The organism is Streptomyces sp. NPDC050759, assembly GCF_044456945.1.
Taxonomy (GTDB): domain Bacteria; phylum Actinomycetota; class Actinomycetes; order Streptomycetales; family Streptomycetaceae; genus Streptomyces.
This window is the reverse complement of sequence record NZ_JBITGI010000009.1, coordinates 167383-282001: the sequence shown is the minus strand read 5'-3', so window position 1 is coordinate 282001 and position 114619 is coordinate 167383. Positions and strand designations below refer to the sequence as shown.

Genomic DNA, 114619 nt, shown 5'->3' with positions numbered 1-114619 from the left:
CGGAAGCGTTGTCGGAGTTGCCTCCGGCAGTGTCGCGCAGCCGAACGACGCCGAGGCGACGGCAGACGGCACGACGCTCCTGGCGGACCTCCCCGCGGGTGAGCAGGCTCAGGTGCAGACCGCGTCCCTCACGCAGCAGGCCGACACCCAGGCCATCGCCGCGGACGCGAGCGCCAAGAAGGTCGCGGAGGAGTCGGCGCGCAAGGCCGCCGCCAAGTCCGCGATCGAGAAGAAGGAGGCCGCCGAGCAGGCGGCCAAGGAAGCCAAGGAACGCGCCGAGGCCAAGGAAAAGGCCAGCAGGAGTTCCTCCAGCTTCCCGGTGCAGAGCTCGTACACCGTCGCGCAGATCCAGTCGATGGCTGCCTCGATGGTGCCGAGCGGGCAGTTCCAGTGCTTCAGCAACATCGTGGACCACGAGTCCAGCTGGAACTACCGGGCCGTCAACGCCTCCTCCGGTGCCTACGGTCTCTTCCAGGCCCTGCCGGGCTCCAAGATGTCGTCGGTCGGCTCCGACTGGCAGACCAACCCGGCCACCCAGATCAAGTGGGGCCTCAACTACATGGACAGCCGATACGGCAGCCCCTGTGAGGCCTGGTCGTTCTGGCAGGCCAACCACTGGTACTGAGCGCGCCCGGCTCTCAACCTCGCGAAGCCCCTCCCCGTCCTAGGGGGAGGGGCTTCAGCCATGTACGGTCGGACCGGACGACTCCAGGGGGGAGTGGTGAGGAGAGACGGGGGAAGAGGACGGATCATGTCGCGAGTGCCAGGGTGGCTCGGTCGGGTCGGTAACCGACTGACCGATATGGGTGAGCGGTTGGACGAGCGCCGCGCGGAGGTGGCCCGCGAGGAGGCCGAGGCCGACGCGGCCGAGGCGCCTGAGCGGGGGCCGAAGAAGCCGTCGAGCGCCGCCTCCCGCGCGCCCGTCGTGCTGGTTCCCCGCCCCGATCCCGCGCAGGCCGTGCCGTGGGGCGTACGGGTCGCCGCCGAGGCCGGCTGGCGGCTCCTGGTGCTCGCGGGCACCGTCTGGGTGCTGATGCGGGTCATCAGCTCCGTACAGCTCGTCGTCTTCGCCTTCGTCGTCGCCCTGCTCATCACCGCGCTGCTCCAGCCGACGGTGGCCCGCCTCATGCGGCACGGCGTCCCGCGCGGCCCCGCCACGGCTCTCACCGCGATCCTGGGCTTCGTCGTGATCGGCCTTATGGGCTGGTTCGTGACCTGGCAGGTCATGGAGAACATCGACGACCTCTCCGACCAGATCCAGAGCGGCATCGACGACCTGCGCAACTGGCTCCTGAAGAGTCCCTTCCATGTCACCGACAAGCAGATCAACCAGATAGCGAAGAACCTGCGGGAGGCGGTCGGCGCCAACACCGACCAGATCACGTCGGCGGGCCTGGAGGGCGTCCAGGTCGTCGTGGAGGCGCTCACCGGCATCCTGCTGACCTTCTTCTCCACGCTCTTCCTGCTCTACGACGGCCGGCGCATCTGGGCGTGGACGCTGAAGCTGGTCCCCGCGGCCGCCCGGCCCGCCGTGGCCGGGGCGGGACCGCGCGCCTGGCGCACCCTGACCGCCTACGTCCGCGGCACGGTCCTCGTGGCCCTCATCGACGCCGTCTTCATCGGCATCGGCATCTACTTCCTCGACGTCCCCATGGCCGTCCCGCTGGCCGTCTTCATCTTCCTGTTCTCGTTCATCCCGCTCGTCGGCGCGGTCGCCTCCGGGGCGCTGGCGGTGCTGGTCGCGCTGGTCACGCAGGGCGTGTTCACGGCGGTGATGACCCTCGTGGTGGTCCTCGCCGTCCAGCAGATCGAGGGCCACATCCTCCAGCCGTTCATCCTCGGCCGCGCGGTGCGCGTCCATCCGCTCGCGGTCGTCCTCACGGTCGCGACGGGCGGCATGGTGGCCGGCATCGGCGGCGCGGTGGTGGCCGTACCGCTGGTGGCGGTGACGAACACGGTGGTGAGCTACCTCAAGGCGTACGCCGAGGAACAGTCGGCGTCACCCGAGATCGAGGACGAGGTCGTAGCGGATGAACAGGGCCCGGCGGAACCTCCCCCGGACACTGAAAAACCTGCCTCGGATTCGGTCAAATGAGCGCCGAACACAGTGTTTTGAGCAGCCCACGGACTCAACTTCCGTCAACTAGCGGCAGGTAGGAAACCAGCCCCCGGAATATGCGCCCGGACTGATACACATTCCCTCCTCAGCGCTACGCGTCAGGCGTATGTGCGAGGCGGCGGGGGGTGTGATGTCGGGCCACGAACACCTGGCACAGGCCCTGGCCGCGTGCGGCCGTGACGGCTACACCGGAGAGCTGCGGATCACCGGGACACCTGGTGGCACCTTCCACTTCGGGCACGGCCGGGTGGTCGCCGTGGAGTCGCCCGGCGCCCCGGGACCCGAGGCGCTGCTGCTGCGCTCCGGGCGGGTCAGCGGCGAGCAGTGGGCCGAGCTGGTGCGGGAGTCCGGCGGATCGCGCTGGCCGGCCACCGCGCTCATCGCCCACGGCTACGCGGGGGCCGCGCAGCTGCGGGTGGTGTGCGCGCTGGCCCTGCACGATGCCGCGTTCGCGATGGCCGCGGGCCGGGTGGAGGACTGCGAGCGCCGCGCCACCGCGGAGCCGTTCGCGCAGGTCCCCCTGGGTGAGCCGCCCCTGCGGCTGCTGCAGGACGCGCTCCGCAGACTCACCGCCCTCGCCGCGCTGCCGCACCCGGTGCACCCCGACCGGGAACGGCCCGTGCGCTCGGGCACGGACAACGGATCCGGGTCCCTGCGGCGCGAGTTGCTCACGCACGCCGACGGCCGCAGTACGGCCCGCGATCTCGCCTTCCGGGTCGGGCGCGGTGTCTACACCGTGTCGGTCGAGGTCGCGCGCATGCTCGAGGAGGGGCTCCTGGTGTGCGCCGGACCGGCCACGCCCATCGCGGTCCGCTCTCTTCCCGACGGCGACGAACTGCGGCCTCGCACGCCCACGACCGTGGAGCAGTCCCCGTCCCCGACCCGAACCGATCTGCCCCGCCGAAAACCCGGCAGCTTCTTCCGACTCCGGAACGGAACGCCCACATGAAAAAGCCGACCAGATGTGAACAGAATGAGGGGAGTTGAGTACATGGATCACAAAGCCCTGGCGCTCGAAATGCGTGGTCTGCGCGAACAGGTCACCGGAATCACCGACACCGCGGTCGCCGCCGCGGACGGACTGCTCATCGCCGCGGACACCGCCGACTCGATCGACCCGGAGGGCCTCGCCGCGCTCGCCGCGGCCGGTCTCGGCCTGGCCCGGCGCACCGCCGGGGCGACCGCCCGCGGCGCGCTGCGCCGGACGGTGACATACGGCAGCCACGGCTGCGCCGCCTTCTACGCCGTCGGTGACACCGCCCTGATGGTGGTGCTCGGCGACGAGGGCATGGACCTGGACCACCTGCACCGGGCGACCCAGCCGACGCTGAACCGGATCGGCTCGATCCTCACCGACAAGGCGACCGAGAAAGCGCCAGAAGGAGTCTGAAGGGATGGCGACGAAGCGTATGACCTCAGGTTTCTCCGACCAGGTGATGGGCCTGGTCAAGTCCCTTCGCACCGATGCCCCCGACTGTGTGGCGTCCGGTGTGGTCGACATGTCCACCGGCATGCTGCTGTCGTACGAGACCGTCGAGAACCACCCGCCGGAGGTCCTGGACCTCCTGGCGGGTGCGACCCTCGACCTGTTCCAGGGCCGTACGGTCGTGATGATCGAGGACGTCTTCAAGGAGCGCCGCGGGGTCGCCAGTGACAACCACTTCTTCCAGGAGATCCTGGTCAACAGCGAGAACCTCACGCACCTGTTCGTGCGGCTGAGCGAACAGCAGGACGTCGTGGCCGTGGTGGTCTGCCGCAAGTCGGTCAACGTCGGCATGCTGTTCGCCCAGGTCCGGCGGGTGGTGAAGGAGTACAGCCTCTGAGTGGAGGCCGGCTGCGGGCGGTTACTCCGTCCGCAGCCCGTCCGGCCGCATCAGCCTGAGCAGCGGCGGCAGGCTCAGCAGCGTCACCACCAGGACGACACCGGCGCCCACGCCGGTCATCGACAGCACGCTCGACCAGTCCACGCGCACCGAGGTGTCGGTCATCTTCAGCAGGACCACGCCCAGCGTCAGCCCCACCGCCGAGGCCAGCAGCAGACCGAGCCCGACCGGGATCGCCGTCTGCCACAGCACCGACAGGCTGAGGGTGCGCCGTCTGGTGCCGAAGGCGACCAGCGCCGACAGCAGCTTCCTGCGCTCGCGCAGCTGTTCCAGCTGGGAGACCAGCAGGCTCGCCCCGATCAGCGCGAGGACACAGACGGCGCCCACGAACAGGCCGGTGCGGATGGAGGAGTAGCGGTCGTTGCTCTCGGTGGACACCCAGGTCATGGGCTCCTCGTACGGGTTGATCCGGGCGGCCGTGTTGCGGACGTGGTCGCGCGCGTCCGGCAGCGAGTCGTCCACCCGCACATAGATCTCTCCGCGCACCCCCGCCGCGGCCTGTGCCGGGAAGGCGCCCGGGGTGAGCAGGATTCCGCCGCGCCGGTAGCCCGTCGGGTCGGCGATGGACTCCGCCTGCTTGACGGCCTTCGGGACCGTCCAGACGACCGAGGTCTGCTTCTCCGCGGCCTCGGAGGTGTCGAAGTAGAGCTTCTCGCCGGGCCGGGCCGTCACGTTCGACGCGTCGTCGGCGTTCTGCCTGTCGGTGTCGCCCTCGCCCGCCGCCGGCGCGACATGCGAGACGAAGATGTCGCCGTCGCGGCAGGAGGGCAGCTTGGCCACCTCACGCAGGGACGTGCAGTCGGCGACGGTCACCCGGGCCCAGTTCGCGTCTTCGCCCGTGCCGTCGTTGACGAAGCCCTCGTCGAACGCGTACACCTGCCGGACGCCCTTGGTCGCGGCCAGTTCCTTCGCGGTCGCCGCGAGCGCCTTCCCCTTCGGGACGGTCACCTGCATCTGCGCCCGCGAGATGTCGTAGCCGGTGTCCTTCGTGTAGGCGCTCGAGGTGCCCGCGAACAGCATCTGCAGCGCGATCGCCCCGGCCACCGCCACCGCGATGCCGTTGACCATCCGGGCCGCCGTGCCGCTGCTCAACTGGAGCCTGCGCACGGCCAGTTGCCAGGACACCGCGCCCGCGCCCAGCCGGGCCACGACCGCCTCGACGATCCACGGCAGCAGCGCGGTCACACCGACAAGCAGCAGGATGACACCGCCGCTGACGAGGTACTGGTTGAAGTCGCCGCCGTCCCGGCCCTGTCCGACCATCGGGTACAGCATCCCGAGCCCGGCCAGCGGCAGCAGCAGCCGCCACCACAGCCTGCGTCGCGCGGGCTTCGCCGTACGCACCACGCCGAGCGGCTCGATCACCACGCCCCGCAGGGCGAGCAGCGTCACCAGCACGGCCGCCGCGGGCACCGCGACCGCGACCAGCAGGGCCAGCAGCGGCGAGGGGTTGAGATAGCTCGGGAACACGCTCTGCCCGAACACCTCGACGGAGCCCGCCACTTCGCGGCCGATCAGGAAGAACCCGGTGCCGAGCACGAGACCGAGCACCGAACCCGCCAACGCCTCGCCGGCGGCGATCCGCCGGGTCGAGCGGCCGTCGGCACCCACCAGACGCAGGGCCGCGAGCCGTCGGTCGCGCCGCTCGCCGCCGAAGCGCGCGGCCGCCGTGATGAACACGGCGACCGGCATCAGCAGCACCACGAAGACGACCAGGACCAGCAGCACCAGCACCGGGTCGGAGTCCGACTCGGTCGGGTTCGGGTTCCCGTACTTGTCGATCCGGCTGATCCCGGCGCCGTTGATGTCCTGGGCGGCGAGCCCCTCGGCCCCGCGGTAGAAGGCGAGTTCGTGGGAGCCGATCAGCCCGCTCTCGGCGATCGTCCCGGCGATCCGGTTCGGCAGCCGCTCCCGCAGCAGCTTGCCGTCCTCGGATTCCAGCAGTTTCTTCAGCGCGGGGGAGACGACCATCTCGCCGACCGCGGGGAACTTCGCGACCCCGGGCGGCAGGGGCGCCTTCGGCCCCTCGGGCTCCAGGTCCCGGCCGCGGATCTCGGTGTCCCGGAAGGTGGTCGACGCGTTCCCCGACAGCAGGGTGTTGTCGGCCTTCTTCATGTCTTGCCCGTAGTTGATGTCCGCACGGGCGTCGCCCCGCTCGTGCCGGACCGCCAGCGCGTTCGGCAGCGCGGTGGTCAGCAGCAGCAGCGCCACCCCCAGGCCCACGCCGACCGCGGTCAGCAGCGCCCGGACCCATCCCTCGCGTCCGCCCGCGAAGGCGAACCTGCCCCCCATGGCGAGGTCTCTCCACCACTGCCTGAGACTCATACGACCCGCTCCATGTCCCGGGACTTCCCGTCCCGTACGACGATCTCGCGGTCGGAGTAGGCGGCCACCCGTGCCTCGTGCGTGACGAGGACGACGGCCGCGTTGGTGGACCGGGCGGCCTCGGTGAGCAGGTCCATGACACGCTCGCCGTTGAGGGAGTCGAGCGCGCCGGTCGGCTCGTCGGCAAACAGCACGCGCGGGTTGGTCACCAGGGAGCGGGCCACGGCCACGCGCTGCCCCTGACCGCCGGACACCTCGCCGGGCCGCTTCTTCCTCAGGTCGTCGACCTCGAGGCGTTCCATCCAGCCCAGCGCCGCCTTCTCGGCCTCCTTGCGGGACGTGCCGTTGAGCCGCAGCGGCAGCGCCACGTTCTCCACGCAGGTCAGCTCGGGGACGAGCTGACCGAACTGGAAGACGAACCCGAACTCGGAGCGCCGGAGCGCACTGCGCTCGGCGTCGTTCATCGTGGCCATCTCCCGGCCGTTGTAGGTGATCGAGCCCGAGTCGGGCGTGACGATCCCGGCGAGACAGTGCAGCAGGGTCGACTTGCCGGACCCGGAAGGGCCCATCACGGCGACGACCTCGCCGGGGTGGATGGAGAACTCGGCGCCGTCGAGGGCGACGGTCGGACCGTAGGTCTTGCGCAGCTCGTCGGCCACGAGCAGGGAACCGGCCGGGGTCACTTGACCACCACCTCCGCGAGCTTGTCGAGACGCGCGGCGGTGAGCTCCAGCCAGCGCAGGTCGGCTTCCAGATGGAACAGGGCGTGGTCGCAGATCAGCTGGTCGGCGAGGTCGCCCTTGCGCTTGCGGTCGGTGAGGATGCGCATCATCCGCAGGTGCTCGGCGCGCTGGTTGTCGAGGATGTCACCCGCGTCCCGGTGCGTGAGCAGCGCGAGGACGACCTTGGTGTACAGCGTGGACTGGAGATACGGCTCGGGCTTCTCCGGCGTAGCGAGCCACCGCTGGACGTCGGTGATCCCGGCGTCGGTGATGGCGTACCGCTTGCGCTCGGGGCCGCCGCCGGGCTCGATCCCGTCGACTTCGACGAGCCCGTTCTTCAGCAGCCGCGACATCGTCGAGTAGACCTGGCCGTAGTGCAGCGGCCGGTCATGACCGAACTTCTCGTCGAAGGCCCGCTTGAGGTCGTAACCGTGGCGGGGCCCGGACTCCAGGAGCCCTAGGAGGGTGTGACCGATGGACATGGAGAGGACTGTACATGCGGTGTATACCCCTCGTGTATACGCGGGGTGTGCAGTCGAGTCCGGGGCGTATGGAGGCGCAGGTGAGGACCGATTGTCACGGTTCTGCTACGGGTCCTGGGCATCCTTGGGCGGCCGTCCCCGGCGCGGCAGCGGCCCCGTGTCACCGGGAAGCCGGCCGGCCTCCTTCAGGGCCCGGCGCAGCAGGAACTCGATCTGCGCGTTCGCCGACCGCAGCTCGTCCCCGGCCCAGCGCGCCAGCGCCTCGTACACCAGCGGGTCCAGCCTCAGCAGCACCTGCTTGCGCTGCTGAGGCCGCCGCTCCGGGGAACCCCCCTCGGAAGGTGTCGTCACTGGTAAAGCGTCCCGGTGTTGAGAACGGGCTGCGGGGCGCGGTCGCCGCACAGGACCACCATCAGGTTGGACACCATCGCCGCCTTGCGCTCCTCGTCCAGCTCGACGATGTCCCGCTCGGTGATCCGGGCGAGCGCCTCCTCGACCATGCCGACCGCGCCCTCCACGATCTGCCGCCGGGCCGCGACGACCGCGCCGGCCTGTTGCCGCTGGAGCATCGCCGAGGCGATCTCCGGCGCGTAGGCGAGGTGGGTGAAGCGGGACTCGATGATCTGGACACCGGCCGACTCCACGCGCGCGTGCAGCTCGGTGGCGAGCTTCTGGGTGATCTCGTCGGCGTTGCCCCGCAGGGAGAGCCCGCCCTCCTCGTGGGCGTCGTAGGGGTACTCGATGGCGATGTGCCGTACCGCCGTCTCCGTCTGGGTGGCGACGAACTTCACGAAGTTGTCCACCTCGAAGGTGGCCTGTGCGGTGTCCTCGACCTTCCACACCACGACCGCGGCCAGCTCGATCGGGTTGCCGTAGGCGTCGTTGACCTTGAGGACGGCGGTCTCGTGGTTGCGGACCCGGGTGGAGACCTTCGTACGGGAGGTGAAGGGGTTCACCCAGCGCAGGCCGTCCTGGCGGATCGTGCCCTTGTACCGCCCGAAGAGCTGGACCACCCGGGCCTCGCCCGGCGCGACCGTGTTCAGGCCGCGCAGCGAGATGAGCGCCACGATCAGGACGAAGGCCCCGCCGACGGCGTAGCCGGGACTTTCCCCGCTCGCGGCGAACAGGAAGACGGCCAGCAGCAGTCCGGCCAGGCCCAGCAGCAGCGCGAGCGCGCCGCCGATGCTGTGCGCGGCGAACTCCCGCACGCGCGGGGCGGGCATGTCGGGTGTGTCGGCGATGGATGCGGAGTCTTGCGCGGACATGGAGGTCCCCCGTTTCGAGACTAGCTCAGTGCTAACTAATTGATATCACATTACCCCGTCCCGGCAACCTTGACACCCTCTCGGAGGTCTGGTTCCGAGGAGGCGGGTGCTGATTCTCACGCCCCCCGAAGACCCGATCGAAGGTCCTGCGCCATATGGACCGGTGTTAGCTTTCTGAGCTGACCTGTGCCACGAACCTGTGTGGCCGCCGATGAGGAAGCGGAGCGAGTCGACCCATGGGACGAGCGGAAGAGAGAAGAGCACGTCAGCGCGGTGGCCGCCGCGCGGCGCCGCCCACGCGCTCGTCCCGGACGCCGAGTGAGGGCCTCGCGCCGGGCGGGGGCGTCGCGCCGGGCGGCAGGGCCGCTGCGCGCAAGGCGGCCGCCCGCGGTAAGAAGGGCGCCAAGAAAGGTAAGAGCGGTATACGCCGGCTCTTCACCTGGAAGAAGATCCTCGGCACGTTCTTCGCCTTCTCCCTGCTCGGCATCGGCGCCTTCGTCGTGATGTACATGATGATCGACGTGCCGAAGGGCAACGCGAAAGCTCAGGAACAGAGCAACATCTACAAGTACAGCAACGGCTCGGTCATGGCCCGTGAGGGAGACACCAACCGCGAGATCGTCGACCTCTCCGAAGTGCCCAAGCCGGTCCAGCGCACCTTCGTGGCCGCGGAGAACAAGACCTTCTACTCGGATGCGGGAGTCGACTTCAAGGGCATCGCCCGCGGGCTGTTCAACACCTTGTCCGGCAAGGGCAAACAGGGTGGCTCCACGATCACCCAGCAGTACGTCAAAAACTATTACCTCGACCAGGACCAGACCGTCACGCGCAAGCTGAAGGAACTGGTCATCTCGCTGAAGGTGGACCGCGAGACGCCCAAGGACGACATCCTCGCCGGCTACATCAACACCAGCTACTACGGCCGCGGCGCCTACGGCATCCAGGCCGCCGCCCAGGACTACTACCGCGTCGACGCCAAGAAGCTCAGCGTCGAGCAGGGCGCCTATCTCGCCGCGCTGCTCCAGGCCCCGAGCCAGTACGACTGGGCGGTCGCCAGCGACACCGGCAAGAAGCTGGTGACGGCCCGCTGGAACTACGTCCTGGACAACATGGTCGAGCAGGGCTGGCTGGACAAGACCGAGCGCGCGAAGATGACGTTCCCGGTCCCCAAGGAGCCCAAGGCCGCCCCCGGGATGGAGGGGCAGAAGGGCTACTTCGTCAAGCTCGCCAAACAGCAGCTGGAGAAGCAGCTGGTGGCCAAGGAAGGCATCACCCAGGACGAGGCGGAGGCCCGGGTCGAGAACTCGGGGTGGACCATCACCCTGAACATCGACAAGAAGAAGCAGGCCCAGCTGGAGAAGGCGGTCAAGACCCAGCTGACCAGCCAGCTGGACCCGAAGAAGCGGCCGGTCGACAAGAACGTCCAGGCCGGTGCCGCCTCCGTCGACCCCAAGACGGGGAAGATCGTCGCCCTGTACGGCGGCACCGACTACACCAAGCACTTCTACAACAACGCCAACCGCACCGACTACCAGCCCGCGTCGACCTTCAAGCCGGTCATCCTCGCCGCCGCGCTGGAGAACGGCTCCGAGACGCAGGGCGGCAAGGCGATCGGCGCGAACACGATCTACGACGGCACCAGCAAGCGCCAGGTCGTCGACAGCAACGGCGACAAGGTCGGATTCGCTCCCGAGAACGAGGACGACGGGAACTACGGCAAGGTCACCGTGCAGACGGCGATGGACAAGTCCATCAACTCCGTCTTCGCGCAGATGGGCGTGGACGTCGGCATGGACAAGGTGCTGGCGACGGCCACCAAGCTCGGCATGGACACCGGCAAGCTGAGGCCGCTGCCCGCCTACACCCTGGGCACGATGGGCGCGAGCCCGATCCAGATGGCCGGTGTGTACGCCACCCTCGACAACCACGGCAAGCAGGTCACGCCGAGCATCATCGAGTCGGCGGAGCAGGGGGGCACCGAGTTCCAGATGCCCGATCCGATCGGCGAGCAGGTCATCAGCCGGGAGGCCGCCGACACGGTGACCTCGGTGCTGACCGGTGTGGTCGACGACGGTACGGCCAAGAAGGCCGTCCAGCAGAACCCCGCACGTGACGGCCGCAAGGTCGCAGGCAAGACGGGTACCTCCGACGACAACAAGTCGGCCTGGTTCACCGGCTACACCCCGGACCTGGTCACCTCGGTCGGTCTGTTCGGTGAGGACTACAAGACCCACGGGCAGAGCAAGCTGTACAACACGGCCGGCCTCGACCGCGTCAACGGCGGTGGCTTCCCGGCGCAGATCTGGGCGGCGTACACCTTCGGCGTCGCGGCCGAGAACACCAAGTTCGACCTCGACACCGACCAGGGCGCAGCGGTTCAGCCCAGCTGGACCCCGAGCCCCACCCTCTCCCAGTCCGAGACGCCGTCGTCGACCCCGACCAAGGAGAAGCCGTCGGAGACGCCCTCGGAGTCGCCGACGGAGTCGCCCTCGGAGTCGCCGACGGAGTCGCCGTCGCAGTCTCCGCCGACCAGCGAGCAGAGCACTCCGGCCGAGATAACGACCTCACCGGAGAATCCGTTCGACCCGAACGGCGACCAATAGCGACAGAGCAAAAGGGGGCGCCCGGCTTCTGCCGGGCGCCCCCTGTCTGTCTCCGAGCTAGCTCCTGTTGAGCTCGAACCACACCACCTTGCCGGTGCTGAGCCGGGTCGCTCCCCACCGCCGGGCCAGCCGGTTGACGAGGTACAGCCCCCGCCCACCCTCGTCGGTGGCCCGGGCCTGGCGCAGCCGCGGCAGTTGCGGCACGTCGTCCCCGACCTCGCACCGCAGCACATCGGTCCGCAGCAACCGAAGCGTCACCGGCCGGGTCGCGTACCGCACCGCGTTGGTGACGACCTCGCTGACCAGCAGCTCGACGGAGTCGGTGAGGTCCTCCATGCCCCAGCGGGACAGTGCCCGCCGCGCGAGCCGCCGGGCACGCCCCGGTGCCGCGTCCTCCGGCTCCAGGAACCAGTACGCCACATCGCTGGGCGCGATCCCGTCGAAGCGAGCAGCGAGCAACGCGATGTCGTCGTCCCGGTCGCCAGGACCGAGCATGTCGAGCACCTCGTCGCACAACGCCTCCAGCGGCGGCGGATGATCCGGACCGGTGAGCTGAGCGGTCGCGGCGAGCTTCTCCCGCAACTGCTCTATCCCGGTCCACACGTCCCGCAGCCGGGACTCGACGAGCCCGTCGGTGTACAGCAGCAGCGTCGCCCCGGCCGGCGCGTCCAGTTCCACGGCCTCGAAGTCCACGCCCCCGACGCCGATCGGCGCGCCCGGCGGCACCCGGAGCACCTCGGCACGGCCGCCCAGGTGCAGCAGCACCGGTGGCGGATGACCGGCGTTGGCGATGGTGATGCGGTGCGACACCGGGTCGTACACGGCGTAGAGGCAGGTCGCCATACGGTCCGTACCGAGCCGCTGCGCCTGCTCGTCGAGGTGGTGCAGCACCTCCTGCGGGGGCAGATCGAGCCCGGCCAACGTCTGTGCCGTGGTCCGCAACTGACCCATGATCGCCGCGGACGTCATGGAGTGGCCCATCACGTCACCCACGACCAGGGCGACCCGGCTGCCCGGCAGCGGGATCGCGTCGTACCAGTCCCCGCCCACCCGGGCCGTCTCGGCGGCGGGCAGATAGCGCGACGCCAGCCGGACCCCCGTCGGCCGCGGGAGCGTCTCGGGCAGCATGGTGCGCTGCAGCTCGTCGGCGATGTACGCCTCACGGCCGTACAGGACGGCCTTGTCGATGCCGAGCGCGCTGTGCGTGGCGAGCTGGGCGGCGACGAGCAGGTCGTCCGGGTCGAAGGGGATGCGGTCGGGGCGGCGCAGGAACAGCGCGGCACCGATGACCCGGCGCCGGCCGCGCAGCGGGGCGAGGATCGTCCGCCGACCGGTCGGTACGGCGTACTCGCCGCCCTCGCCGAGCAGCTCCGGCAGCGCGGCGCGGGCCGCGGGCGTGTCCGTGAAGACCGGCCGCACCCCGCGCAGCACCTCGGCGAGCGCACTGCCGGGCTGCACCTCGCACAGTTCGGTGCCGAGGGCGTCCAGCTCGGTCGGGTTCTCCGGCACCGGCACCGGCAGGATGCCGTCCTCCAGGTCCCGCTCCTGCTGCGGAATCCGGTCACTGCGCCGCAGCCGGAGCACGAGAGGGCCGGTGGGCCGCTCGTCGCCGACCGGCAGCGGGTCGCGCAGATAGACGAGGATCGCGTCCGAGAAGGTCGGCACGGTCGCCCGGCACAGACCCATCACGATCTCGTCCAGGTCGATGCCGCGCGCGATCCGGCGGGTCGCCGCGCCCACGAAGCGCAGCCGGTCGCCGTCCCGCCGCATGGGGATGGGCCGGCCGGGGACCGTGCCCTGTCCGGTACGGCGTTCCTCGCCGCCCACGCCGCTCTGGGGCCGGTCCTGCTCGGCGCCCGGCTGGGCCGGGACGCCTTCGGGTACCGGCCGCGGGCGATGCGTGTCCTGCTCGGCGGCGGCCGGCTGGGAGTGCTCGGGGCCGGTACCGGCCGGGTTCATGCCCATGTCCTTGTGGTTACCGGTCCTGCCGGTCGTGCCGCTGCTGCCCTGGACGACGGGTGCCGCGTCCGGCGTGGGGTCACCGGAGCGGGCCTGGACGGGCAGAGCCGTCGGCGCCTCGACGCCCTGGGCGGACGGTGGCGCCGGGGAACGCAGGAGCGCCCCGCGGGGGTCCGTGGGGTCGACGCCCGGCTGGGGGCGTTCGAAGGAGGTCGGGTGCTCCGTCACGCGTGTCGAATCCGTCCGTCCGGGGCTGCGCGCCGTACGCGCAGTGGGTCCCGCCGAAATGCCGATACCCGGAATGCGTGTCCCAGGAACGGAATTCCCGCGTGGTCAGGGGCTGTTCCTGCGTTTTTGGTCAACCTTCCGCGGCCCGTACCGGTGTTGCCCTCATACCCCACGCTCACGTCCTGCCGCCCCTCGGTGACGATCGGTCAAGCCCAGTGCCCGCTCCGGTAGTTGCCGCTGCGCACTCTTGCGGAGGACGATCCTACGTTTGCAGCCCGGGGGCGCATCAAGGGTCTCATGAGGACAAGTGCGCGGGCGTACGGTCCCAGTCTTCCGGAAGAAGCGGCACAGTCCAGGACGGATCGGGCCGCCAGTCGGGCCAGCCGTCCGAGAACGGCGGGCCCCAGGCGCGGATCACCTCCACCGCGGACCGCCCCGCCTGTCTGACCTGTTCGGCCAGGTCCGGGCCCATCAGTCCGTCCTGCTGGGCCTGCGCGAACTCGTCCTCGTCCCGCCACTGCCACCTGCGGTCCGGATCCACGGTGATGTCCAGGAAGTGATCCTCGGAGTCCACACCCCCGGCCCACCGGGCCAGTGGCTCCTCGAGGTTCACATACCAGTTCTTGAACCGCCAGCCCGGCTCCCAGAACAGCCACACCGACCACGGCAGTCCCGGCCGCGCCAGTTTCAGCACCCCGGTGCCGAACCAGCGGTCCCGCTGTACGGAACGCGGCTTGGTGTAACGCGACTCCAACGGCTCGGCATGCACCGACGTGCCGTCGGCCAGCACCGGCCTCACACACTCGGTGCCCGGTGCCAGCCACACGGCGAGCAGGTCCTCGTCGTCGCGTACGACGGTGACCGGGCGGGCGATGTGGACGTGCGCGCCGGCGTTCTCCCGGTAGCGCCACAGGATCTGACTCCCGGGCTCCCAGAAGTGCGCCGACGTACCCGCTTCCACCGCTCTCACCGCTCCACCGTCTGCCATGACCAGATATTAGGTGCCATAGGCATACGACGCTGCGGTGCGCGTCACGGTTCACCCCGGGGCGGGGAAAGGTTACGGCCGTGTCATCCGCAGGACATCCAGCGCCTCGTCGAGTTGCTCCACCGTGAGATCGCCGCGTTCGACATAGCCGCTCTCCAGTACCACCTGGCGGATCGTCTTCAGCTCCGCGAGGGCCTTCTTGGCGACCTTCGCGGCCTCCTCGTACCCGATGTACTTGTTGAGCGGGGTGACCACGGAGGGCGAGGACTCGGCGTACTCCCGGGCGCGTTCGCGGTGCGCGACGATCCCGTCGACGGTCCGGTCGGCCAGCAGCCGGGACACGTTGGCGAGCAGCCGGACCGACTCCAGGACGTTCTTGGCGATGACCGGCAGCATGACGTTGAGCTCGAAGTTGCCGGCCGCACCGGCGGTGGCGACGGTCGCGTCGTTCCCGACGACCTGGGCGGCGACCATGAGGACGGCCTCCGGGATCACGGGGTTGACCTTGCCGGGCATGATCGACGAGCCGGGCTGGAGGTCGGGCAGGGAGATCTCCGCGAGCCCGGTCCTGGGCCCGGAGGACATCCAGCGCAGATCGTTCGCGATCTTCGTCAGACCGACCGCGATGGTCCTGAGCTGCCCGCTGGTCTCGACGATCCCGTCCCGGGCGCCCTGCGCCTCGAAGTGGTCCCGCGCCTCGGTGAGCGGCAGCCCGGTGGTGCGGGCGACCTCCTCGATGACGGCGGCGGGGAAACCGGGCGGGGTGTTGATGCCGGTGCCGACCGCGGTGCCGCCGAGCGGCAGTTCGGCGAGCCGGGGAAGAGAGGCCTGCAGCCGCTCGATGCCGTACCGCACCTGTGCCGCGTACCCCCCGAACTCCTGCCCCAGGGTCACCGGGGTGGCGTCCATCAGATGGGTCCGCCCGGACTTGACGACATCGGCGAACTCCTCGGACTTGCGGGCGAGGGCCGTGGCGAGATGGTCGAGGGCGGGGATCAGGTCCCGGGTGACGGCGGCGGTGGCGGCGATGTGGATGGAGGAGGGGAAGACGTCGTTGGACGACTGGGAGGCGTTGACGTGGTCGTTGGGGTGCACGTCACGGCCGAGCCGTTCGGTCGCCAGCGTCGCGATGACCTCGTTGGTGTTCATGTTGGACGAGGTGCCGGACCCGGTCTGGAAGACGTCGACGGGGAAGTGCGCGTCCCAGTCCCCGCGGGCCACCTCGTCGGCCGCCTCCTGGATCGCCTCCGCGACGTCCTTGTCGAGCACCCCCAGCCGCGCGTTCACCTTCGCGGCCGCCCCCTTGATCCGGGCGAGCGCCTCGATGTGCGCCCGTTCGATCCGCTGTCCGGAGATGGGGAAGTTCTCCACGGCCCGCTGGGTCTGGGCCCGCCACCTGGCGTCCACCGGGACACGGACCTCGCCCATGGAGTCGTGCTCGATGCGAAACGCCTGTTCCTGCTGCTCGTCGGCCACTGCCGATCACCTCCGTCGTGGTCAGCGTCCGTGACCGCCGAGGCTATTCCTGCCGCAGGACCTGGCCCGGCAGGCTCGGCCGCTCGGCGGGCGGGAACAGACCGGCCAGGTAGCGGTGCAGTTCATCGGCGCGGGACTGGACCTGGCGGGCGTGCTCGGCCAACTCCCGTGCGCGCAGGTCGGCCTGCTGCGACTCCGCACGCAGCCGCTCGGCCTCCTGCTCGAACCGCACGATGTGCCGGCGGATCTCCGTCAGCCACTCCGGCTGGTCCGCCTCGCGGCCGGAGAGGTGCCCGAAGTGCAGGGTGGCCTCGGGGTCGGAGGGCCGGCCGCGCTGCAACCCGGCGAGTTCGGTGGTGAGGGACTGCAGTGTCTGTTCGAGGCGGTCGGTGCGGTACGTGTGCTGGTCGAGTCGCTCGACGATCTCGTTGAGCAGCGAGGCGACATGGTCCTCGGCGGCGTGGACCTCGGCCTCGGCCGCACGGTATCGGCGCCGCCAGTAGTCGAGGGTTTCCTGCTCCTTGTCCTCCGGATACTGGCAGATCTCACAGATCGCCCTGACGACGTCCTCGATGAGTTTCCAGGAGGCCAGCTCTGTTTTGCACCACGCCCGGTACACCCCCGTCTTGCTGCGAAAACTGACTTCCGCGATGCGGGCCATGCTCACATTCGACTCCAGGCAGAATGCGTTGAGCTCCTGGCCGAACTGTTCGATCGGGGATCTGCGGTGCTTTGACAACGTCGATCGCCCCCGGACCCGTACGCTCACGATCTTGAGGGTGTCGGGGGCGGGGGAGGCCCTCCCTTCCTTTCTGCCCGATAAGTGTGGCAGTTCGCCGAAGATCCAATTGCCGTTGCCGTTCTCGGTTTTTAGCGGAGAACTCGAGAGGCCGGTGAGCGGCAAGAGGCGGAACGCGGTCGGTGATACATATGAGCAGACGGTTGGAGAGGGGACCAAACGGCCGCCGCGGCAAGCGAGTTGTACGACCGAGAGGCAGTATCCATGCACGGACCGGGGCGGGACCCCCACGACGACCGCGATTCCCAGCTGCGTTTCCAGATGATCGAACTGGCCGCCAATCTCCTGGCGTTGCTGTCCATCCTGGCGACCATGCTGGTCATCGTGCTCGCAGCGGACACGGGCCCGACGCTGATCGCCGCCCTCGCCACGGCGGCGTCGGTGTCGTTCCGCGGCTGGCTGGCCTACCGCCACCGCCGACCGGGCAACCCGACGCCATTCCCGGCCCCCGATCGTCCCCGACTGCCCGGCCCCCGCCGGTCGTTGGATCAGTCGGCGGACTCGACGGTGGAGAACGGCAACGGGCCCCTCTGAACCTGCGAAGGCGGCGGTGGGGACGGCACCGAGCTAACGATCACTCCGCTGATCTGGTGTTTTTGCGCTGGTTGGCGTTGAAGCGCGCCTTCTTCTGACGGTTCCCGCACGTGTTCATGTCGCACCATTTACGGGTGCGGCTCTGGCTGGTGTCGAAGAAGGCGGCCCGGCAGGTCGGTGACGCGCACAACGCCAGTTTTCCGTCTCGCTCGCCCGCGATGATGCTGATCGCGTCGGCGGCGATCACGCCGAGGGCGTCTTCCACCCGGGAAGTCGAGCTGAGCTGCCATCGCCGCTTGCCCTCGGGCGTCAGGACCGCCGCGGCCCGACCCTGAACGCTGCGGTCATTGATGACCTGGACAGCGGACGCAGGGAGCGCGTCCTGGATCGCGGCCGCCGTCGCGGCGGCGTGGATCGATTCCCTCAGTTCCCGGGCGAGGTCGAGCTGGGCAGGGGTGCAGGAGTCCACGGCGAGGCCGTACACGGCCAGCCAGTCGACAAGCCGTTGCGGCGTGGGAATGCGCTCCACGGCGTCGCCGTGACGCTCCGACAGAGTCCCCGTGAAGCTGGTCGCCAGCACGGTACCGAGGCGGAAGTCAGGGAAGCCGGCACGCATGGAACCACCTTAGCCGGTTGCTCGTCGGCATGAAGGCATGCCACGCTGGAACCGCCTTAGACGGTTCAGCGACGGCCAGGAGGTCCCATGCCCCGTCCGACCAGCGACGTAGAAGCATTCGAAGCCCACGCAACCGACGCCGACCTCGGCGATCTGCGCGCGCGACTGGCCGCGGCGCGACTACCGGAGGCTGAGACGGTCCATCGCGCCGCGCCCGACCCCCGTCGATGGGAACAGGGCGTTCCGCTCGCCGACCTCGTCGATGTCGTGAACTACTGGCGGACCGGGTACGACTGGCGGTCGTTCGAAGAGCGCCTTGACCGTATCGGCCAGTTCCGCACGACTATTGACGGACTGGGAATCCACTTCCTGCACCGCCGATCCGCGCGCGCAGATGCCGTTCCTCTGATCCTGACGCACGGTTGGCCGGGCAGCATTGCCGAGTTCGTCGATGTGGTGGACGAGCTGGCCGATCCGAAAGACGCGGACGCGCCGGCGTTCCACGTCGTGGTCCCGTCGCTGCCGGGCTTCGGTTACAGCGACAAGCCGGCCACCACCGGGTGGGGAACAGAAAAGATCGCGGCCGCCTGGGTGGAACTGATGGGAAGGCTCGGTTACGGCAAGTTCGCAGCCCACGGCGGCGATTGGGGAGGCAATATCACCACGGTTCTCGGCGGCAGGTTCCCCACGCACGTTCTCGGCATCCACACCTTGTTCGCGGAGGCACCGCCCGGGTTGACCACGGACGGGCTGACGGCGGTCGAGCGCAGGTGGACCGAGGAAACCCGCGACTTCTGGCGCCACCGCGCGGCGTACGCGAAGCAGCAGGCGACCCGACCGCAGACCATCGGCTACTCGCTCGTCGACTCACCGGTCGGGCTTCTCGCCTGGATCCTCGACAAGTTCGCCGAGTGGTCGGACACCGAGGACAGCCCGTTCGAGACGCTTTCCATGGACAGGGTTCTCGACGACGTCACCCTGTATTGGCTGACGCGGACCGGCGCGTCGGCGGCCCGCATCTACTACGAAAGCCACAACTCGCTGGACCCGGAACTCCGGGTCGACGTCCCGTCGGCAATCACCATGTATCCCCGCGACATCGAGAAGTCCCCGCGCCCCTGGGCACAGGAGCGGTACCGACAGATCGTCCGATGGAGGTCACCCGACACCGGCGGACATTTCCCGTCACTGGAGGTTCCCGGGTATTTCGTCAAGGACCTGCAGGAGGGCCTCGCGGCAGTACTGACCGCCAACCGGTGAAGGCAGCAACAGACCCCCCGGCGTCCGCCGAGGGGTCTGGAGGCTTCTATTGTGGCCGCCGATCGTCGGGCGGCGGATCCAGCGTCGTCCAGATCCTGACTGCCGCGGCAGGCGCTGCCATGGTGCCGGGCGCGGGCTCCTGATAGGCGATCACCATGCTCCGTGGCAGTTGCTGATCCATGTTGTAGTAGCCCAGAACAGCCCCAGATCGCGGCAGAGAGCGTGCGCTTCTCCCGTGTTCATCCCGACCACGTCAGGGACTTCGATGCGTGCCGACCCGTCATCCATCCCCGCACCATACGGTCGACCGCGCCGCAGCGGTGAGGCTTCCTGACGCCGCCCCGGACGGCGACTCAGCCCAGTCCAGGCCCCCGGACCGGGATGCTGGTGAACGTCGGCTGCTCGGGTTCCCGGGAAGTGAAGAAGTCGTTGCCCTTGTCGTCGACGACGATGAACGCCGGGAAGTCCTCGACCTCGATCTTCCAGACCGCCTCCATGCCGAGCTCCTCGTACTCGACGACCTCGACCTTCTTGATGCAGTCCTGGGCGAGCCGGGCGGCCGGGCCGCCGATGGAGCCGAGGTAGAAGCCGCCGTGCGCGTCGCACGCGTCGGTGACCTGCTTGCTGCGGTTGCCCTTGGCCAGCATCACCTTGGAGCCGCCCGCCGCCTGGAACTGCTCGACGTAGGAGTCCATACGGCCGGCCGTCGTGGGGCCGAAGGAACCGGACGCATAGCCCTCGGGCGTCTTGGCCGGGCCCGCGTAGTACACCGGGTGGTCCTTCAGGTACTGCGGCATCTCCTCGCCCGCGTCAAGCCGCTCCTTGATCTTGGCGTGTGCGATGTCACGCGCGACCACGAGCGGACCGGTCAGCGAAAGCCGCGTCTTCACCGGGTACTTGGTGAGCTCCGCGAGGATGTCGTCCATCGGCTGGTTGAGGTCGATCTTGACGACGTCACCGTCGGACTCGAGGTGCTCGTCCGTCGTCTCGGGCAGGAACCGCGCCGGGTCCGTCTCCAGCTGCTCAAGGAAGACCCCCTCCGCGGTGATCTTCGCGACGGCCTGGCGGTCGGCCGAGCAGGACACGGCGATGGCGACCGGGCAGGACGCGCCGTGCCGAGGCAGCCGTACGACACGCACGTCGTGGCAGAAGTACTTCCCGCCGAACTGCGCCCCGATCCCGATCTTCTGCGTCAGCTCGAAGACCTTCTCCTCCAGCTCCTTGTCCCGGAAACCGTGCCCGAGCTCCGAGCCCTCGGCCGGAATCTCGTCCAGGTAGTGCGCGGAGGCGTACTTCGCGGTCTTCAGCGCGTACTCGGCCGACGTACCGCCCACGACGATCGCCAGGTGGTACGGCGGACAGGCGGCCGTACCGAGCGAACGGATCTTCTCCTCCAGGAACTTCATCATGGAGGCCTCGTTCAGGACGGCCTTCGTCTCCTGGTAGAGGAACGACTTGTTGGCCGAACCGCCGCCCTTCGCCATGAACAGGAACTTGTAGGCGCCGCCGTCGGTGGCGTACAGCTCGATCTGCGCGGGGAGGTTGGAACCGGTGTTCTTCTCCTCCCACATGGTCAGCGGGGCCATCTGCGAGTAGCGCAGGTTGAGGTTCAGGTACGCGTCGTAGATACCGCGGGACAGGGCCTTCTCGTCCTCACCTTCGGTGAGGACGTTCTGTCCGCGCTTGCCCATGACGATCGCCGTGCCGGTGTCCTGGCACATCGGCAGCACGCCCGCGGCCGCGATGTTCGCGTTCTTGAGCAGGTCCAGCGCCACGAACTTGTCGTTGCTCGATGCCTCGGGGTCGTCGATGATCCGCCGCAGCTGAGCGAGGTGCGCGGGCCGCAGATAGTGCTGGATGTCGTGGATGGCCTCCGTGGCGAGCTTGCGCAGCGCCTCCGGCTCCACCTTGAGGAAGGTCCGCCCGTCGGCCTCGAAGGTGGAGACACCCTCGGAGGTCACCAGCCGGTAGGGGGTGGTGTCCTCTCCCATGGGGAGCAGATCGGTATACGCGAACTCAGGCATCTCAGCCCATTCCTCACTCGAAAGACGGCCACCCACCTCCGTCGGCGGGCCGCACCAGCGTAGAACCTGTCCAAGGGCTAGAGCTTGTGAGGTAAGGCTCAGTTGGTTCGCCAAGAGTTGTCCACAGGCCTAGTCGCGATCTATCGCGTTTCGGTACGCTGCTGCCGTGGACCTTCAGAAGCCCGACCTTCAGAAGCACGCCGGCCCCGCACCGGCGGTGGCCGACCTGCGTGCCTCGGACGCCGACCGCGACCGTGTCGCCGACATCCTGCGCGAGGCCCTCGCCGAGGGCCGCCTCACCGCGGACGAGCATGCGGAGCGGGTCGAGGGGGTGCTGAGCGCCAAGACGGTGGGTGAGCTGGAGGTCTTCATACGGGACCTGCCGGCGGCCCACGAGCGCCGTGCCGCCCCGGCCTGGACCCCGGCCCCGAACCGCCCGACCGACGCGATACCCCACGACCCCGACGACAACGTGGTGGCGGTCCTGAGTGCCGCCGTCCGCAAGGGCCGCTGGCGCGCGGGCCGCCGCATCCACGCCTACGCGATCTTCGGCAGCGTCGAGATCGACCTCAGCGAGGCGATCTTCGAGTACCGCCAGGTCGTGATCAAGGCGTTCTCGCTCTGCGGCAGCGTCGAGGTGCGCGTCCCCGAGAACATCTCGCTGCGCGGCACGGGCGTCGGTGTCCTCGGCGACTTCCAGGTGGACACGCTCGACTCGGCCGAGCAGGACGCGCCCGTGGTGTACGTCGATGGCTGGGCCGTCCTCGGCAGTGTCGACGCGAAGCCGAAGCGGGGCAAGCTCGTCGCGGACATCCTCGACCGGGTTCAGCGCGCGGTCGATCGCAAGGTCGACAAGAGTTTGCGCAAACATCTGGATCGTTGACGGCTGTGAATCCGGGCGCGTCCGAAGCGAACGGATCCGTCCGTGGCGGGCTCCCGCAAGCGCACGCGACCGCCCGCGATCCAGCGGTTCGGGACTCAGTGCATAGGCGCGCGCACAGCGGGTAGGGCTTGCTGCATCGTCTCTCGCTCGCGAAGCCGTCGTCAGGAGTAGACCGTGCTGCAACCGCCGCATTCGTCCCTGCAGGTAGCTGCCGTTCCGGCCCAGCGGGTGCCAGTGCGGGACAGGGACCAAGACGCTCCATGGCACACCGAGGCGGTGTGCCGGCGCGACGAGGCCGGCCTGTTCTTCGCCCCGTCCAAGGAACCCACCGCCGCCAGGCTTTCTCGCGAGGAGGCCGCGAAGCGCGTCTGTGCCCGCTGTCCCGTCATGGTCGAGTGCCGCGAACACGCCCTGCTCCAACCCGAGCCCTACGGCGTCTGGGGCGGCCTCACCGCAGCGGAACGCCGGGTGGTCCTGGCCCGCAGGCGCCGCCGCGACCTGGAACTGCAGAAGGCGGCGAGGGCGGCGCGCATAGCCCAGGCGGGCTGAGAACAAGGACAAGAGGAAACGGCGCCCCCTCCGCACCGGGGGCGCCCATCTCCTCAGGGGCGCGGGGAACTGCGCGAGAAGCCCCACGCAGCCGCACCCGCCGGCGCTCCGGACCCCCCGAGCCGTCAGGCGCTATTTGGCGCGATCAAAATCAATCGCGCTGTAGGCCCGCAGCTTGCTGAGCCGGTGCTCGGAGTCGATCCGCCGCACCGTCCCCGACTTCGACCGCATCACGATCGAGTCGGTCGTCGCGGTCTCCGACCGGTACCGCACACCACGCAGCAGCTCACCATCGGTGATCCCGGTCGCCACGAAGAACACGTTCTCCCCGGACACCAGGTCGTCCGTCATGAGCACCCGGTCCAGATCGTGCCCGGCGTCGATCGCCCGCGCCCGCTCCTCGTCGTCCTTCGGCCACAGCTTGCCCTGGATCGTCCCCCCGAGGCACTTCACGGCACAGGCCGAGATGATCCCCTCGGGCGTACCGCCGATGCCCAGCAGCATGTCGACGCCGGTGCCTTCGCGCAGCGCGTAGATCGACCCCGCCACGTCACCGTCGGAGATCAGCTTGATCCGCGCCCCGGCCTCCCGGATCTCCTTGATGATCCCTTCGTGCCGGGGCCGGTCGAGGATGACCACGGTCACGTCCTCCGGAGTGGACCGCTTGGCCTTGGCGACCCGCCGGATGTTCACGGAGACCGGCGCGTTGATGTCGACGAAGTCCGCGGCCTCGGGACCCGTCACCAGTTTGTCCATGTAGAACACGGCGGACGGGTCGAACATCGACCCGCGGTCCGCCGCGGCCAGTACGGCGATGGCGTTCGGCATGCCCTTGGCCGTCAGCGTCGTCCCGTCGATCGGATCGACGGCGATGTCGCACTCGGGCCCGGTCCCGTCGCCCACGCGCTCTCCGTTGAAGAGCATCGGGGCCTCGTCCTTCTCGCCCTCGCCGATGACGACGACGCCGTTCATCGACACGGTGGAGACGAGGGACCGCATGGCGCGCACCGCGGCGCCGTCGGCGCCGTTCTTCTCGCCCCGGCCCACCCAGCGGCCCGCGGCCATGGCGGCGGCTTCGGTCACCCTGACGAGTTCCAGGGCGAGGTTGCGGTCGGGGGCCTCTGAGGGGACCTCGAGTTCGGACGGCAGATGATGATGCTCGGTCATCGGAGCGCACCTTTCTGATACGACGACGGCCGGATGAGGGTTCGACCGTCGACTCTATCGCCAGTCCGACAAAATGAGCAGGGGACCCCACGGATGAGCGGACCGGGCACCTGCGACGATAGGGGACGTGGCAGGTTCGAACGGCAAGCAGAAGACGGTCCGGGACATGATTCTCTCCCTGGGCGTGATCGGGATCGCGGCGGCGGTCATCTACGTGTTCATCCCGCACGACGACTCCGCTCCCGACATCAAGACGGTCGACTACCGCGTCGAGCTGCTCACGGCCCGCCGCGCGGCCTCCTATCCGGTGGCCGCGCCCGAGGATCTGCCGTCCGGCTGGAAGGCGACCTCGGTGCGATTCCAGGGCGACCAGTTCGACGCCTGGCACCTGGGTTTCCAGGCCCCTGATGATCAGTACGTGCAGGTCGAGCAGTCGACTCAGAAGCCGTCGACGTTCATCGACGAGGCGAGCCAGGGCGGCGAGGCGACGAAGCAGACCCAGCAGATCGCGGGCCGCACCTGGACGCGGTACACGGGCGGCCGCTACGACGCCCTCGTGCACACGGGTGACGGGGCGACGACGGTGGTCGCGGGGACGGGATCGTTCGCCCAGCTGGCCGAGATGGCGAAGTCGCTCAAGACGGCGTGAGACCGCACGAGAGGGCCCGGCCGCCAGGCGGCCGGGCCCTCTCGTGTGTCCGTCGTGTCAGCCGTCTCAGACGGTGGTGACGACCTCGTCGTACGCGAGGCGCGGGGAGCGCGGGAACCAGGCGTCCTCGCCCGGCTTGCCGATGTTGACGACCATCAGCGGGGTGTGGTCGTCGTCCAGGAACTCCTTGCGGACGCCCTCGAAGTCCAGACCGGTCATCGGGCCGGCGGCGAGGCCCGCGGCACGGACGCCGATGATGAAGTACGCGGCCTGCAGGGCGGCGTTCAGCCCGGCGGCACCCTCGCGGGCGGGGCGCTCGCTGAAGAAGACGTCCTTGGCCTGCGGGAAGTGCGGGAAGAGCTCCGGCAGCTCCTCGTGGAACTCGTTGTCCGCGGAGAGGATCGCGACCAGCGGGGCGGTGGCGGTCTTGGGCTGGTTGCCCTCGGCCATGTGCTGGACCAGGCGCTCGCGGGCCTCGGCGGAGCGGACCAGGGTGATGCGCAGCGGGCTCTGGTTGAAGGCGGTCGGGCCGTACTTGACCAGGTCGTAGATGGCCTGGAGCTGCTCGTCGGTCACCGGCTCGTCGGTGAAGGTGTTCGCGGTACGGGCCTCGCGGAAGAGCAGGTCCTGGGCGGCGGGGTCAAGAACGAGAGACATGGAAAACCTTCTCGAGGGGGCGTCGACCCCGGAAACGGACCGGGGACCGGTTGACGTCTCGACGGTACGCCACTGAAGTTCAACCTTCAACAAAAATCGGGGCGTGGTGATCCGCTTCACAGATCACCCAGGTCTCCTACTCGGCGTCGCCCTCGGTCCCGGCCTCTTCCTCCTCGGCCAGTGCCGCGTCCAGCCGCGCCCGCGCCCCGTCCAGCCAGCGCCGGCACACCTTGGCCAGCTCCTCGCCCCGCTCCCAGAGCGCGAGGGACTCCTCGAGCGTCGTACCGCCCGCCTCCAGCCGCCGTACGACCTCGATCAGCTCGTCCCGTGCCTGCTCGTACCCGAGCGCCTCTTCCGCCACCTTGCTGGTCATCCGCCCACCCTATGCATCGACTCGGACAACGAACTCACCCTCGGCAACCCGCGCCCGCAGGGCCTCCTCCGCCGTCACCTCGTCCGGCGCCCGCACCACATGCCCGTCGGCCTTCTGCAGCACGGCGTACCCGCGCTGGAGGGTCGCGGCGGGGGAGAGGGCCACCACGCGCGCGTGGGTGTGCGTCAGCTCGGAGTCGGCGCGGTCCAGCAGATGGCCCAGGGTGCGGCGGCCGCGGTCGGCCAGCGAGGACACATGGTCGGCGCGCTCGTCGATCATCCGGTGCGGATCCTCTATCGACGGCCGCGCGAGGGCCTGCGCGAGGCCACGCTCCTCCCGCTGGAGGAAGGACTCGACACACCGCCGCGCGCGGTCCCGCAGCGCCCGCACCCGCTCGTACTCCTCACCCACATCCGGTACGACCTTCTTGGCCGCGTCCGTGGGCGTGGAGGCCCGCAGGTCGGCGACGTAGTCGAGCAGCGGGGTGTCCGGCTCGTGCCCGATCGCCGACACCACCGGCGTACGACAGGACGCGACCGCCCGCACCAACTGCTCGTCGGAGAACGGCAGCAGGTCCTCCACGCTGCCCCCGCCGCGCGCCACGATGATCACGTCCACGTCGTCCAGCGCGTCGAGCTCCTTGACCGCCTGGACGACCTGGGGGACGGCGTGCACGCCCTGCACCGGGACGTTACGCACCTCGAAACGGACGGCCGGCCAGCGGTGCCGGGCGTTCTCCAGGACGTCCCGCTCGGCGGCCGAGGCCCGGCCGCACACCAGCCCGATGAGCTGCGGCAGAAACGGCAGCGCCTTCTTGCGCTCCGGCGCGAACAGCCCCTCCGCGGCGAGGGACTTCTTCAGCTGCTCCAGCCGGGCCAGCAGCTCACCGACCCCCACGGGCCTTATCTCGGCGGCCCGCAGCGAGAGCTGGCCCCGCGGCGCGTACCACTCCGGCTTCGCCAGTACGACGACTCGGGCGCCCTCGCTGACGACATCGGCGATCTCGTCGAAGACCTGGCGGAAGCAGGTGACGCTCACCGAGATGTCGTACGACGGATCGCGCAGCGTGAGGAAGACGACACCCGCGCCCGGGCGCCGGGACAGCTGGGTGATCTGGCCCTCGACCCACACGGCACCGAGGCGGTCGATCCAGCCGCCGATCAGGCGCGACACCTCGCCGACGGGCAGGGGCGCTTCGGGAGTCGAGTTCACAGCCATGCCGCGAGCGTAACGGCCCGGTACGACAACGCACCGTCACCGGCGGTCACCACGCGGCGGGTTCCGGCCTGCTTCGCTGCCCCACGCCCGCGACGCCTCCACGGTCACGGCCACGGTGATCGCCGCCCAGATCTCCGGGTCAGTCTTCCCGGGAAGGTAACCGGCACGCGATCTTTGACCGGCCGGACGCGGCCTTACGATGGGAGGCATGACTGCTTCGCCTGGCCGCCGTGTCCTGCTCGCCGCCCCCCGTGGCTACTGCGCGGGTGTGGACCGCGCCGTGATCGCCGTCGAGAAAGCCCTGGAGCAGTACGGCGCTCCGGTCTACGTCCGGCACGAGATCGTCCACAACAAGTACGTCGTACAGACCCTGGAGAGGAAGGGCGCCGTCTTCGTCGAACGGACGGAGGAGGTCCCGCCGGGCAACATCGTCATGTTCTCGGCCCACGGCGTCGCCCCCGTCGTCCACGAGGAGGCCGCGCGCGGCAAGCTCGCCACCATCGACGCGACCTGCCCGCTCGTCACCAAGGTCCACAAAGAAGCCGTCCGCTTCGCCAACGAGGACTACGACATCCTCCTGATCGGGCACGAGGGCCACGAGGAGGTCATCGGCACCTCCGGCGAGGCCCCCGACCACATCACGCTGGTCGACGGCCCCTCGGACGTCGCCAAGGTCGAGGTCCGCGACGAGTCGAAGGTCGTCTGGCTCTCCCAGACCACGCTGTCCGTCGACGAGACGATGGAGACCGTAGACGCCCTCAAGGAGAAGTTCCCGCAGCTCATCTCCCCGCCCAGCGACGACATCTGCTACGCCACGCAGAACCGTCAGCTCGCGGTGAAGCAGATGGGCGCCGAGGCCGAGCTGGTCATCGTGGTCGGTTCCCGCAACTCCTCCAACTCCAAGCGGCTCGTCGAGGTCGCCAAGCTGGCCGGCTCCCGCGAGGCCTACCTCGTGGACTACGCGAGCGAGATCGACGAGGCCTGGCTTCAGGGCGTGACCACGGTCGGCGTGACCTCGGGCGCCTCGGTGCCGGAGGTCCTGGTCGAGGAGGTCCTGGAGTGGCTGTCGCAGCGCGGTTATGGCGACGTGGAGCTCGTGAAGGCGGCCGAGGAGTCCATCACCTTCTCGCTGCCGAAGGAACTGCGCCGCGACCTGCGCGAGGAGGCGGCGGCGCTGGTCGCGGAGCGTAAGGGGACCTCGCAGGCGTGACTGTCAGTCGTCCGTCGTAACGTAGGGCCATGCAGATCTTCGGCTTGGACATCGGCGGATCCGGGATCAAGGGCGCCCCTGTGGACCTGGACAAGGGCGACCTCACCCAGGAGCGCCACAAAGTGTTCACCCCGCACCCGGCGACGCCCGACGGCGTGGCCGACGGGGTGAAGCAGGTCGTGGACCACTTCGGGTGGATGGGACCGGTCGGCCTGACCTTCCCGGGCGTGGTCACCGGCGGCTCGACGATCCGTACGGCGGCCAACGTGGACAAGAGCTGGATCGACACCGACGCGCGCGCGTTGTTCAGCGAGCGGCTCGGCGGACTCCCGGTGACGGTCGTCAACGACGCGGACGCGGCGGGCGTCGCCGAGATGAACTTCGGCGCGGGCAAGGACCGCAGGGGCACCGTCATTCTGCTCACCTTCGGCACCGGCATCGGCAGCGCGGTCTTCGTCGACGGCGTCCTCGTCCCCAACACCGAGCTGGGCCACCTGGAGCTGCACGGCCACGACGCCGAGAAGAAGGCCTCCAGCAGGGCCAGGGAGGTCGAGGAGCTCACTTGGGAGCACTGGGCCCACCGCGTCCAGAAGTACCTCGCCCATGTCGAGATGCTCTTCTCGCCCGAGCTGTTCATCGTCGGCGGCGGCGTCAGCCGCAAGTCCCAGAAGTTCCTGCCCCACATCGAGGGCATCAAGGCCGAGATCGTCCCGGCGCAGCTGCAGAACAACGCGGGGATCGTGGGGGCGGCGATGAGGGCGGTGGAGGGGCAGGGAGTCGCGGGGGCGTGACATGGCCCTCGTCAGCGTGAGCGGTGCCGTACCAGGCGGATCCTGCGGACCAGCGCGATGACGCCGGCGGCCAGCGTGCCGGCGTAGAGCCAGCCGGCCTGTGTGGCCAGCGCGGTGAACAGGCCCATCAGGCGGCCCGAGGTGCCGCCGCTGCTGTCGGCGACGGGGACGAGCCCGGCGGCGAACGCGATCGGGACGATGATCGGGGCGGTCAGCAGATCGCCCCGGCGCATCCAGACCGCCGTCAGCACACTCACCGGCACGAACAGCACGCCGTACACCGTCAGCGACGAGCCGAACAGCAGTGAGACGAGGAAGCCGAGCGTGAACATCAGCCCGGCGCAGAACAGGCCGCCGCCGAGCCCGGTGAGCCGGGGGTTGGGGAACCGTCGCAACGTCTGGACCACGGGCGGCGGAGGGCGGCGGGGCGCCGCCGGCCGTCGCTCACCGCGGGCCTGCGCGGGCAGCGGCGCTCCCGGGGCCGGGCGGCGCGTTCCGTTGTGCGGGGGGCGGGTCCTGTGATGCTCCACTGGACCAACCTAGGTCTGTTTATGTGTGGAATCGCTCCTCGGACACGCGGTGGGAAAGACCTTGGCCATGCGTTCGAGAGGTCCGCCGGAGCGTGCTGCGGCACGCCGTAGACTGGTGGATCGGCCCCCTGGCCGCCAGTCTCCTCACGTCTCCTCTCACGTACGGGAAGTCGCAACGTGTCGCTCACGATCGGAATCGTCGGTCTGCCGAATGTCGGCAAGTCGACCCTGTTCAACGCCCTGACCAAGAACGACGTGCTGGCGGCCAACTACCCGTTCGCCACGATCGAGCCGAACGTCGGCGTGGTCGGCGTCCCGGACCCGCGGCTGGCGAAACTGGCCGAGATCTTTTCCTCCCAGAAGATCCTCCCGGCGACCGTCGACTTCGTGGACATCGCGGGCATCGTGAAGGGCGCCTCCGAGGGCGAGGGCCTGGGCAACAAGTTCCTCGCGAACATCCGTGAGTCGGACGCGATCTGCCAGGTCATCCGCGCCTTCAAGGACGAGAACGTCGTACACGTCGACGGCAAGGTCTCGCCCAAGGACGACATCGAGACGATCAACACCGAGCTGATCCTCGCCGACCTCCAGACCATCGAGAAGGTCCTGCCCCGCCTCCAGAAGGAGTCGCGGATCAAGAAGGACACCGTCCCGAAGGTCGCGGCGGTGGAGGCGGCGAAGGAGATCCTGGAGAAGGGCGACACCCTGTTCTCCGCGGGCATCGTCCAGGGCTCCGGCAACGAGGAGCTCCTGCACGACCTGCACCTGCTGACGACGAAGCCCTTCCTGTACGTCTTCAACGTCGACGAGGACGAGCTGGTCGACGAGTCCTTCAAGGACGAGCAGCGCGCCCTGGTCGCCCCCGCCGAGGCGATCTTCCTCAACGCCAAGCTGGAGGCGGACCTCGCCGAGCTCGACGAGGAGGACGCGATGGAGCTCCTGGAGTCGGTCGGCGCCGAGGAGCCGGGCCTCGCCACCCTCGCCCGCGTCGGCTTCAACACCCTCGGCCTGCAGACCTACCTCACGGCCGGCCCCAAGGAGTCCCGCGCCTGGACCATCAAGAAGGGCGCCACCGCCCCCGAGGCCGCCGGAGTCATCCACACCGACTTCCAGAAGGGCTTCATCAAGGCGGAGGTCATCTCCTTCGACGACCTGGTGGAGACGGGATCGGTGGCCGAGGCTCGCGCCAAGGGGAAGGCGCGGATGGAGGGCAAGGACTACGTGATGCAGGACGGGGATGTGGTGGAGTTCCGGTTCAATGTGTGACCTTGCGGTTACGTTGCGCTAGATGCTTTGTCAAGCACGCAGGTCAGAAGGGGTCAGGCTCTGGCGAGCCCGGCCCCTTCCGTGTTCCCGTGCTGACTTGGTGCTGATTCCTATGTGCTCCGCGGCGGGGTGAGCCTGTCGAGATCCAGGCTGATCTCGAAAGGCACTGGCCGCTTCAGGGTGCCCCGGAAGATGCCGGCGGGCGCGTAGACGCCGGTCGGCTCGTCGAGTTCGTAGACGTGGACGACAGGGGCGCCGTCCTCGTCCTCGATGCACCAGTAGTGCGGGATGCCGGCCTCCGCGTACTTGCGCAGCTTGACCGTGCGGTCCCGGTGCGCGGACTCGGGTGAGACGACCTCGATGACGAGTCGCACCTCATCGGGCGTGAACCAGGTGCGGTCGCCGTCGTAGGCGGCCGTCGTCAAGAGCAGATCGGGCTCGGGCCGGTTTCGCTCGTCGAGCCTTATGGTCATCTCGCGGCCGACGCTGACATCGCTGGGCGCCTGCTCCATGAGGGCGACAGTGAGCATGGTGACGAGGTGGCCATGCCACCACCGCTGGGGCGACATCATGAAGACGAGGGCTCCGTCGATCAGCTCGGTGTGGCGGGGCGCCTCGGGGAGGCGGTCCAGGTCCTCCGCGAACCAGCCTTCCTCGCGCGGCGGGCGCATCCAGTCGGGCAGTGCGGTCATGGCTAAACCGTAGCGACTCGGCGAGGTCCGGGCCACGAGATCGTCAAGGGGCGACCGCCTTCCTGGCCGTCCTGGAACCATCGGGCCTGCCGCCCGTGCTGATTCTGTGCTGACTTGGATCTCTCAGGAGCCCGTTTCTGCAGGTGAGAGCGTTGGTGTGGGCATTCCGCTTCAATGTGTAGTGGGTGACCACTTCTCCGGCTGTGATCATTCTTTGCGGGCGTCGGCGGGTCAACCGCGTCGCCGGCGGGCACGCAGAGCGGTCCAGTGGCGCAGGCGCTCGGTGATCTGGGCTTCGTAGCCGTTGCGGGTGCGCTGGTAGTACGTCCGCGGTCCATTTCGTCGGGGAAGTGTCCGGGTCGTCTCGGGTCGGAGGCGGACGTGTGCGGGCGTGGTGAGCCTTGCACGGGACACTGACAGACGTCGGCTCAGCCGCTCGTGGGGAAGCTCGCGGCGCTCATCGGGCACCGGGGCGGTCGCGTCGCGGCAGCCGCTCGGTGACCAGGTCGTAGGAGTTCTCGACCGCGTCGGTGACCAGCCGCTCGGTGACGCCGGGGCCAGGACCGAGCGAGATCCAGTGCCGTTTGTCGAGATAGCGGCCCGGTGTGATCGAGGCGTAGCCGCGTACGTGCGCGCGGGCGTGTTCGGGTTCGCACTTGACCGTGATGATCTGATCGTCCGGGTCGTCGGTGACGATCAGGAAGACCTTGCCCGCGACCTTGTACACGTCGAGTCCCGGGGTGAAGGGGTATCCGTGGCTGACGTCGGGGAGGGCCAGGGCCGCGCGGCGGGCGGTGTCCTGGAGCCGGTCGCCGGCCGCGCTCATCGGGCCGCCCGTTTGCCGGTGCCGTAGGCGTGCGGGTCGACGGGCCGCTCGGCCCGGGGGAGTTGGGCGACGACGAGCAGGTAGGAGTCGGTGACGAGCTCCCTGACGAGTTCCTTGTCGACGCCTTCCCCGCCCTCCAGGGTGATCCAGTGCTTCTTGTTCATGTGGTAGCCGGGGGTGATGTGGCTGTACTGCTCCCGCAGGGCCTGGGCCTCGCCGGGGTCCGCCTTGAGGATCACGACGGGACGCCCCGGGACCTCGGTCATCAGCATGAACACCTTGCCGCGCACCTTGAAGACCTCCCAGTCGGGGCCGAAGGGATGCTCCAGCCGGGCTCCGGGGAGTTCCTCCGCGCAGTCGGCGGCGGTCCTGTGCAGGGTCGGTCCGTTCATGGGTGGTGAGCCTTCCCGGGTGGTGACGGACTGTGGCATCGAAGGAGGCGGAGAGCGCGCCGCGCAGGCGCGGTGATAGGTCCCATCCTTCCGTCGAAGCCGACTGCCAAGGGGGTAGGCTGCGGACACGTGATGGTCGACAAGCGACACTCCGGGCCCCGCAGGCAGGCCGGACCAGCCGCGGTTCCGCTGTACGGTTTCGAGCCCCCGGTCGGTACTCCCTACGGCCTTGAAGTGAGTACCGTCGAGGACTTCTTCACCCAGCACGACGACTGGCCGTGGAACCCGCCCCGTCCGGGCCGCGCCACCTTCCACTACCTGATCCTGGTCACCGAGGGTGAGCTGCGCCACGACGTCGAGTACGTCACGCGGACGGTGGCCCCCGGTCAGTGGCTGTGGGTGCGTCCCGGGCACGCGCAGTGCTGGCATCCGCCCGGCGCGGCCCGCGGCCCGTTCATCCTGTTCGAACCGGACGTGCTGCGGCCCGACCTCGCCCGTCTCCTCGCCCCGCTCACCGCGCACGAGGCCCCTGCCGTGCTGAGCCCGCACCCCGACGACGCCGCCTGGCTCCAGCAGACGGCACTCCAGCTCCTGGACGAACACCGCGCACTGGGGCGCCGCCCCCTCGACGTCCATCACGCCCTGCGGCGCAGCCTGCTCGAATCGCTGCTGCTGCGCCTCGCCAACTCACCGGGCATCGCCCCCGTCGGCACGGCCACGGCCGGCACGGGCCGTGCCGACAGGTTCGGGCGGTTCCTGGACGCCCTGGAGCTGCACTTTCGCGAGCTGCACCAAGCCGCGGACTACGCCGAGTTGCTCGGCTGCTCGGTCCGCACCCTCAGCCGCGCCGCCCGGGAGGCCACGGGCAAGGGGGTGCGTGAACTCATCGACGAACGCCGCCTCCTGGAAGCCCGGCGCCTGCTGGGCGGTGCCCGGTGGGACGCCCGGGCTGTGGCGGTCCACCTCGGCTTCACCGACCCCGCGAACTTCGGCCGCTTCTTCCGCGACCGCACCGGCCTCACCCCGGCCGCCTTCGCGGCCGGCGAGGCCACGACCGTCCTGCCTCCTCTCTCTGGTTGACGATCTCGGCGGTGTCCGGCCGGGGCTCAGACGACGGCTCGGAGTGCCGAACATCTGCTGTTGGACTTTCGGTCCGGCCGACCACACCCGGAGACCGTTTGCCGCACCGCGGCGGCTCGACCTCGACGACAGCTCATCGGGGCCGCCGCCCCATGCGGTGCCTGCTCGGCCGGCCAAGGTCCTCCAGGCCCGCTGAAGTGAAACCCTGAAGTGTCACCTGCTGACCATCAGGTGACCGCTACCCGCCGGGCGGCTCGTTGGATCCCGGGCAACGATGGGGGACGTCGCCGCACGCAACCAGCCGTCGAAGCACCGCGCGACATACCCGAACCGCGCCGGAAGGACATGTCATGACCGCCTCCGCTCCCAAGGCTCCGACTGCACCAGGGGTGCGGTCCTGGTGGGGGATCACGTTCGCCACCGCCGAGCGGTATCGCCGTCCCGTGGTCGCGGACTTCGATCCGGACCGCCCCTACGACCGCAAGGGCGTCGTCTCTGTCCAGCCCGACAGCGGCGACTGGCTCGAGGCGGACAGCGGGATGGGTGAGGACTGCCTGAACCTGAACGTGTGGGCCCCCGAACAGCCCGCCGACAAGTCGCTGCCGGTGACCGTGTACATCCACGGCGGCGGATTCGAGGTCGGCGCGAACACGCAGATCACCTCGAACGCCGCCGGTCTCGCCGCGTCAGGGCGTGTGGTGAGCGTGTCGGTCAACTACCGGCTCGGCGCACTGGGGGCGGTCTCGCTCTCGCAGTACGGCGGGCGGCTCGCCGAGGCCTGCAACCTCGGCCTGCAGGATGTCATCGCCGCGCTGACCTGGGTCAGGCAGAACATCGCCCACTTCGGCGGCGACCCCGACAACGTCACGGTCTACGGCCACAGCGCCGGCGCCTACTCCACCCTCGGGCTGCTCGGGGCCTCCTCCGCGGACGGTCTGTACCGGCGACTGGCCGGGTTCTCCGGCGCGCCCTCGCGTCTCGTCCCGGCCTGGTGGGCCGAGGAGCTCGCGGAGCGGTTCGTCACCGAACTCGGTGTCGCGGGCAACCCCGACAAGCTGATCGATCTCGACGCGGCCTCCCTGGTGGCCGCCCTCCGCAAGGTCTGCCCGACGGACCTCGGAGTCCGTGGTGGCATGGACAACCAGAGCCTCGGCGTCGTCCTGGACACCGAACAGCCCGGCGGAGTACTGCACGCCCACCCCATGGACGTCCTGGCGTCGGGCTCGCACCGGGACATCGACGTACTCCTGAGCACGGCCAGTGACGAGATGGGCTGGTGGGTGGCGAACGACCTGGACCGGTTCGACCCGCACGCCGTCGACCGCGTCACCGACGAATTCGCCGGGTGGCGCATTCCCCGCTCTCGCGCCAAGAGGATCGTCGACACCTACGACCAGGGCGGCAGCACCCCTGCCGAGGTCCGCGCCGCGGCCCTGACGGACTACATCTTCACGCTCCCCGCCGCTCGCGGTGCTCTGGCCCACGCCGCCGCGGGCGGCAACGCCCATCTGCTCATGATCGGGCCCGCCGAGGGTGCGCCCGCCGTGCACGGCACCGAGATGTACGCCCTGGTTGGCCAGGAACGGCCAGGGCGTAGCCCCGAACAGGCCGACCGTGACACGCGTGTCCGCGACATCGTCCTCGACTTCGCCACCGGCGAGCACACCCGTCTGTGGCCCGCCGTCACGGACCGGCCCACCTCGGGAAGTGTCGGCAACCCTCCCTACGAGGCCGGCGCCCGGTACCAGGCGGTCCTCGACCTGTTCGAGAACATCGCCCGCCCCTGAGGTTCACCTGGCGATCCGGAACAGGGCACCAGAGGGCGAACAGAGGGAGGAACTCGACACAGAGGGAGGAATTCGACATGAGTCAACCGACAGCAGGGGGCGACCCCGCGCCGGCGACGATGCGGGCCGTCGTCGTCACCCGGCCCGGCGGCCTCGACGCACTGGAGATCAAGGACGTCCCGGTGCCCGTCCGCAAGCCCGGCTGGGTGCGGATCAGGGTGAAGGCGTTCGGCGTCAACGAATCCGAGGTCACCACCCGCAAGGGAGAGTCGGACGCGGTGGTCACCTATCCGCGCATCCCCGGCATCGAGGGTGTCGGCGTGATCGACCAGGCCGACGAGGAAGGCGGGCTGCGACCGGGACAGCAAGTGGCCACGATGATGGGCGGCATGGGCCGCTCGTACGACGGCGCGTACGCCCAGTACGTGAGCGTCCCCGCGGCACAGGTCATCCCCTTCGAGACCGGCCTGCCGTGGGATGTCGTCGGTGCGCTGCCGGAGATGTTCCAGACCGCATACGGATCGCTGACCACCGGCCTGGACCTCAAGCCCGGGCAGACGCTGCTGATCCGCGGCGGCACCTCCACGGTCGGGCTGAGTGCGGCCACGCTCGCGAAGGACCTCGGAGCCACCGTGCTGTCCACCACCCGCAGCCGGCGGAGGGCAGGGGAACTGCGGACCGCGGGCGTCGACCATCCCCTCGTTGACAACGGGACGATCGCCGACCAGGTGCGCGAGCTGATGCCGGAAGGTGTCGACGCCGCACTGGAGCTCGTGGGCTGCTCGGTCCTCGCCGACACTCTCCGCACCGTCCGTCGCCACGGCACGGTCTGCTTCACCGGAGCCCTGGCAGGCCAGTGGACGATCCCCGACTTCACCCCGTTCATGATCCCGGGCGGGGTGCGGCTGACGTCCTACGGCGGTCAGGCCGCCGGACGCCTCAACGTCCCGGTCGCGAAGGTCTACCACGGCCTGGAACAGGTCCGTGACGCCCAGGCCGACGTCGAGTCCGGCACCACGCCGGGCAAGCACGTCGTCGTCCTGGACGACTGAGGCCCGGACTCCTGAGAGGCCCGGGCACATGGTTCCCGCTCGGACTTGCACGTGAAAACCGATCGGTTTACGATGAGGAACCGATCGGTTTCTCGTCGCGGAGCCGGGCGGGTCCCGAACTACCCGGCGGCACGGAAAAACGTACTCAGATTCCCGCGGACTCAGTCTTCACCCGAGCGCTGGAAGTGCGTTCTTCATATCCAGTCTCCTAGATGGCGCAAATCGCGACCGACGTCAACATCATCATTGGTACCGGAAAGGGTATGGGTAATGGGTGCAAACTCGCAAAAGAAGAAGTTTTACGCTCTGAATATGTTTGACGTGACCGACGTGGAGAAGTACCTTGCGTATTTCAGCCGTTTGCCTGAAGTGGCTCCGCAATATGGCGGTCGAATGGTGGCGTTTGGTCGTTTCCGCGACAACGTAGCCGGTGACCTCGCGCCACGGCAGGTTCTGTTTCTCGTTGAATGGGAGTCCGAGGAGGCGTTCAACACCTTCCGGGACGACCCGGACTTGGCCGACTTGCATCCGCTGCGGGAGAGCGGGGCGGCGTCCTATATCTGGCAGACGTTCGATGGTCTCGACATGAGTGACCCCGCCGACGTTTCGCTCGACGATGTACTGGCAGTGCTCAAGCCTTGAAACCCGCTCGCTACGGAGCCGGATGAGTCAGCTGACGAGTCGTCGGCTCGGCGGTCCAGTGGGTACTCCCGCGGCGTGTTCGCTGATGGCTTGTCAGGGGCGGTTTTGGCGGACCGCCCCTCCAAGTCATGCGGATCACGTGCTAACACCACTGGCCGGCCGCGGCCACGCTTCTCGGAGAAGCGGATGAGGGCATCGGCCTCCGACGGCATGCGAGGGCGTCACGCAAGACTTCCTCCACGGGCGCTCGGACATCGCTCATACGTCCAGCACCAACCGCTCTCCTTCCGGTGCACGCGAGACGCAGGGCAGCATGGCGCCGGCCGCACGTTCGTTGGCTGTGAGCCGACGGTCGCGGTGATCGACTCGGCCCTGGGCCACCCGTATCCGGCAGGTGCCGCAGAACCCCTGGCGGCAGGAGAACGGCAAGTCCGGCAGGGCCTCGTGGAGAACATCCAGGGCGGAGCGGTCGTACGGCACCGGCAGCACCCGTCCGGCGCCGCCCAGCTGAAGTTCGAAGGGACGGCCGTCCGTGATCGGGGCCGGGGCGAAACGCTCGAAGTGCAGGGCTGACGCGCGGCTACGACCGAACGCGCGCCGAACGCCGTCGATCATGGGCGCGGGTCCGCAGCAGTACACCGCAGTCGCCACCGGGCTCAAGCTCAGCAGATCGGCTGCCTCGGGCACCCCTGACTCGTCGTCAGGACGGATGGAGACCCGGCCAGGGGCTGCGGCCGCGAGTTCGGCCAGCTCTGCCGCGAAGGGCATCGAGCCGCGGCTGCGGCCGGTGTGCACGAGCCTCCAGTCCAGGCCGCGTCGGGCGGCTTCCCGAGCCATCGGCAGGATCGGGGTGATTCCGATGCCGCCCGCGATGAGCAGGATGGATGCCTCGGCGGCGAAGGGGAAGGCGTTGCGGGGTCCGGTGATCGCGACCCGCGTACCGTCTCCGACGGTGTCGTGCACCTCGGCCGAACCGCCTCCGCCGTCGGCGATGCGGCGCACCGCGATGCGGTACCCGTACCGGTCGGCAGGGTCGCCGCACAGCGAGTACTGCCGCCTGCGGCCGGAGGGCAGGTGGAGTTCGACGTGGGCACCGGGCTGCCAGGGCGGGAGTGTTCCCCCGTCGGGTGCTGCCAGCCGCAGGGAGACGACATCTTCGGCCTCCTGGTGCTTGGCGGCGACCACCAGTTCACGGATCACGGGCATCTCAGTGGCCCGCGGGCGCCTGGGAGGAGTACTGCGCCGCGCGAGGCGCTTGACCGCGTTGTCGCTGAAAGCCGCCAGCTTCCGCATGAAGGAGTCGCCGCGCGGCCTGCCGTACAGGTCCGGCGGCTGAGTGACGGGTGTGCTGATCTCCATGGGATGCCTTGCTGCTTGCCGGCTCATCGGGCGGCCGCCCGGGCAGCGGGGGACGCCGCCAGGTAGGCGACCGCCTGCTGGGTCGAGCCCTCCTGGGTCGGGTGGTAGCCGGGGCGGAAGTAGCGCAGCACCGAGCGGGCGAACGCGCCCGGCGGGGGCAACAGGTCTTTGCGGGCCGCGGTCAGGTAGTCGCGGAAGCGGACCTCGACCCGATCGTCGAGTTCGGGGTCGGCGCTCATCAGGAAGCGGACTCCGCGAATCCACAGCCGGGTCAGCACCGGAGCGGTGACGAGCATGCCGACCACTCGGCGCCGGTAGCGGGGATCGAGGTGCACCAGCAGGTCGAACGCGACCGAACGGTGTTCGACCTCCTCCGCGCCGTGCCAGCGGAACAGATCGAGCATCGCGGGGTCCGCGCCGGCCTGGTCCAGGTGCCCGTTGCTGAGAATCCAGTGACCCATGTACGCGGTGAAGTGCTCGAAGGCCGCTATGAGGGCGAGCCGTTGGAGGAGGTGCGCGTGTGCGGCGGCCGGCGTCAGCTCCGGCCGGTCTCCGAGCACCCGTCGGAAGATCCATTCGGACTGCAGGGTGTACGGAGCCGGGTCAAGACCCTTGGCGAGCAGGTGCTCCAGGACCTCCTGGTGCGCCTCGGCGTGCATCGCTTCCTGGCCGATGAAGCCGCGTACGTCCTCGCGCAGCCGGTCGTCGGTGATCAGTGGCAGTGCCTGCTCGAAGGTGCGCACGAACCAGCGTTCGAGCTCGGGGAGCATGAGGTGGAGCACGTCGAAGGTGTGGGTCGCGAAGGGCTCACCCGGCAGCCAGTGCAGGGGGGTGGTGCCCCAGTCGAAGGTGACGTCCCGGGGTTGCAGCACCAGGTCGTGGTGGTCGATGGGCTCGGACGGACGGTGCGGGTGGGGGCGTGCGGCTCGGAACATGACAGGTTCTTTCTCCGTCAGTGGTCGGTGTGTGCGAGAGAGTCGTCCTCCACGCGGTCGGTGAATTCCGCGATCCGGGACGCGACCTCCTCGGGGTGGCTGAGCTGTACCCAGTGCCCGGCGTCGATCGGGCGCCGTTGTATCCGGCGCGTCCAGTGCTCCACTCCGTACGACAGCACCGGGGTGACGCAGAAATCCCGGGTGGGGATGATGAGCTGAACCGGGACGGTGGTCGTCCGGTCCCGGGGTCGCAGCAGGCGGGGCAGCATGTTGGCGCGGTACAGCGCGCTGCCCGTCACGGCGTCGCGGGCCAACGTCGGCGCGGGGTAGGGGGTGTGCCCGGGCACGCCTTGGGAGCCGGTGAGGAAGGCGCGCCAGCGGTGGCCCAGTGCTCGCCAGGTCAGGGCGGGCAGCAGCGGAAGATGGAAGTAGGCGACGTACCAGGACCGTGCGGCCTGCCGCAGCAGCTTCGGCAGATCCGGATGCCGCGGCCGAAGGCGGGCCCGGATCAAGTGGCCGACGTGGTCCAGGCAGGGTCCGGAGATGGACGTGAACGAGGCGATCCGCCCGGCCAGGCGGGTGCCGGTGACCGATTCCCAGGAGTGGATCGATCCCCAGTCGTGTCCGACCAGGTGCACCGGGCGGTCGGGGCTCACGGCGTCGAGAACCGCCTCCAGATCAGCCTCCAGACGCGACATCCGGTAGGCGCGCAGCCCCCTGGGCCGGTCGGAGGCACCGGCTCCCCGCACGTCGAAGGCGGTGACGTGGAAGCGGTCGGCCAGGCGCTCGGCGACCGGGTGCCACACGGCGCTGGTGTCCGGATAGCCGTGGACCAGCACCACCGGAGGAGCCGTGGACGCTCCCCACTGGTAGGCGGCCAACTCCACGCCGTCCGCGCCTTCCGTGCGGTCGACGGTGATTCGGCGGGCGGCCGGGCCGGTCACCGGCCACCACCGGCAGGGGTCAACTCGCCGTAGTTCAGGCCGCCGTGGTTGAAGCTGGGCAGCACCGGCCACTGCCGCTTGAAGGGGGCCAGTTCCGAGGAGGGCAGGATCTGCAGCCAGCGCGGATCGCGTCGGCTGGGGTCGGCGAGGGTCTTCTCCTTGACCATGGAGTCGTACTGGTCGAGAGAGTCCTCCAGGGTGTTGGCGTTGGGCACCACCTCACGGCCGTAGAACGCGGCGTGGCGGCGCACGCCGGGGATGCGGGAGAGCTCGGGCTGCCAGTTGTCGGCCGAGATGCCGTTCTCGGAGGAGACCCACACCCCGTCGGGGGTGTTCAGCACCAGGGAGTGGTTGCCGTCCGTATGGCCGGGGGTCCACAGCAGGCTGACGCCGACACCGAGTTCGACATCGCCGTCGAAGGCGGTGACGCGCTCGTCCGGTACGCCGTCCATGCCTCCGTCGACGTACCAGGCCCACTGCATCGGGTGCATCGATGCGAAGGTGCCCAGCTCCTTGCGGTGCACCAACAACCGGGCGCGCGGGAACAGCGGTTCGCGGGGCGCCCGTTCGCCGGGAACGGTGCTGGTACTTCCCATGATCATGCGCACGTCCTGGACGTGCAGGTGGTCGAAGCTGACGAAGTCCACGTCCTCGGGTCGCAGACCGCAGGAGGGCAGGACGGTGTTCGGGTCCTGGTAGAAGCGGGCGAAGACGTGCTCGGTGAGAAAGTCCCCCGCCAGCCGCTTGAGCTGGGCGTAGTACGGCGCCTGAGCCGTTCCGGCGGCGACGGTCGGCTCCCACACCAGTGTTTTCGGCTCACCGTCGAAGCCGTCGAACTGTACGACGAGCATCCGGTTGACGATGCTCACGAACGGGTTGACGGCGAGCGCGGCGCCGTGGAAACCGAACCGGGTCGGGTACGGGGCGGCGGCGATGTCGAAACTGCGGACGGCGTGGATGCGGCCCTGCTGGACGAACCGCTCACGGTAGGCGGCCGCGGCGCGGCGCACGGCACGCAGCCGGTCACCGCGGGGCCATACGTCGTGGACACCGTCGAATTCGGGGATGGGACGCAAAGCGGCGGCGTCCTGGGCCTTCTTCGCGCTGGGCGCCGGCTTGGGCGTGGTGGTCACGGGGCTCATCCTTCGGGCAGGCGGGCGGTCCGGGTGCGCTGCTCGTAGGCCGCGCGGACCGCCCGGTCGGACAGGGCGGCGAGCTGGTCGGGGACAAGAAGGTGATGCAAGGCGTCGCGGGCACGGCCGGGCAGCACCGCGGCCAACCGGGTCAGGGCGGCCACCTGGCGTGGAACGAAGACCTCGAACCGCGGGCGCAGTACGACGTCGAGCACCGCGTCGGCCACCTGATCCGTCGTCAGGCGCCGGGTGGGGCCGGTCGCGGTGCCCACGGCCAGCTCGGTGTCCACGACGCCGGGCATCACCAGGGACACGTGCACGCCGGTGCCGCGCAGTTCGGCGCGGACGGCTGTGCTGTAGCCGTGGAGGGCGTGCTTCGTCGCCGCGTAGGTCGCCTCGCCGGCCGGGGCGACCTTGCTGGCGGCGGAGGCGATGTTCACGACGTGGCCCCGACCGCGTTTCCGCATCCCCGGGATCACGAGTTTCATCCCGCGCAGTACGCCGTGGACGTTGACGTCGAACTGGCGCAGGACGGCTTCCTCCGGTTCCTCCGCGAAGGGGCCCACCCACATGATTCCGGCGTTGTTGATCAGTACGTCGATGGGCCCGAGCCGGGTCTCGACGGTGCGCAGGAAGTCCTCGAAGGAGTGTGTGTCGGTGACGTCGAGAGACAGCCCGAGCAGTCGGCCTCCGGGATGTGCGCCGATGGCACCGGCCGTCTCCACGGCGAGCTCCGTGTCGAGATCGCCGATCGCCACGGCGGCTCCGGCCGCGGCGAGCCGGGCTGCGACGGCACGCCCGATTCCGCGGCCCGCCCCGGTGACCGCGATCACCCGACCGGTCAGCGGTGGTGTGCGGGGGAGCCGGTCGCGGTCTCTCCGGCTGAACGTGTACGGGTCTTTGGGCGGTGCTGCCACGGTCGAGCCCTTCCTTCCCTGCCTGAACACGAGCGGAACGCTGAGCGGCAAGCGGCCCCCACGCGTTTCTGACACGATGACGTGTCAGATGAACTGACAAGCTAGAGTGTCAGTTGGGAGCACACCGGTGTCAACACCTCTGCGAAGGGGAGAAATGACCGGCACACAGACCGCCGGACGGCGCTACGGCGGACGCGACGCGGCGCAACGCCAGCAGGAGCGCCGCACCCGCCTCATCCAGGCGGGCCTCGACCTGTTCGGCACGGCCGGATTCGCCTCGGCCTCCGTCAAGCAGGTGTGCTCGCATGCCGGACTGACCGAGCGCTACTTCTACGAGTCGTTCCGTGACCGCGAAGACCTTCTCGCCGGGGTCTACAACGAGCTGATCGCCACGATCACAGCCGAGACCGCGCAGGCCGCGGCCGCTGCCGCACCCGATGTCGACGCCCAACTGCGCGCCGGCCTGGAGGTCTTCATCCGCGCACTGGCCGGCGACGCCCGCAAGGCCCGCCTGGTGCTCATCGAGGTGGTGGGCGCCAGCCCCCGCCTCGAAGTGCGCCGCCGCGAGGTCCTGCACGAATTCGCCGCGATGGTCGCCGCCGTCGTCGGGCCGCTCCCTGGCCCGGAAGCCTCCTCCAACCGGCTCACCATGACCGCGATGAGCCTGGTCGGCGGAGTCAACGAACTCCTCGTGGACTGGACCCTCGGCCACCAGAACGCCACCGTCGAAGAACTGATCGACCTGTGCCACACCCTGTACATCGCGGCCTACCGAGCCATCAGCGACCAGCCCTGATCCCGCGGGCCCGGATGCCGTCAGGAGCTTGCTGCGCCTGACGGCAGCCCCATGGCCGCTCGTGCCCCTCATCCCTTCAGTCACGCTCTCGAACGCCAGGCGGGCGCCTTCCGTGTTCCGCGTCAAGGCGGTTGCGACGATCGCCTTCTCGCCCGAGTGGGCTGCAAGAGGTACGGCTGCGGGACACCGACACGCTGGGCGATCGCCTGGGTGGAGGTGTCGCAGTGGCCGGTGAGCACGAACTCGGCGGTCGCTGCGCGGAGATGACACTCCCGCGTCTCTCCTGCCTGTCAATCCAGCCAGTTCCGCCATGCCGACGGGCGCCGGTCACCTTCGCCTGAAGCCGGCCGGTGGCGCGGCCCGGGATCGGTTCGGTGCTTGAGCTTGCGGATTGGAAACCGAGCGGTTTACAGTGAGGCAAGGCGAAACCGATCGGTTTCCTTTTGAGGTTCGGGAGTGCATCATGACGACAAATCGGCCAGTGGCCCTCGTGACGGGTGCCTCCTCGGGCATCGGCAAGCAGACCGCGCTCGCGCTGGTCGCGGCGGGTTTCGAGGTGGCCGGCACGGGCCGCGACACCTCACGCGTCACCCCGCTCCAGGATGTGACCTTCTTCGACCTCGACGTGGTCAGCGACAAGTCGGTCACCGCCGTGGTCCAGCAGGTGATCGATCGGTTCGGGCGGATCGACGTCCTGGTCAACAACGCCGGCATCGGCTCGATCGGCGCGGCCGAGGAGACCTCCCTCGCGCAGGCCCAGGGCGTCTTCGACATCAACGTCTTCGGGGTCATGCGCATGGTCAAGGAGGTCCTGCCGCACATGCGTGCCCAGGGGCGCGGCCGCATCATCAACCTCTCGTCCGTGCAGGGCTTCATCCCCGCCCCCTACATGGCCGTCTACGGCGCGTCCAAGCACGCCATCGAGGGTTACTCCCAGTCGCTGGACCACGAGGTCCGGCAGTACGGCGTCCGGTCGCTCCTCGTCGAACCCGCCTACACCAACACCGGGTTCGAGGCCAACAGCGCCAAGCCCGACACCCCCCTGCAGACCTATGCCGACCAGCGGCACGTCTTCGACCGCCTGATGGCGGAGGCGATCAAGGCCGGCGACGACCCCGCCGTGGTCGCCAAGGCGATCGTCACGGCCGCGACCGACGCGAAGCCGAAACTGCGCTACGCCGCCGGCCCCATGGCCGGACGCGCACGCATGCTCCGCTTCGTTCCCGCCTGGGTCCTGGACAAGCAGATCCGCACGATGAACAAGCTCACCGGCTGACACCCCCACCGGCGCACTCCGCCACCCACAACCCCGTTCGCGCCGTTGATACCGGGAGAGACCCATGTCCGAGACCCTGCACGCAGCCGCCGCTACCGTCGCGAGATGGCGCTCCGCCGAGGAACACGGTGACGTCGACGCCGCCGTCGCCTGCCTCAGCCGGGACGTCGTGCTCAGCTCGCCGCTCACCGAGCAGTTCCGCTACGAGGGTTCCGACCAACTGCGTGACTTCCTGACCTCGGCGTTCGCGGCGGTCAAGGACGTCCGCTACCACACCCAGACCGGCGAGGGCGACACCTATGCACTGGTCTACCGGGCGCGGGTAGCGTCCCAGTCGTTCGAGGAGGTGCAGCTGCTGCGGCTCGACGACGAGGCAAAGATCAAGGAGATCACGCTCTTCGGGCGTCCGATGCCGGCCCTCACCGCCCTGATGACCACCCTGGGGCCGGAGCTCGCCCGCCAACAGGGCCGCCGGGGCCTCGCGGCGCTCATGCGCGCCAGCACCATACCGATCCACGCGATGGTCACCTTCGGGGACCGCGGCATGGTCGCGAAGACCCGGCCGGCGGCCCGGTAGACCTGAGAGCACCAGGGGTTGCACCTCATCCCCGCCGAGACGGAGCACGAGACGGCCGCTGCCCCGGCGTAGCGGAAGGCGGCTCACCCAAGAGAGGCACGTGCCCATCAGGGCGGCAGCCACGCTCACCTACCGCGACGGCGTCGGTATCGGCGTCCAGGCGCTGTGCAGGGCGGCGGGGGTGTCGAAGCGCTCCATGTACCAGCTGTTCGAGAGCAAGGACGAACTGCTGGCGGCGAGCCTGAAGGAGCGTGCCGCTGCCTTCGTGGCGAGGGCGCTGCCCCCGGCGGGCGATGGCCGTTCCCCACACGAGCGGATCCTGTACGTCTTCGAGCGGGTGGAGTCGCAGGCGGTTGCGCCTTCGACGGCGCCAGCGCCCGCGCGGGGATCGGCGCCGACAATCTGACCGGGCTCATCGCGCCCACTGCGACCACCCTGCTCGATGCGGCAGACATGCACTGATCCGCCCCGTCCTCGAGAAGTGGGCTTCCGGCCGCTGGAGGGCGACTCGAACCTTAAGTCTCGAACTTCGGTGCCGTTTGTGCCCTGTTGTCGGGGACCTTCTCCAACTGCCTGACCTCTTCCGGGTCCGGCTCCGACGCGAGTATCTTCTCCGCGCGCTGGTCGATGGTGCGGGTAAGGGCGATCTGGGCCAGCCCGAAGACCACGGCACAGGCCATGACCTCGCGCCAGGATTCAGGAGCATCGACCATCGGCAGCCATTCGGTGTCCACCAGAAGCAGCCCGATCACGGCAGTGAGTGCCCCGATGGGGAGCTTGATGAGTTCCTGGTAGAAGGGAAGGTTGTAAGGGTTCCAACTGCCGCCCATCTTCTGCAGTCGCCCCACCACATGGGTGGCCGCACCGAGCATGCCCAGAAGCATGACCAATCCGACTTCGCGGAGACCGGGGTCTGCCCGGCCCAGGCAGCCACTCGTGCAGACGGGGATCGCTCCCGCGTTGCACCAGGCCACCACGACGGTCACCGCAAGCAGGAGCGTCAGTACGCTGCCTGCTCGGATGAGCCGATTACGGAAGTTGCGGCTACGTACGGCTCGTTCCTCCTGGACCGCGTAGGCCGCTTCCAGGAGGGCCGCGACAGCCCAAGGCACACGATTGTCCTGTGGCCTGCCCTTCTGTTTCAGCTGCTCGACGAGGGCAAGGCGGGGGTCCTTCTGGCAGAGCGGGCCCGCCAGGGCGAGCACCGCATCGATCCGGGTCCAGGCCCGGACGGGTTGGGACAGCGTGATGGTCGCGACCTCGGCGGCGTGCAGGCAGGCAAGGGTGCCCTCGTATGCCTGGCCGTTCCACCAACTGGCGAGCCGCCAGCTCATTTTCTGGCTCTCGGCGGCCTGCTGCATGTGACGCTCGGCCGCGTCGAGGAGACACTTCGCTCCTGCCTGCAGCTCCCCTTGCCGGACCCCGTCGTGACCCAGGGGATCCGGTTGCCCGTACGTGGCCTTGAGTTCATAGCGCAGGACACACAAACGTGTTTGCGCGCGATGCAGCCACGTATTGGACCTGAGGTGAGGAGGTCCTGCGGCAGAGGACGCCGATGAGGCGCCCTGGGCGCCATTCCGTGTTGCTGCTCGGTGGCCGTCGGTTCTGTGCAGCCGGCCTTTGCGGATTTGGGTGTTCATGATGTCCCCCGTTCCGTTCACGGGGTCAGGCCGGTGTGCCCGCCCCGCCCCGCGTCGGGTGATAGCGGTTCAACCACTGCTCGAAGTCCCAAGTGGCCAGGAACTGCTGGGCGGCGCTGCCGCCGTTGGCGTAAAGCATCTCGGTCTGTTCCCGGGTGATGCGGAAGTCGGTCGACCGAACGTTGTCGGTGTCGACGAAGATGATGCGGTCCTGCACCTGTTTCTGATCCACGTGGATCCGGTCGTGGGCGCTGGTCATGGTGGAGACCAGCCGCCTCGCCAACTCCACGGGGTTCCGGGCGGGTTGCCACTCCTGGCCGGCCGTCTGCCGCATCGACAGTTTGATGCCGATGGTCGGCCAGCGTGGCCGTGTCGAGTCCTGCCGGTCGAACAGGGCGACGGGGAAGTTGGACAGCAGGCCGCCGTCGACGAGCACGAGCCGTCGCGACTCCTGTGGGCCGGGACGGAACTTCACCGGCCGGAAGTAGAAGGGGATCGAGGCGGAGGCACGCACAGCGTCGGCGACCTTGGCGGTGTCGGGATTCACCCCGCACAGCGCCTCGTAGTCCTCCGGCAGGTGCAGCTCACGCCCCCGGCTTATGTCGCTCACGACGACGGCCAGCTTGTAGGGCGGCGTGCCGACGGCGTCTCCCTCCTCCTCGCGCCGCAGGTGCTGGAAGGTCGTGACGTTCTTGTCCGCCAGTCGCGCTTCGATCCACGCGTGCAGAGCGTCGCCCTTGAAGACGCCGTTGTGCAGCAGCACGGCCAATGCCGCCCCGACCTTGCCGAAGTGACGCGCCGGCCCGTCCTGGAACGAGGCGAAGTCCAGGCTCCGCATCTCCTGCTCCAACTCCGGGATGGTGTACCCGGCCGCCAGCAGTGCCGCGACGATGGCTCCCGCCGACGTACCAGCCACACGCTGCACGGTATGTGCCGCGCAAAGCTCCTTCAGCGCACCGACGAGGGCGATCCCTTTGACACCGCCACCCTCCAGAACGACGTCCACGTTCTTCTTGGCCGAAGCGCCGGATACGGCATGACTGTCCATGATGATCGCCCCCGTGGCCGATGGGCGAGCCTTGATGCGGCCGGCTCCATCGCGCCTTCCTGCAGCATGCTCCGGGAAGCGCACAACGTCCAGCGCGACGGCGCGGACAAGGGGAGCGGAGGTGGACGGCGGCCGGACTCGCTGTCTGCCGTACCGCGAACATCGGTCCGATAGAGGTTCGTTGCAGACAATTGTGGCGAACTGCCGTCTGTGCTTCAGTGAGTTCAGAGAGCGCGAGCGCACGGGGGCGTGGGGACGGGGCGGCGGCTCAAGTGGCGGATCAGCAGGTGATGGTGGGGCGGGAGCGGGAGCGTCTGCTGGTGGACGGGGTGCTCACCGCGGTCGCCGAGTGCGGTGCCGCGCTCGTGCTGCGGGGTGAGCCCGGAATGGGCAAGACGGCGCTGCTGGACTACGCAGGCGTCGGCGCCCTGGCCCGCGGTGCACGCGTGGTGCGGCTGTGCGGCGTCGAGTCCGAGTCGGTGCTGCCCTTTGCGGCGCTTGCCGATCTGATGACCCCCTTCCACGGGGGACTGGCGGACCTGCCGGAGGCCCAGCGTTCCGCGCTGAACGTGTGCCTGGCCCTGGCGGCCGGTCCGCCCCCGAACTCCCTCGCCGTCTGCACGGGAACGCTGAACGTCCTCGCGGCGGCCGCGAACGCCACCCCCCTGGTCGTGCTCGTGGACGACTTGCAGTGGGTGGACCCCTCGTCGCGGCAGGTGCTGCTCTTCGTGGCGCGGCGGCTGGCCGGCGAACGGGTGGCCATGGTCCTGGCCGTCCGGGCCGACGCCCTCGAACCGTCCGCTCCGGGGTTGCCGGAGGTCGACTTGGCCGGCCTCTCCGCGGACGCGTGTGCCGAGTTGCTGGCGGGCCGGGACGTCGCTCCGTCCCCCCAGGTGCTTGCCGACCTGGTGCACGCCACCGGGGGCAACCCGCTGGCGCTGCTGGAGACGGCTGCGGGCCTGAGCGCGGGCCAGTTATCGGGGACTCGGCCCGTGCCGGAACTTCTTCCTGTGGGACAGCAGCTCCACCGCGCTTGGACGACCCGGCTGGACAGGCTGCCGGAGCGCACCCGACGGGCGCTGGCCCTGCTCGCGGCAGGACACTCCGCAGCCCCCGACGTACTGGCCAGGGCCTTCGCCTCGGTCGGTCTGTCTCCGGCGGATGTCGACCCGGCGCACGCCGCAGGCCTTGTGACGGCGACAGGCCAGGACCTCGACCTGCGTCACCCGTTGCTGCGTCTGGTGGTGCTGGAATGCCTCACTCCGGCGGCCCGACGCGACGTCTACCGGGCCCTGGCCGGGGCGTCCACAGGCGAGGTGCGGGTCTGGTACCGGGCCGCGGCGGCCGCTGGGCCGGACGAGGAGGTCGCCGCGGCACTGGATGCGGCCGCAGGCCGGGCGCGGGAACGCAGCGGATTCGGGGTGGCGGCGCGGGCGTTGCGGAGGGCGGCGGAGCTGACCTCGGACCGTCGGCTGCGGGTCGAACGGTTGCTGCGGGCCGCCGAGGACGCGCACCTGGGCGGACTGCCGCACGATGCCGCGGCGTGGTGCGACGCCGCCGCAGAGGAGACCACCGATCCGCTGCTGCGCGCGGACATAGCGCTGGTCCGCGGCCGTGTGCTGATCTGGATCGGACAGGTTGCCCGTGCCCACGACCAACTGCTCGACGCCGCCGATGCCGTCCGCGCCATCGATCCGGCCCGGGCGGGCACACTCCTTGCCGAGGCGGCCTTGTCCGCAGCCATGGCGGGGAGGGGCAACCTGGCCCTGAGGGATGCGGACGAGGCGGCCCGACTCGCTGCCGGCCCATCGCCGATACGGGTCTCGGCCTCACCCGCTGACGGCCGATACCCCGCCGTGTCCGCGGCGCCTTCCAGGCCGGCGGTGGCGGACGGGCACGGCCCGTTCGACGCACCGGCGTTGGCGGGGCCCGGCGAAGGCGCCGAGCTGCCCGTGGAGATCTCCGCCTGCGCCTCGTTCGCTCTGGCCCTCACCGGGCAGGTGACAGCAGCCCGTCGGTGGCTGCAGGCGGCACGCACGGCTCTGGAATCAGCGGATGCCGTGGACACGCAGCAAACGCTCGTGCTGATCGGCCGGGTGTGCGGATGGACGGAGGACGACGACAGCGCCCGCAAGGTGCTCACCTCCGCGATCAACGCGGCGCGCCGGTCCGGTGCCCCGGCCACGCTCGCGTACGCCCTCGGCGCGCGTGGCGAGTTGGACCGCTGGGCCGGGCTGTGGTCCGCCGCCTACGCCGACGCGACCGAGGCGCTGCACTGGGCGGAGGAGCTGCGCCAGACGGGCGCGATCGGCTACAGCCTGCTGAGCCTGGCCCGCCTCGACGCGGCACGGGGCGAACGGGCGCTGTGTGAGGAACGCATCGAACGGACCCGGCGTGAGGTCGGGCCGCTGGGCATCGGTTCCCTGGAGGTCTACGGATCCGGCACGCTCGGTCTGGTCGCGCTGGGCCACGGCGAACACAGCGTCGCCGTCGCGTATCTCGAACACGCCCGTGCGCTGGCCGCCGACGGTGGCCTCGGCAATCCCGTCATCGTGCCGTTCGCCGCCGACCTCGTCGAGGCCCACCTGCGCACGGGCGACCGCGACCGGGCCGAGACCGTCCTGACGTGGTTGGACGAGCGAGCCCGGACCACCGGTCTGGCCTGGCCGGCCGCGGCCGCCGCGCGTGGCCGAGTGCTGCTCGCCGGCGACGGTGACGAGGCCGAGGCGTGCTACGCGGTGGCCGAAGTCGCGCACCGGCGCAGGGAGATGCCGTTCGAGGCCGCCCGCACCCGGTTGTGCCTCGGCGAGGTGTTGCGCCGTTGTCGCCGCCCGGCGGCGGCCCGGTTGCCCTTGCTGGCGGCTCACGCAACGTTCCAGTCGCTGGGTGCCCGCCCGTGGACGGCCCGAGCCGCGGTGGAGCTGGCCGCCGCGGGTGAGCGTCCGGCGCCCGGTACCCCGGTCCCCGCGTTCGACCGGCTCACGCCGCAGGAACTACAGGTCGCGCGAACCATCGCCGACGGGATGAACAACGTCGAGACGGCGGCCGCGCTGTTCATCTCGCACAAGACGGTCGAGGCCCACCTGACCCGCGTCTATCGCAAACTGGGCGTCCGCTCCCGCACCGAACTCACCCGCATCCTGATGTCCCACGGCCTGGTCCCTGCCCCGCCCGGCTAGCCGGGCGAGCCGGATCGTTTCCGGCTTCGCCGGCACCGGGGGCCGCAGTCGCCGCCCATGGCCGGGTGGAGTCGGCCTGGACCGGGTGGCGACGGCCTGGACCGGGTGGCGACGGCCTGGACCGCTATGCCGGGTCCGAGGGTTTTCCCCGATGCGCCCGTCGGCCGTCCCCGGTTGCCTGGGCGGCAGGCCGGGGGAATCCGGCGTGGCGAGAGGGAGGACTGTCGTGTCGATCGATCTCCATACTTTGCTGACGGGGGCAGATGTTCCGGGCGACGTCGGTACTGACGCCGACGCCATGCTCGATCGCCTGCAACCGAACATCGTGAAGCCTCACGTCCGGGACCACCTGTCGGTACTGCTGTTGGGTTTCACTGACAGCCCGGAGGGCGCCGCGGAGGCCCGGGCCTTCCTGACCGCGGTCGCATTCCTGATGAAGTCGGCGCGGGAGCACCTCCTGGAGGTGGCGGCGTTCAGGGCCGGGGGCGCGCCAGGGACGCCGTACGTCGGTGTGGGACTGACGAAGGCGGGCTACGACAAGCTGGGGCTGTCGGCCCGGGCGCCCACCGACCCGTCGTTCCGGCTGGGCATGCGGGACGAGCAGACCAGGCAGAAACTCTCGGACCCGGTTCTCTCACTGCGGGAGGAGCCGTACCGGGAGGAGATCCACGCGGTCGTGCTCGTCGGCGACGCCTCTGCCGTAACGGTGGCGGCCAGGCTTGCCCAGGTCGAGGCCGTGCGGCCCGCCTCGGTCCACCTCATCGGCCAGGAGACCGGCCTCGGCATGCGCAATGCGAACGGAGACGGGATCGAACACTTCGGATACGTCGACGGGCGCAGCCAGCCGCTGTTCCTGAGTCAGGACGTCGACGACGAGCGGCGCGGTACCGACGGGACCTCGGTGTGGAATCCCGCCACCCCACTGGACCGCGTTCTGGTCCCCGACCCGGCGGCACCCGATCCGGAACTGGACTTCGGCAGCTACTTCGTGTTCCGCAAGCTGGAGCAGAACGTGCAGATGTTCAAGCAGGCGGAGGAGGACCTGGCCGACCAGCTGAAACTGGTGGGCGAGGACCGCGAGCGCGCGGGCGCGATGATCATCGGCCGCTTCGAGGACGGCACACCGCTGACCACGCAGAGCGCGGCCGGGCCGCACAGCCCGGTGATGAACAACTTCGACTACGCGAACGACGAGCACGGCATGAAATGCCCGTTCCAGGGCCACATCCGCAAGACCAACCCCCGAGGTTCCGGCGGTTTCGAAGCGGCGGAGGACGAGCGCAGGCATCTGATGGCGCGGCGCGGCCAGACGTACGGGGAAAGGAGGGACGACCCGAACGACGACACGCAGCCGCAATACCGGCCCACCGGCGGCGTCGGCCTGCTGTTCATGGCCTTCAACTCCGAGCTGGGCAACCAGTTCGAGTTCACGCAGCGGACCTGGGCGAACAACGCCGGCTTCCCGAGGGTCCCCGCGGGTGACTCGCCGCCCGGTCTCGACCCCGTCATCGGCCAGGGCGCCCGCCCGGCAGCGGCATGGCCGTCGGTCTGGGGCGGGACGAGCAAGGAACTGGGCATACCGGCCGTCCCGCAGGCCGTGACCATGAAGGGCGGCGAGTACTTCTTCATGCCGTCCCTTCCCTTCCTGCGCAGCCTCAGTCCAGACACAGCTACAGGCACAGGCACAGCTACAGGCACAGGCACAGCGACAGGAACAGATACAGGAATCTGACCGGCGGACTCGCGCCGGCCGAATGCCGATCTGAAAGGGATGTGCGATGCCGAACGTGTTCCGACCCGTGCCCGACTGGTTCTCCCACGAGAACCAGGGCGCCGGGGTCGCGGTGGCCGATCTCGACGGCGACGGCCGGCAGGACCTGCTGGTGTTCATGGTCGACAACCCGCCGGGACAGAACCGCGGGCTGTTCCGGATCGGCCGGGGTCTGTCCGCCGACGGGACCGTCACGGGCCCCTGGACGCCGTGGGCCGATGTCCCCGGCTGGTTCTCCCACGAGAACCAGGGCGCCGGAGTCACCCTCGCCGACCTCGACGCCGACGGCCGCCAGGACCTGGTCGTCGCCATGGTGGACGGCGCAGTGGGGCAGAACCGCGGGCTGTTCCGGATCGGCCGTGGCCTGTCCGCGGACGGGACTGTCACCGGTGGGTGGACACCCTGGACCGACATCCCCGACTGGTTCTCATGGGAGAACCAGGGGGTGTCCGTCGCCGTGACGCCGCCGGACCCGCAGGGCGTCCGCGACCTGCTCGTTTTCATGATTGACAACGGGCCGCAGCAGAACCGGGGGTTGTACCGAATCGGCCATGGACTCGGCGTGGACGGTGCCGTGACCGGCGGCTGGACGCCGTGGCAGGACGTCCCCGACTGGTTCTCGTGGGAGAACGCGGCCTGCGGCGTCGCGGTCGCCGACCTCGACCGGGATGGCGGCCGCGATCTGATCGTCTTCCAGATCGACGATGCCCCCGACCAGAACCAGGCCTTCTACCGGATCGCCCGGGACCTCCACCCCGACGGCCTGCCCGGCGGTGGCTGGGGGGAGTGGCGCGGCGTGCCGAACTGGTTCTCCTGGCAGAACCAGGGCGGCGGGATCGCCGTCGCGGAACTCGACGGGCGGCTGACGCTGATCGCGTCGATGGCCGATGCCCCACCGCAGCAGAACCAGGGCCTGTACGAGATGGTGCGGCTGGAACCGGATCCGGCGCGGGAAGGACGTTGGCAGGTGTTGCCCTTCCACTCGGGCGTTCTGGCCGTGCATGCCGCGCTGCTGCCGGAGGGCGATGTGATGTTCTTCGCCGGGTCGGGCAGCAGCGCGAAGCGGTTCGACAGCAAGGACTTCGGCGATGAGGACAAGGGGGTCTTCACCAGCGTCGTATGGAACCCGCCGGGCAACTCCTTCACCCACCCGGAGACCCTGCGTACGGCCGACGGCCGGCCCTTCGACATGTTCTGCGGCGGTGACGTCTTCCTCCCGGACGGCCGGATGCTGTCCGCCGGCGGCACGCTCGCCTACAACCCGTTCAAGGGCCGTAAGGACGTCGCGGTCTTCGACCCGGGCAGCGGGAAGTGGTCGTTCGCCGCACCGATGGCGCACGGGCGCTGGTACCCGACGCTGATCGCGCTCGGTGACGGGACCGTGCTGGCCACGACCGGACTCGACGAATCCGGCGCGGCTCACAACCAGACGCTGGAGGTGTACTCACCCGATACGGACAGCTGGCGGGTGAAGCACCTGGAGCACGGCTTCGCCGGACTGCCGCTGTACGCCCACCTGTTCCTGTTGGCCGACGGCCGGGTCTTCTTCTCGGGCGGGCGGATGGACGACCCGCTCGACGTCGAGCCCGGCATCCTCGACCTGAGGCACGATCCCGTCGAGGTTGCCGCGGTTCCGGACCTGCTCATGCCCGACATGCGCAACCAGTCGGCGAGCGTGATCCTCCCCCCGGCCCAGGATCAGCGGGTGATGGTCATCGGAGGCGGCCCGGTCGGCCGGCCCGACCGTACGGATGCGACGGACGCGGTCAGCGTCGTCGACCTCACCGCCGACGAGCCCCGCTACACGGCGGCCGCGCCGCTGGGCCTGCCGCGGCTGCATCTGAACGCCGTACTGCTGCCCGACCGTACGGTCTTCGTCGGCGGCGGATCGCTGAAGCAGGAGGACAAGCCCCTGGCCCGGCACGAGGCGGAGATCTACGACCCGGCCTCGGACAGCTGGAGCCTGATGGCGGCCGCCACCGTGCCCCGCCTGTACCACTCGACGGCTGTGCTGCTGCCGGACGGCCGGGTCGTCGCGGCGGGCGGCAACCCGGAGGGCGGCACATCGGTCCCCTGGGAGCCGCCGGACAAGAACGAGGAGATGCGGCTGGAGGTCTTCCGCCCGCCCTACCTCTTCCGAGGAGCGCGTCCGGCCATCGGCTCGGTTCCCCAGCAGTGGCGGTACGACGGGACAGTGACGGTCGTGACTCCGGACGCGGACACCGTCCGATGGGCCTCGCTGGTGCGCAACGGGGTCACCACGCACTCGTTCGACAGCAGCCAGCGTCTTGTGGATCTGCCGATCGCACGGCAGGGCGGTGGGTCGCTCGACGTGCGGGTGACGGAGAACCACGACATCGCGCCGCCGGGTTGGTACATGCTCTTCCTCGTCAACGAGGAGGGAGTGCCCTCCGTGGCCGAGTGGGTGCGTCTGAGCTGACGGCGGCAGCGGCGTGCATGTCGTGGCCAAGCCGTGCAGCGGCGTGCCCCGCAACTGTCCGCCCGAGTTCCGCTGTAAGGTCCTCGATCTCGTCGCATCCGGAAGGTCCGCAAGCGCAGCTCCCGCGCGGCGGTACGCCCAGGTCGAAGGGCCACCCTCAGTCGCCCGTCACCGCCCGGCACGCCTGTGCGTACCCCCGCACCAGCGGTCGCTCCGCGTCCTCCCTGCGCCAGGCCAGGACGTATCTGCTCGGGCCGATTCCGCGCACCGGCCGGGTGACCACCCCGCCCAGGGTGATCAGAGGAGCGTTGCCGGCGGCCACGAGGCAGATGCCCAGGCCCGCGACGAGGGCCTCGTACGTCTCCTCGGTGCCGGCGATCTCCGCGCCGATGCGGGGCGGGCGGCCGGACCGTTCGTCGAGGGCGAGCCAGAAGTCGCGCAGGGGGCCCGCGCTCGGCGGCAGGGCGAGGAACGGTTCGTCGGCCAGGTCGGCGAAGTCCACCTCCTCGCCGGCGGCGAGCGGGTGGGTGTCGGGGAGGGCGACCAGGCGGGGCTCCTCGGCGACCACGGTCCATCCGTAGCGCTCCTCGTCGGGCAGCGGCAGCCACACGAACGCGACCTCCGTCTCGCCGTCCGCCAGACCGGCCGTCGGGTCCTGCCAGCCCATCTGCCGCAGCCGTACGACCGCCTCGGGATGCGCGGCCGTGAAGCGGGAGCGGATCGCCGGAAGCAGACCGCCGCGGCCGGGGCTTGTGCTCATGCCCACCACAAGCGTGCCGCGCCCCGCCGCCCGGGCCGCCGCCATCGCGGCGTCCGCCGCCGCCCAGGCCGCCAGCACCTGCCGGGCGTGCGGCAGCAGCGCCTGACCCGCCTCGGTGAGCAGGACGCCCCGCGGGTCCCGCCGCAACAGCTCCACGCCCAACTGCCGCTCCAGCGCCCGGATCTGCTTGCTCAGCGCGGGCTGTGACACGTACAGCCGCTCGGCCGCGCGTGTGAAGTGCAGTTCCTCGGCCACCGCCAGGAAGTAACGCAGGTCCCGTACATGCACGTGGGTCGTCATAGCCATCGGTTATCACCGTGGGTCTTGGACGGGCAACCGACTTCGGCGGCAGGCTGGTTCGCGGAACAACCGGAGAAGAGGAGTCGTCATGAACAAGGTCTGGCTGATCACGGGCGCGAGCAGCGGATTCGGGCGGGCGATCGCCGAGGCGGCACTGGCCGACGGCGACGTCGTGGTGGGCGCGGCCCGCAGGCCCGAGGCGCTGGACGACCTCGTGGCCGCCCACCCCGACCAGGTGGAGGCGGTGCGTCTGGACGTGACCGACATGTCCGCCGCGGAGGCCGTCGTACGCGATGTGGTGGCCCGGCACGGACGGATCGACGTGCTGGTCAACAACGCGGGCCGGACCCATGTCGGTGCCTTCGAGGAGACCACCGACGCCGAACTGCGCGAGCTGTTCGACCTGCATGTCTTCGGACCGGCCGCGCTCACGAGGGCGGTACTGCCGGCCATGCGCGAGCGGCGTTCGGGCGCGATCGTGCAGATGAGCAGCATGGGCGGGCAGATGTCCGTCGCGGGCTTCTCGGCGTACAGCGGGACGAAGTTCGCGCTGGAGGGCATGTCCGAGGGGCTCGCCGACGAGGTGCGGGAGTTCGGCATCAAGGTGCTGATCGTGGAGCCGGGGTCCTTCCGCACCTCGCTGTTCGACGCGAGCCGCGCGGGGGCCAGCGCCGACAGCGGCGTCTACGCCAAGGTGAGCGAGACCCGCGGGTTCGTCTCCGGCGGCGACGGCACCCAGGCCGGCGACCCCGCGAAGGCGGCGGCCCTGATCCGCGCCGCGCTCGACGCCGAGGAGACCCCGCTGCGGCTGCCCCTCGGCGACGACGCGGTGACCGCCGTACTCGACCACCTCGACGCCGTACGGAACGACGTGGCCACCTGGGAGAAGACCACCCGAGCGACCGCCTTCGACGACTGAGACCGCAGGGGGAGTGGCGCCGATTCCCCGTCCCATGCCGACCACCGCCTGCGGCGACCGAACCCACAGGCCGGCCACCGGAGCGGGGCCCACTCCGTCCGCCACTCCGTCGCCCGGGCCGCAGCCGGCTACTGGAGCGGTGCCCGGTTCCGTCCCCACCCCGTCGCCCACGCCGCAGCGCGGCTACCGGAACGCCGCCGGCTCCGTCACCCACCCCGCCGTCAGCGCCAGCCGTGTCTCACGGTGTACGGCGAGGAAGGCGAAGGGGCGGTCGAAGGTGGCCGTGACCACGGTCGATGTGTATCGGGGGGTGGGCGGTGCCCCACCCGGCGCCGCCGCGACCGCCGTCACCGCGGCCGCCTCGAAGCCGAGCGCGTCGAAGCGGGCGAGGACGGACTGCCGGGCGGAGCCGACGGCCAGGGGTGCGGCGCTGATGCCGGCGAAGTGACCCCGCCGCGTGTCCCGGGCCGCGGTGAGGCCGAACAGTCCGTGCTGGTCCAGCAGATCGTGGTGGGCCCGCACCTCGAACGCCGCCGTCGTCACCTCCAGCGTCGGTTGTTGCGGGCCGGCACATGGCCGTTCCTCGACCCGCAGTCCCGGCCCCGCGGGCCCGTGCGGGAGCAACGACCCCCGTACGACCGGACACGTGCCGTCCAGCACGGCCGCGCCCGCCGCCACCACCTGGCCCGGCGTCAGGTGCTCGTCCCCGAGCAGGAGATGGACGTCGATGCCGTTGTCGCCGAGCACCTTCACCTCGGTGACCCGGCCCTCGGGTGCGGTCACGACGCCGACCCGGTCCAGCCGCACGCTCCGGCGGTTCAGCCCGCGCAGGGTCCGGCCCTGCCAGGGGCCCGCGGACGGCCGTACCGGACGCACCTCGAAGGGCCGCAGCCACGTGGTCCGCAGCGCCAGCGCGCTCGCCAGCACCAGCTCGGTGTCGTCCCGCACCTCCACCGGCATCCGCTCGATCAGCCCACCCGTCCGCTTCGCTGCCCAGGCGTCCATCTCCCGCTGATCGAGGGCGGGATCGCCGGTGAGCGCCCCGAGCGCGTCGGTGGGCAGCCCGGCCTCCCACTCCTCGCGCAGCTCCAGTGTCCGCCTGGTCCACAGTCCAAGGGCCGAGTCCAGCGCCGCCGATTCGGCCAGGCCCGCGAGCAACTCCCGTGCCGCCGCGGCCGCTTGATCCGCGGGCACCCCGAGCGTCCGTGCCAGCTCGGCCCGCGCCGGACCCCGCGCTCCGTCGGCCAGGAACGCCAGCAGTGGCCACACACCGGCGGCCGAGAACACCGTCCCCCCGGAAGCCACCCCCGCCCACCGTGCCGTCAGCCCGTTAACCGCCTGGGTGGTCGCACCCGTGATCGGCATTCCGCCCCGCCCGCCCCGCGCATACCATGCGCCCTGTCGTACGTCAGTTCCCCGCCACTGCTGAACCAGGAGCACGGTACCCGTGTCCATACCCCCGCCCCCTGGGCCCCACCAGCCCGACCCCGCCCGGGGGCCGTCCCCCGCCCCGGACCCGTACGGGCCGCCGCCGCAGGGACAACAGCCGTATGGGCAGCAGCCATACGGGCCGCCGCCGCCGGGACAGCAGCCGTACGGACAGCCGTACGGGCAACCCTATGGCCCGCCGTACCAGGCCTGGGGACAGGGCTACAGCCCCTACGCCCGCCCGTCGCCGGTCAACGGTCTCGCCGTCGCCTCCCTGGTGCTCGGCGTCCTGTGCTGCTTCCCGGCGGTGGGACTGGTGCTGGGTGTGATCGCGCTGGTGCAGATCAAGAAGAAGGGCCAGTCCGGCAAGGCCCTGGCGATCACGGGGTCGATCCTGTCGTCGCTCGGACTCGCCCTGTGGGTGGCGGTGCTCGCCACCGGCGGGCTCTCCGACGCCTGGGACGAGTTCAAGAAGGGCGCGAGCGAGGGCGCCACCTTCTCGGTGGTGAAGGGCCAGTGCTTCGATGCGCCGGGGGAGTCCCTCGAAGGCCTCACCTACGACGTCGACGAGGTGCCCTGCGCGGGTGAGCACGACGGCGAGGTGTTCGGCGAGTTCAAGATGACCGGCGGCGACGGCTTCCCCGGAGACGGCGCGGTCTCCGACGCCGCCGACGACAAGTGCTACCCCCTCCAGGACGCCTACGTCATGGACACCTGGGCGCTCCCCGACGACGTCGACGTGTACTACTTCGGTCCCACCCGGCAGAGCTGGCGCCTCGGCGACCGCGAGGTCAGCTGCATCTTCGGCAACACCGACGAGAAGGCCACCCTGACCGGCTCGCTGCGCGCCGACGAGACCACCCTCGACGCGTACCAGATCACCCTCCTGAAGTCCCTCAACGCCATGGACACCGTGCTGTGGAAGGAGCCCGAGGACGACCCCGAGGACGACCTGCCCGGCTATCGGACATGGTCGCGGGACGTCCACGACAGCCTCGACCAGCAGATCAAGGCCCTGCGCGCGCAGTCCTGGCCGGCCACTGCCGACAAGCCGGTCGCGGCCCTGGTGAAGGACATGGAGGACGCGCGCGCCGAGTGGGCGAAGGCGGTCGCCGCGGCCGAGGACGACGACGTGGACACCTTCTACCTCCACTACGACAAGGGCTACGCGTACGTCGACGGCCCCAGCACGGTCACCGCACGCAAGGCTCTGGGGCTCGCCACCAAGCGGCCGACGTACGAGGACGGGGGCGACGACGGCAGCGGTGAGTCGGGCGGCGGCGAACTCAATGTGTGAGCGCGGCCATAGCGGGGAGAAAGTGCCTGCGTAAAGACCCCCACCGGAACATGTCATCACATCGAGTGATTCTCTGGCCTTTGCTTGCATGGCCCAACCCACGGTTGCCAGGCTGTTGCTGTCTGTACAACCTGATGGGAGCGGCCAGTGACATTCGGTGAGCAGCCGGCGTACCTGCGCGTCGCGGGTGATCTCCGCAAGAAGATCGTCGACGGTTCGCTGCCACCGCACACCCGCCTGCCGTCCCAGGCCAGGATCCGCGAGGAGTACGGCGTCTCGGACACCGTCGCGCTGGAGGCGCGCAAGGTGCTGATGGCCGAGGGGCTGGTCGAGGGCCGCTCCGGTTCCGGGACGTACGTCCGGGAGCAGCCCGTGCCCCGCCGTATCGCCCGCTCCGGCTACCGTCCGGCCTCCGGTGCCACGCCCTTCCGGCAGGAGCAGGCCGACGGGGAGGGGCGCGGCACCTGGGAGTCCAGCAGTGCGCAGACCGAGGCGTCGGCCGCCATCGCCGAGCGGCTCGACATCCGGCCCGGCGACCGCGTGATGTGCACGAAGTACGTCTTCCGGGAGGCCGGTGAGCCGATGATGCTCTCCACCTCCTGGGAGCCCCTCGCGGTCACCGGCCGCACTCCGGTGATGCTCCCCGAGGAGGGCCCCCTCGGCGGCATGGGCGTGGTCGAGCGCATGGCCGCCATCGACGTCGTCGTGGACAACGTCACCGAGGAGGTGGGCGCCCGCCCCGGCCTGGCCGAGGAACTGCTCGCCCTGGGCGGTGTCCCCGGCCATGTCGTCCTCGTGGTCCATCGCACCTACTACGCCTCGGGCCGCCCGGTGGAGACCGCCGACGTGGTCATTCCGGCCGACCGCTACCAGGTCGCGTACCACCTCCCGGTGAAGTAGCGCGCGCCCCGGGGAAGTTGCCCCGGGCGAGCAACCAACGGGCCTGCGGGCGAACGCCGTTCGAATTCGGCCGTTCTCGCAGGTCGACACCACGATTCCAGAGACGCCCCTGACGGGAGGCATCGTCGCCCACTGGGGGCGCGTTCACGGCTGCGCGCCCCTGTCGGAGGAGTCCGTCCTGGCTGGTTGCGTACCTCTTTGTGAAAACGCGTGTTCGCTGCGTAAAGGTTGGGCGTAGGCTCGGGCATATGCGGAGTGCGGTTTCCTTATCGGGTGGGGCTCGACGCAGGTCGGGAAGGAGCGGTGGGGCGCTATGAACGACGGCACGATCACTCTTCCCTGGCTCGTCATACGACAGGACGACAACGGCAATCGCTACCGTGTGGGCAGGTACGCGACCCGGGCCGAGGCCCAGAAGATCGCCGACAGCCTCGACGCCCGCGGCCACAAGCAGCTCTACTGGGTCGAGCGCATCAGCCAGAACGGCGCGAGTTCGGCCGACTGAGGAGCCTCCCGTAGGCTCCGGCGCATGACGGAACGGATCGTGGTGGTGGCGGCCGCCCTGTACGACGGCGACCGCCTCCTCGCAGCCCGCCGCAGCGCACCTCCTGCTCTGGCCGGCCGCTGGGAGTTGCCCGGAGGCAAGGTGGAGGAGGGCGAGTCGTCCGAGGCGGCCCTCGTGCGCGAGCTCCGGGAGGAACTGGGCGTGGAGGCGGAGGTCGTGGCACGCGTCCCCGGCGAGTGGCCCCTCGCGTCGCCGTACGTCCTCCATGCGTGGACGGCCCGACTCCCCCCGACCTCCCCGGACCCCAAGCCCTTGCAGGATCACGACGAACTGCGCTGGCTCGCCCCGGACGAGATCCGGGACGTGGACTGGCTCGACCAGGACGTGGAAGCGATTCGCTCACTGGAGACCCTCAGGGGTCCGAGCTCCTAGGCGCCCCGTGTTACGCCGTTCGGCGCGGTACCGCACCCTTGATATCGGGTATGTGCCCCTTAACCCCACGAAAGCGGACATGGGCTGGCCCGGGATGTGATCGGCGTGATCGACACCGAAGGCGACTGCGCCAAGTGGACGTTCCCGGCGGACCCGGGCGCCGTACGCGCTGCCCGGACGGCTGTCCGGAACCGGCTGACGGTCTGGAATCTCGACGGTCTCGCCGACATCGCCGCCCTGTTGGTCAGTGAGCTGGTGACCAACGCCCTGCGGCACGCCACCGGCCCCATCGGCGTCCGCCTGGTCCGTCCCGAGGCCGTCGACGGCGTCCTCCTGGTCGAGGTCTCCGACCCCCTGCCCGACCCGCCCCGCGAACGCGTCGCCGCCCTCGAGGACGAGAGCGGCCGCGGTCTGCAACTGGTCGCCCACGCGGCCCACCGCTGGGGCACCCGTCCCGGCGTGACGGGCAAGACGGTCTGGTTCGAACTCTCGGTGCCGGGATGAGAAGGACCTGATCGCGGTGAAGAACGCCTGTACGACACCCCGCCCCCTGTCCATCGAGTGGTTCAGGCCAGTGGCGGTTGTCGGCAGACGTGATTCGACGCAGTGTCCGCTGGTTAGAAGACTGGAAGTGTTGTCGCAGCCCGGACCGAAAACCGTCGGGATCGTGCTGTGATCGTGAACACCGTGTTGTGCGGCGCCGTAGTGCTGGATACTGCGGGCAGCCGCCCCCGGTGACCGGTACCGGACGCGGTGAGCTGGAGGGGACGGTTCGCGTGAGCGAGATACCAGCGAAGGCCACGGAGTCGAAGGACCCGTTGGACGGCGCGAGGGCGGAGGCCGCGGATGATGCCGTGGCGCATGTCCGTCCCGGCGAGCCGCCGTCCGGTGACGCCATGTGGCAGAGCAGTCCGCCCGGCTCGATCTACGACTACATCAAGGTCGCGTCCTTCTCCATAGGCCCCGACGGCCTGGTCGAGCAGTGGAGTCTGCGCGCCGAGCAGCTCTTCGGCATCCCCGCCGAGCACGCCGTCGGCATGGACCCCATCGAGGCCTTCATCGACCCGGACCTGCGCGCGCAGGGCCAGCGCAAGATGGCGGAGATCCTGGACGGCCGCGAGTGGACCGGTGTGGTGCCCTTCCGGGTGCCCCCGTCGGCGGCCGACGGCGAGTGCGGCCGGGAGGGCCTCGCCGAGGTCTATGTGATGCCGACGCGGACCGAGGAGGGCGAGAAGGCCGCCGTCTGCATCGTCGTCGACGTGCGCACGCTGCGCAGCATCGAGACCGACCTCGCCGCCTCGCAGGCGATTTTCGGTCAATCTCCCTTCGGGTTCGTGCTGATCGACCCCGACCTGCGGGTTCGCCGCGTCAACTACCGTTTCGCCTCCCTCTTCGGCGGCAGCCCGGACGACCACCGGGGCAAGGGCGTCCACGACTATCTGCCGCGCCCCGAGGCCGAGCGGGTCACCGCGACCCTGCGCCGGGTCCTGGAGACCGGCGACTCCATCACCGACATGCACGTCACGGGCTTTCTGCCGGGCTCCGACGAGCGCCGCCACTGGTCCATCAACCTGTACCGGGTGCGCAGCGGGTCCGGCCGGCCCATCGGCATCGCCTGGCTGGGAACCGACATCACCGCCCGCCGCGCCGCCGCCCGCGAGGCAGCCGCCGCCCGGCGCAACCTCGCCCTCCTGAACGAGGCCGGCGCCCGCATAGGCAACTCCCTCGACCTGGAGACCACGGCCCGCGAACTCCTCGACGTCGTCGTCCCCGGCTTCTGCGACCTGGCCACCGTCGACCTCTACCAGGGCCTCCTGGCCGGCGACGAGACCCCGCCCGGCCTCGCCGACGGCAGCGCGGAACTGCGCCGGGTCGCCTTCGCCAGCGCGGTCTCCGACGCCCCCTTCGTCGGCTCCGGTGACCCCGTCCAGGTCGGCGCCGTCCACCACTACCCCTTCAACTCACCCTGCGCGGACGCCCTGCGCACCGCACGCCCGCTGTACGTCCCGGCCGAGGAGGGCGGCCTCGTGCAGTCCACGCTCGCGGTGCCGATGGTCGCCCACGACACCGTCGTAGGACTCGCGCAGTTCGCCCGGACCAAGGGCAGCGAGCCGTTCGGGGACCGGGACCGGGATCTCGCGGTGGAGCTGGCGGCGCGGGCCGCGGTCTGCATCGACAACGCGCGCCTGTACCGGCGGGAGCACGAGCGGGCGCTGATACTGCAGCGGTCCCTGCTGCCCCCCGGCGACCCGGTCGCCTCCGGCCTGGACATCGCCTGCCGCTATCTGCCCGGCAACTCCTCCGCGGACCGGCCCAGCGAGGTCGGCGGTGACTGGTTCGACGTCATCGAACTGCCGGGACACCGCACGGCGTTGGTGGTCGGTGACGTGATGGGCCGGGGGCTGCGGGCGGCGGTGGCGATGGGGGAACTGCGGTCCGCCGTGCGCACCCTGGCCCTCCTGGACCTCGAACCGGCCGAGGTGCTCAGCGCGTTGGACGAGATCGCCCGCGGTCTCGGCGCACCCGGCGGTGTCCAGCAGGCCACCCGGGCGGCCCGCCGCCCCCGTGAGGCGGACCTGTCCGAGGTGTACCTGGCGACCTGCGTCTACGCCGTCTACGACTCGGTGACCCGCCGCTGCACCTTCGCCAACGCGGGGCACCTCCCGCCCGTCCTCGTGGAGCCCGGCGAGGACGCGCTGATGCTCGATGTGCCGCCCGGCATGCCGCTCGGCGTCGGTGGCGAGCCCTTCGAGGAGGTAGAGGTCGAACTGGCAGAAGGCGCCCTGCTCGCGCTCTACACGGATGGACTGGTCGAAAGCCGCGATCACCCCCTCGACGAAGGTCTCCAGGCCTTCGTAGGAGCGCTCACCGATCCGTCCGCCCCCCTGGAGGACGTCTGCGACCACGTCCTCAACACCCTCGACACCCACCACGGCGAGGACGACATCGCGCTGCTGATGGCACGTGTCCAGGGCCTGCCCGCCGGCTCGGTCGGCGACTGGACCCTGCCGCGCGAGCCCCGCAGTGTGGGCCGGGCCCGCGAGTACGCGCGCGGCCAGCTGCTGAGCTGGGACCTGGAGCCCCTGGTCGACACCACGGAACTCCTGGTCAGCGAGCTCGTCACCAACGCCCTGCGGTACGGCGAGGGTGACATCCGGCTACGGCTCCTGCTGGACCGCACCCTGGTCTGCGAGGTCTGGGACTCCGGACTCGTCCAGCCGCGCCGCCGCCGCGCCCGCGACACCGACGAGGGCGGCCGGGGCCTGCAACTGGTCGGCCTCCTCAGCGCGGCCTGGGGCTCCCGCCGTACACCGCGCGGCAAGACGGTGTGGTTCGAACTGCCGTTGCCCGACGGGCAGAACGGCATGGTGGACCCGGCGGAGGCGCTGCTCAGCCTGTTCTGAGCCCTGGGCCTGTTTCTAGGCGGGGTGCCCGCGCAGGCGTACGTCCTGTTCGGCGAGGTCACGCGCCTCGCGGGCCAGGGCGTCCGCCCGCGGGAGATCGTCGGTGAGCCGAGCCCGCGACAGCAGGACGCGGGGTGCGGCACCGACGGCCTCGCGGTGGACGGTGACGTAGTCGTCCGCCGCGGCCACCGACTCCCGGGCGACCAGCAGCGCGGCCACCGCGAGCACCCCGGACCGGCCGGTCGCCAGGGGCGCGGTCGCGTGCACGACCCGACGCAGGACGCCGAGGGGGTCGTACGGCCGTCCGGACGTCGTCTCCTGTCGTACGGCGGCCAGGACCGCGTCGGCACGCAGGAGCCGGGCGTACGTCTCGCCCTCGTACGCGGTGCTGTCGCGGAAGGGGGCCAGCTCCGCCTCCGCGCCCGTGAGCGCGGGCGGGATCAGCCGGGCGGCCTCGGTACGCGCCGAGCGCAGCCGGGTCACGGCCGTCACCAGCACGTCCGCCCGGGAGATCGCGGTCTCCGCCGCGCGGAGGTGGTGGGCCGCCTCGTCCGGCCGGTCGGCGGCGATGGCCTGGTGGGTCTGGTTGAGGTGGACGGTGGCGGTGACCAGGCAGTCCTTGGCCGACTCGACGTACCCGGTGACGGAGTCACCCAGAGGTGGCGCCTCCACCCCGGCCGTGCGGGCGGTCAGCTCACGGAAGCGGGCCTCGGCCGACGCCAGGGCCGCGGCGGGGTCACGGTCCAGTGCCCGCAGGCCGCGCAGCTTTTCCGTCTCGGCGGTCAGCCGCCGCTCGGCCTCCTCGCAGCGGCCCACGACTCCGGCGAGGGCGGCCGCCTCCTCCGGTACGCCTTCCTCGTACCGCGCCCGTATCGCGCACGCGGCCGACAGTTCGGCCTCCGCCGCCTCGGCCGCCGTCACGAAGGGGGACACCGCCTCGGAGCCGGACACGGCCTCGGCGAAGGCCAGTTCCTCCCGGAAGGCGCGCAGGCGGTTGTCGGCGTCGACCAGCGCGGCCCGGGAGCGGTCGTCGAGGTCGGCGAGCGGGGGCTGGGTCCCGGGGGCGGGATACGCGCCGACGTGGGTCGTGCCGGCGGCCGCCGGTGTCGTACGGCTGCGGGTGCGGCGGATCCGGCGGACGGAGCCGTAGGCGGCGAGGGCGAGCACCACGGCGAGCGCGGCCACCGGCAGGACGAGGTCGGAGCCGGAGGAGTCGTCCTCCGCCGGGGCGGCGCTCGTGCGTGCGCCTGCAACCGGAGCGTCGTCGTTGATCGTCATCCACGGCAACACCAGCCACAGGACCCCGACGACCACGCCCAGCAGGGCATGTGCCACCCGCGCGGAGATGTGCGAGCGGCTCCGTCGCGGTCGGCCCCGTATCAAGGATGGCGTCACGTTTCGGAGCGTATGGGCCGGAATGCGGGGGCGCGAGCGGGGTGGGACGGGCGGGGGTACGCGAGGGAAGTGGGGGAGCGGATGTCAGAGGTGCGGGACATACAGGTCGACGGGGACGGCGAGGCGGAGGAGGCATCGGCGCCGCAGCCGGGACGCCGCCGCCGGCTCCGCCGGGGCCTGATCGCGCTCGCGCTCGTCGTCCTCCTTCCCCTTCTCACCGTCGCCGTCGCCCTCCGCCTCAACTACGCCGGCGACCCCGCGGACGGCACCCGCACCCGGGGCAAGGACGCGATCTGGCTCGGGCACGCCTGGGTGGACGGGCGCAGGACCGACGCCGACGTCACCGCCCTCGCCCGGCGCCTGCGGAACACCGGGATCCGGGACCTGTACGTCCACGCGGGGCCCCTGGAACACGACGGGACGCTGCCCGGGTCGGCGTACCCGAAGGCGGCTTGGCTGATCGGCGCCGTGCACAAGGCGGCCCCCGGCATCCGGGTGCAGGCCTGGCTCGGCGACAAGCTCGCCACGGAGAGCCCGGACGGGCTGCGCCTCACCGAGATGGACACCCGCGCCGCCGTCGTGAGGTCGACCCGCCGGATCCTCGACGCCGGGTTCGACGGCGCGCACTTCGACCTGGAGCCCCTGCACTCCGGCGACGAGGACTATCTCGACCTCCTCGACACCCTCCACCAGGTCACCCGCGCCCGCGGCGTGCCCCTCTCCGTCGCCGCCCACCAGATCGACCCGCTCCCGGCCCTGCACTCCGTCGCGGGCACGCTCACCGGGCACCCCAAGTGGTGGTCGCAGGCGTACTTCGGTCAGGTCGCGCGCCGGGTCGACCAGATCGCGGTGATGTCGTACGACACGGCCACGCCTCTGGAGAGCCTGTACGGCGGCTATGTCGCCCAGCAGACCTCACTGGCCCTGGAGGTCACCCCCGACTCCACCGACCTGCTGATGGGCCTGCCCTTCTACCGGGAGGACAACTTCGCCCACTGGTCCTTCGCCGAGACCGTCCCCGCGGCGGTCCGCGGCGTCCGACTCGGGCTCTCCCGCACGGACGCGGACCGCGCGAACTTCGGCGTGGCGCTGTACGTCGACTTCGCGGCCACGGAGGCGGACTGGACGGCGTACGAGAAGGACTGGGTCCACTAGAAAACCACCTGCGTCACAGCGCACCGCACTGCGACGATCTGCCGAATGACCACCACCCGCCGACACCTCACCCGCGACGACCTCGCTCCCCTCGCCCGCGCAGCGACCGGCCGCGCCCTCACCGGCCTCACCCGGCTCCGCGGTGGCAGCAAAAAGGGCGTCTACCGGCTCGCCCTCGACGACGGCACGACGGTCGTCGCCTACGTGTGGTCGCCGGACGAGGACTACTGGGACGCCGGCCCCTCCGACCCCCGCGACCCCTTCTCCGCCGGCACCGGTCCCGACGTGTTCACGGCCGCCCACGACCGGCTGGTCGCGGCCGGCGTACGCACCCCCGCCTCCTGTACGCCGACACCGCCATGGACGCCGTGGTCGTCGAGGACATGCGGGGCGGCAGTCTGGAGGAGGCCCTGGAGCGGGACCCGGTCGCCGGTCGCGCCGCGCTGGAGCTGCTGGCCGCCGAACTCAGCACCCTGCACGCGCAGGAGGGCCCCGCCTTCGGCAAGGTCGGACTCGTCGACAACGGCGGCACCTCGTCGTCGGGTTCCGCCGCCCGGCGCATCACCGAGGGCGCCCTGCGCCACATCGAGCAGGCCGCCGTACGGGACGAACGGATCGCCGTCGTACGGGAGGAGCTCGAGGAGACCGTACGACGACTCGCCGCAGCCGTCCGGCCCCGCGCCCGGCACACCCTCGTCCACGGCGAGATCGGCGCCGACCACGTCCTGTTGGACGGCCGGGGCAGGCCCGCTCTCATCGACATCGAAGGGCTCATGTACCTCGACGTCGAGTGGGAGCACGTCTTCCTGCGCATCCGCTTCGGACCGCGGCACTACGACGTCCTGCGCGCCCCCGGCCTGGACGAGGACCGGATGCGCCTCTACCGCCTGGCCATGCACGTGTCCCTGGTCGCCGGCCCCCTCCGCCTGATCGAGGGCGACTTCCCGAACCCGGCCGGGATGCGGGAGATCGCGGAGTCCAACCTGGTCAGGGTGCTGGAGCTCATGGGGCGTGGGGCTACGGCCTCCTCCTGATCTTCGAGCCCAGCCAGACGAGTGGGTCGTACTTGCGGTCGACGGCCCGTTCCTTCAAGGGAATCAGCGCGTTGTCCGTGATCTTGATGCCCTCGGGGCAGACCTCCGTGCAGCACTTGGTGATGTTGCAGTAGCCGAGACCGTGCTCGTCCTGGGCCGTCTTCTTGCGGTCCAGGCCCGACTCCTCGGCCGCGTCCAGCGGGTGCATGTCCAGTTCGGCCACCCGCATCAGGAAGCGCGGGCCCGCGAACGCCGTCTTGTTCTCCTCGTGGTCGCGGACCACATGGCAGGTGTCCTGGCACAGGAAGCACTCGATGCACTTGCGGAACTCCTGCGAGCGGTCCACGTCCTCCTGCATCATCCGGTACTCGCCCGGCCCGAGATCCGGCGGCGGCACGAACGCCGGGACCTCGCGCGCCTTCTGGTAGTTGAAGCCGACGTTCGTGACCAGGTCCCGGACCACGGGGAAGGCCCGCAGCGGAGTGACCGTGATCGTCTCCTCCTGGGTGAACACCGACATGCGGGTCATGCACATCAGCCGGGGCCGCCCGTTGATCTCCGCGGAGCAGGAACCGCACTTGCCCGCCTTGCAGTTCCAGCGGACGGCGAGATCGGGCGCCTGGGTGGCCTGGAGGCGGTGGATGATGTCAAGGACCACCTCGCCCTCGTTGACCTCGACCTTGAAGTCCTCCAGGTCGCCGCCCTGCACATCACCCCGCCACACCTTGAAGTGGGCCGTGTAGCCGCTCATTCGTACAGCTCCTCTTCGGCGAGGTACTTGACCAGCTCCTCCTTGTCGAAGAGGGCGAGCAGGTCGGCGCGGACGGGGTCGGTGGTCTCGCGGGTGAGGTCGATCTGGCCCCGGACGGGGTCGGTCGCCGCCAACCCGCCCGTGGGGTCGGTCAGTCGGCACAACAGGTTGATCCGGCGCCACTCGCGGTCCATCGCCGGATGGTCCTCTCGGGTGTGGCCGCCGCGCGACTCGGTCCGCTCCAGCGCGGCCCGCGCCACACACTCGCTGACCAGCAGCATGTTCCTGAGGTCCAGCGCGAGGTGCCAGCCCGGGTTGAACTGCCGGTGCCCCTCGACCCCGGCCCGCCGGGCCCGAACCCGAAGGTCCGCCAGCTTCTCCAGGGCCTGCTCCATCTCGCCCTCGCGGCGGATGATGCCGACCAGGTCGTTCATGGCCTGCTGGAGTTCCTGGTGCAGGGTGTACGGGTTCTCCGGAGGCCCTACGGCGGGCTCGGCGCCCTCCGCCGAGAACGGCCGCAGCGCCTCGGCCGCCGCCGCGTCGACCTGGCCCTCGTCCACGGGCGGGCGGTCCGCCGCGAGCCCGGTCGCGTACTCGGCCGCGTGCCAGCCCGCCCGGCGTCCGAAGACCAGCAGGTCGGAGAGGGAGTTGCCGCCGAGCCGGTTCGAGCCGTGCATACCGCCGGCCACCTCACCGGCCGCGAACAGCCCCGGCACCCCGCGCGCCGCCGCCGTGTCCGACTCGACCGCGATACCGCCCATCACGTAGTGACAGGTCGGCCCGACCTCCATCGGCTCGGCCGTGATGTCGACGTCGGCCAGCTCCTTGAACTGGTGGTACATGGACGGCAGCCGGCGCCGGATGACCTCGGCGGGCATCCGGGTCGAGACGTCCAGGAAGACGCCGCCGTGCGGGGAGCCCCGGCCGGCCTTCACCTCGGAGTTGATCGCGCGGGCCACCTCGTCACGCGGGAGCAGCTCGGGCGGGCGCCGGTTGTTGTCCGGGTCCTCGTACCAGCGGTCGCCCTCCTCCTCCGACTCGGCGTACTTCTCCTTGAAGACGTCCGGGACGTAGTCGAACATGAACCGCTTGCCGTCGGCGTTCCTGAGCACTCCGCCGTCGCCGCGCACCGACTCGGTGACGAGGAGGCCCTTGACCGACGGCGGCCAGATCATGCCGGTCGGGTGGAACTGCACGAACTCCATGTTCAGCAGGGGTGCGCCGGCGAGCAGGGCCAGCGCGTGACCGTCTCCGGTGTACTCCCACGAGTTCGACGTCACCTTGAAGGACTTGCCGATGCCACCGGTCGCGATCACGACGGCCGGGGCCCCGAGGACGAAGAAACGGCCGGTCTCGCGGTCGTAGGCGAAGACCCCGGAGACACGGGAACCGTCCTTGAGGACCCTCGTGACCGTGCACTCCTGGTAGACCTTCAGGCGGGACTCGTAGTCGCCGGTCTCCTTGTGGTCCTCCTGCTGGAGCGAGACGATCTTCTGCTGGAGCGTGCGGATCAGTTCGAGGCCCGTGCGGTCGCCGACGTGGGCGAGGCGCGGGTACTCATGGCCGCCGAAGTTGCGCTGCGAGATCCGGCCGTCCTTCGTACGGTCGAACAGGGCGCCCCAGGTCTCCAGCTCCCAGACCCGGTCCGGGGCCTCCTGGGCGTGCAGTTCGGCCATCCGCCACTGGTTGAGGAACTTCCCGCCGCGCATGGTGTCGCGGAAGTGGACCTGCCAGTTGTCGTTCGCGTTGGCGTTGCCCATGCTGGCCGCGATGCCGCCCTCGGCCATCACCGTGTGCGCCTTGCCGAACAGCGACTTGCAGATCACGGCCGTACGGGCACCGCGCTCTCGGGCCTCGATGGCGGCGCGGAGACCGGCCCCTCCGGCGCCGACCACGACGACGTCCCATTCCTGCCGGTCGACCACGGACATCAGAAAAACCTCGGATCATCGAAAGCGCCGGAGGCGACCAGGAAGACGTAGAAATCGGCCAGCGCCACGCTCACCAGCGAGGCCCAGGCCAGCTGCATGTGCCGGGCGTTCAGCTTGCCCACGAACTGCCAGGCCTTGTACCGCACGGGATGCTTGGAGAAGTGCCGCAGCTTGCCGCCGACGATGTGCCGGCAGGAGTGGCACGAGATCGTGTACGCCCAGATCAGCACGATGTTGATCAGGAAGACGAGGGTGCCGAGGCCCATGTGGCCCCACGCGTAGTGCTCGTCGCGGAACGCGAGCACGGTGTCGTAGGTCAGGATCCCGGCGACCACGATCGCGGCGTAGAAGAAGTACCGGTGGATGTTCTGCAGGATCAGCGGGAAGCGGGTCTCACCGGTGTACTTCTTGTGCGGCTCGGCCACCGCGCAGGCCGGTGGGGACGCCCAGAAGCCCCGGTAGTAGGCCTTGCGGTAGTAGTAGCAGGTCAGGCGGAAGCCGAGCGGGAAGATCAGGATGATGATCGCGGGGGAGATGCCCCACCAGCCGCCGAAGATCTCCCAGTTGGGCCCGTGCCGCATGGGTTCGCAGCGCTCGGCGAGACAGGGGGAGTAGAACGGCGAGACGTACGGGGCCGCGTAGTAGTCCGTGTCGGCGAAGGCCCGCCAGGTCGAGTACACGATGAAGGCGAGCAGCCCGGCGGCGGTGGCCGCCGGTGCCAGCCACCAGCGGTCGGTGCGCAGGTGCGGGGCGTCGATCGCGGCGCGCGTACCGGTGCCAACGCCGCCGCGGGCGCTATGGGATTCGGTGTCGGGTGGTTCCGTACCAGTGGCCAACTCTTGACTCCGGTCGGGTTCAGGGGGCTCGGCGGTCGCGGGCGCCGAGTCCCTCGTCGTCCGAGTCCGTCCACAGGGTGTTGTCGTACGGGGTGTCGGAGATGGAGACGAGATCCGGGCGGCGCGCCTTGGCGAGCGCCGGGTCGGTCTCCTTCAGCAGCGCGAGGCTCTCGCGCAGCCGGTCGGCGTCGATCCGCACACGGCGCATCTCCAGACCGCTGCTGCCCAGCTGCTGCTCCAGGCGCTTGACGTACCTGAGCACCTCGTCGAGCGAGCGCTGCGCCGCTGCCAGTTCGTCGTTCACGGACATGACGTGACCTCACTTCCGTGGGCGGGGATGCCCTGGACGGGAACGGTCATGCGCCTGCGAGTGTTGCGCGTCACACCATCCGGTGTGAAGGGACGTGCACGGATTGGCGGATCGTGTGCCTCCGTGCGCGCCCCTCGTGCGCCGTCGATTGCGCCGCACGGGTGGGCTTCCCGGTCGTTTGCGCCGTGTCGCCGTCCGCTGCCGAACCCTTTCCTCTTCAGTGGCCGCATACATGTGATCAGCTCCATATACCGCCAAAAGTGATCATAACGCCCGCGGCTCCCGGAGGTAAGCAGAGATGTCCCACAACGGCGTCGCCCTGCGCGCGGTCACGCGCTCGGTCGTCTTCCTCACCGCGGGCGCGCTCGCGGTGACCGCGCTCTCCGGGTGCAGTTCCGAGGACACATCGAGCAAGCCGCTCGCGGAGCAGGACATCGCGCCCGCCGCCCGCGACCGGGTCGCCGACGGCGGCACCCTGCACTGGGCCGTGGACGCCGTCCCGGAGACCCTGAACACCTTCCAGGCGGACGCCGACGCGACCACCACCACCGTCGCCCAGGCGGTCCTGCCCTCGATGTACCGGCTCGACGCGAACGGGCGGCCGCAGGTCCACCCCGACTACCTGGAGTCGGCGAAGGTCGTCGACACCGAGCCCAAGCAGGTCGTGCTGTACAAGCTGAACCAGCAGGCCGTGTGGAGTGACGGCCGGGAGATCGGCGCCGCCGACTTCGCCGCCCAGTGGCGTGCCCTGTCCGGCAAGGACTCCGCGTACTGGACCGCCCGCAACGCCGGCTACGACCGCATCGAGAAGATCGAACGCGGGGCCAACGACCTGGAGGTCCGGGTCACCTTCGCACGGCCGTACGCCGACTGGCGCTCGCTGTTCTCACCGCTGTACCCGAAGGACGTCATGGGCACCCCGGACTCCTTCAACGACTCCGCCCGCAAGAAACTCAAGGTCACCGCCGGTCCCTTCACCCTGAAGAAGGTCGACCGCAAGGGTGACGAGGTCATCCTCACCCGCAGCGCGCGCTGGTGGGGCCACCCGGCCAAGCTGGACCGGATCGTGCTGCGCGCCGTGCCGCGCGACAAGCGGGCCACCGCACTGGCCGCCGGCCAGATCGAGCTCGCCGATGTCGACTCCGAGGCCCTCGGCCGCATCGGCCTCGCCGCCCGCGCGGGAGCCAAGCCCGGCAGCAGCCCGCTCGCGGGCCCGGGCAGACTCCCCGCGCACGGCTCCGGCGGCAACCTGAGCGCCGCCGACGCGCTGCGCTCCTGGGCCGTCGCCCACGGCGACGACGAGGAGGCCGCCGACGAGGAGCTCAGCGCCCGACAGAAGGAGCGCAGGGCGCTCGCCGCCTACCAGCGGGAGCAGGTGGCCCTCAAGGGCTTCGAGGTCCGCCGGTCCCTGGAGCCCGCCTACACCCAGCTCGCCCTCAACGGCGCCTCCGGCCCGCTCGCCGACGAACGGGTCCGCCGGGCCGTGGCCCGCGCCATCGACCGCAAGGCGCTGGCCCGCGTCGTCCTCTCCCCGCTCGGACTGCCCGCCGTGCCCGTCGGCAGCCACCTCGCGCTCTCCGGCCAGGACGCCTACGCCGACAACAGCGGCGCGCTCGGCGGCCAGGACACCGAGGAGGCCCAGGCGCTCCTCGCGGACGCCGGGTGGGTGGCCGGCGGGAAGATCGAGAAGGAGAAGAAGAAGGGCGAGAAGGCCGCGGGGGGCGAGAGCAAGAAGTCCGGGCGGGACTCCGAGAAGTCCGAGAAGTCCGAGAAGTCCAAGAAGGAGGACGACGGGACGTACGTCGTCGGCGAGGACGACAAGGGCGACGACAAGGATCCCAAGGACCGCCACACCGGCGCGGACGGTCCGCGGCATCTCGCTCAGGACGGCAAGCGGTACGCGAACAAGCTGAGGCAGGGCGGCGCTCCCGGGGCCTACGCCCCCAAGGGCACGGCGGCTCCGGCGGACCGGGCGACGAAGGTGCTGGCCAAGAAGGGCAAGGCGCTCACCCTGCGGTTCGTGCTGCCGTCGGGGCCCGGGTCCGGGACGCTGCGGACGGTGGCCGGGCGGATCTCCTCGATGCTGGAGAAGGTCGGTATCCGGACGGAGATCTCCAAGGTCTCCGATGAGAGCTACTTCAAGGACCACGTCGCGTCCGGGCAGTACGACCTCGCGTTGTACTCCTGGCCCGCGTCCGCGTTCCCCGCCACCGACGCCCGCCCGATCTTCGCGAAGCCGGTGCCCGCCGCGGACGGCTCGCTGAACGTCGAGCAGAACTACACGCGGGTCGGCACCGACCAGGTGGACCAGCTCTTCGACCAGGCCGTCGCCACGCTCGACGAGGGCAGGAGCCGCAGCCTGATCCGCAAGGCGGATTCCCGGATCTGGGCCGCCGCCGGGTCCATCCCGCTGTATCAGCGGCCCCAGCTGACCGCCGCGAAGAAGGACGTGGTCAACGCCGGTGCCTTCGGATTCCAGACGCCCGTCTACGAGGACCTGGGCTTCCTGAAGAAGGGCGTGAAAGCCTCGGCCCGGCCGTCCGGGGACTGAGCCCGGCAAGCCCCCGCCCGGGAGGCAACGTACGATGGGGTGAGGCCGTGGCGTGTCAAGCCCGGCAGGCCCGCGTCACACGGACGTTCGTAGCAGGGCCTTCTCACCACTTGGGAGTACGCCGCAATATGGCCACGCGCCACGACATCCGCAATGTCGCCATCGTCGCCCACGTCGACCACGGCAAGACGACTCTTGTCGACGCCATGCTGAAGCAGGCCGGCGCCTTCGCCGCGCACGCCGCCGAGTCGCTCGACGACCGCATGATGGACTCGAACGACCTGGAGCGTGAGAAGGGCATCACGATCCTGGCCAAGAACACGGCCGTGAAGTACCACCCGAAGGATGGCGGCGACGTCATCACCATCAACATCATCGACACCCCCGGCCACGCCGACTTCGGTGGCGAGGTCGAGCGCGGTCTGTCGATGGTGGACGCGGTGGTCCTGCTGGTCGACGCCTCCGAGGGGCCGCTGCCGCAGACCCGCTTCGTGCTGCGCAAGGCGCTTCAGCAGCGCCTGCCGGTCATCCTGTGCATCAACAAGACCGACCGCCCGGACTCCAGGATCGACGAGGTCGTCAACGAGACGTACGACCTCTTCCTGGACCTGGACGCGGACGAGGAGCAGATCGAGTTCCCCATCGTCTACGCGTGTGCACGTGACGGTGTCGCCTCGCTGACCAAGCCGGAGGACGGCACCGTCCCGGCCGACAGCGACAGCCTGGAGCCGTTCTTCTCCACGATCCTCTCGCACGTCCCGGCTCCCGAGTACGACGAGGAGGCCCCGCTCCAGGCGCACGTCACCAACCTGGACGCCGACAACTTCCTCGGCCGTATCGCGCTCCTGCGCGTCGAGCAGGGCGAGCTGCGCAAGGGCCAGACCGTCACCTGGATCAAGCGCGACGGCACGATGTCCAACGTCCGCATCACCGAGCTGCTGATGACCGAGGCACTCACCCGCAAGCCCGCCGAGATGGCCGGCCCCGGTGACATCTGTGCCGTCGCCGGTATCCCGGACATCATGATCGGTGAGACTCTCGCGGACCCGGAGAACCCGATCCCGCTGCCGCTGATCACGGTCGACGAACCGGCGATCTCCATGACCATCGGTACGAACACCTCGCCGCTGGTCGGCCGGGGCGGCACCGGCAAGGGCGCCTCGGCCAAGGCCGCGGTGAAGGACCGCAAGGTGACCGCCCGTCAGGTCAAGGACCGCCTCGACCGCGAGCTCATCGGTAACGTCTCCCTCCGTGTGCTCGACACCGAGCGCCCGGACGCCTGGGAGGTCCAGGGCCGTGGGGAGCTCGCGCTGGCCATCCTGGTCGAGCAGATGCGCCGTGAGGGCTTCGAGCTGACGATCGGCAAGCCGCAGGTCGTCACCAAGATCGTCGACGGCAAGGTGTACGAGCCCGTCGAGCGCATGACGATCGACGTCCCCGAGGAGCACATGGGCGCGGTCACGCAGCTCATGGGCGTCCGCAAGGGCCGTATGGACAACATGTCGAACCACGGCTCCGGTTGGGTCCGTATGGAGTTCGTCGTGCCGTCACGCGGCCTGATCGGCTTCCGTACGGAGTTCCTGACCGGCACCCGTGGCACGGGCATCGCCCACTCCATCCACGAGGGCCACGAGCCGTGGTTCGGCACCCTGACGACCCGTAACAACGGCTCGTTGGTCGCCGACCGCGCCGGTGCCGTCACCGCCTTCGCGATGACGAACCTTCAGGAGCGCGGTGTGCTGTTCACCGACCCGGGCACCGAGGTGTACGAGGGCATGATCGTCGGCGAGAACTCGCGCTCCGACGACATGGACGTGAACATCACCAAGGAGAAGAAGCTCACGAACATGCGGTCGGCCTCGGCCGACTCGTTCGAGGCGATCGTCCCGCCGCGCAAGCTCTCCCTGGAGCAGTCCCTGGAGTTCTGCCGCGACGACGAGTGCGTCGAGGTGACTCCGGAAGCGGTCCGCATCCGCAAGGTCAACCTGGACGCCCGCGAGCGCGCCCGCGCCGCGAGCCGCGCCAAGCACGGCTGATCCCACCGCCGGCGACTGTCGGCAGCCCGGTTCTCCGACACGCGGGGAACCGGGCCTCAGGCGTGTCTGCCGATACCTGTCCGTGACCTATGAGTGACCGTCCGGATATCGGTAATCCGCCCAGGTGTTTCGGACATGTGAACTGAAATCCGTTGCGATATGTCCGTTTTGACGGTCTGTCATCTCACGTGTCAAGCGCGCGCAGGTGTCAATCTTTGCAATTTTTCCTCAAAATATCGTCGGTAGGGAGATCCCTATGCCTTCCGCCCTTGACGCGCGTTGAACACTTTGGCGAAAGTTCCCCCAAACCACAGAACCTGCCGGTATCTGTGCTGCGCTCAACTCTCCAACCCCCCGGGGGACGTACACACATGACCAGTCCAGTCGCCTTGGACCCCGAGCTCGAGACGGACGCCGAGCCTGTCAAGGGCGAGCAGAAGCTCGAGGGTCGTTCTCCCGGCCAGTTGATGTGGCAGCGCTTCAAGCGTGACCGTACCGGTGTCATCTGCGCCGTGGTAGTGATTTTGTACTTCGTGATCTCGCTGCTCGCGCCGCTGCTGGTCAAGCTGAGCGGGACCGACCCGTACACGCTGTACGGGCAGGACCCGACCTACGCCGACAAGCCGGTCCTGGACCAGTTCGGGCTGCCCCTGGGCTACTTCGGCGGCGTCTCCGGCGACCACTGGTTCGGTGTGGAGCCGCAGTACGGCCGTGATCTGTTCGCCATGCTCGTGTACGGCATGCGGACATCGCTGTTCATGGCCCTCGGGGTGACGGTCCTGCTGATGGTCACCGGCGTGATCATCGGTCTGATCGGCGGATACTTCGGTGGTCGCACCGACTACTGGATCGGCCGGGTCACCGACTTCTTCCTGTCCTTCCCCCAGCAGCTGTTCTTCATCGCCTTCATGCCCGTGGTCACCGCGTTCTTCGTCGACCCGCGGGAGGAGACCCCCACGTACTTCCGCGCACTGGCGATGTTGATCGTGCTGTGGCTGCTGGGCTGGATGGGTATGGCGCGTCTGGTCCGCTCCACCGTGCTGTCCCTGCGTGAGAGGGAGTTCGTCGAGGCCGCCAAGGTCTCCGGCGCCTCCCCCTGGCGGATCGTCCGCAAGGAGATCCTGCCGAACGTGGTGACGCCGATCCTGGTGCAGTTCACGTACTCGCTGCCCAGCACCATCCTCACCATCGCCTTCCTTTCCTTCGCCGGAGTCGGTTTCGTCGAGCCGACCCCGGACTGGGGACGACTGTTCGCCGCCGCTGCCAACTACACCGAGCAGGACCCGGCGTTCCTCTTCTTCCCCGGCCTGGCGCTGGTGATCTTCGTTCTGGCCTTCAACCTCCTCGGAGACTCGGTCCGGGACGCTTTCGACCCCAAGTCCGGGCGGTAACTCGTCCATTGGTGGGGGGTGGCTGCCGCCCCCGCGTCGGCCTACCAGCCGCGTCAGGCAGTACTCATGGATAACAACCGACAGGTAGGTATTCGCCACATGAAGCCCATCAGCTCGCGCAGAGCGCGCGCCGTCATCGTCGCCCTTGCAGCCGGTTCGCTGGCTCTCACGGCCTGCTCCAAGAACGAGGGCGGCGACTCCGGCACCGACTCGAAGAAGGACCAGAAGGAGGCATCGGTCCAGTCGAAGGCGGTCACCTACGCCGACGCCGCGGGTTCGACGGGTCCTGCCGAGGACGTGGCCGGCGCCAAGCCCGGTGGCACGATCAACGTGTACCAGGAGGCGGGCCTCTCGCACCTGGACCCGGGCCAGATCTACGTCTCCGACGCCGGCCAGGTCGCCAACCTGCTCTTCCGTCGCCTGACGCAGTTCAAGGAGGACGGCAAGGGCGGCGTCTCGGTCGTCGGTGACCTCGCCACCGACTCCGGCCAGTCCTCCGACGGCGGCAAGACCTGGACCTTCAAGCTGAAGGACGGCATCAAGGACGCCAACGGCAACGCCATCACGTCCGCCGACGTCCGCCACACCGTCGAGCGCCAGTACGCGAAGTTCATCTTCGACGGCCCGACCTACCTGCAGACCTGGCTGAGCGGCGCGGACTACCGCAAGGCGCTCCCGGACGGCGGCTTCGGCAAGAAGCACCTGCCGGCCTCGGTCCTGGACACCCCGGACGACAAGACCGTCGTCTTCCACTTCGACACCGCGCGTCCGGACCTGCCGCAGACCCTCGCCATGGCCGGCTACGCCATCGTCCCGGAGAAGACGGACACCAAGGAGGCGTACGACAAGGCTCCGGTCGCCACCGGTCCGTACAAGATCGCCTCGAACAAGGTCGGCAAGGAACTCGTCCTCCAGAAGAACACCAACTGGGACCCGAAGACCGACTCCGTGCGTCACCAGTACGCGGACACCTTCGACATCCAGTTCGGTGTCACCGAGTCGACCCAGACCAAGCGTCTGATCGCCGACCAGGGTGAGGACAAGAACGCCATCCAGCTCACCGGCGGCGTCGAGGCCACGCAGATCCAGGACGTCATCGGCAACGCGGCGGTCAGCAAGCGCACGGTCAAGGGTTACCAGCCCTACGTCATGCAGCTGTCGTTCAACCTGGACCGGGTCAAGGACATCAAGGTCCGCCAGGCCATCACGTACGCGGTCAACTCCAAGTCGCTCATCGCCGGTGAGGGTGGTGCTTACGGCGGCGACGTGGCCCCGAACTACTTCGCCCCGACCCTGCCGGGCTACGAGGCGAACTACGACCCGTACGGCCGTCTGAAGGCGCCGCAGGGCAACCTCGCCAAGGCCAAGGAGATCCTCAAGGGCGTTCCGGCGGCCGAGAAGAAGGTCGTCTTCGCCTACTCCAACAGCGAGCAGGGCCAGAAGCGCAAGGTCGCCATCGAGGACGCCCTGACCAAGGTCGGCTTCAACGTGGTGTCCAAGGAAGTCGACTCCGCGAGCTACTACGAGCAGATCGGCAAGCTCGACAACCCGTACGACATGTACATCTCGGGCTGGGGCCAGGACTGGCCGTCGCCCGGCACGGTGGTCACGCCCGTCTACGACGGCACCCAGGTCGCCGACGGTTCGCCGAACTACTCGCACGTCAAGGACCCCAAGGTCGACGCCCTCATCAAGAAGGCGCTCTCCGAGGACCCGACCAAGGCTGCCGCGACCTGGAAGGAAGCCCACCACTACCTGCTGGAGAAGATCATCCCGGCCGCCCCGCTCTGGTACACCAAGCAGTTCCAGCTCTCCGGCTCGAACATCGGTGGTGCCCGCTACGGCTCGGTGTCCAGCCTCATCGACATCACCCGCCTCTACGTGAAGTCGTAACTCTCTACGGCTGATCGCGGGGGTGCGCACCAGGCGGAGCGCACCCCCGCACCTCCGTGAAACCTCCCACCGTCTCCGCAGAGAGCAGCCCTCCCGCCATGTTTCAGTTCATCATCCGGCGCACGGTCGGTGCCCTGGTCACCCTGTTCCTCATCGGCGCCGCCACGTTCTTCCTGTTCGTCGCCGCGCCCTCCGACTACGCCTCCCTGGCCTGTGGCAAGGACTGCTCCCCCGCGAGACTGGAGGACATCCGCCAGGCGCTCGGCCTCAACCTGCCGATCCACCAGCAGTTCTGGGACTTCATGTCCGGAATCGTGATGGGCCGCGACTACCCGACCGGGCACTGCAGCGCGCCCTGCCTCGGTCAGTCGTTCTACTCGGGCGACATGGTCTGGTCGACGATCATGGACCGCTTCCCGACGACCCTCACGCTCACCGCGGGCGGTGCGGTTGTCTTCATCATCGTCGGTGTCGGCGCCGGCATGATCGCCGCCTACAAGCGCGGCACCCTGATCGACAAGGTCGCCACCGGTGTGTCCATGGTGCTCAGCTCGTTCCAGATCTACGTGCTCGGCCCCATCGTCCTGCTGATCTTCGTCTACAGCACGGGCTGGATGGACAACCCCGCCTACCACCCGATCAGCGAGGACCCCTGGCGGTGGTTCACCGGCATGCTGCTGCCCACGCTGGTGATGGCCACCATCTTCACCGCGCAGTACACGCGTATGGCCCGCTCCTCGATGATCGAGCAGCTCGCGGAGGAGCACGTCCGTACCGCCCGCGCCAAGGGCATGTCGAACAAGTACGTCTTCTTCCGCTACGCCTGGCGCGGTTCGATGATCCCGATCGTCACCGTCCTCGGCATCGACATCAGCTCGATGCTCGGCGGCGCCGTGGTCACCGAGCTGACCTTCTCGCTCCAGGGGATCGGCCGTCTCGCCGTGGACGGCGCGGTCCACAAGGACCTGCCGCTCACCATGGGCGTCATGCTGTTCGGTGCCTTCTTCATCCTGATCGTCAACATCCTCACCGACATCGCGTACGCCTACATCGACCCGCGCGTCCGGCTCTCCTAGGAAGAACGAACCACCGTGACCACACTGACCAAGACCGAGGACGCCCCGGCCCCTTCCGGCTCGGACAGCTTCCTCTCAGTGCGCGATCTGAAGGTGCAGTTCTCCACGGAGGACGGCATCGTCAAGGCCGTCGACGGCTTGTCCTTCGACGTCGAGCGCGGCAAGACCCTGGGCATCGTCGGCGAGTCCGGCTCCGGCAAGTCCGTCACCAACCTGACCATCCTGGGCCTGCACAACCCGCGCTCCAGCTCCGTCGACGGCGAGATCGTCCTCGACGGCAAGGAACTCGTCACCGCCACCGAGCGTGAGCTGGAGCAGCTTCGCGGCAACAAGATGGCGATGATCTTCCAGGACCCGCTGACCGCCCTGTCGCCGTTCTACACGGTGGGCCGGCAGCTGGCCGAGCCGTTCATGAAGCACCGGGGCGCCTCCAAGAAGGAGGCCAGGGACCGTGCCGTCCAGTTGCTGGAGAAGGTCGGCATCCCGCAGCCCAAGCAGCGCTACGACGACTACCCGCACCAGTTCTCCGGCGGTATGCGCCAGCGCGCGATGATCGCCATGGCGCTGATGTGCGACCCCGACCTGCTGATCGCCGACGAGCCGACCACCGCGCTGGACGTCACCGTGCAGGCCCAGATCCTGGACCTGCTCAAGGACCTCCAGCAGGAGTTCGGCTCCGCGATCATCTTCATCACGCACGACCTCGGCGTCATCTCGAACATGGCCGACGACCTGCTGGTGATGTACGCGGGCCGGGCCGTGGAGCGCGGCTCCGTCCGGGAGGTCCTGGGCGCGCCCAAGCACCCCTACACCTGGGGCCTGCTGAGCTCGATGCCCCGCCTGGACGGCGACATCAACGAGGCGCTGGAGCCGATCCCCGGCTCGCCGCCCTCGCTGCTCAACCCGCCCTCCGGCTGCCCGTTCCACCCGCGGTGCGCCTTCAAGGACGAGGTGCCGGGCACGCTGTGCACCGACTCCCGCCCGCCGCTGGGCGAGGGGCGCGCCTCCGCGTGCCACCTGACGGCCGAGCAGAAGCAGACCATCTTCATCGACAAGATCCAGCCCCGGCTGCGCTAGGGAGATCCGAGACATGAGCGACAACCTCACCCTCCCCGCCCAGCAGGGTTCCACCGGTACCTCGACCGAGGAACTCCTCAAGGTCGAGGGCCTGACCAAGCACTTCCCGATCTACGGCGGCTTCCCGATCAAACGCAAGGTCGGCGCCGTTCAGGCCGTCGACGGGGTCGACCTGACGGTCGGTGTCGGCGAGAGCGTCGGCCTGGTCGGCGAGTCCGGCTGCGGCAAGTCGACGACGGGCCGGCTGATCACGCGGCTCCTGGAGCCGACGGCCGGCAAGATCACCTACTCCGGTCAGGACATCACGCACGCCTCGCGCCGTCAGCTGGCGCCGGTGCGGTCCGAGATCCAGATGATCTTCCAGGACCCGTACTCCTCGCTGAACCCGCGGCAGACCGTCGGCTCCATCATCAAGTCGCCGATGGAGGTCAACGGGATCGAGCCGGAGGGCGGCCGGGAGACGAGGGTCCGGGAGCTCCTCGAGCTGGTCGGCCTCAACCCCGAGCACTACAACCGCTTCCCGCACGAGTTCTCCGGCGGTCAGCGTCAGCGCATCGGCGTGGCCCGCGCGCTGGCCCTCCAGCCCAAGCTGATCGTGGCGGACGAGCCGGTCTCCGCGCTGGACGTGTCGATCCAGGCGCAGGTCGTCAACCTGCTCAAGAAGGTCCAGGACGAGCTGGGCATCGCCTTCCTGTTCATCGCCCACGACCTGGCCGTCGTACGGCACTTCTCGCAGCGCGTCGCGGTCATGTACCTCGGCAAGATCGTCGAGGTCGGCGACCGGGAGTCGATCTACAACCGGCCCCGGCACCCGTACACCCACGCCCTGCTCTCCGCGGTGCCGGAGGTCGACATCGACGGCACGGGTGCGAGCCGCGAGCGGATCCGCCTGTCCGGCGACGTCCCCTCGCCGATCCTGCCGCCGTCCGGCTGCCGCTTCCGCACCCGGTGCTGGAAGGCGCAGGACAAGTGCGCCACGGACGAGCCCCCGCTGGTCCAGATCTCCGGCAACAAGGTCGGCCACCTGACGGCCTGCCACTTCCCGGAGGACCCGACCACGGAGGCCCGTGACGAGGACGTGATCATGGACCCGGCGCTGAAGGCGCTGGAGGACGTGACGGACCCGACCGACGAGACGCCGGCCAAGGACTGACGCTCCCTGCACAAACCCCGGCCGGGGCCGGAGGCGATCTGCCTCCGGCCCCGGCCGCCGTGTCACCCCGACCTGCCGACCTGTCGGCCTGCCGAGAGGATGCCGGTGGAGGTGACCGGGGGATGGAGGCCCACCTGCCCTGCCGTCGCCTCGACCCACCGTCGGCCTGGCCTGCGCCACCGTGGCTTGACGACACCTTGGCCTGACAGCCCCCTGACTCACCGGCAAGTAGGTCTGGCGGCGCCTCGATTCCGCTGGCGGTCCGCTCTGTCGGCACCGTGGCCCACCGCCACCTGGCCTGACACCCCCCTGACTCACCAGCACCTTGGCCTGGCGGCCTCCTGCCCCACCGGCGGCTTGGTCTGCGGACCGTGGCTCGGCGGCACCCGGCACGCCGGCGCCCCGGCCCTTTGACCCCCGGCCCTGATCTGGCGGCGCCCCGACCCGCTGGCGGTCCGCTCTGTCGGCACGATGGCTCACCGAGCTCCTGGCCTGACAGCCCCCTGACTCACCGGCAGTTGGATCTGGTGGCGCCTCGACCTGCTGGCGGCTGCCTGATTCACCGGCGCCTTGGCCTGGTGGCCCCGTGGCTCACGGGCGGCTGGGTCTGGTGGCGCCTCAACCCACTGGCGGCTCCCTGACTCACCGGCACCTTGGTCTGCGGGCACCGTGGCTCGGCAGCACCTGGCACGCTCGCGCCCCGGCCCCTTGACCTCCCGGCCCCTTGACCCCCGACCTGTTGGCCCTGGGCCCCTGACCCACCAGCACCTCGGCCTGGTGCCCCGACACCCACCCCCCGACCTGTCGGCCCCCCGCTCACCGGCACTCACTCCCCCCGACCCGTCGGCCCCCCACCCACCAGCACCGACCCCCCAAAGGCCTACCCAGGCGTGCGAAACCCCCCTCTCGGTTCGATATTGGCCGGTAACGGATCAGTCTTGAGGAGGCACTCCATGCGTGGAGCCACGCACGCCAAATGGGCCGCATGCGCGGCGGCGGTAGCCCTCGCGGGGACGGCCTGCGGTGGGGACAGCGGCAGCGACAGCGGCAGCAGTGACGGCGGTGCCGTGCTGAGCTCCTCCTGGGGCGACCCGCAGAACCCGTTGGAGCCGGCCAACACCAACGAGGTGCAGGGCGGCAAGGTCCTCGACATGATCTTCCGGAGCCTGAAGAAGTACAACCCGGAGACCGGCAAGGCCGAGGACATGCTCGCCGAGAAGATCGACACGAGCGACTCGCAGAACTTCACGATCACCGTCAAGAGCGGCTGGACCTTCAGCAACGGCGAGAAGGTCACCGCCAAGTCGTTCGTGGACGCCTGGAACTACGCAGCCTCCCTCAAGAACAACCAGAAGAACGCCTACTTCTTCGGCTACATCGACGGATACGACAAGACGCACCCGGAGGACGGCAGCAAGCAGAGCGCCGACACCCTCTCCGGACTGAAGGTCACCGGCGAGCAGACCTTCACCGTCAAGCTCAACCAGAAGTTCTCGACCTTCCCCGACACCCTCGGCTACCCCGCCTACGCCCCGCTCCCGCAGGCCTTCTTCAAGGACCACGCGGCCTGGCTGCAGAAGCCCGTCGGGAACGGGCCGTACACCATCGACTCGTACACCAAGGGCTCCCAGATGGCCCTGAAGAAGTGGGACGCCTACCCCGGCCCGGACAAGGCCCAGAACGGCGGGGTGACCCTCAAGGTCTACACCGACAACAACACCGCCTACACCGACCTCCTGGCCGGCAACCTCGACCTGGTCGACGACGTCCCGGCCGCCCAGCTCAAGAACGCCAAGAGCGACCTCGGCGACCGCTACATCAACACCCCGGCCGGCATCATCCAGACCCTCGCCTTCCCGTACTACGACAAGAGGTGGAACACGGCCGGGATGGAGAAGGTCCGCACCGGCCTCTCCCGGGCGATCAACCGCGACCAGATCACCGAGACGATCTTCCAGAAGACCCGCACCCCCGCCACCGACTGGACCTCCCCGGTCCTCGGCAAGGAGGGCGGCTTCCAGGACGGGCTGTGCGGGGACGCCTGCGACTACGACCCCGACGCGGCCAAGAAGCTCATCAAGGAGGGTGGCGGACTTCCCGGCGGTCAGATCAAGATCACATACAACGCGGACACCGGCTCCCACAAGCAGTGGGTCGACGCCGTCTGCAACTCCATCAACAACTCGCTCGACAACGACAAGGCCTGTGTCGGCAACCCCGTCGGCACCTTCGCCGACTTCCGCAGCCAGATCACCGCGAAGAAGTTGAGCGGCCCCTTCCGGGCCGGCTGGCAGATGGACTACCCGCTCATCCAGAACTTCCTCCAGCCGCTCTACTACACCAACGCCTCCTCCAACGACGGCAAGTGGTCCAACAAGGACTTCGACAAGCTCGTCAACGAGGCCAACGCCGAGACCGACACCACCAAGGCGGTGGAGAAGTTCCAGGAGGCCGAGAAGGTCGTACGGGACAACATGGCCGCCATTCCGCTCTGGTACCAGAACGGCAGCGCCGGCTACTCGGAGCGGCTCTCGAACGTGAAGCTCAACCCGTTCAGCGTCCCCGTCTACAACGAGATCAAGGTCGGTTGACCCCGCCATGGGACGGTACGTCGTCCGCCGCCTGCTCCAGATGGTCCCGGTGTTCATCGGGTCGACCCTGCTGATCTTCCTCATGGTGAACGTGATGGGCGACCCCATCGCGGGCCTGTGCGGCGACAAGCAGTGCGACGCGGCGACGACCGCCCAGCTCAAGAAGGAGTTCGGCCTCGACAAGCCGGTCTGGCAGCAGTACCTGACCTACATGGGGCACGTCTTCACCGGTGACTTCGGCACCGCGTTCAACGGCCAGAAGGTCACCGAGCTGATGGCGACGGCGTTCCCCGTGACCATCCGGCTGACGATCGTGGCGATCCTCATCGAGATCGTCGTCGGCATCACGCTGGGTGTGATCACCGGACTCAAGCGCGGCCGGCCCGTCGACACCTCGGTCCTCCTCCTCACCCTCGTCGTGATCTCCATCCCCACCTTCGTCACCGGTCTGCTGCTCCAGCTGCTCCTCGGCGTCGAGTGGGGCTGGATCAAACCCTCGGTGTCCACGGACGCCGGCTTCGGCGAGCTGCTCGTGCCGGGCCTGGTCCTCGCGTCCGTGTCACTGGCGTACGTGACCCGGCTGACCCGCACGTCGATCGCGGAGAACCGGCGCTCGGACTACGTCCGTACGGCGGTGGCCAAGGGGCTGCCGAGACAGCGCGTCATCGTGAGGCATCTGCTCCGCAACTCGCTCATCCCCGTGGTCACCTTCATCGGCACCGACATCGGCGCCCTGATGGGCGGTGCGATCGTCACCGAGCGCATCTTCAACATCCACGGCGTCGGCTACCAGCTCTACCAGGGCATCCTGCGCCAGAACACCCAGACCGTGGTCGGCTTCGTCACCGTCCTCGTCCTGGTCTTCCTGGTCGCCAACCTGCTCGTCGACCTCCTGTACGCCGTCCTCGACCCCAGGATCCGCTATGCCTGAACCCCAGGAACAACAGGGAGCCATCGCCGGGACCGGAGCGGGCGGCGCGATGGATCTCGCGGTGAGCGAGGCCACCACCCTGGAGAAGGGCCCCGACGACACGACCCCTCTGGACAAACCCCGCTCCCTCTGGTCCGACGCCTGGCGCGACCTGCGCCGCAACCCCGTCTTCATCATCTCCGCCCTGGTGATCATCTTCCTGGTCGTCATCTCCCTGTGGCCCTCCCTGATCGCCTCGGGCAACCCCCTCAAGTGCGACCTCGCCAAGGCCCAGGAGGGCTCCCAGCCGGGTCATCCCTTCGGCTACGACGGCCAGGGCTGCGACGTCTACACGCGCACGGTGTACGGCGCCCGTACGTCGGTCACGGTGGGCGTCTGCGCCACGCTGGGCGTCGCGATCCTCGGGTCGGTCCTCGGCGGCCTCGCCGGGTTCTTCGGAGGCTTCTCGGACTCCATCCTGTCCCGCACCACGGACATCTTCTTCGCGATCCCGGTGGTCCTCGGCGGCCTGGTGCTCCTGTCGGTCGTCACGAGCAGCACGGTGTGGCCGGTCATCGGGTTCATGGTGCTGCTGGGCTGGCCGCAGATCTCCCGCATCGCGCGCGGCTCGGTCATCACCGCCAGACAGAACGACTACGTACAGGCGGCCAGAGCGCTCGGCGCCTCCAACTCCCGCCTGCTGCTGCGCCACATCGCTCCGAACGCGGTCGCCCCGGTGATCGTGGTCGCGACCATCGCGCTCGGCACCTACATCGCCCTGGAGGCGACCCTGTCGTACCTCGGCGTGGGCCTCAAACCCCCCACGGTCAGCTGGGGCATCGACATCTCCGCGGCCTCCGCCTACATCCGCAACGCCCCCCACATGCTCCTCTGGCCGGCCGGAGCCCTCGCGGTCACGGTCCTCGCCTTCATCATGCTCGGCGACGCGGTCCGCGACGCCCTCGACCCGAAGCTGAGGTGAGCGGACGTGGTGCTGAGCGTGTGCGAGAGCAGCGGCAGCGCGGCACGGCGCACCCCGCGCTCCTTCCGCCCGCACCAGGTCGCCCTGCCCGCCGGCGCCGCACCCGAGGCGGAGCGGTTCGGCCGCCGAAGTCGTCGTAGTCCATCGCGCCACGCCCCTCCCGCCCCCGTCCCTTCCTGCGCGCGCCGTCCGCGACGCCCCGACCCGAAGCCGAGGTGAGTCGCCGTGCTGCTCGAAGTGCGTGATCTGCATGTGGAGTTCAGGACCAGGGACGGGGTCGCCAAGGCGGTCAACGGGGTCGACTACGGCGTGGACGCGGGCGAGACCCTCGCCGTGCTCGGGGAGTCGGGGTCCGGGAAGTCGGTGACCGCGCAGGCGATCATGGGGATCCTCGACATTCCTCCCGGGAGGATCACCGGCGGCGAGATCGTCTTCCAGGGGCAGGACCTGCTGAAGCTGAAGGAGGACGAGCGGCGCAAGGTCCGTGGTGCCGAGATGGCGATGATCTTCCAGGACGCGCTGTCGTCGCTGAATCCCGTACTGAGCGTCGGAGACCAGCTCGGCGAGATGTTCGTCGTGCACCGCGGGATGTCGAAGAAGGACGCCCGGGCCAGGGCCGTCGAGCTGATGGACCGGGTGCGCATCCCGGCCGCCAAGGAGCGCGTGAGGGACTATCCGCACCAGTTCTCCGGCGGGATGCGCCAGCGCATCATGATCGCGATGGCACTCGCCCTGGAACCCGCGCTGATCATCGCCGACGAACCGACGACCGCGCTCGACGTCACCGTCCAGGCCCAGGTGATGGACCTGCTCGCCGAACTCCGGCGCGAGTACGACATGGGACTCATCCTCATCACCCACGACCTCGGTGTCGTCGCGGACGTGGCCGACCGGATCGCCGTGATGTACGCCGGACGGATCGTCGAGCAGGCCCCCGTCCACGACATCTACAAGGCGCCCGCCCACCCCTACACGCGCGGACTGCTTGATTCCATCCCTCGTCTTGATCAGAAGGGTCAGGAGCTGTACGCGATCAAGGGACTGCCGCCCAACTTGATGAACATCCCTTCGGGTTGCGCGTTCAACCCCCGCTGCCCGATGGCCCGGGACGTGTGCCGCACCGACGTGCCGCCGCTGTACGACGTTGACGACGGGCGGACGAGTGCCTGTCACTTCTGGACGGAGTGCCTCAATGGTTGAGCCGATCCTGGAAGTGGGTGGACTGGTCAAGCACTATCCCTTGACGCGGGGCATTCTGTTCAAGAAACACGTCGGTGCCGTCAAGGCCGTGGACGGTGTGGACTTCACGCTCAACAAGGGAGAGACCCTCGGCATCGTCGGGGAGTCCGGCTGTGGCAAGTCGACCGTCGCCAAGATGCTCGTCCATCTCGAGCGGCCGACCGCGGGGGCGATCAAGTACAAGGGCGAGGACATCACCAAGCTCTCCGGCAAGGCGCTCAGGTCGGTCCGCCGCAACATCCAGATGGTCTTCCAGGACCCGTACACCTCGCTCAACCCCCGTATGACGGTCGGCGACATCATCGGGGAGCCGTACGACATCCACCCCGAGGTGGCCCCCAAGGGAGACCGGCGCAGGAAGGTCCAGGACCTGCTGGACGTCGTGGGCCTCAACCCCGAGTACATCAACCGCTATCCGCACCAGTTCTCCGGCGGTCAGCGCCAACGCATCGGCATCGCGCGCGGACTGGCCCTGCGCCCGGAGGTCATCGTCGCCGACGAACCGGTCTCCGCCCTCGACGTCTCCGTCCAGGCCCAGGTGATCAACCTCCTCGACCGGCTCCAGAGCGAGTTCGAGCTGTCGTACCTCTTCATCGCGCACGACCTGTCGATCGTGCGGCACATCTCGGACCGGGTCGGGGTGATGTACCTCGGGCGGATCGTCGAGATTGGCCGGGACGCCGAGATCTACGACCATCCGACGCACCCCTACACCCAGGCACTGCTGTCCGCCGTGCCGGTGCCCGACCCGGAGGCCCGCGAGCATCGGGAGCGGATCATCCTCACGGGTGACGTCCCGTCCCCGACGAACATCCCGTCCGGGTGCCGCTTCCGCACCCGCTGCTGGAAGGCCCAGGAGCGCTGCGCGCTGGAGGTCCCGGCGCTGGCGGTGCCGGCGGAGTTCCGGTTCGCGGGCGGGCCCGCGGCACACGACTCGGCGTGCCACTTCGCGGAGGAGAAGCAGGTCGTCCCGCCCGAGGAACCGGAGTAACACGGAGGCAACTTGACCGACCCGGTTCCGATATACGGACGCGTCACTCTCTACAACGTACGGCCGTGCGGGTGCCGTAAGCGGGCCGGGACGCGCCATGTCGTCCCGGCCCGCTGCTGTTCTCTGCGCCTGAACCGGCGCCGCTCTCGCGGACCTGGCTGGTGCTTCGTCGTGGTTCCTCAATTGATGGTTGCGGTGCTCCGTGGAGAGTTTCCGCTCAGCCCGACTTGAGAGCGCGCCGAAGGAAGTCCAGCTGAAGCCGCAGCAGGTTCTCCGCGACCGTCTCCTGCGGGGTCATGTGGGTCACACCGGACAGCGGCAGCACCTCGTGCGGGCGGCCGGCGGCCAGCAGGGCCGAGGACAGGCGCAGGGAGTGGGCGACCACCACGTTGTCGTCCGCGAGGCCATGGATGATCATCATCGGGCGGTGCGGCTCGGCCGCGTCGACGAGACCCTCGTCGTCGACCAGCGAGTTGCGGCGGTAGACCTCCGGCTGCTCGTCCGGGTGGCCGAGATAGCGCTCCTGGTAGTGGGTGTCGTACAGGCGGAGGTCGGTGACCGGGGCGCCGACCACCGCCGCGTGGAAGACGTCCGGGCGGCGCAGTGCCGCGAGGGCCGCCAGATAGCCGCCGAAGGACCAGCCGCGGATCGCCACTCGGGACAGGTCCAGCGGGAAGTCCACGGCGAGTGCCTGGAGCGCGTCGACCTGGTCCTGGAGGACGACCGCCGCGAGGTCGTCGCGGACCGCCTTCTCCCAGGCGGGGGAGCGGCCCGGGGTGCCACGGCCGTCGGCCACGACCACCGCGAAGCCCTGGTCGGCGAACCACTGCGAGGTCAGGTGCGGGTTGTGCGCGGCGACCACCCGCTGCCCGTGCGGACCCCCGTACGGGTCCAGCAAAACCGGAAGGCGGCTGTCACCGGCGTAGTCCTGCGGCATAAGCACGGCGCACGGGATCTTTCGCGCGCCCCCCTCGGCGAGTGTCACGCGCGGGGTCAAACCGGGATCTTCTGCGTACGACGTGACAGTCGCCGCCTCCTTGCCGTCGCGCAGTACCCGCGCGCGGGCACCCGGCCGGTCGAGGGCCGCCGACACCAGCACGGTCACGCCCCCGGCGCGCACCGCCGAGTGCACGCCGGACTCCTGCGACACCCGCTCCACCCCGAGCTCGTTCACCCGGTAGACGTGCACCTCGCCGGTCTCCGGTGACTCTGCCTCCGCACCGGCCGACGCCGAGACCAGCACGTCGTGCTCGGTCACGTCGAGCACCGCGCGGATGTGCAACTGCGGTCCGGTCAGCGGGCGTTCACCTACCGCGAGCACCCGCGCGCCGCCCTCGTCGGCGATCCGCACGAGCTGTCCCGAAGGGCTCCAGCAGGGCACCCCGGGGAAAAGATCCAGCCAAGTTGGATCTTCGTCCGCGTGCACCATCCGGGTCGCTCCGGACTCCGGGTCCACCGCGAGATACAGCTGACTGCGCTGGTCGCGCGCCTGTACGAGCAGCAGCGGAGCGCCCGCCGCTGACCAGTGCACACGGGCCAGATACGGATAGCGCCCCCGGTCCCAGGAGACCTCCGTGCGGGCCCCGTCCAGGGCCAGCACGAACAGCCGTACGTCCGCGTTGGAGGTGCCCGCGGCCGGGTACGGGACGTGGTGTGGCTCACGCTCCGGGTGGGCGGGGTCGGAGATCCACCAGCGCCGCACCGGCGTGTCGTCCACGCGCGCGACCAGTAGCCGGTCCGACTGCGGCGACCACCAGAAGCCCCGTGACCGGCCCATCTCCTCGGCCGCGATGAACTCCGCCAGACCGTAGGTGACGTGATCCGACTCCGGGACGGCGAGCGCCCGGTCCCCCTCGCCCTCGGCGCCCACGACCCTCAGGGCGCCCTGGGCGACGTACGCGATGTGCCGTCCGTCGGGGGCCGGGCGCGGGTCGATCACCGGTCCGGGGACGGGCAGTTCACGTGCCGTGCCGACGCGCAGCTCCGCCGTGAAAAGCCGTCCTGACAAGGCGAAAGAGGCCAACTCGACGGCGGCGTCGGTGGCGTGGCCGACGATGCCGGCACCGCCCTCGCGGCTGCGTTCGCGGCGCGCCCGCTCCTCGGCCGAGAGGTGCTCCTCGGCGCCGCCCAGGAGGGCGCGTGGGTCGGCCGCCACGCGCTCCCCGCCGTCCGCCGTGTCGAGCACCCACAGTGAATGGGCCCGGTCCGTGCCGGAGTTCGAGCGCAGGAACACGACACGCGATCCGTCGGGCGCCACGGTGAACGCGCGCGGCGCGCCGAGCGTGAAGCGCTGGGTACGGGCGTGCCGGCGGGGAAAGGAGTCAGGCTCGGTCGTCATGCCCCGACCATATTGGCCATGCGCCCCCTTGTGCGGCCGTGCGCCGACGGATGCGCAGGCCCGGATAGTTATGATCACTACCGCATAGTGGGTATGAATCCGCTGGCTGCTGTATGGATTTATCTGCCCCCTGGTCCGACCCCCCCGCGCTCTTGGGATCTTTGGAGGTGAGCCGCCGTGGCACTCTCGATTTCGGCGGTGGTGCTGCTGGCGATCATCGTCTTCTTGTTGGTCAAGAAGTCGGGACTGAAGGGCGGGCATGCCGTCGTGTGCATCCTGCTCGGCTTCTATCTCGCGGCCTCTTCGATCGCACCGACGATCAGTGAGCTGACGACCAACATCGCGGGCATGATCAGCAGTATCAAGTTCTGACCCGACTGCGACGACCCGACTGCGACGACCCGGCCGCGCGGGACTGTCGGTGGCTCCTCGTAGGGTGGGGCCATGACGGAACAGCCCGCTCGGCGTCTGCTCCTGGTGCACGCGCACCCGGACGACGAGTCGATCAACAACGGCGCGACCATGGCCAGGTACGCGGCCGAGGGCGCCCGGGTGACCCTGGTCACCTGCACCCTCGGCGAGCGTGGCGAGGTCATCCCGCCGGAGCTCCGGCATCTGACCGGCGCCGGCCTCGCTCAGGAGCGTGAGCGCGAGCTGGCCGCGGCCATGGAGCGACTGGGCGTCGAGGACTTCGGTTTCCTCGGCGGCCGCGGCCGTTACCAGGACTCCGGGATGTTGGGCACCGCCGACAACGACAACCCGCACTGCTTCTGGCGGGCCGACGTCGACGAGGCGGCCCTCCATCTCGTCGGGGTGATCCTTGAGGTGCGTCCCCAGGTCCTCGTCACCTACGACGAGAACGGCGGATACGGCCACCCCGACCACATCCAGGCCCACCGGGTCGCCATGCGCGCGGTAGAGCTCGCCGCCGAGACGGGCTGGACGATCGAGAAGGTCTACTGGAACCGCGTACCGCGCACGGTCGGCGAGCAGGCCTTCGCCCGGCTCCACGACGACCTGCCCGGCCTGCCCTTCACCAAGGCCGCCGTCCTCGACGACGTACCGGGTGTGGTGGACGACGAGCGCGTCACCACGGAGATCGACGGCACGGCGTACGCCGCCGCCAAGAGCGCCGCGATGGCCGCGCACGCGACCCAGATCGACGTGTCCGGGGCGTACTTCGCGCTCTCGAACGAACTCGCGCAACCTCTCTTCACCACCGAGTACTACCAATTGGTGAGAGGGGAACACGGGGGGACGAGGGAGACCGACCTGTTCTCCGGGATCGAGGGCGCGTCATGAGCGACCGTACGTCGATGCTGGCCCAGCCCCTGCAGCGCCCCTCCGCCGGACGGGCCGCCGCCTACCTCGGTCTTTTCGTGCTCGGCGCGGTCGTCGGGCTCGCCGGAGCACTGGTGCAGGGCGGCTGGTTCCCGGGCGGACTGCTGCTCGGACTGCTCGGCGAGGCCGGACTGCTGCTCGGCGGAGCGCGCGCCGCCGGCAGCCGTGCCGGAGCCGTCGCGCCCGCGGGCGGCTGGATGATCGCCGTCATCTTTCTCACCGCCAGCCGTCCGGAAGGCGACTTCGTCTTCGCCGCAGGAAGCGGCTCCTATCTCTTCCTGCTCGGCGGCATGGCTGTGGCTGTGATCTGCGCCACCCTTGGGGGAGGGCGGCAACCGGGCGGCGACCCCGTCCGACTTGGCAAGTGACGTACCACTTCTCCGCATCGCGCGCGTGCGAGTCCCGTGTGGGTTTCCTCAGCGGTCGTGGGATACAGGCCAGAAGTGGCCAGTATGGTGGTGCGCGCCGCCGAGCCGCCCGAAGCACTGAGGTCGAAACGGGCGGTGGAGCCAACCAGGAGAACCTGCCTTGAGTCGTGAAACTGACAGTCCGTCCTCCGGGCCCAACGGGCGCGGCGGAGCCGCCTACCCCTCGGGCACGCCGCCGTACGGGACGCCCCAGGTGTCCGACGGCGGTCCGGACGCGGGCCGTTCGGCCGCGCGGCCGGAGGAACGCAAGACCGAGACCACGCTGACGACCCGGATCCGGATCAACATCCCCGGATCGCGGCCCATTCCGCCGGTCGTCGTGCGTCAGCCCGTCGGCGAGACGGAGAACTCCGGCGACAGAGGCCAGGAGACCCAGGTCTCGGCGCCGAGTCCCTCCTCGACCACGGGCACCGTCGAACTGCCCGCCGATCCCGCGCCGCCCGCCGCCGAGGAGAAGGCGAGCGACTGGTTCGCGCCCCGCAAGTCCGGCCCCGCCAAGGGCGGTCCGGGCGAGGGTGCCACCAACGGGGCGGGTCTGCCGGGCGGTTCGGGTGCGGGTGCGCCCGGTGCCGGTGCGTCGGGTGGTGCGGGCCCGGGTGCCGGTGCGTCCGGTCCCCGGCACGGTGGCTCGGGCGCGGCCGGGTCCGGCGGTGCGCGTCACGGGACCGGTCGGCCCGGTGGTGTGGTCGGCTCCATGAGTGTGCCCGGTGGTTCCCGCTCCGGCGGGACGAACGGCGCCGGGCTCCCGGGCGCCACCGGCGGCCCGGTGGCTCCCGGCCACGGCGGCGGCACGGGCTCCTTCGACGTCACCGAGGCCCTGAACGCCGGCCCGCGCGGCACCGAACCCCGCCGCGACGACCTCCCGTACTTCGCGCCGAACGGCAACGGCTCCGGCGGCCCGAACGGGGAGAACGGCCAGGGCGGGTACGGCGGCCAGGGCAGCCATGACGATCTGAACGGTCAGGCTGGATTCGGCGGCCAGAACGGCCAGGACGCCCTGAGCGGCCACGGCGGGTTCGGCGGCCCCGGCGGTCACGACAGCCCGAACGGTCAGAGCGGCTTCGGCACGCAGGGTGGTCCCGGCGGCGGCCCCGGCGGGCAGAACGGCCAGATCGACTACGGCGGCCAGGGCGGCCAGATCGACTACGGCGGTGGTTTCGGCGGACCGAACGGCCCCGGCGGCCCGGGCGGACCCCAGGGCCCCGCGGGACCGACCGGCGGCCCGGTCACCGGCGACGGCCCGGTCGTGCCGCCCGCAGGACCGGACCCCTTCGCCGGGGCCGAGTCCTTCGGCGGCGAGTCCTTCAACGGTTCCGACGGCTTCGGCGGTCAGGGCGGACCCGGTGGCCCGGGTGGTCCGGGTGGCGCACGCGGTCAAGGCGGACCCGGTGGTCCGGGTGGCGCACGCGGTCCCGGCGGCCCTGGCGCTTCCCGCGGCCCGGGCGGCACACGCGGTCCCGGTGCCCCGGGCGCTCCCGGCACCCTCGGCGGCCCGGGAATCTCCGGCGGAATCGCCGGCCCCGGCGCCCCAGGCATCTCCGGCGGTCAGGCCGGCCAGGCTGGTCAGCCCGGCCAGGGCGGCCCCGGCACCCTCGGTCGCCCGGGCGGCCCCGGCGCCGCCACCCCCGGTGGCGTCCCCGGCGCGGGCCTCGGCCCCGGTGGCGGTCTGAGCGACGACACCGCGATCCTCACCCCGCAGAAGCCGGCCCCCGAACCGGGCGCCCCCGGCTTCGGCAACCCCGACAACGTCTCCGGGCACACCGTCACCAGCGGTATCCCGGTCGTGCCGCCCGGCGCCCAGAAGGCCCCCTTCGGGCCGGGCACCGACGGCCGTACGCCCCCGAAACTGCCCGACACCGGGTCGCAGGAAGCTCCGGCCGCCGCGTCGAAGAAGAAGAAAAAGAAGGGCCGCAGCAAGCTGGCCCTGCTCGGCGGCACCGTGGTCCTCGTCGGCGTCGGTGCCTACGGCGCCGGTCTCCTGATGAACCGATCCGACGTGCCCAAGGGCACCACCGTGCTCGGCGTGGACATCGGCGGCGGCACCCGCGACGACGCCGTCAAGAAGCTCGACGACGCCCTCGGCGACCGCGTCAACGAGGCGCTGAAGCTGTCGGTCGGCGGCGACACCGTCTCGCTCAAGCCGGACCAGGCGGGGCTCCAGCTCGACGACCAGGCCACGGTCGCCGCGGCCGCGAAGAGCGACTACAACCCGGTCTCCGTCATCGGCTCCCTCTTCGGCAACCACCGGGTCGTCGACCCGGTCATGCCGGTCGACGAGGAGAAGCTCCAGGCCGCCCTGGAGGACGCCTCGGGCGGCGCCGGCTCGGCGACCGACGGCACGATCAAGTTCGTCAACGGCAAGGCCGTCGCCGTCTACGGCAAGGCCGGCAAGGGCATCGACGTGGCCCAGTCGACCACCGCGGTCGAGGACGCGTACCGCACCCAGGTGGAGACCGGCACCGCCGGCTCGGTCACGCTGCCGACGACCACCAAGCAGCCGTCCATCTCGAACGCCGAGGTCGACCGGATGATGAAGGAGTTCGCGGAGCCCGCGATGTCCGGCCTCGTCACGATCCAGACCGATGCGCAGCACAGCATCCCGTTCGGCTCCGTGTCGCTTCCGAAGATCCTCGGCTTCAAGGCGGTCGACGGCAAACTCGTGGAGACGTACAACCTCGAAGCGCTCAAAGAGGCGTACGGCGCCACCTTCGACGGCGTGAAGATCAACGGCGCGAGCGGGAAGCGTGACGTCCTGCCGCAGGACGTGGCCTCCGCACTGGGCAAGGCGCTGCGCGGCAAGACGGCGGCCCAGCGCGTCGGCGTCATCGACACGAACCCGAGCTGACCGACCCGCGACAATCGCACCGGAGTGCCGCCCGACATGACATCTGTCATGCGGCACTCCGGACGGCCGACACTGCCCGCGGCCGCACCCGCGCGGCCACCATGGCCGTATGACAACGACAGCCCCGGTGGTCGCGTTCGACCAGGTGAGCAAGGCGTACGGCGAGGTACGCGCCGTGGACGGACTGACCCTGACCCTGCGGCCGGGGGAGACCGTGGCGCTGCTCGGCCCCAACGGCGCCGGCAAGTCGACCTCCCTCGACCTGCTGCTCGGCCTCAAGCAGCCCGACAGCGGCAGCGTCCGGCTCTTCGGCACCACCCCGCGTGAGGCGATCGTCGCCGGACGCGTGGGCGCGATGCTGCAGAGCGGCGGGCTGATGGACGAGGTCACGGTCGCCGAACTGGTGCGGCTCGCCTGCGATCTGCACCCCAAGCCGTACCAGGCGAACGATGTCCTCGCCCGCGCCGGCATCGCCCAGATAGCCGACCGCAAGGTCAACAAGCTCTCCGGCGGCCAGGCCCAGCGCGTCCGCTTCGCCCTCGCGACCGCGGGCGACAGCGACCTGATCGTCCTCGACGAACCCACGACCGGCATGGACGTCACCACCCGCCAGGCCTTCTGGGCCACCATGCGCGAACAGGCCGACCAGGGCCGTACGGTCCTCTTCGCCACCCACTACCTCGAAGAGGCCGACGCCATCGCCGACCGGGTGCTGGTGCTGCACCGGGGCCGCCTGCTGGCCGACGGCACGGCCGCCGAGATCAAGGCCAAGGCGGGCGCCCGCAGGATCGCCTTCGACCTGGAGGGCACGATCGACGAGGCGCCCCTGCGGGAGCTGCCGTTCCTCACCTCCATCACCGTGTCGAAAAGCGGCTCCGCCGCGGGCAGCGGCCAGACGATCCGCATCCAGTCCACCGACGCCGACGCGACCGTCCACGCCCTGTACGGCCTCGGCGTCTACCCCCGCAATCTCGAAGTCGCCGGGCTCGGCCTGGAGCAGGCCTTCGTCGCCATCACCGCCGCCGAGGAGGCGAAGTCGAAGTGAACAGCCTCATCAAGCTGGAACTCACCCGCGCCCTGCGCAACCGCAAGTTCCTGTTCTTCTCCGTGATGTACCCGTCGCTGCTGTTCCTGCTCATCGCGGGCAACGCCGACAGCACGTCGAAGGTCGACGGCACGGGCCTGACCCTGCCGACCTACATGATGGTCTCGATGGCCTCCTTCGGCGCCCTGACCGCCGTCCTGATGGGCAACAGCGAGCGCATCGCCAAGGAGCGCGAGGGCGGCTGGGTACGGCAGTTGAGGCTGACCCCGCTGCCGGGGCGCGGCTATGTGCTCGCGAAGACGGCGAGCGCGGCCGTGGTGAGCCTGCCCTCGATCGTGGTGGTGTTCGTCGTCGCCGCGAGCGTGAAGGACGTACGCCTGGACGCCTGGCAGTGGCTCGCGCTCACCGGCGCGATCTGGGCCGGAAGCCTCGTCTTCGCCGCGCTCGGCGTGGCCATCGGCTACCTCGCCACCGGCGACGCGGTCCGCCCGATCACGATGATCACCTACTTCGGACTGTCGATGCTGGGCGGCCTGTGGATGCCGACGACGACCTTCCCGCAGTGGCTCCAGGACATCGCCGAGTGGCTGCCCACGCACGCGTACGCTGCCCTCGGGCAGGCCATCGAACAGAGCCGTGCTCCGCACGCACAGGACATCGCCGTCCTGGCCGTCTCCTTCGCCCTGTTCGCGGGCGGAGCGGCCTGGCTGTACCGGAAGGACACGTTGAAGGCGTGAGCGCGATGACGGACGAGCTGGGCGGCCACGAGGAAGCGCGTGCGGAGCGGCTGGTGCGCATCGGCCGGCCGCCCCGCAACCGGGCCGAGGTCATACGCAAGCTGGTGTGGATCGTGCCCTGGCTGGTCTTTCTCAGCTCACCGGTGCGCGACCTGGCCGCCGGCCACCACACCGGCTCGGCCACCGCGGCGGGCTGGGCGGGCCTCACGGTCTTCACAGGCACCTATCTGGCGCTGGTCTTCCGGAACATGGGCCGCCCGTTCCCCGGCCGGCTGGTCTGTGCCCTGGTCGGCGTGCTCTGGCTGCTCGCGGTCGTTTTGACCCTGAGCCTCGGCGGCTCGTGGCTCGGACTGTTCGTGTACGTCTCCGTGGCCTGCGGTGTGACCTTCCCGCTCCGGGCCGCATACTGGGCGATTCCGGCGACCACCCTCTCGCTGATGCTGGTGGGCCTGCGCACCGACCTGGACTCGGCCTGGGGACTGTTCCTCGTCGTGCTGCTCGTCGGCTACTCCATGACCGGCGTTCGCCAACTCGTGCGGACGACCGTGGAGTTGCGCAAGGCCCGCGCGACCGTCGCCCAACTGGCCGCGAACGAGGAGCGTCTGCGTCTCGCCCGTGACCTGCACGACCTCCTCGGTCACTCCCTGTCCCTGATCACGCTGAAGAGCGAGCTCGCCGGCCGGATGCTGCCCGACCATCCCGACAAGGCCGCCCAGCAGGTCAGCGACATCGAGCAGGTCAGCCGCCAGGCACTGGTGGACGTGCGCGAGGCCGTCACCGGTTACCGCCGCCCTCGCCTCGCCGCCGAACTGGCGGGCGCCCAGGTCGCCCTGACCGCGGCCGGGGTCACGGCCCAGCTCCCCGCCGAACCCGACCTCGACGGCGTCCCCGAGGAGAGCGAGTCGACCCTCGCGTGGGCGCTGCGCGAGGCCGTCACCAACGTCGTAAGGCACAGCGGGGCCGGGCGCTGCACGGTGGAGCTGCTGCGCCGCCAGACCCTCGACGGTCCCATGCTCGAACTCTCCGTCGAGGATGACGGCTCCGGCGGCTCCGGCGGTGGCCCGGGCAACGGCCTGACCGGTCTCACCGAGCGTCTGGAGAAGGCCGGCGGCACCCTGGAGACCACCGGCACCCGGCACGGCTTCCGCCTGGTCGCCCGCGTGCCCGCGGGTTCCGCGGCCGACGTAGGATCCGCCTCATGACGAGCCGCACGATCAAGGTCCTGCTCGCCGAGGACCAGTCGATGGTCCGCGAGGCCCTGGCCGCCCTGCTCGGCCTGGAGGACGACATCGAGGTCGTCGCCCAAGTGGCCCGCGGCGACGAGGTCCTGGCGGCGGCCCGCGCCCACGACATCGACGTGGCCCTCATGGACATCGAGATGCCGGGCGCGACGGGCATCGAGGCGGCGGCCCAACTCCACAAGGAACTCCCGGCGGTCAAGCTGGTCATCCTCACGACCTTCGGCCGCCCCGGCTATCTCCGCAGCGCGATGGAATCGGGCGCCGACGCCTTCCTCGTCAAGGATGCCCCCGCGTCCCAACTGGCCGAGGCGGTACGCAAGGTACTGGCGGGGGAGCGGGTCATCGACCCCACCCTGGCGGCAGCGGCGCTGGCGGAGGGCGCGAACCCGCTGACGGACAGGGAGCGAGAGGTCCTCAGAGCGGCGGCCGACGGCTCCACGAACGCGGAGTTGGCGCAGACCCTCCACCTGTCCCAGGGCACGGTCCGCAACTACCTCTCCACGGCGATACAGAAGCTGGCGGTGAGAAATAGGGCCGAGGCAGTCCGCGTGGCAAGGGAGAAGGGCTGGCTGTGACCCACTCAGGGGCGGGGGGGGGAACTGCGCGACCAGCCACAACGGACCGGTAGGCGCCAGGACGGCCTCAGTTCAACATCGCTCGCGCGGCATGAGCCTGCTGTCGCACCTTGGCCGCCGCGGCCTCGTCCACCGCGGCCACCACCCCCGCATACGCCTCCAACTCCCCGGCCCCCTCGACGAAGTCACCCCGCTGCACGAGCAACTGCGCCCGCTCGTAACGCAGGCGGGCCGGATGCGAGGGCAAGAGCAAGGCCAACTCCACGGCCCACAGGCCCACATCCGAGCGCTCCGGCCGAGCCGCGGCCCACGCACGGACGTTGTTGAGAATCCTCTGGACCACGTCCAACGGATCCGCCGGACTCAACATCGACGGATCCAGCGAACCCCCCGTCGACCCGGCGACCAGCAACTCCGCGTCGCCGCCGCTCAGCACCCGCCCCCCGTCGAAGGGATCGGCCAGCACCTGCTCCTGAGGCGGCCCGAACCCGACCACGAAATGCCCCGGCAGCGCCACTCCGTACACCGGGGCCCCCGCCCGCCGGGCCACCTCCATCCACACCACGGACAGCAGGATCGGCAGTCCCCTGCGCCGCCGCAGCACCTCGTGCAGCAGCGAGGACTCCAGCCGCTGGTAGTCCACCGGCGCGCCACGGAACCCGCACCGGTCCCCGAGCAGCTCCCGCAGTGACACCGCCCACGACCGCGGCCCACCCGGCCGGAACGGCAACTGCCCGGCCAGCCGGTCGAGTTCGATCTGGGCCGCGTCGATGCCGGTCTCGTCGAGTGTCTTGTCCGCCTGCGCCCCGACGAGCAGACACAGCGCGGACAGATCCGGCCGCTCGGACCGCGCCTCTTCGGCGAACCGCCTCCGGAGCTCGGCGGAACGTTCGGGCGGGGGCGGAAACGGGGGACGCATAGCTGGCTCGTGCCCTTTCACGGCGATCGCTACTACCGCGCCTCGCCGGAGACGTCCGGCTCGCGGTAGTGGTGGTAGGCGTGGTGCGCGGCGAACCCCATGCCGTCGTACAGGGCCCGGGCACCGGCGTTGTCCGACTCGACCTGCAGCCACGCGGCCGACGCCCCCTCGTCGAGCGCCCGCCGGGCCAGCGCCGCCATCACGGTGGAGGCCAGCCCCCGGCGCCGTAGCGAAGGATCCACCTCGACCGCGGCGAACCCGGCCCACCGCCCGTCGACGACACACCGTCCGATCGCGGCTGGCGCGTCCTCACCGGGGACGGTGGCGAACCACACCGACGGCCCGCTGTTCAGCACCCGCAGCGCCACCTCGCTCACCCCCTTGCGCTGATAGCGCGCCAGCCAGTCCGCGTCGGCCTCCCGGGACAGCACGACACCCGCACTCTCCCGGTCGGCGACCGGCGCCAGCGCCCCGGTCCACAACTCCGCCGTCACCTCCCGCGCCCAGCCCCGCGCCTCCAGCTCCGCGCACAGCGCCTCCTGGGTGCCCGCGGCGCCGGTCGCGGTCTGGATGTACGCCGGCAGACCGCGGTCGCCGTACCACCGTCGTACGGCGGTCAGGGCCTCGTCGAGCGGCAGGCCGGGGTCGCCGAGTGGGAGGACGGAGTTGGCGCGGCGGGTGAACCCGGAGGCGGCCCGCAGCTCCCACTCGCCGAGCCGCTCGCTCTCCACCGGCCGCCAGCCGCGCGCGGTGATCCGAGCCAGTTCCTCGTACGAGGCGGCCTGGCCCCGGCGGCGAGCGGGTTCGGCGGGCACGACCTTGCCCGCGACCAGCGCGGATTCCGGAATGCGGACGCGCTCGCCGTCCCGGCGCGTGATCATCAGCACACCGTCGTCCCATGATGTGAGAACACCCACCGTGTCGGTGAAGTTCTGCCGCGTGCCGCCGGTTTCGTCCATGCGCCGCACGGAAACCCGTTTGCCCACGTCAGCTGCGGAGATACGGACGACGAGACGTCCCGCGGCGGAGATTTCCACAGGTCAGTTCACCCCTCCTGTTCGGATCATGCCCAGGAACGGAGATACTAGGGGCGGGCATCGACGACGCCGCGCTCCCGCGCGCGAGGCGGCGGAGCCTGAAGAGGCCCGCCAGCATGGAGGAGGAACGACAGCGTGACCTACGTCATCGCGCAGCCTTGTGTCGACGTGAAGGACAAGGCCTGCATCGAGGAGTGCCCGGTCGACTGCATCTACGAGGGCTCCCGGTCCTTGTACATCCACCCGGACGAATGCGTCGACTGCGGTGCCTGTGAGCCGGTCTGCCCGGTCGAGGCGATCTTCTACGAGGACGACACTCCGGACGAGTGGAAGGACTACTACAAGGCGAACGTCGAGTTCTTCGACGAGCTCGGCTCGCCCGGCGGCGCCAGCAAGCTGGGTCTGATCGAGCGGGACCACCCGTTCATCGCCGCGCTGCCGCCGCAGGCATAGTCATCCGCATCAGCGGCCCGCACCTCGTGCCGCCTCGGTCCCGTACGGCCTGATCGCGGCCGTGCGGGGCCGAGGCGTTTGCCGTACGACCCGAAAGTGAGCCCGAAAGCCGTGTCCGCAGTCTCCGACCGCCTTCCCACCTTCCCCTGGGACAAGCTGGAGCCGTACAAGAAGACGGCGGCCGCGCACCCCGGAGGCATCGTCGACCTGTCGGTCGGCACCCCCGTCGACCCGGTTCCCGATCTCGTCCAGAAGGCCCTGATCGACGCGGCGGACTCCCCGGGATACCCGACGGTCTGGGGCACCCCGGCGCTGCGTGACGCGATCACCGGCTGGGTCGGGCGGCGCCTGGGCGCCCGCGAGGTCACCCACCGCCACGTCCTGCCGATCGTCGGCTCCAAGGAACTCGTCGCCTGGCTCCCCACCCAGCTGGGCCTCGGCCCCGGCGACCGGGTCGCCTACCCGCGCCTGGCCTACCCGACGTACGAGGTCGGCGCCCGCCTGGCCCGCGCCGAGTACGAGGTCTACGACGACCCCACCGAGCTGGACCCGGCGGGCCTGAAGCTCCTGTGGCTGAACTCGCCGTCGAACCCGACCGGCAGGGTGCTGTCGAAGGAGGAGCTGACGAGGATCGTCGCCTGGGCCCGGTCCCACGGCATCCTGATCTTCTCCGACGAGTGCTACCTGGAGCTCGGCTGGGAGGCCGACCCGGTCTCGGTCCTGCACCCGGACGTCAACGGCGGCTCCTACGACGGCCTCGTGGCCGTGCACTCGCTGTCGAAGCGGTCCAACCTCGCCGGCTACCGCGCGGCCTTCCTGGCGGGCGACCCGGCCGTCCTGGCGCCCCTCCTGGAGATCCGCAAGCACGGCGGCATGATGACCCCGGCGCCGACCCAGGCCGCGGTCGTGGCGGCCCTGGGCGACGACACCCACGTCCACGAACAGCGCGAGCGCTACCTGGCCCGCCGCACCCTGCTGCGCGAGGCGCTGCGGTCCCACGGCTTCCGCATCGAGCACAGTGAGGCCAGCCTCTACCTCTGGGCCACACGGGACGAGTCCTGCTGGTCGACGGTCGCCCACCTGGCCGACCTGGGCATCCTGGTGGCCCCGGGCGACTTCTACGGCGAGGCGGGCGAGAAGTTCGTCCGCGTCGCGCTGACGGCGACGGACGAGCGGGTGCGGTCGGCGGTCGAGCGCCTGGCGTAGGGGCGCGGGCATACGGCGACGCAGGCATACGGCGAAGGGGCCCGGGATGGCGTTCCCGGGCCCCTTCGCCGTATGCGCGAGGTACTAGCCGAGCGGAAGGCCCTTCACCGGCAGGGTGCCCGCCGCCGGCACGCCGCCCTTGGCGAGGGCGCCGGTCGGCAGGCCGCCCTTCGTCGCGCCGGACGCGGTCTGCCCGAGGAGGCCCCCGGCGGAACCGGCGGCCTCGCCCGCCGCCTTCTGCGCGACCGGGGCCACCTTCTTCACGGCCTTGCCCGCGGACGGCACCGCCTTCTCGACCGTCTTGCCACCGGTCTTGGCCGCGGTCCCGGTCAGGTTCTGCGCCGCGCCGTCCACCGTGTTGCCGACGTTCGCCCCGTCCAGAGCGGTCAGCCCACCGAGGTTCGGGGTGGCCGTCGGCTGCGCGGGGGCCGCACTGGCGGCGCCGGCCGCACCGACCCCGGCTGCCGCTCCCGCAGCCACGAGCAGCGCGGCACGGGCGATCCTGCGGGTCAGGGGGAGGGACATGTTGCTCCTTCGACGGAGGAAACGTTGCTAGGACGCCGTGATTACCGCTCGAAGCCGTCGAAGGTTGCGGAGGGCCAACGTAAAGAGTTGGCAATGCGTCGCATTATCACCTGCGGATAAAAACGGGCAAAAGGCTTCCGGTCTGAAAGTCGGCCGAATCGTTGCAGCCCTGTGGACTCAAGGGTTCTTGCGGATACGGGGGTGACGTGACGAAAACCTGCGCACACCCGCTCCGACAGCGGGCGGATGTGACCCTTCCGGGCGATCTTCCGAACTACCGTGCCGTCAGTATCCGTACCGAGCCCGTGCCGCCCCCGCCGGCCGCCGTACGCCACTCGCTGTCCGTGGTCCCGGCCGTCCACTGCCGCCCGGCGTAGGAGACGCGCTCGATGCGCAGCGCGGAGGAGTTGGCGACGGCCCAGTGGGCGAGCTGCCAGCCGCGTTCCCCGAGGCTGCGGCCGGAACCCGGGCCGGTGTCCCCCCGCACGGGCAGGGTCACGGTGCGCCCGTCGCCCGAGGTGGGGGCCGGGCTCGGCGAGGCCTTGCCGCCCACCTCCGCGGCGGTCGTCTCCAGCGCGTCCCGCCCGAAGTCCCGTACGAGAGCCGACCGCACCGCGTCCGGGCCCGTGGCGGTGGCCTGGGCGGCCTGGGTGGTGTCCGGGCGGCCGTCACAGGTGAGGGTGGCCGCGGAGGTGCCGGTGAGGGCTGCGGCGAGCAGGGTGGCGTCCGGCTCGTGCTTGGCGTACGCCTCCGGATAGCCGCTGCGCTGCACGCGCTGGGCGGCGACGGTCAGCGGGAGGTCCTGGTAGCCCCGCACCTTGACCAGGTGCTTGTAGAACTCGCCCGCCGCGTACGTCGGATCCAGGATCTCCCGCGGGGTGCCCCAGCCCTGCGAGGGCCGCTGCTGGAACAGCCCGAGCGAGTCACGGTCGCCGTGCGCGATGTTGCGCAGCCCCGACTCCTGGAGCGCGGTGGCGAGCGCGATCGCCACGGCCCGCTCCGGCAGCCCGCGCCCGGTGCCGACGGCGGTGATCGTCGCCGCGTTCACCGCCTGCTCGGGTGTGAACTCGTACGACGGCCCGTCCGCCCTGCCGGAGACGACGGTGCAGCGCGGCCCGTCGGTGCCTCCGGTGACGTACTGCACCACGAGGTAACCGGCGACCGCGCACAGGACCACGAGGGACGCCCCGAAGCGGAGGAGGCGGCCACGGCGCTTGCGAGTGGAGGGCAACGGCTCTGGCATCCGGACAAGATACTGGAGAGTACTGAGACGTCCGCGCCGGATGTGGACAGTGGGCGCGGAGAGCGGGGCGTTAGGGTCGGTCGCATGGCCGACACCCCTCTTGACCTTTCGCTGGACGCAGCTCAGCTCACCGCGCAGCTCGTCGACTTCCCCTCCGAGAGCGGCACCGAGAAGCCTCTGGCGGACGCGATCGAGACCGCCCTGCGCGCCCTGCCGCACCTGAGCGTCGACCGCCACGGCAACAACGTCGTCGCGCGCACGAACCTCGGCCGTCCGGAACGCGTCATCCTCGCCGGCCACATCGACACGGTCCCCATCGCGGGCAACGTGCCCTCCCGCCTCGACGACGAGGGCTACCTGTGGGGCTGCGGCACCTGCGACATGAAGTCCGGGGTCGCGGTCCAGCTGCGGATCGCGGCGACGGTCCCCGAGCCCAACCGCGACCTCACCTTCATCTTCTACGACAACGAAGAGGTCGCGGCCCACCTCAACGGCCTGGGACATGTGGCCGAGGCCCACCCCGAGTGGCTCGAGGGCGACTTCGCGGTCCTGCTGGAGCCGACGGACAACCAGGTCGAGGGCGGCTGCCAGGGAACCCTGCGGGTGCTGCTGACGTTCAGGGGAGAGCGGGCGCACTCCGCGCGCGCGTGGATGGGGTCCAACGCGATCCACAAGGCCGCCCCCGCCCTCGCGAAGCTGGCGGCCTACGAGCCGCGCAGGCCGGTGGTGGACGGTCTCGAGTTCCACGAGGGTCTCAACGCGGTGCGGGTGGAGGGCGGCGTGGCCACGAACGTCATCCCCGACTCCTGCACGCTCACGGTCAACTTCCGTTACGCCCCGGACCGCAGCGAGGCCGAGGCGGAGGCCTTCGTGCGGGACTTCTTCGCGGACTGCGGGGTCGACGAGTTCACCGTCGACGACCACACCGGCGGCGCCCGCCCCGGCCTCACCCACCCCGTCGCCCAGGCCTTCATGGCGGCGGTCGGGGGCGTCGCCCGCCCCAAGTTCGGCTGGACGGACGTGTCCCGCTTCAGCGCGCTCGGCGTGCCCGCGGTGAACTACAGCCCCGGTCAGCCGCTGCTCGCGCACAAGGTGGACGAGCGGGTGAAGGCGTCGCTGATCCCGGAGGCGGAAGGGAAGCTGAGGGCATGGCTGACGTCGTGACACCCGTCTGCGCCGTGGCGCTTCATGGCGGACACGCGTACGTCCCCCCTCCGTAACCCGCGTAGACCTACGCTGAGACGGAAAGACCAGGCAAGCGGAGGGAGCGCACATGGCTACCGGGAACCCCGAGGGCAAGAAGCAGCCGCCGGAGGAGCAGCGCCTGGGACCTGTCCTCCGCAGGCGGGGACAGGTCACGGCGAGCACGACCGACCAGCGCCTGCTGGACGCGGGCGGCCCCTCGGACTGGGTCCACACCGACCCCTGGCGCGTTCTGCGCATCCAGTCGGAGTTCATCGAGGGCTTCGGCACGCTCGCCGAACTCCCGCCCGCCATCAGCGTGTTCGGCTCCGCACGGACGCCTGCGGACTCTCCGGAGTACGAGGCGGGCGTGCGGCTCGGCCGGGGCCTGGTGGAGGCCGGCTTCGCCGTCATCACCGGCGGCGGCCCCGGCGCCATGGAGGCGGCCAACAAGGGTGCCTGCGAGGCGAACGGCACCTCCGTCGGACTCGGCATCGAGCTCCCCTTCGAGCAGGGGCTCAACCCCTACGTCGACATCGGCCTCAACTTCCGCTACTTCTTCGTCCGCAAGATGATGTTCGTGAAGTACGCGCAGGGTTTCGTGGTCCTGCCGGGCGGACTCGGCACCCTGGACGAGCTGTTCGAGGCGTTGACGCTGGTCCAGACCCAGAAGGTCACCCGCTTCCCGATCGTGCTCTTCGGCAGTGAGTACTGGGGCGGACTGGTCGACTGGCTCAAGAACACCCTGATCGCCCAGGGCAAGGCGTCGGAGAAGGACCTGCTGCTGTTCCACGTGACGGACGACGTGGACGAGGCGGTGGCGTTGGTGTCGAAGGAGGCCGGCCGATAGAGCGGGAGGGGCTGAATTTCAGCCCCTCCGGCGTTTGAGGAGCGGGGGTCGAACGGGGCGGAGCCCCTGGGGACGGGACGGGCAGGGGCGGCGGGGGCGAACACTCTCTACGCCAGCCCCCGCCGCGCGACCGCCGGAGGCCGATGCCCCGCGATCGACGCCACCATGTCCAGCACCTGCCGCGTCTCGGCGACCTCGTGCACCCGGTACACCTGCGCCCCCAGCCACGCCGACACCGCGGTGGTCGCCAGCGTCCCCACCACCCGCTCCTTCACCGGCTTGTCCAGGGTCTCGCCCACGAAGTCCTTGTTGGACAACGACACCAGCACCGGCCACCCCGTCCCGACCATCTCCCCGAGCCGCCGAGTCGCCTCGAGACTGTGCCGCGTGTTCTTCCCGAAGTCGTGCCCGGGATCGATCATCACGGACTCCCGGGGCACCCCCAGAGCCACCGCCCGCTCGGCGAGCCCCACGGTCACCCGCAGAATGTCGGCCATGACGTCGTCGTACGTCACCCGGTGCGGCCGCGTACGCGGCTCGGCGCCCCCGGCGTGCGTGCACACCAGCCCCACCCGGTACCGCGCGGCGACCTCGGCGAGCCCCGGATCGACCCCGCCCCACGCGTCGTTGAGCAGATCCGCCCCCGCCTCGCACACGGCCTCACCGACGGACGCCCGCCAGGTGTCGACGCTGATGATCACGTCCGGGAAGCGCCGCCGCACCTCCGCCACGAACCCGACGGTCCGGCGCGCCTCCTCCGTCGCGGAGACCTCTTCCCCGGGCCCGGCCTTGACCCCGCCGACGTCGATGATGGCGGCCCCTTCGGCCACCGCCTGCTCGACGCGCGCGAGGGCGGGCTCGTCGAGGAACGTGGCTCCCTGGTCGTAGAAGGAGTCGGGGGTCCGGTTCACGATCGCCATGATCACCGGCTCGTGCGCGTCGAATTCACGCCTGCCCAGCCTGAGCATCGCCTGTGACCTCACTTCGTGCGTCTGTGTGTTCGGAGTCCGCGGCCGCCTGCGACCCTAACTGTCAGACTCGCATGGCACGATCGGACCCTGACACATTCGACGCCGGCGGCCGGCCGCCGGCAGGGACCATGGGGACCTCAGCGATGGTTATGTTCTTGTTCCTGGTCATCGCGCTCGCGGTCGTGGTCGCCGCGGTGACGCTCGCCGTGGTGGGCGGCGGGGAGAGCGACGGCCCGCTGCCGGACGTCACCCCCGAGCGGCTCCATGACCCGCTGCCGCCGGACCGACCGCTGAACCGCGCGGACATCGACAATCTGCGCTTCCCGCTCACCGCCCGCGGCTACCGCATGGCGGACGTCGACGACGCGCTCAGCCGCCTCGGCGCGGAGCTCGCCGAGCGGGACGCCCGGATCGCCGACCTGGAGTCCGCGCTGGCCGGCGCCCGGGCCGCGGCCCACGTCTCCATGGAGAAGCCGGAGCACGGCCACGGGGAGCAGCGATGAGCGACGGCACCGCCCTGGCCGGACCGGACGGCGCGCCGCGCTGCCCGTGGGCCCTGTCCACGCCGGACTACGTGACGTACCACGACGAGGAGTGGGGCCGCCCGGTCCACGGCGACGACGCCCTGTACGAACGCCTCAGCCTGGAAGCCTTCCAGTCCGGCCTGTCCTGGATCACGATCCTGCGCCGCCGCGAGGGCTTCCGCGCCGCCTTCGCGGGCTTCGAGATCGCCAAGGTGGCCACGTTCGGCGAGGCCGACCGCGACCGCCTGCTGCTCGACCCGGGAATCATCCGCAACCGCGCCAAGATCGACGCGACGATGGCCAACGCGCGCGTGCTGGCCGAATGGGCCCCGGGCGAGCTGGACGAGCTGATCTGGTCCCACGTGCCGGCTTCTCATGCGATCCCCAGAACCCTGGCAGACGTCCCGGCGGTGACTCCGGAGTCGACAGCCCTGTCCAAGGCACTGAAGAAGCGCGGCCTGCGCTTCGTGGGCCCGACGACGGCGTACGCGCTGATGCAGGCGTGCGGACTGGTGGACGACCACCTGGAGACGTGCGTCGCGAGAACCCGCTGAGCCCTAGCGGCCCAGATACTCCGGGGTCTCCTTGTTCACGAACGCCCGCACGGCAATCGCATGGTCCTCGGACGCACCGGCCCGCCCCTGCAGCTCGTCCTCCTTCTCCAGCGTCTCCGCCAGAGAGTGCGACAGCGCGTACGCGAGCGACTCCTTGATCGCCCCGTACGCCACCGTCGGCCCCGAGGCCAACGCCCGCGCCACCTTCTCCGCCTCCGCGGGCAGCTCCGTCGACGGCACGAGACGGTTCACGATGCCCAGCTCGTACGCGTCCTGCGCCGAGACGGTCCGGGGAAAGAGCAGCAGATCCGCGGCCCTGCCCGGCCCGACCACCCGCGGCAGCGTCCACGAGATCCCGGAGTCCGCGGTCAGCGCGACTCCCGCGAAGGACGTGTTGAAGGCGGCGGTGTCCGCCACCACCCGGTAGTCCGCGGCCAGCGCGAGCCCGAAGCCTGCCCCGGCCGCGACCCCGTTCACCCCGGCGACCACGGGCTTCGGCATCTCCGTCAGTGCCCGCACCACGGGGTTGTAGTGCTCCTTGACCGTACTCATCACGACGTCGGACCCCTGCATCAGCAGCCCGATGTGCTCCTTGAGGTCCTGCCCCACGCAGAACGCCCGCTCCCCGGCGGCGGTGAGCAGCACGGCCCGTACGGCGTCGTCCGAGGCCGCCGACTCCACGGCCTCGCGCAGGGCGACCTTCGTGGCGACGTTCAGCGCGTTCATCGCCTCCGGCCGGTTCAGCGTGATCGTCGCGAGCCCGTCGTGCACCTCGTAGAGCACGGTGTCGGCCATGGCGTATCCCCTCCGGTGTGTCCGCTGCATCCGATGTCCGAGGGACAGCATGGCGGAGATCGCCGTCCAAGGACCGGACCGGACGTGTGACCTGCGTCAAAGAATTCCGGAGCGCTCACAGCCGATCAGGATGGGCGCGGCGGCGGAGTATCGCAGCCACATCGCCGAATTGGGTGGTTTTGCTCGCGCGCGTTGCCCAAGCGATGCCAACTGATGTTGGTCATCGGGTCCTGAGATGCGGGATAATGGCTTGGAAGCAATGTGTTCGATGCCGGTGGCGCGTGTCCCACTTTGACGCGCGTGCCCTCCCAGGGCTGTCGGCTTTGACGATGAGCTGGTTTCAGGAAGGGGAACGAGCATGGCGGCCATGAAGCCGCGGACGGGCGATGGCCCGCTCGAGGTGACAAAGGAGGGGCGGGGCATCGTCATGCGCGTTCCGCTCGAAGGCGGCGGTCGGCTCGTCGTCGAGCTGACCCCTGACGAGGCCGACGCCCTGGGCGACGCCCTCAAGAAGGTCGTCGGCTGAGCGGAAGCGACCATACCCTTTCGGCTGCCCCGGCATCTCATGAGGTGCCGGGGCAGCAGTTTGCCCGGGCTTTTCCACGAATGGCCGTACGGCCCTCACCGGCTCAGCGCTTGACCGCGCAGAGCAGTCCGTCACCCACCGGCAGCAGGGACGGCATCAGGTCCTGGCTCTCGCGTACGGCCCGCAGCAGCTCCCTGAGGCGCAGCACCTCCGTGGGCTGCGGTCCCGCATCCATCGTGCGGCCGTTGGCGAAGACGCCCTCGAAGACGACCAGACCCCCCGGACGCAGCAGGCGCAACGATTCAGCGAGGTAGTCCATGACCTCCTGCCGGTCGCCGTCGCAGAAGACGAGGTCGTAGCCGGCGTCGGCGAGGCGGGGCAGGACGTCCAGCGCGCGGCCTGGAATGAAGCGGGCCCGGTTGCTGGCGAAGCCACAGGCGCGGAAGGCCTGGCGGGCGAACTGCTGGTGTTCCGGCTCGGGGTCGACCGTGGTCAGCACCCCGTCCGGGCGCATGCCATGCAGCAGATGGATGCCGGAGACACCGGTGCCGGTGCCGATCTCGGCGACGGCCTTGGCGTCCACGGAGGCGGCCAGCAACCGCAGCGCCGCGCCCGTGCCGGGCGACACCGAGCGCAGCCCCGCGTCACGGGCCCGGTCGCGGGCCCAGCGCAGGGTTTCGTCCTCGGCGACATAGGCGTCGGCGAACGCCCAGCTCGTCTGCCGGTTGCCGGTAATGAGCCTCTCCTTGCCCCGTGGTTGCCTGGGCGTGACTGTATCCGCTGCCGCCGGGAACCCGCAGATGGGACCGGGCGTTTAGAGGGGTGGAGACGCACCCGGGGGGACACAGTTGGATCACGATGCCGAGCAGGCCCTCGAGCAACTGCTGACGCAGGGGACCGAGTGGTATCAGCCCAGATCAAATTCTCGTAAAACCGCTTATCCGGAGCTAACGGGCGAGGTGGCTATGGTAGGGGCTCCACTGGAGACAACCAGAGCCGACAGGGGAGGTGCGGCCGCGCCTGGAGATCGTGGGCGAGCGCTGCGGCGCTTCCTCGGATCGGCGGGCAGGCCGAAATCCGTGAACAACACTGCTGACCACAGCCACGCCGGCGACTACGCCCAGACCGCGACCTTTGCCACCGACGCGGACGGGCAGGCGTGGACTCCGCCCACCTGGGAGGAGATCGTCAGCACGCACAGCGGCCGCGTCTACCGCCTCGCCTACCGCCTCACCGGCAACCAGCACGACGCCGAGGACCTCACGCAGGAGGTCTTCGTCCGCGTCTTCCGCTCGCTGTCCACCTACACACCGGGCACCTTCGAGGGCTGGCTGCACCGCATCACCACCAACCTCTTCCTGGACATGGTCCGCCGCAAGCAGCGCATCCGCTTCGACGCCCTCGGCGAGGACGCGGCCGAGCGACTGCCCAGCCGCGAGCCCTCACCCCAGCAGGTCTTCAACGACGCCCACTTCGACGCGGACGTCCAGCAGGCCCTCGACACCCTCGCGCCGGAGTTCCGCGCCGCGGTCGTCCTGTGCGACATCGAAGGACTGTCGTACGAGGAGATCGCCGCGACCCTGGGCGTCAAGCTCGGCACCGTCCGCTCCCGGATCCACCGCGGTCGTTCCCAGCTGCGCAAGGCCCTCGCGCACCGTTCACCCGAGGCCCGCGCCGAGCGCCGCTCCTTCATGGCCAGGGTCCCCGCCTTGGGGGGAGGGGGCGCGTCCGCGTGAGTGGATCACTGCCCAAACCCGGCGAGGGGAGCCTCGCGGAACAGCATCTGGGAGACCGACTCGCCGCCCTGGTGGACGGCGAACTCGGTCATGCCACGCGGGAGCGTGTTCTCGCGCATCTCGCCACCTGCCCGAAGTGCAAGGCGGAGGCGGACGCCCAGCGCCGCCTGAAGAACGTCTTCGCGGAGGCCGCCCCACCCCCGCCCTCGGAGAGCTTCCTGGCCCGTCTCCAGGGACTGCCGGGAGGTGATCCGGAGGACGGCGACAGCTCGCCGTTCGGCGGGGGAGGACTCGGAGGACTGTCGGGACGACCCGGCGCCGGGGCCTTCGGCGTGAGACGTGGCGAGCGCTTCGAGTTCGGCTACGTCCCCGCCCGCCCGCACGCCGCGGTGCTCCCGCCCAGCGCGGACCGGGGCTTCCGCATCCATGACGTCAGCCGTCACGAGGCCGAGCGCTCCGCCTCGCGCGGCATGAGGTTCGCTTTCGTCGCCGCCGGGGCGGTGTCGCTGGCCGCGATCGCGCTCGGCGGCGTCACCACGGGGACGCCGGGAGACACCGACGCCCGCGGGGCCGGCAGCAATGTGACTCCCGCGCGCACGCCGGGCACGGGAGCGGCGGTGCCGGAGAACCAACGGCGGCGCGGTGTGGGTCCGTTGCTCGCACAGGAACAGGGACAGCGGATGCTCGGCGACACCCCGGTCTCCCCGACCGAGGCGTCCGCGCCGCTGCTGCCGGGTGTCCCCGCTCAGGTCAAGGAAGCGGCCCTGCACACCCTCACGGCGCCCGTGCTCGCCGGTGCCGCCGCCATGTCCCCTCTCATACGTCCGCTCAGCACCACCCCGCCGCTCACCCTGACGTCCTGGTCCGCGACCCCGGACCTCTCCGCCTCCGGCCTCCCCGCCGCGCCCGTCCCCCACACGATGTCCGCGCCCACGCCTCCCAGCACCTCCCGCTGACCGGCACCCTGCTCGGCGGCGCGCGGACCTGGTGGAATCCGCCTCTCTTTCCGGGCATGCACCCCAGTCCTTCAGGGCCGGGTGCATGCCCGCTCCCACGGAGCGCAGACAGGGAACCGGCAGGGGCTGATCGACAGAAACCTCACAGACACGCCCCCGAACCGTGCTCCGCAAGGCAAACAACCCGGAAAACCGCCCGCCCGCCCGCACGCGGAGCCCTCGGGACAGTTCCGGTCGTACGGGAACGGCAGGTACCGTGGACCCGGCCCGGACCACGGAAGAC

103 protein-coding genes and 1 pseudogene (1 of these 104 cut by a window edge) are annotated in these 114619 nt (G+C 70.1%); 63 read left to right on the top strand and 41 right to left on the bottom strand.

Annotation, left to right across the window (positions count from 1 at the left end; genetic code table 11):
* The 5 genes from ACIBJB_RS26760 to ACIBJB_RS26740 form a co-directional block, all read left to right on the top strand.
* On the top strand, positions 1-625 hold the 3' portion of the coding sequence (locus tag ACIBJB_RS26760) for a transglycosylase SLT domain-containing protein (RefSeq protein WP_398933807.1). The gene continues 59 nt to the left of window position 1, outside the view; only the last 625 of its 684 coding nucleotides appear in the window; its start codon lies off the left edge, out of view; its stop codon occupies positions 623-625.
* A 126-nt stretch (positions 626-751) separates the two neighbouring features.
* Positions 752-2095 (top strand): AI-2E family transporter, encoded by a 1344-nt coding sequence (locus ACIBJB_RS26755; RefSeq protein WP_398933805.1) that lies wholly within the window; start codon positions 752-754, stop codon positions 2093-2095.
* A gap of 154 nt (positions 2096-2249) precedes the next feature.
* Positions 2250-3068, top strand: coding sequence for a MarR family transcriptional regulator (locus tag ACIBJB_RS26750; RefSeq protein WP_398933803.1), 819 nt, complete (start codon positions 2250-2252; stop codon positions 3066-3068).
* Between the two features lie 42 nt (positions 3069-3110).
* Complete coding sequence (locus ACIBJB_RS26745; protein WP_069763352.1) at positions 3111-3509, top strand: roadblock/LC7 domain-containing protein; 399 nt, start codon at positions 3111-3113, stop codon at positions 3507-3509.
* 4 nt (positions 3510-3513) lie between these two features.
* Positions 3514-3942, top strand: a complete 429-nt coding sequence (locus tag ACIBJB_RS26740; protein ID WP_398933801.1) for a hypothetical protein — start codon at positions 3514-3516, stop codon at positions 3940-3942.
* A 21-nt stretch (positions 3943-3963) separates the two neighbouring features.
* Here the strand turns inward: ACIBJB_RS26740 and ACIBJB_RS26735 are convergent, their stop codons facing one another.
* From ACIBJB_RS26735 to ACIBJB_RS26715, 5 genes are all read right to left on the bottom strand, one after another.
* On the bottom strand, positions 3964-6327 hold the full coding sequence (locus ACIBJB_RS26735) for an ABC transporter permease (protein WP_398933799.1): 2364 nt from the start codon (positions 6325-6327) through the stop codon (positions 3964-3966).
* Positions 6324-7010 (bottom strand): ABC transporter ATP-binding protein, encoded by a 687-nt coding sequence (locus tag ACIBJB_RS26730; RefSeq protein WP_057609980.1) that lies wholly within the window; start codon positions 7008-7010, stop codon positions 6324-6326. Before ACIBJB_RS26730 ends, ACIBJB_RS26735 begins: the two co-directional genes overlap by 4 nt.
* A complete protein-coding gene (locus tag ACIBJB_RS26725) occupies positions 7007-7531 on the bottom strand; it encodes a PadR family transcriptional regulator (protein ID WP_057609981.1) in 525 nt (174 codons plus the stop codon). The genes ACIBJB_RS26730 and ACIBJB_RS26725 overlap by 4 nt, the downstream gene beginning before the upstream one ends.
* 105 nt (positions 7532-7636) lie before the next feature.
* Entirely contained in the window at positions 7637-7933 is a 297-nt protein-coding gene (locus ACIBJB_RS26720) for a hypothetical protein (RefSeq protein ID WP_398933796.1), read from the bottom strand.
* Entirely contained in the window at positions 7879-8796 is a 918-nt protein-coding gene (locus tag ACIBJB_RS26715; RefSeq protein ID WP_398933794.1) for an SPFH domain-containing protein, read from the bottom strand. The genes ACIBJB_RS26720 and ACIBJB_RS26715 overlap by 55 nt, the downstream gene beginning before the upstream one ends.
* A gap of 236 nt (positions 8797-9032) precedes the next feature.
* Here ACIBJB_RS26715 and ACIBJB_RS26710 point away from each other — a divergent pair, with 236 nt between their 5' ends.
* The gene (locus ACIBJB_RS26710; RefSeq protein WP_398933792.1) at positions 9033-11399 is read left to right on the top strand and encodes a transglycosylase domain-containing protein; all 2367 of its coding nucleotides are present in this window, start codon (positions 9033-9035) and stop codon (positions 11397-11399) included.
* 57 nt (positions 11400-11456) lie between these two features.
* Here ACIBJB_RS26710 and ACIBJB_RS26705 read toward each other — a convergent pair whose 3' ends face one another.
* The 4 genes from ACIBJB_RS26705 to ACIBJB_RS26690 form a co-directional block, all read right to left on the bottom strand.
* Entirely contained in the window at positions 11457-13586 is a 2130-nt protein-coding gene (locus ACIBJB_RS26705; protein ID WP_398933790.1) for a SpoIIE family protein phosphatase, read from the bottom strand.
* 295 nt (positions 13587-13881) lie between these two features.
* The gene (locus tag ACIBJB_RS26700) at positions 13882-14574 is read right to left on the bottom strand and encodes a DUF402 domain-containing protein (protein ID WP_398933788.1); all 693 of its coding nucleotides are present in this window, start codon (positions 14572-14574) and stop codon (positions 13882-13884) included.
* Between the two features lie 72 nt (positions 14575-14646).
* Entirely contained in the window at positions 14647-16050 is a 1404-nt protein-coding gene (locus tag ACIBJB_RS26695; RefSeq protein WP_398933786.1) for a class II fumarate hydratase, read from the bottom strand.
* A gap of 43 nt (positions 16051-16093) precedes the next feature.
* Positions 16094-16711, bottom strand: a complete 618-nt coding sequence (locus ACIBJB_RS26690) for a hypothetical protein (RefSeq protein WP_398933784.1) — start codon at positions 16709-16711, stop codon at positions 16094-16096.
* A gap of 342 nt (positions 16712-17053) precedes the next feature.
* Here ACIBJB_RS26690 and ACIBJB_RS26685 point away from each other — a divergent pair, with 342 nt between their 5' ends.
* Positions 17054-17383, top strand: a complete 330-nt coding sequence (locus ACIBJB_RS26685) for a hypothetical protein (RefSeq protein WP_398933782.1) — start codon at positions 17054-17056, stop codon at positions 17381-17383.
* Between the two features lie 40 nt (positions 17384-17423).
* Here the strand turns inward: ACIBJB_RS26685 and ACIBJB_RS26680 are convergent, their stop codons facing one another.
* On the bottom strand, positions 17424-17999 hold the full coding sequence (locus ACIBJB_RS26680) for a CGNR zinc finger domain-containing protein (RefSeq protein ID WP_398933780.1): 576 nt from the start codon (positions 17997-17999) through the stop codon (positions 17424-17426).
* 87 nt (positions 18000-18086) lie between these two features.
* On the opposite strand from ACIBJB_RS26680, the gene ACIBJB_RS26675 reads away from it, so the two are divergent.
* Positions 18087-19259, top strand: a complete 1173-nt coding sequence (locus ACIBJB_RS26675) for an epoxide hydrolase family protein (RefSeq protein WP_398933778.1) — start codon at positions 18087-18089, stop codon at positions 19257-19259.
* 353 nt (positions 19260-19612) lie between these two features.
* Here the strand turns inward: ACIBJB_RS26675 and ACIBJB_RS26670 are convergent, their stop codons facing one another.
* Positions 19613-21283: a fumarate hydratase gene (locus ACIBJB_RS26670; protein WP_398933776.1), complete on the bottom strand. Its 1671-nt coding sequence runs from the start codon at positions 21281-21283 to the stop codon at positions 19613-19615.
* 166 nt (positions 21284-21449) lie between these two features.
* Here ACIBJB_RS26670 and ACIBJB_RS26665 point away from each other — a divergent pair, with 166 nt between their 5' ends.
* Positions 21450-22166: a DUF1707 domain-containing protein gene (locus ACIBJB_RS26665; protein ID WP_398933774.1), complete on the top strand. Its 717-nt coding sequence runs from the start codon at positions 21450-21452 to the stop codon at positions 22164-22166.
* Positions 22167-22340: 174 nt separating this feature from the next.
* Complete coding sequence (locus ACIBJB_RS26660) at positions 22341-22715, top strand: WhiB family transcriptional regulator (RefSeq protein WP_079072149.1); 375 nt, start codon at positions 22341-22343, stop codon at positions 22713-22715.
* A gap of 132 nt (positions 22716-22847) precedes the next feature.
* Here the strand turns inward: ACIBJB_RS26660 and glpX are convergent, their stop codons facing one another.
* Positions 22848-23882, bottom strand: coding sequence for a class II fructose-bisphosphatase (gene glpX, locus ACIBJB_RS26655; RefSeq protein WP_037719931.1), 1035 nt, complete (start codon positions 23880-23882; stop codon positions 22848-22850).
* Positions 23883-24009: 127 nt separating this feature from the next.
* Between glpX and ACIBJB_RS26650 the strand changes: the two genes are divergently transcribed.
* Positions 24010-24531, top strand: a complete 522-nt coding sequence (locus ACIBJB_RS26650) for a DUF4245 domain-containing protein (protein ID WP_398933772.1) — start codon at positions 24010-24012, stop codon at positions 24529-24531.
* Between the two features lie 66 nt (positions 24532-24597).
* Here ACIBJB_RS26650 and ACIBJB_RS26645 read toward each other — a convergent pair whose 3' ends face one another.
* From ACIBJB_RS26645 to xseA, 3 genes are all read right to left on the bottom strand, one after another.
* Positions 24598-25188 (bottom strand): malonic semialdehyde reductase, encoded by a 591-nt coding sequence (locus ACIBJB_RS26645; RefSeq protein WP_057609993.1) that lies wholly within the window; start codon positions 25186-25188, stop codon positions 24598-24600.
* A gap of 136 nt (positions 25189-25324) precedes the next feature.
* Positions 25325-25561: an exodeoxyribonuclease VII small subunit gene (locus tag ACIBJB_RS26640; protein ID WP_057609994.1), complete on the bottom strand. Its 237-nt coding sequence runs from the start codon at positions 25559-25561 to the stop codon at positions 25325-25327.
* A gap of 9 nt (positions 25562-25570) precedes the next feature.
* Positions 25571-26779, bottom strand: a complete 1209-nt coding sequence (xseA, locus tag ACIBJB_RS26635) for an exodeoxyribonuclease VII large subunit (protein ID WP_398933769.1) — start codon at positions 26777-26779, stop codon at positions 25571-25573.
* 199 nt (positions 26780-26978) lie between these two features.
* Here xseA and ACIBJB_RS26630 point away from each other — a divergent pair, with 199 nt between their 5' ends.
* On the top strand, positions 26979-27989 hold the full coding sequence (locus tag ACIBJB_RS26630) for a 4-hydroxy-3-methylbut-2-enyl diphosphate reductase (protein ID WP_398933767.1): 1011 nt from the start codon (positions 26979-26981) through the stop codon (positions 27987-27989).
* A gap of 29 nt (positions 27990-28018) precedes the next feature.
* On the top strand, positions 28019-28780 hold the full coding sequence (ppgK, locus tag ACIBJB_RS26625) for a polyphosphate--glucose phosphotransferase (RefSeq protein WP_398933765.1): 762 nt from the start codon (positions 28019-28021) through the stop codon (positions 28778-28780).
* Between the two features lie 11 nt (positions 28781-28791).
* Here the strand turns inward: ppgK and ACIBJB_RS26620 are convergent, their stop codons facing one another.
* The gene (locus ACIBJB_RS26620) at positions 28792-29310 is read right to left on the bottom strand and encodes a DUF6542 domain-containing protein (RefSeq protein WP_398933763.1); all 519 of its coding nucleotides are present in this window, start codon (positions 29308-29310) and stop codon (positions 28792-28794) included.
* Positions 29311-29487: 177 nt separating this feature from the next.
* On the opposite strand from ACIBJB_RS26620, the gene ychF reads away from it, so the two are divergent.
* Positions 29488-30576, top strand: a complete 1089-nt coding sequence (ychF, locus tag ACIBJB_RS26615; protein WP_398933761.1) for a redox-regulated ATPase YchF — start codon at positions 29488-29490, stop codon at positions 30574-30576.
* Positions 30577-30686: 110 nt separating this feature from the next.
* On the opposite strand, the gene ACIBJB_RS26610 is transcribed toward ychF, so the two are convergent.
* From ACIBJB_RS26610 to ACIBJB_RS26600, 3 genes are all read right to left on the bottom strand, one after another.
* Positions 30687-31268, bottom strand: coding sequence for a Uma2 family endonuclease (locus tag ACIBJB_RS26610; protein ID WP_398933759.1), 582 nt, complete (start codon positions 31266-31268; stop codon positions 30687-30689).
* A 457-nt stretch (positions 31269-31725) separates the two neighbouring features.
* Positions 31726-32094 carry an MmcQ/YjbR family DNA-binding protein gene (locus ACIBJB_RS26605; RefSeq protein WP_398933757.1) on the bottom strand — a complete coding sequence of 123 codons (369 nt, stop codon included), beginning with the start codon at positions 32092-32094 and terminating at the stop codon, positions 31726-31728.
* Positions 32091-32486, bottom strand: a complete 396-nt coding sequence (locus tag ACIBJB_RS26600) for an MmcQ/YjbR family DNA-binding protein (RefSeq protein WP_398933755.1) — start codon at positions 32484-32486, stop codon at positions 32091-32093. The genes ACIBJB_RS26605 and ACIBJB_RS26600 overlap by 4 nt, the downstream gene beginning before the upstream one ends.
* A 234-nt stretch (positions 32487-32720) precedes the next feature.
* Between ACIBJB_RS26600 and ACIBJB_RS26595 the strand changes: the two genes are divergently transcribed.
* From ACIBJB_RS26595 to ACIBJB_RS26580, 4 genes are all read left to right on the top strand, one after another.
* A complete protein-coding gene (locus ACIBJB_RS26595; protein ID WP_398933753.1) occupies positions 32721-33566 on the top strand; it encodes a helix-turn-helix domain-containing protein in 846 nt (281 codons plus the stop codon).
* Between the two features lie 350 nt (positions 33567-33916).
* Complete coding sequence (locus ACIBJB_RS26590; RefSeq protein WP_398933751.1) at positions 33917-35353, top strand: carboxylesterase family protein; 1437 nt, start codon at positions 33917-33919, stop codon at positions 35351-35353.
* 77 nt (positions 35354-35430) lie between these two features.
* Entirely contained in the window at positions 35431-36405 is a 975-nt protein-coding gene (locus tag ACIBJB_RS26585; RefSeq protein WP_398933749.1) for an alcohol dehydrogenase catalytic domain-containing protein, read from the top strand.
* Between the two features lie 270 nt (positions 36406-36675).
* Positions 36676-37047, top strand: coding sequence for a DUF1330 domain-containing protein (locus tag ACIBJB_RS26580; RefSeq protein WP_398933747.1), 372 nt, complete (start codon positions 36676-36678; stop codon positions 37045-37047).
* Positions 37048-37305: 258 nt separating this feature from the next.
* Here ACIBJB_RS26580 and ACIBJB_RS26575 read toward each other — a convergent pair whose 3' ends face one another.
* Genes ACIBJB_RS26575 through ACIBJB_RS26555 form a run of 5 tightly spaced genes read right to left on the bottom strand, consistent with a single transcriptional unit; the run spans position 37306 to position 42335 of the window.
* Positions 37306-38406, bottom strand: a complete 1101-nt coding sequence (locus ACIBJB_RS26575; RefSeq protein WP_398933745.1) for a PDR/VanB family oxidoreductase — start codon at positions 38404-38406, stop codon at positions 37306-37308.
* Positions 38407-38429: 23 nt separating this feature from the next.
* On the bottom strand, positions 38430-39341 hold the full coding sequence (locus tag ACIBJB_RS26570; RefSeq protein WP_398933743.1) for a metal-dependent hydrolase: 912 nt from the start codon (positions 39339-39341) through the stop codon (positions 38430-38432).
* 17 nt (positions 39342-39358) lie between these two features.
* Positions 39359-40285 carry an alpha/beta fold hydrolase gene (locus ACIBJB_RS26565; RefSeq protein ID WP_398933741.1) on the bottom strand — a complete coding sequence of 309 codons (927 nt, stop codon included), beginning with the start codon at positions 40283-40285 and terminating at the stop codon, positions 39359-39361.
* Positions 40282-41427, bottom strand: coding sequence for a hypothetical protein (locus tag ACIBJB_RS26560; RefSeq protein WP_398933739.1), 1146 nt, complete (start codon positions 41425-41427; stop codon positions 40282-40284). The genes ACIBJB_RS26565 and ACIBJB_RS26560 overlap by 4 nt, the downstream gene beginning before the upstream one ends.
* On the bottom strand, positions 41424-42335 hold the full coding sequence (locus ACIBJB_RS26555) for an SDR family oxidoreductase (RefSeq protein ID WP_398933737.1): 912 nt from the start codon (positions 42333-42335) through the stop codon (positions 41424-41426). Before ACIBJB_RS26555 ends, ACIBJB_RS26560 begins: the two co-directional genes overlap by 4 nt.
* A 154-nt stretch (positions 42336-42489) precedes the next feature.
* Here ACIBJB_RS26555 and ACIBJB_RS26550 point away from each other — a divergent pair, with 154 nt between their 5' ends.
* From ACIBJB_RS26550 to ACIBJB_RS26535, 4 genes and pseudogenes are all read left to right on the top strand, one after another.
* Positions 42490-43131, top strand: coding sequence for a TetR/AcrR family transcriptional regulator (locus ACIBJB_RS26550; protein WP_398933735.1), 642 nt, complete (start codon positions 42490-42492; stop codon positions 43129-43131).
* Between the two features lie 463 nt (positions 43132-43594).
* Positions 43595-44407 (top strand): oxidoreductase, encoded by an 813-nt coding sequence (locus tag ACIBJB_RS26545; RefSeq protein WP_398933733.1) that lies wholly within the window; start codon positions 43595-43597, stop codon positions 44405-44407.
* Positions 44408-44471: 64 nt separating this feature from the next.
* Positions 44472-44984, top strand: coding sequence for a nuclear transport factor 2 family protein (locus ACIBJB_RS26540; protein WP_398933731.1), 513 nt, complete (start codon positions 44472-44474; stop codon positions 44982-44984).
* 100 nt (positions 44985-45084) lie between these two features.
* Positions 45085-45446, top strand: a pseudogene (locus ACIBJB_RS26535) (TetR/AcrR family transcriptional regulator).
* A 53-nt stretch (positions 45447-45499) separates the two neighbouring features.
* On the opposite strand, the gene ACIBJB_RS26530 reads toward ACIBJB_RS26535, so the two are convergent.
* A complete protein-coding gene (locus ACIBJB_RS26530; protein WP_398933729.1) occupies positions 45500-46624 on the bottom strand; it encodes a hypothetical protein in 1125 nt (374 codons plus the stop codon).
* 25 nt (positions 46625-46649) lie between these two features.
* Positions 46650-47672 (bottom strand): patatin-like phospholipase family protein, encoded by a 1023-nt coding sequence (locus tag ACIBJB_RS26525; RefSeq protein ID WP_398933727.1) that lies wholly within the window; start codon positions 47670-47672, stop codon positions 46650-46652.
* A 272-nt stretch (positions 47673-47944) separates the two neighbouring features.
* Between ACIBJB_RS26525 and ACIBJB_RS26520 the strand changes: the two genes are divergently transcribed.
* The 3 genes from ACIBJB_RS26520 (at position 47945) to ACIBJB_RS26510 (ending at position 55062) form a co-directional block, all read left to right on the top strand.
* Entirely contained in the window at positions 47945-50851 is a 2907-nt protein-coding gene (locus ACIBJB_RS26520) for a LuxR C-terminal-related transcriptional regulator (protein ID WP_398933725.1), read from the top strand.
* Positions 50852-51176: 325 nt separating this feature from the next.
* The gene (locus ACIBJB_RS26515) at positions 51177-52583 is read left to right on the top strand and encodes a Dyp-type peroxidase (RefSeq protein WP_398933723.1); all 1407 of its coding nucleotides are present in this window, start codon (positions 51177-51179) and stop codon (positions 52581-52583) included.
* A gap of 46 nt (positions 52584-52629) precedes the next feature.
* Positions 52630-55062, top strand: a complete 2433-nt coding sequence (locus ACIBJB_RS26510; protein WP_398933721.1) for a galactose oxidase-like domain-containing protein — start codon at positions 52630-52632, stop codon at positions 55060-55062.
* Between the two features lie 157 nt (positions 55063-55219).
* On the opposite strand, the gene ACIBJB_RS26505 is transcribed toward ACIBJB_RS26510, so the two are convergent.
* Positions 55220-56128 (bottom strand): LysR family transcriptional regulator, encoded by a 909-nt coding sequence (locus tag ACIBJB_RS26505; RefSeq protein ID WP_398933719.1) that lies wholly within the window; start codon positions 56126-56128, stop codon positions 55220-55222.
* An 82-nt stretch (positions 56129-56210) separates the two neighbouring features.
* Between ACIBJB_RS26505 and ACIBJB_RS26500 the strand changes: the two genes are divergently transcribed.
* The gene (locus tag ACIBJB_RS26500; protein WP_398933717.1) at positions 56211-57041 is read left to right on the top strand and encodes an oxidoreductase; all 831 of its coding nucleotides are present in this window, start codon (positions 56211-56213) and stop codon (positions 57039-57041) included.
* A gap of 183 nt (positions 57042-57224) precedes the next feature.
* On the opposite strand, the gene ACIBJB_RS26495 is transcribed toward ACIBJB_RS26500, so the two are convergent.
* Positions 57225-58406: a serpin family protein gene (locus ACIBJB_RS26495; protein ID WP_398934021.1), complete on the bottom strand. Its 1182-nt coding sequence runs from the start codon at positions 58404-58406 to the stop codon at positions 57225-57227.
* 82 nt (positions 58407-58488) lie between these two features.
* Here ACIBJB_RS26495 and ACIBJB_RS26490 point away from each other — a divergent pair, with 82 nt between their 5' ends.
* The 6 genes from ACIBJB_RS26490 (at position 58489) to ACIBJB_RS26465 (ending at position 65007) form a co-directional block, all read left to right on the top strand.
* Positions 58489-59766: a DUF4190 domain-containing protein gene (locus tag ACIBJB_RS26490; protein ID WP_398933715.1), complete on the top strand. Its 1278-nt coding sequence runs from the start codon at positions 58489-58491 to the stop codon at positions 59764-59766.
* A 147-nt stretch (positions 59767-59913) separates the two neighbouring features.
* Positions 59914-60666 carry a GntR family transcriptional regulator gene (locus ACIBJB_RS26485; protein WP_398933713.1) on the top strand — a complete coding sequence of 251 codons (753 nt, stop codon included), beginning with the start codon at positions 59914-59916 and terminating at the stop codon, positions 60664-60666.
* A gap of 313 nt (positions 60667-60979) precedes the next feature.
* Positions 60980-61171, top strand: a complete 192-nt coding sequence (locus ACIBJB_RS26480; RefSeq protein WP_069763326.1) for an SPOR domain-containing protein — start codon at positions 60980-60982, stop codon at positions 61169-61171.
* 24 nt (positions 61172-61195) lie between these two features.
* A complete protein-coding gene (locus tag ACIBJB_RS26475) occupies positions 61196-61603 on the top strand; it encodes a (deoxy)nucleoside triphosphate pyrophosphohydrolase (protein ID WP_398933710.1) in 408 nt (135 codons plus the stop codon).
* Between the two features lie 96 nt (positions 61604-61699).
* Positions 61700-62107, top strand: a complete 408-nt coding sequence (locus tag ACIBJB_RS26470; RefSeq protein ID WP_398933708.1) for an ATP-binding protein — start codon at positions 61700-61702, stop codon at positions 62105-62107.
* Positions 62108-62379: 272 nt separating this feature from the next.
* Positions 62380-65007: a SpoIIE family protein phosphatase gene (locus ACIBJB_RS26465; protein ID WP_398933706.1), complete on the top strand. Its 2628-nt coding sequence runs from the start codon at positions 62380-62382 to the stop codon at positions 65005-65007.
* A 15-nt stretch (positions 65008-65022) separates the two neighbouring features.
* On the opposite strand, the gene ACIBJB_RS26460 is transcribed toward ACIBJB_RS26465, so the two are convergent.
* Positions 65023-66402 (bottom strand): hypothetical protein, encoded by a 1380-nt coding sequence (locus ACIBJB_RS26460; protein WP_398933704.1) that lies wholly within the window; start codon positions 66400-66402, stop codon positions 65023-65025.
* 81 nt (positions 66403-66483) lie between these two features.
* Between ACIBJB_RS26460 and ACIBJB_RS26455 the strand changes: the two genes are divergently transcribed.
* Positions 66484-67557: a hypothetical protein gene (locus tag ACIBJB_RS26455; RefSeq protein ID WP_398933702.1), complete on the top strand. Its 1074-nt coding sequence runs from the start codon at positions 66484-66486 to the stop codon at positions 67555-67557.
* 359 nt (positions 67558-67916) lie between these two features.
* Positions 67917-68591 carry a phosphotransferase gene (locus ACIBJB_RS26450; protein ID WP_398933700.1) on the top strand — a complete coding sequence of 225 codons (675 nt, stop codon included), beginning with the start codon at positions 67917-67919 and terminating at the stop codon, positions 68589-68591.
* Here ACIBJB_RS26450 and ACIBJB_RS26445 read toward each other — a convergent pair.
* The 4 genes from ACIBJB_RS26445 to ACIBJB_RS26430 are packed head-to-tail and all read right to left on the bottom strand — an operon-like array spanning position 68575 to position 72419.
* The gene (locus tag ACIBJB_RS26445) at positions 68575-69342 is read right to left on the bottom strand and encodes a succinate dehydrogenase/fumarate reductase iron-sulfur subunit (protein ID WP_398933698.1); all 768 of its coding nucleotides are present in this window, start codon (positions 69340-69342) and stop codon (positions 68575-68577) included. The genes ACIBJB_RS26450 and ACIBJB_RS26445 overlap by 17 nt on opposite strands.
* Positions 69339-71273, bottom strand: coding sequence for a fumarate reductase/succinate dehydrogenase flavoprotein subunit (locus ACIBJB_RS26440; RefSeq protein ID WP_398933696.1), 1935 nt, complete (start codon positions 71271-71273; stop codon positions 69339-69341). Before ACIBJB_RS26440 ends, ACIBJB_RS26445 begins: the two co-directional genes overlap by 4 nt.
* A complete protein-coding gene (locus tag ACIBJB_RS26435) occupies positions 71273-72109 on the bottom strand; it encodes a hypothetical protein (RefSeq protein WP_398933694.1) in 837 nt (278 codons plus the stop codon). Before ACIBJB_RS26435 ends, ACIBJB_RS26440 begins: the two co-directional genes overlap by 1 nt.
* 19 nt (positions 72110-72128) lie before the next feature.
* The gene (locus ACIBJB_RS26430) at positions 72129-72419 is read right to left on the bottom strand and encodes a hypothetical protein (RefSeq protein ID WP_306976795.1); all 291 of its coding nucleotides are present in this window, start codon (positions 72417-72419) and stop codon (positions 72129-72131) included.
* Positions 72420-72717: 298 nt separating this feature from the next.
* Here ACIBJB_RS26430 and ACIBJB_RS26425 point away from each other — a divergent pair, with 298 nt between their 5' ends.
* The 12 genes from ACIBJB_RS26425 to ACIBJB_RS26370 all read left to right on the top strand — a co-directional run bounded on the left by ACIBJB_RS26425 (position 72718) and on the right by ACIBJB_RS26370 (position 90309).
* The gene (locus ACIBJB_RS26425; RefSeq protein WP_398933692.1) at positions 72718-74970 is read left to right on the top strand and encodes an ABC transporter family substrate-binding protein; all 2253 of its coding nucleotides are present in this window, start codon (positions 72718-72720) and stop codon (positions 74968-74970) included.
* 128 nt (positions 74971-75098) lie between these two features.
* Entirely contained in the window at positions 75099-77006 is a 1908-nt protein-coding gene (typA, locus tag ACIBJB_RS26420; RefSeq protein ID WP_398933690.1) for a translational GTPase TypA, read from the top strand.
* Positions 77007-77377: 371 nt separating this feature from the next.
* Positions 77378-78397 carry an ABC transporter permease gene (locus ACIBJB_RS26415; RefSeq protein ID WP_398933688.1) on the top strand — a complete coding sequence of 340 codons (1020 nt, stop codon included), beginning with the start codon at positions 77378-77380 and terminating at the stop codon, positions 78395-78397.
* 99 nt (positions 78398-78496) lie between these two features.
* Positions 78497-80290, top strand: a complete 1794-nt coding sequence (locus tag ACIBJB_RS26410) for an ABC transporter substrate-binding protein (protein WP_398933686.1) — start codon at positions 78497-78499, stop codon at positions 80288-80290.
* Between the two features lie 98 nt (positions 80291-80388).
* Positions 80389-81366: an ABC transporter permease gene (locus ACIBJB_RS26405; protein ID WP_398933684.1), complete on the top strand. Its 978-nt coding sequence runs from the start codon at positions 80389-80391 to the stop codon at positions 81364-81366.
* Between the two features lie 15 nt (positions 81367-81381).
* Positions 81382-82443: an ABC transporter ATP-binding protein gene (locus ACIBJB_RS26400; RefSeq protein WP_398933682.1), complete on the top strand. Its 1062-nt coding sequence runs from the start codon at positions 81382-81384 to the stop codon at positions 82441-82443.
* A 13-nt stretch (positions 82444-82456) separates the two neighbouring features.
* Positions 82457-83596 (top strand): ABC transporter ATP-binding protein, encoded by a 1140-nt coding sequence (locus ACIBJB_RS26395; RefSeq protein ID WP_398933680.1) that lies wholly within the window; start codon positions 82457-82459, stop codon positions 83594-83596.
* A 953-nt stretch (positions 83597-84549) separates the two neighbouring features.
* A complete protein-coding gene (locus tag ACIBJB_RS26390; protein WP_398933677.1) occupies positions 84550-86187 on the top strand; it encodes an ABC transporter substrate-binding protein in 1638 nt (545 codons plus the stop codon).
* A 7-nt stretch (positions 86188-86194) separates the two neighbouring features.
* On the top strand, positions 86195-87118 hold the full coding sequence (locus ACIBJB_RS26385; protein ID WP_398933675.1) for an ABC transporter permease: 924 nt from the start codon (positions 86195-86197) through the stop codon (positions 87116-87118).
* On the top strand, positions 87111-88079 hold the full coding sequence (locus tag ACIBJB_RS26380; RefSeq protein WP_398933673.1) for an ABC transporter permease: 969 nt from the start codon (positions 87111-87113) through the stop codon (positions 88077-88079). The genes ACIBJB_RS26385 and ACIBJB_RS26380 overlap by 8 nt, the downstream gene beginning before the upstream one ends.
* A 225-nt stretch (positions 88080-88304) precedes the next feature.
* A complete protein-coding gene (locus tag ACIBJB_RS26375) occupies positions 88305-89279 on the top strand; it encodes an ABC transporter ATP-binding protein (protein WP_398933671.1) in 975 nt (324 codons plus the stop codon).
* Complete coding sequence (locus tag ACIBJB_RS26370) at positions 89272-90309, top strand: ABC transporter ATP-binding protein (RefSeq protein ID WP_398933669.1); 1038 nt, start codon at positions 89272-89274, stop codon at positions 90307-90309. The genes ACIBJB_RS26375 and ACIBJB_RS26370 overlap by 8 nt, the downstream gene beginning before the upstream one ends.
* Before the next feature lie 217 nt (positions 90310-90526).
* Here ACIBJB_RS26370 and ACIBJB_RS26365 read toward each other — a convergent pair whose 3' ends face one another.
* Positions 90527-92647: a prolyl oligopeptidase family serine peptidase gene (locus ACIBJB_RS26365; protein ID WP_398933667.1), complete on the bottom strand. Its 2121-nt coding sequence runs from the start codon at positions 92645-92647 to the stop codon at positions 90527-90529.
* Between the two features lie 177 nt (positions 92648-92824).
* Here ACIBJB_RS26365 and ACIBJB_RS26360 point away from each other — a divergent pair, with 177 nt between their 5' ends.
* From ACIBJB_RS26360 to ACIBJB_RS26325, 8 genes are all read left to right on the top strand, one after another.
* Positions 92825-93019 (top strand): hypothetical protein, encoded by a 195-nt coding sequence (locus tag ACIBJB_RS26360; RefSeq protein WP_059204588.1) that lies wholly within the window; start codon positions 92825-92827, stop codon positions 93017-93019.
* Positions 93020-93091: 72 nt separating this feature from the next.
* Positions 93092-93949, top strand: a complete 858-nt coding sequence (gene mshB / locus ACIBJB_RS26355; RefSeq protein ID WP_398933664.1) for an N-acetyl-1-D-myo-inositol-2-amino-2-deoxy-alpha-D-glucopyranoside deacetylase — start codon at positions 93092-93094, stop codon at positions 93947-93949.
* Entirely contained in the window at positions 93946-94356 is a 411-nt protein-coding gene (locus tag ACIBJB_RS26350; protein WP_398933662.1) for a DUF6113 family protein, read from the top strand. The genes mshB and ACIBJB_RS26350 overlap by 4 nt, the downstream gene beginning before the upstream one ends.
* 160 nt (positions 94357-94516) lie before the next feature.
* Positions 94517-97261, top strand: a complete 2745-nt coding sequence (locus ACIBJB_RS26345) for a hypothetical protein (RefSeq protein WP_398933660.1) — start codon at positions 94517-94519, stop codon at positions 97259-97261.
* 109 nt (positions 97262-97370) lie between these two features.
* A complete protein-coding gene (locus ACIBJB_RS26340; RefSeq protein ID WP_398933658.1) occupies positions 97371-98306 on the top strand; it encodes an ABC transporter ATP-binding protein in 936 nt (311 codons plus the stop codon).
* The gene (locus ACIBJB_RS26335) at positions 98303-99043 is read left to right on the top strand and encodes an ABC transporter permease (protein ID WP_398933655.1); all 741 of its coding nucleotides are present in this window, start codon (positions 98303-98305) and stop codon (positions 99041-99043) included. Before ACIBJB_RS26340 ends, ACIBJB_RS26335 begins: the two co-directional genes overlap by 4 nt.
* Before the next feature lie 5 nt (positions 99044-99048).
* Entirely contained in the window at positions 99049-100245 is a 1197-nt protein-coding gene (locus ACIBJB_RS26330) for a sensor histidine kinase (RefSeq protein WP_398934019.1), read from the top strand.
* A complete protein-coding gene (locus ACIBJB_RS26325; protein WP_398933652.1) occupies positions 100242-100859 on the top strand; it encodes a response regulator in 618 nt (205 codons plus the stop codon). The genes ACIBJB_RS26330 and ACIBJB_RS26325 overlap by 4 nt, the downstream gene beginning before the upstream one ends.
* 67 nt (positions 100860-100926) lie before the next feature.
* Here the strand turns inward: ACIBJB_RS26325 and ACIBJB_RS26320 are convergent, their stop codons facing one another.
* Both ACIBJB_RS26320 and ACIBJB_RS26315 read right to left on the bottom strand, forming a co-directional pair.
* A complete protein-coding gene (locus tag ACIBJB_RS26320; protein WP_398933650.1) occupies positions 100927-101778 on the bottom strand; it encodes a transglutaminase-like domain-containing protein in 852 nt (283 codons plus the stop codon).
* 32 nt (positions 101779-101810) lie between these two features.
* A complete protein-coding gene (locus ACIBJB_RS26315; RefSeq protein WP_398933648.1) occupies positions 101811-102815 on the bottom strand; it encodes a GNAT family N-acetyltransferase in 1005 nt (334 codons plus the stop codon).
* 135 nt (positions 102816-102950) lie between these two features.
* On the opposite strand from ACIBJB_RS26315, the gene fdxA reads away from it, so the two are divergent.
* Positions 102951-103268 carry a ferredoxin gene (gene fdxA, locus ACIBJB_RS26310; RefSeq protein WP_007384503.1) on the top strand — a complete coding sequence of 106 codons (318 nt, stop codon included), beginning with the start codon at positions 102951-102953 and terminating at the stop codon, positions 103266-103268.
* A 111-nt stretch (positions 103269-103379) separates the two neighbouring features.
* Positions 103380-104474, top strand: a complete 1095-nt coding sequence (locus ACIBJB_RS26305; RefSeq protein WP_398933646.1) for a bifunctional succinyldiaminopimelate transaminase/glutamate-prephenate aminotransferase — start codon at positions 103380-103382, stop codon at positions 104472-104474.
* An 84-nt stretch (positions 104475-104558) separates the two neighbouring features.
* Here the strand turns inward: ACIBJB_RS26305 and ACIBJB_RS26300 are convergent, their stop codons facing one another.
* Both ACIBJB_RS26300 and ACIBJB_RS26295 read right to left on the bottom strand, forming a co-directional pair.
* A complete protein-coding gene (locus tag ACIBJB_RS26300; RefSeq protein ID WP_398933644.1) occupies positions 104559-104999 on the bottom strand; it encodes an ATP-binding protein in 441 nt (146 codons plus the stop codon).
* 274 nt (positions 105000-105273) lie between these two features.
* Entirely contained in the window at positions 105274-106242 is a 969-nt protein-coding gene (locus ACIBJB_RS26295; RefSeq protein WP_398933642.1) for a heavy metal transporter, read from the bottom strand.
* An 84-nt stretch (positions 106243-106326) separates the two neighbouring features.
* Between ACIBJB_RS26295 and dapE the strand changes: the two genes are divergently transcribed.
* Complete coding sequence (dapE, locus tag ACIBJB_RS26290; protein ID WP_398933640.1) at positions 106327-107406, top strand: succinyl-diaminopimelate desuccinylase; 1080 nt, start codon at positions 106327-106329, stop codon at positions 107404-107406.
* Positions 107407-107515: 109 nt separating this feature from the next.
* Positions 107516-108274: a TIGR00730 family Rossman fold protein gene (locus ACIBJB_RS26285; RefSeq protein ID WP_057610047.1), complete on the top strand. Its 759-nt coding sequence runs from the start codon at positions 107516-107518 to the stop codon at positions 108272-108274.
* Between the two features lie 107 nt (positions 108275-108381).
* On the opposite strand, the gene folP is transcribed toward ACIBJB_RS26285, so the two are convergent.
* Positions 108382-109242: a dihydropteroate synthase gene (gene folP / locus ACIBJB_RS26280; RefSeq protein WP_059204575.1), complete on the bottom strand. Its 861-nt coding sequence runs from the start codon at positions 109240-109242 to the stop codon at positions 108382-108384.
* A gap of 146 nt (positions 109243-109388) precedes the next feature.
* Between folP and ACIBJB_RS26275 the strand changes: the two genes are divergently transcribed.
* Positions 109389-109748 carry a DivIVA domain-containing protein gene (locus ACIBJB_RS26275; protein ID WP_398933637.1) on the top strand — a complete coding sequence of 120 codons (360 nt, stop codon included), beginning with the start codon at positions 109389-109391 and terminating at the stop codon, positions 109746-109748.
* Positions 109745-110323, top strand: a complete 579-nt coding sequence (locus ACIBJB_RS26270; RefSeq protein ID WP_398933635.1) for a DNA-3-methyladenine glycosylase I — start codon at positions 109745-109747, stop codon at positions 110321-110323. The genes ACIBJB_RS26275 and ACIBJB_RS26270 overlap by 4 nt, the downstream gene beginning before the upstream one ends.
* Positions 110324-110326: 3 nt before the next feature.
* Here ACIBJB_RS26270 and ACIBJB_RS26265 read toward each other — a convergent pair whose 3' ends face one another.
* The gene (locus ACIBJB_RS26265) at positions 110327-111118 is read right to left on the bottom strand and encodes an enoyl-CoA hydratase/isomerase family protein (protein WP_398933633.1); all 792 of its coding nucleotides are present in this window, start codon (positions 111116-111118) and stop codon (positions 110327-110329) included.
* A gap of 358 nt (positions 111119-111476) precedes the next feature.
* Here ACIBJB_RS26265 and ACIBJB_RS26260 point away from each other — a divergent pair, with 358 nt between their 5' ends.
* Positions 111477-111644, top strand: a complete 168-nt coding sequence (locus ACIBJB_RS26260; protein WP_003966491.1) for a DUF3117 domain-containing protein — start codon at positions 111477-111479, stop codon at positions 111642-111644.
* Between the two features lie 103 nt (positions 111645-111747).
* Here the strand turns inward: ACIBJB_RS26260 and ACIBJB_RS26255 are convergent, their stop codons facing one another.
* The gene (locus tag ACIBJB_RS26255; RefSeq protein ID WP_398934017.1) at positions 111748-112446 is read right to left on the bottom strand and encodes an O-methyltransferase; all 699 of its coding nucleotides are present in this window, start codon (positions 112444-112446) and stop codon (positions 111748-111750) included.
* Between the two features lie 163 nt (positions 112447-112609).
* Between ACIBJB_RS26255 and sigE the strand changes: the two genes are divergently transcribed.
* Positions 112610-113380: an RNA polymerase sigma factor SigE gene (gene sigE, locus ACIBJB_RS26250; protein WP_398934015.1), complete on the top strand. Its 771-nt coding sequence runs from the start codon at positions 112610-112612 to the stop codon at positions 113378-113380.
* Positions 113377-114336 carry an anti-sigma factor family protein gene (locus tag ACIBJB_RS26245; protein WP_398933631.1) on the top strand — a complete coding sequence of 320 codons (960 nt, stop codon included), beginning with the start codon at positions 113377-113379 and terminating at the stop codon, positions 114334-114336. Before sigE ends, ACIBJB_RS26245 begins: the two co-directional genes overlap by 4 nt.
* Positions 114337-114619: the final 283 nt, after the last annotated feature.

Coding starts and splice junctions, on each gene's coding strand:
- ACIBJB_RS26755 (WP_398933805.1), top strand. CDS start 752: ATGTCGCGAGTGCCAGGGTGGCTCGGTCGGGTCGGTAACCGACTGACC.
- ACIBJB_RS26750 (WP_398933803.1), top strand. CDS start 2,250: ATGTCGGGCCACGAACACCTGGCACAGGCCCTGGCCGCGTGCGGCCGT.
- ACIBJB_RS26745 (WP_069763352.1), top strand. CDS start 3,111: ATGGATCACAAAGCCCTGGCGCTCGAAATGCGTGGTCTGCGCGAACAG.
- ACIBJB_RS26740 (WP_398933801.1), top strand. CDS start 3,514: ATGGCGACGAAGCGTATGACCTCAGGTTTCTCCGACCAGGTGATGGGC.
- ACIBJB_RS26735 (WP_398933799.1), bottom strand. CDS start 6,327: ATGAGTCTCAGGCAGTGGTGGAGAGACCTCGCCATGGGGGGCAGGTTC.
- ACIBJB_RS26725 (WP_057609981.1), bottom strand. CDS start 7,531: ATGTCCATCGGTCACACCCTCCTAGGGCTCCTGGAGTCCGGGCCCCGC.
- ACIBJB_RS26715 (WP_398933794.1), bottom strand. CDS start 8,796: ATGTCCGCGCAAGACTCCGCATCCATCGCCGACACACCCGACATGCCC.
- ACIBJB_RS26710 (WP_398933792.1), top strand. CDS start 9,033: ATGGGACGAGCGGAAGAGAGAAGAGCACGTCAGCGCGGTGGCCGCCGC.
- ACIBJB_RS26700 (WP_398933788.1), bottom strand. CDS start 14,574: ATGGCAGACGGTGGAGCGGTGAGAGCGGTGGAAGCGGGTACGTCGGCG.
- ACIBJB_RS26690 (WP_398933784.1), bottom strand. CDS start 16,711: ATGGCCCGCATCGCGGAAGTCAGTTTTCGCAGCAAGACGGGGGTGTAC.
- ACIBJB_RS26685 (WP_398933782.1), top strand. CDS start 17,054: ATGCACGGACCGGGGCGGGACCCCCACGACGACCGCGATTCCCAGCTG.
- ACIBJB_RS26680 (WP_398933780.1), bottom strand. CDS start 17,999: ATGCGTGCCGGCTTCCCTGACTTCCGCCTCGGTACCGTGCTGGCGACC.
- ACIBJB_RS26675 (WP_398933778.1), top strand. CDS start 18,087: ATGCCCCGTCCGACCAGCGACGTAGAAGCATTCGAAGCCCACGCAACC.
- ACIBJB_RS26670 (WP_398933776.1), bottom strand. CDS start 21,283: ATGCCTGAGTTCGCGTATACCGATCTGCTCCCCATGGGAGAGGACACC.
- glpX (WP_037719931.1), bottom strand. CDS start 23,882: ATGACCGAGCATCATCATCTGCCGTCCGAACTCGAGGTCCCCTCAGAG.
- ACIBJB_RS26645 (WP_057609993.1), bottom strand. CDS start 25,188: ATGTCTCTCGTTCTTGACCCCGCCGCCCAGGACCTGCTCTTCCGCGAG.
- ACIBJB_RS26640 (WP_057609994.1), bottom strand. CDS start 25,561: ATGACCAGCAAGGTGGCGGAAGAGGCGCTCGGGTACGAGCAGGCACGG.
- xseA (WP_398933769.1), bottom strand. CDS start 26,779: ATGGCTGTGAACTCGACTCCCGAAGCGCCCCTGCCCGTCGGCGAGGTG.
- ACIBJB_RS26630 (WP_398933767.1), top strand. CDS start 26,979: ATGGGAGGCATGACTGCTTCGCCTGGCCGCCGTGTCCTGCTCGCCGCC.
- ppgK (WP_398933765.1), top strand. CDS start 28,019: ATGCAGATCTTCGGCTTGGACATCGGCGGATCCGGGATCAAGGGCGCC.
- ACIBJB_RS26610 (WP_398933759.1), bottom strand. CDS start 31,268: ATGACCGCACTGCCCGACTGGATGCGCCCGCCGCGCGAGGAAGGCTGG.
- ACIBJB_RS26605 (WP_398933757.1), bottom strand. CDS start 32,094: ATGAGCGCGGCCGGCGACCGGCTCCAGGACACCGCCCGCCGCGCGGCC.
- ACIBJB_RS26600 (WP_398933755.1), bottom strand. CDS start 32,486: ATGAACGGACCGACCCTGCACAGGACCGCCGCCGACTGCGCGGAGGAA.
- ACIBJB_RS26590 (WP_398933751.1), top strand. CDS start 33,917: ATGACCGCCTCCGCTCCCAAGGCTCCGACTGCACCAGGGGTGCGGTCC.
- ACIBJB_RS26585 (WP_398933749.1), top strand. CDS start 35,431: ATGAGTCAACCGACAGCAGGGGGCGACCCCGCGCCGGCGACGATGCGG.
- ACIBJB_RS26580 (WP_398933747.1), top strand. CDS start 36,676: ATGGGTGCAAACTCGCAAAAGAAGAAGTTTTACGCTCTGAATATGTTT.
- ACIBJB_RS26575 (WP_398933745.1), bottom strand. CDS start 38,406: ATGGAGATCAGCACACCCGTCACTCAGCCGCCGGACCTGTACGGCAGG.
- ACIBJB_RS26570 (WP_398933743.1), bottom strand. CDS start 39,341: ATGTTCCGAGCCGCACGCCCCCACCCGCACCGTCCGTCCGAGCCCATC.
- ACIBJB_RS26560 (WP_398933739.1), bottom strand. CDS start 41,427: ATGAGCCCCGTGACCACCACGCCCAAGCCGGCGCCCAGCGCGAAGAAG.
- ACIBJB_RS26550 (WP_398933735.1), top strand. CDS start 42,490: ATGACCGGCACACAGACCGCCGGACGGCGCTACGGCGGACGCGACGCG.
- ACIBJB_RS26545 (WP_398933733.1), top strand. CDS start 43,595: ATGACGACAAATCGGCCAGTGGCCCTCGTGACGGGTGCCTCCTCGGGC.
- ACIBJB_RS26540 (WP_398933731.1), top strand. CDS start 44,472: ATGTCCGAGACCCTGCACGCAGCCGCCGCTACCGTCGCGAGATGGCGC.
- ACIBJB_RS26530 (WP_398933729.1), bottom strand. CDS start 46,624: ATGAACACCCAAATCCGCAAAGGCCGGCTGCACAGAACCGACGGCCAC.
- ACIBJB_RS26525 (WP_398933727.1), bottom strand. CDS start 47,672: ATGGACAGTCATGCCGTATCCGGCGCTTCGGCCAAGAAGAACGTGGAC.
- ACIBJB_RS26510 (WP_398933721.1), top strand. CDS start 52,630: ATGCCGAACGTGTTCCGACCCGTGCCCGACTGGTTCTCCCACGAGAAC.
- ACIBJB_RS26505 (WP_398933719.1), bottom strand. CDS start 56,128: ATGGCTATGACGACCCACGTGCATGTACGGGACCTGCGTTACTTCCTG.
- ACIBJB_RS26500 (WP_398933717.1), top strand. CDS start 56,211: ATGAACAAGGTCTGGCTGATCACGGGCGCGAGCAGCGGATTCGGGCGG.
- ACIBJB_RS26495 (WP_398934021.1), bottom strand. CDS start 58,406: ATGCCGATCACGGGTGCGACCACCCAGGCGGTTAACGGGCTGACGGCA.
- ACIBJB_RS26480 (WP_069763326.1), top strand. CDS start 60,980: ATGAACGACGGCACGATCACTCTTCCCTGGCTCGTCATACGACAGGAC.
- ACIBJB_RS26475 (WP_398933710.1), top strand. CDS start 61,196: ATGACGGAACGGATCGTGGTGGTGGCGGCCGCCCTGTACGACGGCGAC.
- ACIBJB_RS26455 (WP_398933702.1), top strand. CDS start 66,484: ATGTCAGAGGTGCGGGACATACAGGTCGACGGGGACGGCGAGGCGGAG.
- ACIBJB_RS26450 (WP_398933700.1), top strand. CDS start 67,917: ATGGACGCCGTGGTCGTCGAGGACATGCGGGGCGGCAGTCTGGAGGAG.
- ACIBJB_RS26445 (WP_398933698.1), bottom strand. CDS start 69,342: ATGAGCGGCTACACGGCCCACTTCAAGGTGTGGCGGGGTGATGTGCAG.
- ACIBJB_RS26440 (WP_398933696.1), bottom strand. CDS start 71,273: ATGTCCGTGGTCGACCGGCAGGAATGGGACGTCGTCGTGGTCGGCGCC.
- ACIBJB_RS26430 (WP_306976795.1), bottom strand. CDS start 72,419: ATGTCCGTGAACGACGAACTGGCAGCGGCGCAGCGCTCGCTCGACGAG.
- ACIBJB_RS26425 (WP_398933692.1), top strand. CDS start 72,718: ATGTCCCACAACGGCGTCGCCCTGCGCGCGGTCACGCGCTCGGTCGTC.
- typA (WP_398933690.1), top strand. CDS start 75,099: ATGGCCACGCGCCACGACATCCGCAATGTCGCCATCGTCGCCCACGTC.
- ACIBJB_RS26415 (WP_398933688.1), top strand. CDS start 77,378: ATGACCAGTCCAGTCGCCTTGGACCCCGAGCTCGAGACGGACGCCGAG.
- ACIBJB_RS26410 (WP_398933686.1), top strand. CDS start 78,497: ATGAAGCCCATCAGCTCGCGCAGAGCGCGCGCCGTCATCGTCGCCCTT.
- ACIBJB_RS26405 (WP_398933684.1), top strand. CDS start 80,389: ATGTTTCAGTTCATCATCCGGCGCACGGTCGGTGCCCTGGTCACCCTG.
- ACIBJB_RS26395 (WP_398933680.1), top strand. CDS start 82,457: ATGAGCGACAACCTCACCCTCCCCGCCCAGCAGGGTTCCACCGGTACC.
- ACIBJB_RS26390 (WP_398933677.1), top strand. CDS start 84,550: ATGCGTGGAGCCACGCACGCCAAATGGGCCGCATGCGCGGCGGCGGTA.
- ACIBJB_RS26385 (WP_398933675.1), top strand. CDS start 86,195: ATGGGACGGTACGTCGTCCGCCGCCTGCTCCAGATGGTCCCGGTGTTC.
- ACIBJB_RS26380 (WP_398933673.1), top strand. CDS start 87,111: ATGCCTGAACCCCAGGAACAACAGGGAGCCATCGCCGGGACCGGAGCG.
- ACIBJB_RS26370 (WP_398933669.1), top strand. CDS start 89,272: ATGGTTGAGCCGATCCTGGAAGTGGGTGGACTGGTCAAGCACTATCCC.
- ACIBJB_RS26365 (WP_398933667.1), bottom strand. CDS start 92,647: ATGACGACCGAGCCTGACTCCTTTCCCCGCCGGCACGCCCGTACCCAG.
- mshB (WP_398933664.1), top strand. CDS start 93,092: ATGACGGAACAGCCCGCTCGGCGTCTGCTCCTGGTGCACGCGCACCCG.
- ACIBJB_RS26350 (WP_398933662.1), top strand. CDS start 93,946: ATGAGCGACCGTACGTCGATGCTGGCCCAGCCCCTGCAGCGCCCCTCC.
- ACIBJB_RS26340 (WP_398933658.1), top strand. CDS start 97,371: ATGACAACGACAGCCCCGGTGGTCGCGTTCGACCAGGTGAGCAAGGCG.
- ACIBJB_RS26330 (WP_398934019.1), top strand. CDS start 99,049: ATGACGGACGAGCTGGGCGGCCACGAGGAAGCGCGTGCGGAGCGGCTG.
- ACIBJB_RS26325 (WP_398933652.1), top strand. CDS start 100,242: ATGACGAGCCGCACGATCAAGGTCCTGCTCGCCGAGGACCAGTCGATG.
- ACIBJB_RS26320 (WP_398933650.1), bottom strand. CDS start 101,778: ATGCGTCCCCCGTTTCCGCCCCCGCCCGAACGTTCCGCCGAGCTCCGG.
- ACIBJB_RS26300 (WP_398933644.1), bottom strand. CDS start 104,999: ATGTCCCTCCCCCTGACCCGCAGGATCGCCCGTGCCGCGCTGCTCGTG.
- ACIBJB_RS26295 (WP_398933642.1), bottom strand. CDS start 106,242: ATGCCAGAGCCGTTGCCCTCCACTCGCAAGCGCCGTGGCCGCCTCCTC.
- dapE (WP_398933640.1), top strand. CDS start 106,327: ATGGCCGACACCCCTCTTGACCTTTCGCTGGACGCAGCTCAGCTCACC.
- ACIBJB_RS26285 (WP_057610047.1), top strand. CDS start 107,516: ATGGCTACCGGGAACCCCGAGGGCAAGAAGCAGCCGCCGGAGGAGCAG.
- folP (WP_059204575.1), bottom strand. CDS start 109,242: ATGCTCAGGCTGGGCAGGCGTGAATTCGACGCGCACGAGCCGGTGATC.
- ACIBJB_RS26275 (WP_398933637.1), top strand. CDS start 109,389: ATGGTTATGTTCTTGTTCCTGGTCATCGCGCTCGCGGTCGTGGTCGCC.
- ACIBJB_RS26270 (WP_398933635.1), top strand. CDS start 109,745: ATGAGCGACGGCACCGCCCTGGCCGGACCGGACGGCGCGCCGCGCTGC.
- ACIBJB_RS26265 (WP_398933633.1), bottom strand. CDS start 111,118: ATGGCCGACACCGTGCTCTACGAGGTGCACGACGGGCTCGCGACGATC.
- ACIBJB_RS26260 (WP_003966491.1), top strand. CDS start 111,477: ATGGCGGCCATGAAGCCGCGGACGGGCGATGGCCCGCTCGAGGTGACA.
- sigE (WP_398934015.1), top strand. CDS start 112,610: ATGGTAGGGGCTCCACTGGAGACAACCAGAGCCGACAGGGGAGGTGCG.